Origin of the sequence: Leuconostoc falkenbergense (genome assembly GCF_045801155.1) — a bacterium.
GTDB lineage: Bacteria > Bacillota > Bacilli > Lactobacillales > Lactobacillaceae > Leuconostoc > Leuconostoc falkenbergense.
This window is the reverse complement of sequence record NZ_CP174386.1, coordinates 1,790,344-1,905,686: the sequence shown is the minus strand read 5'-3', so window position 1 is coordinate 1,905,686 and position 115,343 is coordinate 1,790,344. Positions and strand designations below refer to the sequence as shown.

The 115,343-nt window shown below is 39.5% G+C and carries 122 protein-coding genes, 2 tRNA genes, 2 other RNA genes, 1 pseudogene and 1 other annotated feature (2 of these 128 only partly in view); of the genes and pseudogenes, 105 read left to right on the top strand and 22 right to left on the bottom strand.

Features of this window, described 5'->3' with window-relative positions:
- The 30 genes from xylB to galE form a co-directional block, all read left to right on the top strand.
- A protein-coding gene (xylB, locus tag ACI3ES_RS09635; protein ID WP_142511313.1) for a xylulokinase crosses the window boundary here: on the top strand, nucleotides 1–1,374 show its 3' portion. The gene continues 138 nt to the left of window position 1, outside the view; the window shows 1,374 of its 1,512 coding nt (coding positions 139–1,512); the start codon falls outside the window, past its left edge; the stop codon is at nucleotides 1,372–1,374.
- Nucleotides 1,375–1,584: 210 nt separating this feature from the next.
- The gene (locus ACI3ES_RS09630) at nucleotides 1,585–2,100 is read left to right on the top strand and encodes a VanZ family protein (protein WP_242029740.1); all 516 of its coding nucleotides are present in this window, start codon (nucleotides 1,585–1,587) and stop codon (nucleotides 2,098–2,100) included.
- A complete protein-coding gene (locus ACI3ES_RS09625) occupies nucleotides 2,084–2,302 on the top strand; it encodes a DUF1146 domain-containing protein (RefSeq protein WP_407631983.1) in 219 nt (72 codons plus the stop codon). The genes ACI3ES_RS09630 and ACI3ES_RS09625 overlap by 17 nt, the downstream gene beginning before the upstream one ends.
- 108 nt (nucleotides 2,303–2,410) lie before the next feature.
- Complete coding sequence (locus tag ACI3ES_RS09620; RefSeq protein ID WP_010279731.1) at nucleotides 2,411–3,403, top strand: rod shape-determining protein; 993 nt, start codon at nucleotides 2,411–2,413, stop codon at nucleotides 3,401–3,403.
- Nucleotides 3,403–3,612: a DUF2969 family protein gene (locus ACI3ES_RS09615; RefSeq protein ID WP_080518970.1), complete on the top strand. Its 210-nt coding sequence runs from the start codon at nucleotides 3,403–3,405 to the stop codon at nucleotides 3,610–3,612. The genes ACI3ES_RS09620 and ACI3ES_RS09615 overlap by 1 nt, the downstream gene beginning before the upstream one ends.
- A 140-nt stretch (nucleotides 3,613–3,752) precedes the next feature.
- The gene (locus ACI3ES_RS09610) at nucleotides 3,753–4,967 is read left to right on the top strand and encodes an FtsW/RodA/SpoVE family cell cycle protein (RefSeq protein ID WP_114667223.1); all 1,215 of its coding nucleotides are present in this window, start codon (nucleotides 3,753–3,755) and stop codon (nucleotides 4,965–4,967) included.
- A complete protein-coding gene (locus ACI3ES_RS09605) occupies nucleotides 4,967–5,971 on the top strand; it encodes a DUF2785 domain-containing protein (RefSeq protein ID WP_114667224.1) in 1,005 nt (334 codons plus the stop codon). Before ACI3ES_RS09610 ends, ACI3ES_RS09605 begins: the two co-directional genes overlap by 1 nt.
- Before the next feature lie 80 nt (nucleotides 5,972–6,051).
- Nucleotides 6,052–7,185, top strand: a complete 1,134-nt coding sequence (locus tag ACI3ES_RS09600; protein WP_114667225.1) for a D-alanine--D-alanine ligase family protein — start codon at nucleotides 6,052–6,054, stop codon at nucleotides 7,183–7,185.
- Complete coding sequence (locus tag ACI3ES_RS09595) at nucleotides 7,185–8,051, top strand: helix-turn-helix transcriptional regulator (RefSeq protein WP_114667226.1); 867 nt, start codon at nucleotides 7,185–7,187, stop codon at nucleotides 8,049–8,051. Before ACI3ES_RS09600 ends, ACI3ES_RS09595 begins: the two co-directional genes overlap by 1 nt.
- 94 nt (nucleotides 8,052–8,145) lie before the next feature.
- Nucleotides 8,146–8,733 (top strand): TetR/AcrR family transcriptional regulator, encoded by a 588-nt coding sequence (locus ACI3ES_RS09590; protein ID WP_036066807.1) that lies wholly within the window; start codon nucleotides 8,146–8,148, stop codon nucleotides 8,731–8,733.
- A 37-nt stretch (nucleotides 8,734–8,770) separates the two neighbouring features.
- Nucleotides 8,771–8,920, top strand: coding sequence for a 50S ribosomal protein L33 (gene rpmG, locus ACI3ES_RS09585; RefSeq protein ID WP_010279708.1), 150 nt, complete (start codon nucleotides 8,771–8,773; stop codon nucleotides 8,918–8,920).
- A gap of 11 nt (nucleotides 8,921–8,931) precedes the next feature.
- Nucleotides 8,932–9,108, top strand: coding sequence for a preprotein translocase subunit SecE (secE, locus tag ACI3ES_RS09580; protein WP_004912775.1), 177 nt, complete (start codon nucleotides 8,932–8,934; stop codon nucleotides 9,106–9,108).
- A 74-nt stretch (nucleotides 9,109–9,182) separates the two neighbouring features.
- Nucleotides 9,183–9,761: a transcription termination/antitermination protein NusG gene (gene nusG, locus ACI3ES_RS09575; RefSeq protein WP_004912771.1), complete on the top strand. Its 579-nt coding sequence runs from the start codon at nucleotides 9,183–9,185 to the stop codon at nucleotides 9,759–9,761.
- Between the two features lie 111 nt (nucleotides 9,762–9,872).
- The gene (rplK, locus tag ACI3ES_RS09570; RefSeq protein ID WP_002815940.1) at nucleotides 9,873–10,337 is read left to right on the top strand and encodes a 50S ribosomal protein L11; all 465 of its coding nucleotides are present in this window, start codon (nucleotides 9,873–9,875) and stop codon (nucleotides 10,335–10,337) included.
- Nucleotides 10,337–11,029, top strand: a complete 693-nt coding sequence (rplA, locus tag ACI3ES_RS09565) for a 50S ribosomal protein L1 (RefSeq protein WP_004912765.1) — start codon at nucleotides 10,337–10,339, stop codon at nucleotides 11,027–11,029. Before rplK ends, rplA begins: the two co-directional genes overlap by 1 nt.
- Nucleotides 11,030–11,066: 37 nt before the next feature.
- Nucleotides 11,067–11,183 (top strand) — a sequence feature (ribosomal protein L10 leader region).
- Between the two features lie 27 nt (nucleotides 11,184–11,210).
- Nucleotides 11,211–11,774 carry a 50S ribosomal protein L10 gene (gene rplJ, locus ACI3ES_RS09560; RefSeq protein ID WP_114667227.1) on the top strand — a complete coding sequence of 188 codons (564 nt, stop codon included), beginning with the start codon at nucleotides 11,211–11,213 and terminating at the stop codon, nucleotides 11,772–11,774.
- A gap of 49 nt (nucleotides 11,775–11,823) precedes the next feature.
- Entirely contained in the window at nucleotides 11,824–12,189 is a 366-nt protein-coding gene (rplL, locus tag ACI3ES_RS09555; RefSeq protein ID WP_114667228.1) for a 50S ribosomal protein L7/L12, read from the top strand.
- An 81-nt stretch (nucleotides 12,190–12,270) separates the two neighbouring features.
- Nucleotides 12,271–12,903 carry a class I SAM-dependent methyltransferase gene (locus ACI3ES_RS09550; protein ID WP_114667229.1) on the top strand — a complete coding sequence of 211 codons (633 nt, stop codon included), beginning with the start codon at nucleotides 12,271–12,273 and terminating at the stop codon, nucleotides 12,901–12,903.
- Entirely contained in the window at nucleotides 12,881–13,372 is a 492-nt protein-coding gene (gene tadA, locus ACI3ES_RS09545) for a tRNA adenosine(34) deaminase TadA (RefSeq protein ID WP_114667230.1), read from the top strand. Before ACI3ES_RS09550 ends, tadA begins: the two co-directional genes overlap by 23 nt.
- A 114-nt stretch (nucleotides 13,373–13,486) precedes the next feature.
- Nucleotides 13,487–14,005 (top strand): HD domain-containing protein, encoded by a 519-nt coding sequence (locus ACI3ES_RS09540; RefSeq protein ID WP_004912752.1) that lies wholly within the window; start codon nucleotides 13,487–13,489, stop codon nucleotides 14,003–14,005.
- Nucleotides 14,006–14,026: 21 nt separating this feature from the next.
- Nucleotides 14,027–14,117: signal recognition particle sRNA small type (ffs, locus tag ACI3ES_RS09535), an RNA gene on the top strand.
- Between the two features lie 113 nt (nucleotides 14,118–14,230).
- Nucleotides 14,231–16,042 carry a DNA polymerase III subunit gamma/tau gene (gene dnaX / locus ACI3ES_RS09530; RefSeq protein ID WP_114667231.1) on the top strand — a complete coding sequence of 604 codons (1,812 nt, stop codon included), beginning with the start codon at nucleotides 14,231–14,233 and terminating at the stop codon, nucleotides 16,040–16,042.
- A 54-nt stretch (nucleotides 16,043–16,096) separates the two neighbouring features.
- On the top strand, nucleotides 16,097–16,702 hold the full coding sequence (recR, locus tag ACI3ES_RS09525; protein ID WP_114667232.1) for a recombination mediator RecR: 606 nt from the start codon (nucleotides 16,097–16,099) through the stop codon (nucleotides 16,700–16,702).
- Nucleotides 16,699–16,959 (top strand): YaaL family protein, encoded by a 261-nt coding sequence (locus tag ACI3ES_RS09520; RefSeq protein ID WP_004912743.1) that lies wholly within the window; start codon nucleotides 16,699–16,701, stop codon nucleotides 16,957–16,959. The genes recR and ACI3ES_RS09520 overlap by 4 nt, the downstream gene beginning before the upstream one ends.
- 38 nt (nucleotides 16,960–16,997) lie before the next feature.
- Entirely contained in the window at nucleotides 16,998–17,639 is a 642-nt protein-coding gene (tmk, locus tag ACI3ES_RS09515) for a dTMP kinase (RefSeq protein WP_114667233.1), read from the top strand.
- Nucleotides 17,636–17,965 (top strand): cyclic-di-AMP receptor, encoded by a 330-nt coding sequence (locus ACI3ES_RS09510; protein ID WP_004912736.1) that lies wholly within the window; start codon nucleotides 17,636–17,638, stop codon nucleotides 17,963–17,965. The genes tmk and ACI3ES_RS09510 overlap by 4 nt, the downstream gene beginning before the upstream one ends.
- Entirely contained in the window at nucleotides 17,965–18,867 is a 903-nt protein-coding gene (locus ACI3ES_RS09505) for a DNA polymerase III subunit delta (RefSeq protein ID WP_114667234.1), read from the top strand. The genes ACI3ES_RS09510 and ACI3ES_RS09505 overlap by 1 nt, the downstream gene beginning before the upstream one ends.
- A 1-nt stretch (nucleotide 18,868) precedes the next feature.
- Complete coding sequence (gene rsmI / locus ACI3ES_RS09500) at nucleotides 18,869–19,738, top strand: 16S rRNA (cytidine(1402)-2'-O)-methyltransferase (RefSeq protein WP_114667235.1); 870 nt, start codon at nucleotides 18,869–18,871, stop codon at nucleotides 19,736–19,738.
- Nucleotide 19,739: 1 nt separating this feature from the next.
- A complete protein-coding gene (locus ACI3ES_RS09495) occupies nucleotides 19,740–20,471 on the top strand; it encodes an acyl-[acyl-carrier-protein] thioesterase (protein WP_407631982.1) in 732 nt (243 codons plus the stop codon).
- Nucleotides 20,472–20,539: 68 nt separating this feature from the next.
- Entirely contained in the window at nucleotides 20,540–21,538 is a 999-nt protein-coding gene (gene galE / locus ACI3ES_RS09490; RefSeq protein ID WP_139967835.1) for a UDP-glucose 4-epimerase GalE, read from the top strand.
- 387 nt (nucleotides 21,539–21,925) lie between these two features.
- Here the strand turns inward: galE and ACI3ES_RS09485 are convergent, their stop codons facing one another.
- Nucleotides 21,926–22,792 carry an ROK family protein gene (locus ACI3ES_RS09485; RefSeq protein WP_188354215.1) on the bottom strand — a complete coding sequence of 289 codons (867 nt, stop codon included), beginning with the start codon at nucleotides 22,790–22,792 and terminating at the stop codon, nucleotides 21,926–21,928.
- A gap of 671 nt (nucleotides 22,793–23,463) precedes the next feature.
- Between ACI3ES_RS09485 and ACI3ES_RS09480 the strand changes: the two genes are divergently transcribed.
- From ACI3ES_RS09480 to ACI3ES_RS09450, 7 genes are all read left to right on the top strand, one after another.
- Nucleotides 23,464–23,607: a hypothetical protein gene (locus ACI3ES_RS09480; RefSeq protein WP_181809856.1), complete on the top strand. Its 144-nt coding sequence runs from the start codon at nucleotides 23,464–23,466 to the stop codon at nucleotides 23,605–23,607.
- Between the two features lie 154 nt (nucleotides 23,608–23,761).
- Nucleotides 23,762–23,834, top strand: a tRNA-Lys gene (locus ACI3ES_RS09475).
- Between the two features lie 255 nt (nucleotides 23,835–24,089).
- A complete protein-coding gene (locus tag ACI3ES_RS09470) occupies nucleotides 24,090–25,559 on the top strand; it encodes an MFS transporter (protein ID WP_114667331.1) in 1,470 nt (489 codons plus the stop codon).
- 165 nt (nucleotides 25,560–25,724) lie between these two features.
- Nucleotides 25,725–26,498, top strand: a complete 774-nt coding sequence (locus tag ACI3ES_RS09465; protein ID WP_181809857.1) for a D-alanyl-D-alanine carboxypeptidase family protein — start codon at nucleotides 25,725–25,727, stop codon at nucleotides 26,496–26,498.
- Nucleotides 26,499–26,611: 113 nt separating this feature from the next.
- Entirely contained in the window at nucleotides 26,612–27,256 is a 645-nt protein-coding gene (locus ACI3ES_RS09460; RefSeq protein ID WP_004913895.1) for a deoxynucleoside kinase, read from the top strand.
- A gap of 81 nt (nucleotides 27,257–27,337) precedes the next feature.
- The gene (gene proB / locus ACI3ES_RS09455; protein ID WP_114667332.1) at nucleotides 27,338–28,126 is read left to right on the top strand and encodes a glutamate 5-kinase; all 789 of its coding nucleotides are present in this window, start codon (nucleotides 27,338–27,340) and stop codon (nucleotides 28,124–28,126) included.
- Nucleotides 28,127–28,128: 2 nt separating this feature from the next.
- Nucleotides 28,129–29,370, top strand: a complete 1,242-nt coding sequence (locus ACI3ES_RS09450) for a glutamate-5-semialdehyde dehydrogenase (protein ID WP_114667333.1) — start codon at nucleotides 28,129–28,131, stop codon at nucleotides 29,368–29,370.
- A gap of 35 nt (nucleotides 29,371–29,405) precedes the next feature.
- Here ACI3ES_RS09450 and ACI3ES_RS09445 read toward each other — a convergent pair whose 3' ends face one another.
- Nucleotides 29,406–30,374 carry a nucleoside hydrolase gene (locus ACI3ES_RS09445; protein ID WP_114667334.1) on the bottom strand — a complete coding sequence of 323 codons (969 nt, stop codon included), beginning with the start codon at nucleotides 30,372–30,374 and terminating at the stop codon, nucleotides 29,406–29,408.
- 123 nt (nucleotides 30,375–30,497) lie between these two features.
- Here ACI3ES_RS09445 and ACI3ES_RS09440 point away from each other — a divergent pair, with 123 nt between their 5' ends.
- The gene (locus tag ACI3ES_RS09440; protein WP_114667335.1) at nucleotides 30,498–31,514 is read left to right on the top strand and encodes an NAD(P)/FAD-dependent oxidoreductase; all 1,017 of its coding nucleotides are present in this window, start codon (nucleotides 30,498–30,500) and stop codon (nucleotides 31,512–31,514) included.
- Nucleotides 31,515–31,553: 39 nt separating this feature from the next.
- On the opposite strand, the gene ACI3ES_RS09435 is transcribed toward ACI3ES_RS09440, so the two are convergent.
- The 6 genes from ACI3ES_RS09435 to ACI3ES_RS09410 all read right to left on the bottom strand — a co-directional run bounded on the left by ACI3ES_RS09435 (nucleotide 31,554) and on the right by ACI3ES_RS09410 (nucleotide 35,869).
- The gene (locus ACI3ES_RS09435; RefSeq protein ID WP_114667336.1) at nucleotides 31,554–31,808 is read right to left on the bottom strand and encodes a hypothetical protein; all 255 of its coding nucleotides are present in this window, start codon (nucleotides 31,806–31,808) and stop codon (nucleotides 31,554–31,556) included.
- 9 nt (nucleotides 31,809–31,817) lie between these two features.
- Nucleotides 31,818–32,690, bottom strand: coding sequence for a DNA/RNA non-specific endonuclease (locus ACI3ES_RS09430; RefSeq protein ID WP_114667337.1), 873 nt, complete (start codon nucleotides 32,688–32,690; stop codon nucleotides 31,818–31,820).
- A 71-nt stretch (nucleotides 32,691–32,761) separates the two neighbouring features.
- Complete coding sequence (locus ACI3ES_RS09425) at nucleotides 32,762–33,496, bottom strand: amino acid ABC transporter ATP-binding protein (RefSeq protein ID WP_114667338.1); 735 nt, start codon at nucleotides 33,494–33,496, stop codon at nucleotides 32,762–32,764.
- Entirely contained in the window at nucleotides 33,493–34,191 is a 699-nt protein-coding gene (locus ACI3ES_RS09420) for an amino acid ABC transporter permease (RefSeq protein WP_114667339.1), read from the bottom strand. Before ACI3ES_RS09420 ends, ACI3ES_RS09425 begins: the two co-directional genes overlap by 4 nt.
- A 26-nt stretch (nucleotides 34,192–34,217) precedes the next feature.
- A complete protein-coding gene (locus tag ACI3ES_RS09415) occupies nucleotides 34,218–35,006 on the bottom strand; it encodes a transporter substrate-binding domain-containing protein (RefSeq protein WP_142511326.1) in 789 nt (262 codons plus the stop codon).
- Nucleotides 35,007–35,215: 209 nt separating this feature from the next.
- Nucleotides 35,216–35,869, bottom strand: a complete 654-nt coding sequence (locus ACI3ES_RS09410) for an HD domain-containing protein (RefSeq protein ID WP_114667341.1) — start codon at nucleotides 35,867–35,869, stop codon at nucleotides 35,216–35,218.
- Nucleotides 35,870–36,069: 200 nt separating this feature from the next.
- Between ACI3ES_RS09410 and metG the strand changes: the two genes are divergently transcribed.
- Nucleotides 36,070–38,184 carry a methionine--tRNA ligase gene (metG, locus tag ACI3ES_RS09405; RefSeq protein ID WP_114667342.1) on the top strand — a complete coding sequence of 705 codons (2,115 nt, stop codon included), beginning with the start codon at nucleotides 36,070–36,072 and terminating at the stop codon, nucleotides 38,182–38,184.
- Nucleotides 38,185–38,213: 29 nt separating this feature from the next.
- Here the strand turns inward: metG and ACI3ES_RS09400 are convergent, their stop codons facing one another.
- On the bottom strand, nucleotides 38,214–38,714 hold the full coding sequence (locus tag ACI3ES_RS09400; protein ID WP_080518957.1) for an ECF transporter S component: 501 nt from the start codon (nucleotides 38,712–38,714) through the stop codon (nucleotides 38,214–38,216).
- Nucleotides 38,715–39,180: 466 nt separating this feature from the next.
- On the opposite strand from ACI3ES_RS09400, the gene gap reads away from it, so the two are divergent.
- The 17 genes from gap to ACI3ES_RS09315 all read left to right on the top strand — a co-directional run bounded on the left by gap (nucleotide 39,181) and on the right by ACI3ES_RS09315 (nucleotide 52,505).
- Nucleotides 39,181–40,200, top strand: coding sequence for a type I glyceraldehyde-3-phosphate dehydrogenase (gene gap / locus ACI3ES_RS09395; RefSeq protein WP_004913607.1), 1,020 nt, complete (start codon nucleotides 39,181–39,183; stop codon nucleotides 40,198–40,200).
- A gap of 216 nt (nucleotides 40,201–40,416) precedes the next feature.
- Nucleotides 40,417–41,226 carry a metallophosphoesterase gene (locus ACI3ES_RS09390; protein WP_114667343.1) on the top strand — a complete coding sequence of 270 codons (810 nt, stop codon included), beginning with the start codon at nucleotides 40,417–40,419 and terminating at the stop codon, nucleotides 41,224–41,226.
- A gap of 138 nt (nucleotides 41,227–41,364) precedes the next feature.
- A complete protein-coding gene (fabZ, locus tag ACI3ES_RS09385; protein WP_004913613.1) occupies nucleotides 41,365–41,811 on the top strand; it encodes a 3-hydroxyacyl-ACP dehydratase FabZ in 447 nt (148 codons plus the stop codon).
- Nucleotides 41,804–42,262 carry a MarR family winged helix-turn-helix transcriptional regulator gene (locus ACI3ES_RS09380; protein ID WP_371866744.1) on the top strand — a complete coding sequence of 153 codons (459 nt, stop codon included), beginning with the start codon at nucleotides 41,804–41,806 and terminating at the stop codon, nucleotides 42,260–42,262. Before fabZ (ACI3ES_RS09385) ends, ACI3ES_RS09380 begins: the two co-directional genes overlap by 8 nt.
- A gap of 7 nt (nucleotides 42,263–42,269) precedes the next feature.
- Nucleotides 42,270–43,241, top strand: coding sequence for a beta-ketoacyl-ACP synthase III (locus ACI3ES_RS09375; RefSeq protein ID WP_114667345.1), 972 nt, complete (start codon nucleotides 42,270–42,272; stop codon nucleotides 43,239–43,241).
- Nucleotides 43,242–43,313: 72 nt separating this feature from the next.
- Entirely contained in the window at nucleotides 43,314–43,553 is a 240-nt protein-coding gene (locus ACI3ES_RS09370; RefSeq protein ID WP_004913621.1) for an acyl carrier protein, read from the top strand.
- A 46-nt stretch (nucleotides 43,554–43,599) separates the two neighbouring features.
- On the top strand, nucleotides 43,600–44,565 hold the full coding sequence (locus ACI3ES_RS09365) for a nitronate monooxygenase (RefSeq protein WP_004913623.1): 966 nt from the start codon (nucleotides 43,600–43,602) through the stop codon (nucleotides 44,563–44,565).
- A gap of 57 nt (nucleotides 44,566–44,622) precedes the next feature.
- On the top strand, nucleotides 44,623–45,561 hold the full coding sequence (locus ACI3ES_RS09360; RefSeq protein WP_004913626.1) for an ACP S-malonyltransferase: 939 nt from the start codon (nucleotides 44,623–44,625) through the stop codon (nucleotides 45,559–45,561).
- Between the two features lies 1 nt (nucleotide 45,562).
- Nucleotides 45,563–46,294 (top strand): 3-oxoacyl-ACP reductase FabG, encoded by a 732-nt coding sequence (gene fabG, locus ACI3ES_RS09355; protein ID WP_114667346.1) that lies wholly within the window; start codon nucleotides 45,563–45,565, stop codon nucleotides 46,292–46,294.
- Nucleotides 46,295–46,363: 69 nt separating this feature from the next.
- Nucleotides 46,364–47,626, top strand: coding sequence for a beta-ketoacyl-ACP synthase II (gene fabF / locus ACI3ES_RS09350; RefSeq protein ID WP_036066926.1), 1,263 nt, complete (start codon nucleotides 46,364–46,366; stop codon nucleotides 47,624–47,626).
- Between the two features lie 2 nt (nucleotides 47,627–47,628).
- On the top strand, nucleotides 47,629–48,084 hold the full coding sequence (gene accB, locus ACI3ES_RS09345) for an acetyl-CoA carboxylase biotin carboxyl carrier protein (RefSeq protein WP_114667347.1): 456 nt from the start codon (nucleotides 47,629–47,631) through the stop codon (nucleotides 48,082–48,084).
- Between the two features lie 55 nt (nucleotides 48,085–48,139).
- The gene (gene fabZ, locus ACI3ES_RS09340; RefSeq protein WP_004913636.1) at nucleotides 48,140–48,571 is read left to right on the top strand and encodes a 3-hydroxyacyl-ACP dehydratase FabZ; all 432 of its coding nucleotides are present in this window, start codon (nucleotides 48,140–48,142) and stop codon (nucleotides 48,569–48,571) included.
- 1 nt (nucleotide 48,572) lies between these two features.
- Entirely contained in the window at nucleotides 48,573–49,949 is a 1,377-nt protein-coding gene (locus ACI3ES_RS09335) for an acetyl/propionyl/methylcrotonyl-CoA carboxylase subunit alpha (protein WP_114667348.1), read from the top strand.
- A gap of 53 nt (nucleotides 49,950–50,002) precedes the next feature.
- A complete protein-coding gene (gene accD / locus ACI3ES_RS09330; RefSeq protein WP_004913641.1) occupies nucleotides 50,003–50,842 on the top strand; it encodes an acetyl-CoA carboxylase, carboxyltransferase subunit beta in 840 nt (279 codons plus the stop codon).
- 1 nt (nucleotide 50,843) lies between these two features.
- Nucleotides 50,844–51,650: a carboxyltransferase subunit alpha gene (gene accA, locus ACI3ES_RS09325; protein WP_114667349.1), complete on the top strand. Its 807-nt coding sequence runs from the start codon at nucleotides 50,844–50,846 to the stop codon at nucleotides 51,648–51,650.
- A gap of 71 nt (nucleotides 51,651–51,721) precedes the next feature.
- Nucleotides 51,722–52,080, top strand: a transfer-messenger RNA (tmRNA) gene (gene ssrA, locus ACI3ES_RS09320).
- A gap of 179 nt (nucleotides 52,081–52,259) precedes the next feature.
- Entirely contained in the window at nucleotides 52,260–52,505 is a 246-nt protein-coding gene (locus ACI3ES_RS09315; RefSeq protein ID WP_181809858.1) for a hypothetical protein, read from the top strand.
- Between the two features lie 164 nt (nucleotides 52,506–52,669).
- Here the strand turns inward: ACI3ES_RS09315 and ACI3ES_RS09310 are convergent, their stop codons facing one another.
- The 6 genes from ACI3ES_RS09310 to ACI3ES_RS09285 all read right to left on the bottom strand — a co-directional run bounded on the left by ACI3ES_RS09310 (nucleotide 52,670) and on the right by ACI3ES_RS09285 (nucleotide 56,380).
- Nucleotides 52,670–53,209, bottom strand: coding sequence for a GNAT family N-acetyltransferase (locus ACI3ES_RS09310; protein WP_114667350.1), 540 nt, complete (start codon nucleotides 53,207–53,209; stop codon nucleotides 52,670–52,672).
- 90 nt (nucleotides 53,210–53,299) lie between these two features.
- Nucleotides 53,300–53,578: a hypothetical protein gene (locus ACI3ES_RS09305; RefSeq protein WP_114667351.1), complete on the bottom strand. Its 279-nt coding sequence runs from the start codon at nucleotides 53,576–53,578 to the stop codon at nucleotides 53,300–53,302.
- 46 nt (nucleotides 53,579–53,624) lie between these two features.
- Nucleotides 53,625–53,783: a hypothetical protein gene (locus ACI3ES_RS09300; protein ID WP_181809859.1), complete on the bottom strand. Its 159-nt coding sequence runs from the start codon at nucleotides 53,781–53,783 to the stop codon at nucleotides 53,625–53,627.
- 375 nt (nucleotides 53,784–54,158) lie between these two features.
- On the bottom strand, nucleotides 54,159–54,434 hold the full coding sequence (locus ACI3ES_RS09295; RefSeq protein ID WP_114667352.1) for a hypothetical protein: 276 nt from the start codon (nucleotides 54,432–54,434) through the stop codon (nucleotides 54,159–54,161).
- Nucleotides 54,435–54,579: 145 nt separating this feature from the next.
- Entirely contained in the window at nucleotides 54,580–55,089 is a 510-nt protein-coding gene (locus ACI3ES_RS09290) for a ClbS/DfsB family four-helix bundle protein (RefSeq protein ID WP_142511324.1), read from the bottom strand.
- 379 nt (nucleotides 55,090–55,468) lie between these two features.
- Nucleotides 55,469–56,380, bottom strand: coding sequence for an alpha/beta hydrolase (locus ACI3ES_RS09285; RefSeq protein ID WP_181809860.1), 912 nt, complete (start codon nucleotides 56,378–56,380; stop codon nucleotides 55,469–55,471).
- Between the two features lie 304 nt (nucleotides 56,381–56,684).
- On the opposite strand from ACI3ES_RS09285, the gene ACI3ES_RS09280 reads away from it, so the two are divergent.
- The 3 genes and pseudogenes from ACI3ES_RS09280 to ACI3ES_RS09270 all read left to right on the top strand — a co-directional run.
- Entirely contained in the window at nucleotides 56,685–56,855 is a 171-nt protein-coding gene (locus ACI3ES_RS09280) for a hypothetical protein (protein WP_181809861.1), read from the top strand.
- Nucleotides 56,856–56,943: 88 nt separating this feature from the next.
- A complete protein-coding gene (locus tag ACI3ES_RS09275) occupies nucleotides 56,944–57,189 on the top strand; it encodes a hypothetical protein (protein WP_242029675.1) in 246 nt (81 codons plus the stop codon).
- Nucleotides 57,141–57,428 (top strand): annotated as a pseudogene (locus ACI3ES_RS09270) (MepB family protein); the annotation flags it as partial. The gene ACI3ES_RS09275 and the pseudogene ACI3ES_RS09270, both read left to right, overlap by 49 nt.
- Before the next feature lie 84 nt (nucleotides 57,429–57,512).
- Here the strand turns inward: ACI3ES_RS09270 and ACI3ES_RS09265 are convergent.
- Together ACI3ES_RS09265 and ACI3ES_RS09260 are read right to left on the bottom strand one after the other, a co-directional pair.
- On the bottom strand, nucleotides 57,513–57,854 hold the full coding sequence (locus ACI3ES_RS09265) for a ribonuclease G (RefSeq protein WP_114667355.1): 342 nt from the start codon (nucleotides 57,852–57,854) through the stop codon (nucleotides 57,513–57,515).
- 100 nt (nucleotides 57,855–57,954) lie between these two features.
- Nucleotides 57,955–58,323 carry a nuclear transport factor 2 family protein gene (locus ACI3ES_RS09260; protein WP_242029673.1) on the bottom strand — a complete coding sequence of 123 codons (369 nt, stop codon included), beginning with the start codon at nucleotides 58,321–58,323 and terminating at the stop codon, nucleotides 57,955–57,957.
- A gap of 290 nt (nucleotides 58,324–58,613) precedes the next feature.
- Here ACI3ES_RS09260 and ACI3ES_RS09255 point away from each other — a divergent pair, with 290 nt between their 5' ends.
- The 3 genes from ACI3ES_RS09255 to ACI3ES_RS09245 all read left to right on the top strand — a co-directional run bounded on the left by ACI3ES_RS09255 (nucleotide 58,614) and on the right by ACI3ES_RS09245 (nucleotide 61,314).
- Nucleotides 58,614–59,795 (top strand): MFS transporter, encoded by a 1,182-nt coding sequence (locus ACI3ES_RS09255; protein WP_114667357.1) that lies wholly within the window; start codon nucleotides 58,614–58,616, stop codon nucleotides 59,793–59,795.
- Nucleotides 59,796–59,937: 142 nt separating this feature from the next.
- Nucleotides 59,938–60,906, top strand: a complete 969-nt coding sequence (locus ACI3ES_RS09250) for a cation:proton antiporter (RefSeq protein ID WP_114667358.1) — start codon at nucleotides 59,938–59,940, stop codon at nucleotides 60,904–60,906.
- A gap of 75 nt (nucleotides 60,907–60,981) precedes the next feature.
- Complete coding sequence (locus ACI3ES_RS09245; RefSeq protein WP_114667359.1) at nucleotides 60,982–61,314, top strand: DsrE family protein; 333 nt, start codon at nucleotides 60,982–60,984, stop codon at nucleotides 61,312–61,314.
- Nucleotides 61,315–61,366: 52 nt separating this feature from the next.
- On the opposite strand, the gene ACI3ES_RS09240 is transcribed toward ACI3ES_RS09245, so the two are convergent.
- Complete coding sequence (locus ACI3ES_RS09240; protein ID WP_114667360.1) at nucleotides 61,367–62,473, bottom strand: SLC13 family permease; 1,107 nt, start codon at nucleotides 62,471–62,473, stop codon at nucleotides 61,367–61,369.
- Nucleotides 62,474–62,496: 23 nt separating this feature from the next.
- Here ACI3ES_RS09240 and ACI3ES_RS09235 point away from each other — a divergent pair, with 23 nt between their 5' ends.
- Both ACI3ES_RS09235 and ACI3ES_RS09230 read left to right on the top strand, forming a co-directional pair.
- Nucleotides 62,497–62,655 (top strand): hypothetical protein, encoded by a 159-nt coding sequence (locus tag ACI3ES_RS09235; protein ID WP_185912935.1) that lies wholly within the window; start codon nucleotides 62,497–62,499, stop codon nucleotides 62,653–62,655.
- Between the two features lie 313 nt (nucleotides 62,656–62,968).
- Nucleotides 62,969–65,653: a valine--tRNA ligase gene (locus ACI3ES_RS09230; protein WP_114667361.1), complete on the top strand. Its 2,685-nt coding sequence runs from the start codon at nucleotides 62,969–62,971 to the stop codon at nucleotides 65,651–65,653.
- A 41-nt stretch (nucleotides 65,654–65,694) separates the two neighbouring features.
- Here ACI3ES_RS09230 and ACI3ES_RS09225 read toward each other — a convergent pair whose 3' ends face one another.
- Complete coding sequence (locus ACI3ES_RS09225; RefSeq protein ID WP_114667362.1) at nucleotides 65,695–66,834, bottom strand: YhgE/Pip domain-containing protein; 1,140 nt, start codon at nucleotides 66,832–66,834, stop codon at nucleotides 65,695–65,697.
- Nucleotides 66,835–66,966: 132 nt separating this feature from the next.
- On the opposite strand from ACI3ES_RS09225, the gene ACI3ES_RS09220 reads away from it, so the two are divergent.
- From ACI3ES_RS09220 to ACI3ES_RS09175, 10 genes are all read left to right on the top strand, one after another.
- Complete coding sequence (locus tag ACI3ES_RS09220; protein WP_004915647.1) at nucleotides 66,967–67,560, top strand: TetR/AcrR family transcriptional regulator; 594 nt, start codon at nucleotides 66,967–66,969, stop codon at nucleotides 67,558–67,560.
- 10 nt (nucleotides 67,561–67,570) lie between these two features.
- Nucleotides 67,571–68,233 carry a hypothetical protein gene (locus ACI3ES_RS09215; protein WP_114667363.1) on the top strand — a complete coding sequence of 221 codons (663 nt, stop codon included), beginning with the start codon at nucleotides 67,571–67,573 and terminating at the stop codon, nucleotides 68,231–68,233.
- A gap of 67 nt (nucleotides 68,234–68,300) precedes the next feature.
- The gene (locus ACI3ES_RS09210) at nucleotides 68,301–69,272 is read left to right on the top strand and encodes a beta-ketoacyl-ACP synthase III (protein WP_004915650.1); all 972 of its coding nucleotides are present in this window, start codon (nucleotides 68,301–68,303) and stop codon (nucleotides 69,270–69,272) included.
- A gap of 306 nt (nucleotides 69,273–69,578) precedes the next feature.
- Nucleotides 69,579–70,733 carry a CAP domain-containing protein gene (locus ACI3ES_RS09205; protein ID WP_114667364.1) on the top strand — a complete coding sequence of 385 codons (1,155 nt, stop codon included), beginning with the start codon at nucleotides 69,579–69,581 and terminating at the stop codon, nucleotides 70,731–70,733.
- Nucleotides 70,705–71,088: an NlpC/P60 family protein gene (locus ACI3ES_RS09200; RefSeq protein ID WP_114667365.1), complete on the top strand. Its 384-nt coding sequence runs from the start codon at nucleotides 70,705–70,707 to the stop codon at nucleotides 71,086–71,088. The genes ACI3ES_RS09205 and ACI3ES_RS09200 overlap by 29 nt, the downstream gene beginning before the upstream one ends.
- A gap of 203 nt (nucleotides 71,089–71,291) precedes the next feature.
- Nucleotides 71,292–72,161, top strand: coding sequence for a LysM peptidoglycan-binding domain-containing protein (locus ACI3ES_RS09195; RefSeq protein ID WP_114667366.1), 870 nt, complete (start codon nucleotides 71,292–71,294; stop codon nucleotides 72,159–72,161).
- Nucleotides 72,162–72,237: 76 nt separating this feature from the next.
- On the top strand, nucleotides 72,238–73,491 hold the full coding sequence (locus ACI3ES_RS09190; protein ID WP_114667367.1) for an aminoacyltransferase: 1,254 nt from the start codon (nucleotides 72,238–72,240) through the stop codon (nucleotides 73,489–73,491).
- Between the two features lie 81 nt (nucleotides 73,492–73,572).
- On the top strand, nucleotides 73,573–75,615 hold the full coding sequence (locus tag ACI3ES_RS09185; protein ID WP_114667368.1) for a penicillin-binding transpeptidase domain-containing protein: 2,043 nt from the start codon (nucleotides 73,573–73,575) through the stop codon (nucleotides 75,613–75,615).
- Between the two features lie 240 nt (nucleotides 75,616–75,855).
- The gene (locus tag ACI3ES_RS09180) at nucleotides 75,856–77,844 is read left to right on the top strand and encodes an ATP-binding cassette domain-containing protein (protein WP_407631981.1); all 1,989 of its coding nucleotides are present in this window, start codon (nucleotides 75,856–75,858) and stop codon (nucleotides 77,842–77,844) included.
- A 181-nt stretch (nucleotides 77,845–78,025) separates the two neighbouring features.
- Nucleotides 78,026–79,192, top strand: a complete 1,167-nt coding sequence (locus ACI3ES_RS09175; RefSeq protein ID WP_114667370.1) for an LCP family protein — start codon at nucleotides 78,026–78,028, stop codon at nucleotides 79,190–79,192.
- Nucleotides 79,193–79,250: 58 nt separating this feature from the next.
- Here ACI3ES_RS09175 and ACI3ES_RS09170 read toward each other — a convergent pair whose 3' ends face one another.
- Nucleotides 79,251–79,649 carry a YbaN family protein gene (locus tag ACI3ES_RS09170; protein WP_114667716.1) on the bottom strand — a complete coding sequence of 133 codons (399 nt, stop codon included), beginning with the start codon at nucleotides 79,647–79,649 and terminating at the stop codon, nucleotides 79,251–79,253.
- Nucleotides 79,650–79,799: 150 nt separating this feature from the next.
- Here ACI3ES_RS09170 and ACI3ES_RS09165 point away from each other — a divergent pair, with 150 nt between their 5' ends.
- The 10 genes from ACI3ES_RS09165 to ACI3ES_RS09120 all read left to right on the top strand — a co-directional run bounded on the left by ACI3ES_RS09165 (nucleotide 79,800) and on the right by ACI3ES_RS09120 (nucleotide 88,084).
- Nucleotides 79,800–80,723: an exopolyphosphatase gene (locus ACI3ES_RS09165; protein WP_114667715.1), complete on the top strand. Its 924-nt coding sequence runs from the start codon at nucleotides 79,800–79,802 to the stop codon at nucleotides 80,721–80,723.
- Nucleotides 80,716–81,921, top strand: coding sequence for a hydroxymethylglutaryl-CoA reductase, degradative (locus ACI3ES_RS09160; protein ID WP_114667714.1), 1,206 nt, complete (start codon nucleotides 80,716–80,718; stop codon nucleotides 81,919–81,921). Before ACI3ES_RS09165 ends, ACI3ES_RS09160 begins: the two co-directional genes overlap by 8 nt.
- Nucleotides 81,905–82,858, top strand: coding sequence for a nitrate ABC transporter ATPase (locus ACI3ES_RS09155; protein ID WP_317212253.1), 954 nt, complete (start codon nucleotides 81,905–81,907; stop codon nucleotides 82,856–82,858). The genes ACI3ES_RS09160 and ACI3ES_RS09155 overlap by 17 nt, the downstream gene beginning before the upstream one ends.
- 3 nt (nucleotides 82,859–82,861) lie before the next feature.
- Complete coding sequence (locus ACI3ES_RS09150) at nucleotides 82,862–83,563, top strand: NAD-dependent protein deacylase (RefSeq protein ID WP_114667712.1); 702 nt, start codon at nucleotides 82,862–82,864, stop codon at nucleotides 83,561–83,563.
- Nucleotides 83,564–83,644: 81 nt separating this feature from the next.
- On the top strand, nucleotides 83,645–84,565 hold the full coding sequence (locus ACI3ES_RS09145) for a cation diffusion facilitator family transporter (RefSeq protein ID WP_004915677.1): 921 nt from the start codon (nucleotides 83,645–83,647) through the stop codon (nucleotides 84,563–84,565).
- Between the two features lie 359 nt (nucleotides 84,566–84,924).
- Nucleotides 84,925–86,328, top strand: coding sequence for an Nramp family divalent metal transporter (locus tag ACI3ES_RS09140; protein WP_114667711.1), 1,404 nt, complete (start codon nucleotides 84,925–84,927; stop codon nucleotides 86,326–86,328).
- Between the two features lie 13 nt (nucleotides 86,329–86,341).
- Nucleotides 86,342–86,809 carry a universal stress protein gene (locus ACI3ES_RS09135; protein WP_114667710.1) on the top strand — a complete coding sequence of 156 codons (468 nt, stop codon included), beginning with the start codon at nucleotides 86,342–86,344 and terminating at the stop codon, nucleotides 86,807–86,809.
- Nucleotides 86,810–86,973: 164 nt separating this feature from the next.
- Nucleotides 86,974–87,585, top strand: coding sequence for a cadmium resistance transporter (locus ACI3ES_RS09130; protein ID WP_114667709.1), 612 nt, complete (start codon nucleotides 86,974–86,976; stop codon nucleotides 87,583–87,585).
- A gap of 7 nt (nucleotides 87,586–87,592) precedes the next feature.
- Nucleotides 87,593–87,937 (top strand): helix-turn-helix transcriptional regulator, encoded by a 345-nt coding sequence (locus ACI3ES_RS09125; protein WP_004915687.1) that lies wholly within the window; start codon nucleotides 87,593–87,595, stop codon nucleotides 87,935–87,937.
- Nucleotides 87,938–88,000: 63 nt separating this feature from the next.
- Nucleotides 88,001–88,084 (top strand) — tRNA-Leu (locus ACI3ES_RS09120).
- Nucleotides 88,085–88,269: 185 nt separating this feature from the next.
- Here ACI3ES_RS09120 and ACI3ES_RS09115 read toward each other — a convergent pair.
- Both ACI3ES_RS09115 and ACI3ES_RS09110 read right to left on the bottom strand, forming a co-directional pair.
- Nucleotides 88,270–91,392, bottom strand: a complete 3,123-nt coding sequence (locus tag ACI3ES_RS09115) for a BspA family leucine-rich repeat surface protein (RefSeq protein ID WP_407631980.1) — start codon at nucleotides 91,390–91,392, stop codon at nucleotides 88,270–88,272.
- A 157-nt stretch (nucleotides 91,393–91,549) separates the two neighbouring features.
- Entirely contained in the window at nucleotides 91,550–91,756 is a 207-nt protein-coding gene (locus ACI3ES_RS09110; protein WP_114667707.1) for a hypothetical protein, read from the bottom strand.
- 259 nt (nucleotides 91,757–92,015) lie between these two features.
- On the opposite strand from ACI3ES_RS09110, the gene ACI3ES_RS09105 reads away from it, so the two are divergent.
- The 21 genes from ACI3ES_RS09105 to ACI3ES_RS09005 all read left to right on the top strand — a co-directional run.
- Nucleotides 92,016–93,650, top strand: coding sequence for a peptide ABC transporter substrate-binding protein (locus tag ACI3ES_RS09105; protein WP_142511916.1), 1,635 nt, complete (start codon nucleotides 92,016–92,018; stop codon nucleotides 93,648–93,650).
- Nucleotides 93,651–93,677: 27 nt separating this feature from the next.
- Complete coding sequence (locus tag ACI3ES_RS09100; protein ID WP_407631979.1) at nucleotides 93,678–94,478, top strand: SDR family NAD(P)-dependent oxidoreductase; 801 nt, start codon at nucleotides 93,678–93,680, stop codon at nucleotides 94,476–94,478.
- 468 nt (nucleotides 94,479–94,946) lie between these two features.
- Nucleotides 94,947–95,891, top strand: coding sequence for a ribonucleoside hydrolase RihC (gene rihC / locus ACI3ES_RS09095; protein WP_114667724.1), 945 nt, complete (start codon nucleotides 94,947–94,949; stop codon nucleotides 95,889–95,891).
- 77 nt (nucleotides 95,892–95,968) lie between these two features.
- Nucleotides 95,969–96,688, top strand: a complete 720-nt coding sequence (rsmG, locus tag ACI3ES_RS09090; RefSeq protein ID WP_114667723.1) for a 16S rRNA (guanine(527)-N(7))-methyltransferase RsmG — start codon at nucleotides 95,969–95,971, stop codon at nucleotides 96,686–96,688.
- A gap of 22 nt (nucleotides 96,689–96,710) precedes the next feature.
- The gene (locus ACI3ES_RS09085; protein ID WP_114667722.1) at nucleotides 96,711–97,472 is read left to right on the top strand and encodes a ParA family protein; all 762 of its coding nucleotides are present in this window, start codon (nucleotides 96,711–96,713) and stop codon (nucleotides 97,470–97,472) included.
- Nucleotides 97,462–98,370 carry a ParB/RepB/Spo0J family partition protein gene (locus ACI3ES_RS09080; protein ID WP_004914254.1) on the top strand — a complete coding sequence of 303 codons (909 nt, stop codon included), beginning with the start codon at nucleotides 97,462–97,464 and terminating at the stop codon, nucleotides 98,368–98,370. The genes ACI3ES_RS09085 and ACI3ES_RS09080 overlap by 11 nt, the downstream gene beginning before the upstream one ends.
- Nucleotides 98,370–98,579: a DUF951 domain-containing protein gene (locus ACI3ES_RS09075; protein ID WP_004914252.1), complete on the top strand. Its 210-nt coding sequence runs from the start codon at nucleotides 98,370–98,372 to the stop codon at nucleotides 98,577–98,579. The genes ACI3ES_RS09080 and ACI3ES_RS09075 overlap by 1 nt, the downstream gene beginning before the upstream one ends.
- A 1-nt stretch (nucleotide 98,580) precedes the next feature.
- On the top strand, nucleotides 98,581–99,681 hold the full coding sequence (ychF, locus tag ACI3ES_RS09070) for a redox-regulated ATPase YchF (protein WP_036068422.1): 1,101 nt from the start codon (nucleotides 98,581–98,583) through the stop codon (nucleotides 99,679–99,681).
- Nucleotides 99,682–99,732: 51 nt separating this feature from the next.
- A complete protein-coding gene (locus ACI3ES_RS09065; RefSeq protein ID WP_114667721.1) occupies nucleotides 99,733–100,428 on the top strand; it encodes a DUF1129 domain-containing protein in 696 nt (231 codons plus the stop codon).
- Nucleotides 100,429–100,446: 18 nt separating this feature from the next.
- Nucleotides 100,447–101,139, top strand: a complete 693-nt coding sequence (locus ACI3ES_RS09060) for a response regulator transcription factor (protein WP_004914247.1) — start codon at nucleotides 100,447–100,449, stop codon at nucleotides 101,137–101,139.
- Nucleotides 101,136–102,248 (top strand): cell wall metabolism sensor histidine kinase WalK, encoded by a 1,113-nt coding sequence (locus ACI3ES_RS09055; RefSeq protein ID WP_114667720.1) that lies wholly within the window; start codon nucleotides 101,136–101,138, stop codon nucleotides 102,246–102,248. The genes ACI3ES_RS09060 and ACI3ES_RS09055 overlap by 4 nt, the downstream gene beginning before the upstream one ends.
- A complete protein-coding gene (locus ACI3ES_RS09050) occupies nucleotides 102,229–103,533 on the top strand; it encodes a D-alanyl-D-alanine carboxypeptidase family protein (protein WP_114667719.1) in 1,305 nt (434 codons plus the stop codon). The genes ACI3ES_RS09055 and ACI3ES_RS09050 overlap by 20 nt, the downstream gene beginning before the upstream one ends.
- Before the next feature lie 132 nt (nucleotides 103,534–103,665).
- The gene (locus tag ACI3ES_RS09045) at nucleotides 103,666–104,367 is read left to right on the top strand and encodes a glucosamine-6-phosphate deaminase (protein ID WP_114667718.1); all 702 of its coding nucleotides are present in this window, start codon (nucleotides 103,666–103,668) and stop codon (nucleotides 104,365–104,367) included.
- A 49-nt stretch (nucleotides 104,368–104,416) separates the two neighbouring features.
- Nucleotides 104,417–105,769, top strand: a complete 1,353-nt coding sequence (locus tag ACI3ES_RS09040) for a glucose-6-phosphate isomerase (protein ID WP_114667717.1) — start codon at nucleotides 104,417–104,419, stop codon at nucleotides 105,767–105,769.
- Between the two features lie 210 nt (nucleotides 105,770–105,979).
- The gene (locus tag ACI3ES_RS09035; RefSeq protein ID WP_407631978.1) at nucleotides 105,980–106,822 is read left to right on the top strand and encodes a KxYKxGKxW signal peptide domain-containing protein; all 843 of its coding nucleotides are present in this window, start codon (nucleotides 105,980–105,982) and stop codon (nucleotides 106,820–106,822) included.
- Nucleotides 106,800–107,951 carry a hypothetical protein gene (locus ACI3ES_RS09030; protein ID WP_407631977.1) on the top strand — a complete coding sequence of 384 codons (1,152 nt, stop codon included), beginning with the start codon at nucleotides 106,800–106,802 and terminating at the stop codon, nucleotides 107,949–107,951. The genes ACI3ES_RS09035 and ACI3ES_RS09030 overlap by 23 nt, the downstream gene beginning before the upstream one ends.
- Nucleotides 107,952–108,097: 146 nt before the next feature.
- Complete coding sequence (locus tag ACI3ES_RS09025) at nucleotides 108,098–110,692, top strand: LPXTG cell wall anchor domain-containing protein (RefSeq protein WP_407631976.1); 2,595 nt, start codon at nucleotides 108,098–108,100, stop codon at nucleotides 110,690–110,692.
- A 471-nt stretch (nucleotides 110,693–111,163) separates the two neighbouring features.
- Entirely contained in the window at nucleotides 111,164–112,516 is a 1,353-nt protein-coding gene (gene fucP / locus ACI3ES_RS09020; protein WP_114666945.1) for an L-fucose:H+ symporter permease, read from the top strand.
- Nucleotides 112,479–113,498 carry a DUF4432 family protein gene (locus ACI3ES_RS09015; RefSeq protein ID WP_114666944.1) on the top strand — a complete coding sequence of 340 codons (1,020 nt, stop codon included), beginning with the start codon at nucleotides 112,479–112,481 and terminating at the stop codon, nucleotides 113,496–113,498. Before fucP ends, ACI3ES_RS09015 begins: the two co-directional genes overlap by 38 nt.
- Nucleotide 113,499: 1 nt before the next feature.
- Nucleotides 113,500–114,426 carry a ribokinase gene (gene rbsK / locus ACI3ES_RS09010; protein ID WP_114666943.1) on the top strand — a complete coding sequence of 309 codons (927 nt, stop codon included), beginning with the start codon at nucleotides 113,500–113,502 and terminating at the stop codon, nucleotides 114,424–114,426.
- A protein-coding gene (locus tag ACI3ES_RS09005) for a phosphopentomutase (RefSeq protein WP_114666942.1) crosses the window boundary here: on the top strand, nucleotides 114,423–115,343 show its 5' portion. 270 nt of this gene lie beyond the right edge of the window; only the first 921 of its 1,191 coding nucleotides appear in the window; its start codon is at nucleotides 114,423–114,425; its stop codon lies beyond the right edge, outside the window. Before rbsK ends, ACI3ES_RS09005 begins: the two co-directional genes overlap by 4 nt.

Sequence of the window (115,343 nt, the reverse complement as noted above, 5' to 3'; positions counted from 1 at the left end):
AATCCGGAAGATTGGGTCAATGGCACAACAGTTGCCATTGTCAATTTGATTTTAAAAGATGGCATTAAGCCTTCTGAAATCGATGGTATTTCTTTTTCTGGACAAATGCACGGCTTGGTTTTGTTAGATGCCAATAATCAAGTGTTGCGTCCAGCAATTCTTTGGAATGATACGCGTACGACAGCACAAGTGGCTGAAATCAACGATACACTTGGTCAAGAATTTATTGATATTACGCGCAATCGTGCCTTAGAAGGGTTTACCTTGCCAAAAATCCTCTGGGTGAAAGAAAATGAACCGGAAATATTTAAGCAAGCCACAACTTTTGTTTTGCCTAAGGACTATGTGCGTTATCGCATGACTGGTAAACTTCAAATGGAGTACTCGGATGCTGCTGGTACAGTGGCTTTTGATGTTGCAAAAAAGACGTGGTCAAAAACAATTCAAGAAGTTTTTGAATTACCAGCTTCATTCTTCCCAGAAGTGATTGAATCGATTGGTTATGCGGGTAACATTACTGAATCATACGCAACTTTCTCCGGTCTAGATACACACACCAAAGTCTTTGGCGGCGCAGCTGATAACGCTGCTGGTGCTGTGGGTGCTGGTATTTTAGAGCCAAATATGGTGATGTCGTCAATTGGAACATCAGGTGTTGTGTTGAAGTATGAAGACAATGCGAATGTTGACTATAAGGGCGATTTGCACTTCTTTAATCATGCTATTCCAAATAAATTTTATTCCATGGGTGTTACTTTGGCGGCGGGTTATTCATTATCTTGGTTTAAAAATACGTTTGCAAGAGATGAAGATTTTAGTGATTTTGTGGCTTCTGCTGAACAATCAACTGTCGGCGCTAATGGTTTGATTTTCACACCATATCTTGTGGGCGAACGGACACCGCACCCTGATGGTGATGTTCGTGGCGCATTTTTAGGTGTTGATGGCACACATCAAAAATATGATTTTGTGCGTTCAGTTTTGGAAGGTATTATTTTCTCATTCCGGGATATTTTTGATATTTATGATCGCGAAGGCGCTGATTTTGATACGGTGGTCGCTATTGGTGGTGGCGCTAAATCACCATTGTGGTTGCAAATTCAAGCTGATATTTTCGGTAAAAAGGTTACAACATTGCGTAACGAGCAAGGACCTGGATTAGGTGCTGCAATGCTTGCAGCAACAGGTCTTGGTTGGTTTGACACAGTGCAAGACGCTGCTAAAAGCTTTATTTCATTTGGTGCTACTTATGAACCAATCGCAGACAATGTTGTGAAGTATCAAAAGGTACATGCCGCTTACAAAAAAGCTTACGCTGCTACGGCAGAGATTTCCCATGATTTGATGAATTATCGTCGTGAAAATGCTGAATAATAAATGAAAGAATCGTTGATGAAACGGTTCTTTTTATTTTGAAAATAAGGTTAAGTTGAACCACAACTGGTATAATATTAAGTTATGCACACTGTTTATTTAAACAATCAACAATACACAGCGCGAAACGTTAATGCAAGTCTTGTGGTAGCTTTTTTAAGTGCTATTTTACTCATACGTTTTCTCGTGAAATCCAAACTTGCAGGGACGTTGACTTGGCAAAATGTCTTGGGACGAGTGGTCTTGACGATTTACGCTGTGCTAGTTGCTTTCTTAACGTTGACTTTTTATCGTTGGCCCTCATTTGGCACATATATTGATGTCATTAAAGGATATGGGGGTCTGGGTCAATATGAGTTTTGGCGACTCTCGGTCTTTCACCCTGAAGGGGTGGCTTTTAGTTGGTATCAAATGTTAGCCAATATCTCATTATTTATACCATTGGGATTGTTGGCACCCTTAGTTTTACCTAAATGGCGTGGCTTTTTTAAAATTCTACCTAAAATTTTTCTGACGTCACTAATCATTGAAACTATTCAAGGTATCAGCACTTTTTTCTATCTTTCTAATCGGTTATTTGATGCGAATGATTTGGTAACAAATACTACTGGTGGGGTGATTGGTTATATTTTATATAAACTTGTTGTGAGATACATCAGAATTGAAAAACAGCGTTTTAGTCAAGGTAAACATTTTAAGGAGAAACAAGATGAGTCCGATTTTTGAGTTGGGTTTAACTTTAATCACCATATATTTCTTTTTCTGGGCAATTAGACCAATTAATTTTGCTAAATTCATGCCTTATACACCGGTTCAGGCAACTTTTTTGAAGGTCATGCTGGCAATTATTGGTGGCTATCTACTCTCAAGCTTCTTTATCTCAATCACACAATGGGTCTTACAAATTCCGGATGCAGTTCTGAAATGACCGATTAACGAGAGAATCCACCGCAAAAAAAGTGGTATTATGGTATAATTTACTGGATTATGTACGACGAAAAATACAGTACGAAAGCTAAAATCTTGGAGAAATAAAATGGCAAAAGATATCGGAATTGATTTAGGAACAGCCAATGTTCTGATTTACGTGGAAGGCAAAGGCATCGTCTTAAATGAACCTTCGGTTGTCGCAGTTGATGACAAAACTGATCGTGTATTGGCTGTCGGATCAGAGGCTTATCGCATGGTGGGTCGTACACCTGGTAATATTCGTGCGGTACGCCCTTTGAAAGATGGTGTGATTTCTGATTTTGACGTCACAGAAGCAATGCTGACTTACTTTGTTGACAAGCTAAATGTTAAAGGGTTCATGTCAAAACCAAACATTATGATTTGTGCGCCAACTAACATTACTGAAATTGAGCGCAAAGCCATCATTCAAGCTGCTGAAAAGGCTGGCGGGGCAAAAGTTTATTTGGAGTATGAACCAAAGGTAGCGGCTGTTGGTGCTGGACTAGATATTTTTAAACCTATTGGCTCAATGGTGATTGACATGGGTGGTGGAACATCTGATATTGCTGTACTGTCACTAGGTGATATTGTTGTTTCTGAGTCTATCCGAGTGGCTGGTGACAAGATGAACTTTGACATTGTCAATTTCTTGAAGCGTCGTCATAACTTGATTGTTGGTGAACGGACAGCCGAGACCATTAAAATCCAGATTGGATCTGCCTTACAAGTTGATGAGCCATTAACCATGGAAGTGCGTGGTCGTGATAACTTTGAAGGCATGCCTAAGACAATCACAATTAACTCAAACGAAGTTGAAGAATCACTGCATGATACGCTGCAACAAATTGTACGGGCAGCTCATTCTGTATTGGCTAAGTTACCACCAGAATTAGCAGCTGATATTATTGATCGGGGCATTATGTTGACTGGTGGTGGTGCTTTGTTGCATGGTATGGATCAACTGCTATCTGATGCACTTGAAGTACCAGTTGTTGTATCGGATTCACCACTTGACAACGTGGCCAAAGGTGCGGGTGCACTTCTTGAACACATGAAGGCAGGACATCGAGGTTTATAATGAGTAAAAAAAACCAAAGCTTTGGAGTCGATCTTGTTGAAACAGACGGCCGGACACAAGTATTAGTGGACAATAAAGAAATTGGATACATTGAGAAAACGACGCGGGGATTTGCTGGGTATTTCGGTAAACAAGCCGTGATTAATCAAGCCAAAGATGAAGATGAGGCTTTACAAGCGATTCTGGCAAGCTTTAATTTGTATCAATAAATAAAGCACGTCGTGATTTTTCGCGGCGTTTTTTGTACATAAATCGATGAAAATATTAATTGTGCAATAATTGTATAGTCCTTCTTACCATTAAGCAAAAATAATGTTAAACAAGAGGCGATTAGCATTTTGGAGATATCATGCAGCAAAGACGACAAATTTCAAAACGAACATCTGGATCAGAATTAGACTGGGGCATTATTTTAGCATTGCTATTATTTATGATAATTGGCTTGAGTGCCTTGTTTGAAGCAGCCACTCATATGCAAGGTGCAACAGCTGGAGTTGCACTACGTGCGGTAATCGTGCAGGGTGGGTTTTGGTTTATTGGTGTCTTGATTATTGTTTTTTTGCTACGATTTGATGAATCACAACTATGGCGCTTAGCGCCTATTGCCTATGGATTAGGTGTGTTCTTATTGGTGGCTGTCTTGATTTTTTATAATCGGTCGATGGCTCTTGCGACAGGAGCAAAGTCATGGTTTGTTTTTGGACCAATATCATTTCAACCTTCCGAAGTAGTCAAGCCAGCATTTATTTTGATGTTAGCACGAGTAGTTGCACAGCATAATCGTGATTATCCAACGCATGCGGTTCAGAGCGATTGGATTTTATTAGGGAAAATGGCGTTAGTGTTTTTGCCTCTAGCGGCTTTGATTGCCTTGCAAAATGATTTGGGAACATTGCTTGTTTTTATTGCAATATTTGGAGGCGTAACGTTAGTTTCTGGGGTGACATGGCGAATTTTGGCACCTGTTATCATTGCTGGCGTTGTTTTGGGAACTACTTTATTAACGCTGGTTATTTCAACGGCAGGACGAGCAATTTTGTCGGCTTTGGGGTTCCAGAGTTATCAATTTGCGCGTATTGATACGTGGTTGCATCCGGCTACCGATACCTCAGGTGATGGATACCAAACATATCAAAGTTTAAAAGCGATTGGGTCAGGACAATTAACAGGTAATGGTTGGGGCGCTTTAAAAGTTTATGTGCCTGTGCGAGAGTCTGATATGATTTTTTCAGTCATTGGTGAAAGCTTCGGTTTCATCGGTGGCGCGCTCTTGATTGCTTTGTATTTTGGACTTATTTACTTACTAGTTCGTGCTACTTTCCGTGCGCAAAGTGCTTTTTACGCCTACATAGCAACAGGTGTTGTGATGCTGGTATTATTCCACGTTTTTGAAAATATTGGTATGAGTATTGGCTTGTTGCCATTAACGGGTATTCCGTTGCCTTTCATTTCTCAAGGTGGATCATCACTAATCGGTAATTTAATTGGTGTTGGTCTGGTGCTTTCTATTAGTTATCAAAAGAAAAATACAACTTTTACTGAATCAACAGGGTTTTCAATCTAATGACAGAATTCGAAAAATTAAAACAAGAATTTGTGGCGTTGCGTCAAAAGGTACGTGATGGGAATGTCTTTCAGTCGTTAGGCAATTTGATGGCAGAAGCGTTGCGCGAAATGCCACCCAAACAGGCGACTGAAGTCATATTGCCAGTTGATGGTGAGTATGCCTTACAAAGAATACAAGAATATACACATCAACTTGATTTGATAGCTGAAGCAGACCCAGATACCCAGCATATTGATTTTCATATTACCGATACAGACTTACATGTCATTACTGCACAATTGGCTAATCCACTGCCTCAGTACAGGGACACAGGTGCTTTCTTCTTTTTAAGTGACATGGTGCAAAATGATTTACTGGCGCCAGAACAGCTTCGTTGGTTAGCTGAGTACTTATCATCGGACGAGCAATTATTTAGTCATATATTGGAGCCGCATAATGATGGCATTTATCGACGATCGTTTAGTGTCATGATTTTGTCACTGTTGCTATACGCAAATCGCGTAAAACAACCATTTTTGTCAGATGGACAATTAGACGATATGATTGATCAGATTGCCTTATACGCTGCTTTAGAACGTGATGGTCGTGGTTTCATTGGCCAAAATGGTTGGGCGCATGCCTTTACACACATTGGCAATGCTGCCGCTGAAATATTTTTGATGCCACAACTCATGCGAGCCGATAAATTATTTTTGATGAGTGCGATGTTGGCTGGCTTTAGGGAATTGTCGGACCCATTGACATTCGGTGAAACTGGCCGATTGGTAGAAGTATTGTCAAAACTGGCAAAGCAACATGCGCTTTATAGTGACTATATGTTATTAACACTTAAAAACTGGCGTAAAGATTTGGTGACTCAGACACCACCAAAAACACAGGCACGTTGGCAACAGTTTTACAATCGGTCACAGTTTTTTCACGAAATTATCATGCTTAGTCCAAGCGATGTGCCCAAAGCAATTACTGATTACGTTAACGAGACAAAAAATTACTTAAGTTAGTGATATTAACGGCTTTAAATATGTAAATGCTTGCATAATATTACTTATATTTGATATAATAAAAAAACGGGGATAGAAAAATGAATAAAAAACACGTAGCGCTTATTTTTGGTGGCAACTCATCAGAACACGATGTGTCGAAACGATCGGCTCAGAATTTTTATGATGCTATTACGGCCACAAATAAATATGACATCACGGTTTTCGCTATTGCACAAAACGGCTACTTTTTAGATCCAGCTAGTTCAGAACGTATTTTGGCGCTGGAAGATGAACAGCCAATTGTTGATGCGTTTATGGCAAAAATTGATGCAACTGACCCCTTGGCACGCATTTCTGCGCTACGTGCAGCTGGTGATTTTGATATCTTCTTCCCAGTCGTTCACGGTAATTTGGGTGAAGATGGGACTTTGCAAGGCCTTTTTCGAATGCTTAACAAGCCTTATGTTGGTGCACCATTACGTGGACATGCAGTAAGTTTTGATAAAGTATTGACGAAAGAGTTGCTAACAGTTAATGGCATTCGCAACACGAAATATATGGTAGTTGATCCAAAAACTGCACAAAATCTTTCATGGGAACAAGTGGTAGCTGAATTGGGAGATATTGTCTTCGTCAAGGCAGCTAATCAAGGTTCGTCTGTTGGTATTTCACGTGTCAAAAGTGCTGAAGAGTTGAAGACGGCATTGGCCGATTCATTCCAATACGATTATAAGGTGTTGATTGAACAGGCTGTTAAAGGACCAAGAGAGTTGGAAGTTGGTGTGATCGGAAACGATGATTTATTGGTGTCTGAGATTGGTGCACACACGGTTCCAGAACAAGGTGTTGGTGACGGCTGGTACGATTACAGCAATAAGTTTGTTGACAATTCTGCGGTTCAATTTGAAATCCCAGCTAAGTTACCTGACAGTGTGACACAAGAAGTAAAACAAATGGCTTTGGATGCGTTTAAGGTCTTAAATCTTCGCGGTGAAGCACGAATGGATTTCTTGTTGGATGAAAATGATGTGCCTTACTTAGGCGAACCAAACACGCTACCTGGTTTCACTAATATGTCTTTATTTAAGCGTTTATGGGACTATTCAGACATCAATAATGCAAAGTTAGCTGATATGTTAATTGAGTACGGTTTTGAAGAATTTGAGCGTAATGAATCACTAAGCTATTCATTCTTAGCGCTTGGTGAAGAAAAAATAGGGAAGTTTAATTAATGGCAAGAAACGGTAAAAACGAAAATTTTGACGGTAAAGCAATCCGCGCTGCTCGCAAAAAGATGCATTTATCACAAGTTGAGTTGGCTGAAGGTATTACCACTCAAGCAACAATTTCATTGGTCGAAAATCAAAATCGTGTACCTAATGCAGATGTGTTGTTGGCGATACTAGACCGCTTGAATTTGGATATGTCACAGTTCGTGTCTGGTGATTTTTTGACCAATAAGGCTAAGGAATTATTGAGCCAAGTTGTTTTAAACATGAACACAGATGCTTTGAATGAATTTAAGGATTTTGAAAAAGCATTGAGTCAGAATCCTCCTACGCTGCAAGCTTACTATATTCTAAAAGCTGCTGACGAATTTCATAATAAGCAAAATTATGCGCAAGTTATCTATAATACAGAGCGTGCAACCGATAAAAAAACACCGGTTTTAAGTAATTTCTTCTTATTTTACGCTTATCATCAAATGGGATCATCCTATTATTTACAAGGAGATATGGCAACAGCGCGTGAAAAGTTCGCCTTGGCTTACGAACAAGAACCTGATTTGTTGACTGCCACTGATTTGGAGTTTCATGGTGTTTTGCAAGGACGTAAATATTATGCCGAGTTCTTGGTAGCGGAAAAAGATTATGATGAAGCCGCAAGTATTTTGTCAGGTGCATTAGATGCTTTGCGTCAACGTGTGGATTTGTTCTGGGTACCTGAATTGAGTGAACAATTAGCAAACATCGAAGAAAAACGTGGTGATTCGGAAGCGGCTAAGCGTTATATGCACTATGCTCGTGTTGCTGCCTACCTATCAGGTCGTTCCAACACGGAAGCTCGTTTAGCTAAACTTGACACTGTGGTGTTTTAATCATTAATTAAAAACATTTCCACAATTTGGAAATGTTTTTTTGTCGGTTTCAGGTGTAAACTAGATTGAAGAATGAAAAGTGGGGGGTGACACAGTGGCAGAGTCTATACCAGCTAGTGAAAACCGGCGCCAACAAATTATCAATGCAGCGACAACTCTTTTTTTGGCCAAAGGTTATAACCAAACAACTACACGTGATATTGCAAAAGTCCTAAATATTAGTCAGCCTGCTCTTTATCACCATTTTGGCGATAAAGAAACGCTATTTGTTGAAGTAGTTAAAACGGTTGGTGATCAGGTCAATCATGATATGAAAAAAATCTTGGCAAAGACATATACAGAACCAATAGATCAACTAATTGATTTGACAGATGCTATTTTGACACGTCATCCGCGTGATGTTTTTACGCTAATCCATAGTAGTTTTACATCATTATCCGATAAACATCAACGCGTTTTGGGGATGATTTTTGGTCAAGACTATGTTGCACCAATCGCCCAATTTTTTGCGACAATTACTTTGCGTTCAAGTATTGACGCACGAACTGCAAGTTCTTTTTATATCACAAGTTTGGCCCCGCTTTTTGGCGACTTTCATACGCTGGGTGCGAAACAAACTAAACGTGAACGAATTGCGCAGCTGATGGACCTAATTTTGTATGGGGTAGCAAAAAATAATTAACAATGGTATGATACTAGGAGAATATGGAGGCTAACGCATGGCTAGTCAAAAAGTATCGTTGGCGTGTACTGTTTGTGGTTCACGCAATTACACGGTAACATTATCGAAAGATCGCACCGAGCGTCTTTCTGTCAATAAGTTTTGCCAACATTGTGGCAAACATACATTGCATCAACAAACAAAATAAGGAATTTCCTAATGATTAACTACTTTAAAAACGTTGCAGCAGAAATGAAAAAGGTCACTTGGCTTACAGGTGAGCAGACATCAAAAGAAACGGTTACTGTGATAACAGTATCAATTATTTTTGCACTTTTTCTAGGTGGCGTTGATTGGCTTTTACAACAAGGTTTCAATGTCTTACTAGCAAAGTGAGTTGTTTTTTGTTATAATTGCTTTAACAACAGGAGCTCTTTGGGGGTTCTTTTTATTTTGGAAAGAGGTAAAAAATGTCAGAAGATATCGAAAAATCATGGTTCGTTGTGCATACTTATTCTGGTTATGAGCACAAAGTCAAAGCAAACTTGGAATCACGTACACAAACAATGGGCATGTCACAACAAATTTTTCGTGTGTTAGTGCCAGAACAAGAAGTGACTACGATTCAAGATGGTGAAGCAAAGCAAACCGTTGAAAATGATTTTCCAGGATATGTCTTAGTCGAGATGGCAACACCGCAAGACGACAACATGACAGATGAAGCTTGGTATGTTGTGCGTAACACACCTGGCGTAACTGGTTTCTTGGGATCTCACGGTGCTGGTTCAAAGCCAAATTCACTTATGCCTGAAGAAGTTGACCTATTAATGAAACGAATGGGTATGGTTACGCGTGAAAAGGTTGATTTAGACGTTGCAGTTGGTCAAACTGTTAAAATTATCGCTGGACCATTTTCGGGAATGGAAGGTGTTGTCACTTCTGTCGATCAAGAAAAGCAAACATTGGAAGCCACAGTTGAAGTGTTTGGACGTGAAACACCAACTGAACTTGATTTTGCTGATGTTGATACAGTCTTGGATGAACGTTAAAATTGTCTTGCAAAACGTTTTGATATTTGGTAACATATATTAGTATGCCATCGGCATACGTGGGAGCAGCACTAAAGCTGTGTTTCACCACAACACGAGGAGGAAAATATCGTGGCTAAAAAAGTTGTAAACGTAGTTAAGCTACAAATTGCCGCCGCTAAAGCAACGCCGGCACCACCAGTTGGTCCTGCATTGGGACAAGCTGGTATTAACATTGCGCAATTCACTAAGGAATTTAACGCACGTACTGCAGATCAAGCTGGATCAATTATTCCAGTTGAGATTTCTGTTTTTGATGACCGTTCATTCGAATTTGTTACAAAGACACCACCTGCAGCTGATCAATTGCGTAAGATCGTTGGTAAGGGTTCAGGTGAACCTAACACCAAGAAAGCAGGAAACGTAACACTTGATCAAATTCGTGCCATTGCTGAAAACAAGATGGCTGATTTGAACGCCAACGACATCACAAACGCTATGCGTATGATCGAAGGTACAGCACGTTCAATGGGTGTTACTGTTGACGGTGTTGACTTGACTGTTGAAGGTACAGCAATCAAGGAGGACGCAGAATAATGGCTCAAAAGCATGGTAAAAATTATGTTGCAGCAGTAGCAAAGGTAGAAGCTGAAAAAGCTTATGCTTTGAACGATGCTGTTTCATTGGTAAAAGAAATTGATTTTGCTAAGTTCGACGCTTCTGTTGAAGTTGTTTTCAAGTTGAACGTTGACACACGTCAAGCAGACCAACAATTGCGTGGTGCTGTTGTGTTGCCAAACGGAACTGGTAAAGATAAGACAGTTGTTGTCTTTGCACAAGGTGACAAAGCTAAAGAAGCTGAAGCAGCAGGCGCTGACGTTGTTGGTGCTGCAGATTTGGTACAACGTATCCAAGGTGGCTGGTTAGACTTTGATGTTGCGATTGCAACACCAGATATGATGGCTCAAGTTGGTCGTGTTGGTCGTGCTTTGGGACCTAAGGGATTGATGCCAAACCCTAAAACTGGCACAGTTACAATGGACGTTACTAAGGCTGTTTCAGATGCCAAGGGTGGACAAGTAACATACCGTACAGATCGTGACGGAAACGTCGCAGTTCCAGTTGGTCGTGTATCATTTGATGCTGACAAATTGGCTGAGAACATTAAGTCAATCTCTCAAACAGTTTTGAAGGCTCGTCCTGCAGCTGTTAAGGGTACTTATGTACAACACGTTTCAATTTCGTCAACATTTGGTCCAGCTGTATCGTTGGATGTTAATTCATTGTAATTTGACAATATCAACTTCGTTTGGTAGAATTTATTAAGTAATTGAATCCATTTTGCCTAAGACTCAGGTGATGCTTGCATCTTAATAGCCTGCCGAGGAAGTTTAAAACCTTTTCCCGTGTGTCTTTGAGCGCACGGGATTTCTTTTGCAAAATAAATTTAAAGGAAGGAGAATCATAATCATGAGTGAAAAAGCTATTGCAGTTAAAGCACAAAAAGTTGAAGAAATTGCTGATCAATTTAAGGATGCCGCTTCAGCAGTTGTTGTTGATGCCCGTGGATTGACAGTTGCGCAATCTACAGACTTGCGTCACCAATTGCGTGAAGAAGGTGTTGTCCTTGAAGTAATCAAGAACAAGATCTTGACTCGTGCAGCTGAAAAAGCTGGTTACGCTGAATTGAACGACATTTTTGCCGGTCCTTCAGCTGTTGCCTTTTCTAACGATGATGCTGTTGCACCAGCACGTATCTTGAAGAAGTTTGCAGATGAAAACGAAGCATTGCAAATCAAGGGTGGTGTTGTTGATGGTAACATCGCTAGTCTTGATGACATTAACAAGTACGCTTCATTGCCTTCACGTGAAGGTTTGTTGGGTCAGTTGATGGCAGAATTCCAATTCTCAATTCGTTCATTCGCATATGCTGTTAAAGCTGTGTCTGACAAATTAGAAGAGGAAGGTGGTGCTACTGAAGCAACACCTGAAGAAGCACCAGCTGCCGAAGAAGCAGCAACGGATGCTGAGTAATTTAAAACAACCATTATAAAACAAATATAAATCTCGGAGGATTTTGATCATGGCTTTTGATAAAGACGCGATTATCGCATCATTGAAAGATGCAACGATCTTGGACTTGGCTGACTTGGTTTCAGCTATCGAAGAAGAATTTAACGTTTCAGCAGCAGCTCCAGTAGCCGCTGCTGGTGCAGGTGACGGTGCAGCTGCTGCAAAGTCAGACTTTGATGTTGAATTGACTTCAGCAGGTACTGCTAAGGTTAAGGTTATCAAGGCAGTTCGTGAAGCAACTGGTTTGGGCTTGAAAGAAGCTAAGGACTTAGTTGATAACGCACCTTCAATCGTTAAAGAAGGTTTGAACGAAGACGACGCCAACGCATTGAAGGCAGCCTTGGAAGAAACAGGCGCTTCAGTAACATTGAAGTAATCTTCTTCATCATATTAAAAGAAGTGCTTCGGTACTTCTTTTTTTGTACATATTGAAACGATTTTATGGAGGGAATGCAGGATGACAGATAAAGCATCAGGCGAACAGTATTTTACCGCTAATCCTAACGCGGATCATCACTTTCAACAATTTGATTTTGAGTTATTAGGACATCAATTACATTTTACAACCGATTCTGGTGTTTTTTCCAAATCTACTGTTGATTTTGGGACTCGTACAATGCTAGATGCATTGTCAAAGACGACTATCCCTACTGGGAAAATACTCGATTTAGGTACGGGATATGGACCGGTTGGCATTAGTATTGCCAAAGCTTACAATCGAAAAGTTGACATGGTTGATGTTAATGAACGCGCGCTGGCACTTGCAAAACAAAATGCGCAAAAAAATGGCGTTGAAAATTTAACCAAAATATTTCAATCTGATGTTTATCAGAATATCGATCAGCAATATGCTGCCATTTTAGTAAACCCACCGATTCGAGCAGGCAAGCAGGTAGTAACAGCAATGCTGCAAGAGGCAATTAAATATTTACAGCCGGGTGGCAAATTAATTGCTGTTTTACAAAAGAAACAAGGGGCACCGTCAGCGCAAAAAAATATGTTGCTGGCGTTTGGTAATGCGTCAGTCATTCATAAAAATAAGGGGTATTATATCTTGGAGAGCACTTATGGCGAAAGTTCCGACATTTAGTGAACAACAAATTGATTATTTCATGCAAGAAGCCTTGAATGAGGCAAAATTAGCAGGTAGTGAAGGTGAAGTGCCAATTGGTGCGGTAATTGTATTTGAAAATCAAATTATTGCTCGTGCACACAATCATCGTGAAAGAGATCAATTAGCCACTGCTCATGCGGAACTGATCGCTATTGAACGTGCTAACCAAGCTTTGAAATCATGGCGTCTTGAAGACACTGCATTATTTGTTACGCTAGAGCCCTGTATTATGTGTGCTGGTGCAATAATCAATGCACGTGTGCCAGCGGTTTATTATGGTGCGCAAGATGCAAAAGGTGGTGGAACGCAATCGCTTTATCAGCTTTTAGAGGATGAACGGCTTAATCATCGCGTTGCTGTCCAAGCTGGTGTTCGTGCTGAAGAATCAACCAAAATATTGCAACAGTTTTTTGCTGATATTCGTGCCAAAAGAAAGCAAAATTAGTCACTTGATTACAGTATCACAATCTTTTTGTAAATAATTTGCAAAGTTAAATGTCAGCATTTTTTTTGAAAATAGATTATAATTGTTTCTAGTAGATAATAAAGAGGTAAATGAATGCAAAACCCTAATGCATGGCGACATGATACAGCGTATTTAAAAATTGTTGATGATTTATTGGCACATGATGAAGTCCAAAAATTGGCACTCTACCCACAACATCACTTCTCAAATCGCTTACAACATTCAATTTCAGTATCATATCACTCATACTTAATCGCCAAAAAGATTGGTGCGGATGAAGTTGCTACTGCCAGAGCTGGTTTATTGCATGACATGTTTTATTATGATTGGCGTGTCACTAAATTTGCGGAAGGATCTCATGCCTATGTTCATCCTCGCATCGCCTTAAAAAATGCGCGTAAAATTACTACAATCAGTCCTAAAGAAGAAGATATTATTGTGAAGCACATGTTTGGCGCAACAATTGCACTGCCCAAATATCGTGAAAGTTGGATTGTCTCACTAGTGGACGACTTTGCGGCTGTTGATGAATACGCAATTCCCAAAGCATATCTGACCTATTTTAAGTGGCAGGAAAAAATTGCGCGTAAAATGGCAAGAGTGTTTGCGTAAAGTTCTTTTTTTAGATATAATAGATAGGCAGGCAAGCGTCGGCTCCCGAACCGGGTCAGGACAGGAATGTAGCAGCCCTAAGGTTGTTCGAGGTTGTGCTTGTGTACATATGATGGCGGCCGCGTAGCGGTCTTTTTTTGTAAATCTGAGTCTGTGATAATGATTGTCGTTGTGAAGCGATTAAATAACAGATGACTTTTGGCAGTTCATAATGGAGGTATTACCATGGCATATCAGGCACTATATCGTGTTTATCGACCACGTACATTTGACGATATGGTAGGCCAAGAAGTGATCACACAAACACTAAAAAATGCAATTGAAGCTCACCAAACGGGCCATGCTTATTTGTTTAGTGGCCCAAGAGGAACCGGCAAAACGTCAGCAGCCAAGATTTTTGCTCGTGAAGTGAATGGTATCTCACCAGATACTGACGAAACACAGATTCCGGATATCATTGAAATTGACGCTGCTTCTAATAATGGCGTCGATGAAATCCGTAATATCCGTGATAGCGCAAATTACGCGCCAATTGAAGCACAATACAAGATTTATATTATTGATGAGGTGCATATGTTGTCAACCGGTGCATTTAATGCGCTGCTAAAGACACTTGAAGAACCGCCCGCTAATGTTAAATTTATTCTTGCAACAACAGAGCCACAAAAAATTCCAGCTACGATTCTCTCAAGAACACAGCGTTTCGATTTCAAACGGATTGATGACGTCACAATCAAAACGCGTATGGCAGCGATACTTGACAAACAATCAGTAGCCTATGATCAAGATGCGTTACGTGTTATTGCAAATGCGGCCGAAGGTGGAATGCGTGATGCCTTGTCGATTTTGGATCAAGTGATTGCGTACGGTAGTGATAAAGTTACGATTGATGATGCTTTGCAAGTTACGGGGGCAACCACAACAGAAGCCTTACTAATGTTTTTTGGACAGGTTAGTGATGGCGATACCAGAAATGCATTGCAGACACTGCATACTATATTACTAGACGGCAAAGATGCACAGCGTTTTGTGGCTGATATGATAGGCCTTTTACGCGACGTGATGTTGGCACCAATTGCACCCAATTTGATTAAAACAACAGCTTCAGTTGAGGAACTAAACAAGTTAAATCAAAAAATAGGGCAAAAACGCATCCAAATTATGATGCTTGAACTTGATGAAACTCAAAAAGCGTTATTGCAGACCATGCAGAGTGATGTCTACCTCGAACTCTTAACCGTTAAACTTAGCTTAGCTGGTTCAGAAATACTGTCATCTTCTGACGTAAAACAATCACAGTCCCCAGTAACGCCTAAAAACTTATCGAAATCACAACCATCTGTTGCAACACCAATAGTCGATGATGATATTCAAGCGCCAACGGAGGCGCCTTTAATATCAAATACACCCACCACAAATAACAATACGCACAGTGCTATACAGCAACCGCAACAAACAGCGGTTCAACAACAAACTTCAGATGTCAATTCAGAACCAATTTCACAGGCGAAATCCGAGATCAACAAACTAAGTGCACGTACCGGACAGGAAGCAGTATTTGCCGTTTTGAGCGTAGCAAGACGTGAGACACTGACTAAAGCTACGCAACTTTGGCCAGAACTAAAGCAACAGTTTGATGTAGCCAAGCAGGCTTTTTTGACTATTGCGAAGCCAGTAGCGGCCAGTGACGAGGCAATTGTGTTAGCATTTGATTACCCTGCCTTACTTGCCGAAGCCTTGCAGGATTCTGAACTACAAGTCCAGCTAGTGCAACAATTATCTGAACATAACTTGCCCTTTTCTCTCGTGTTGATTTCTAAAGACGAGTGGAAAACTGATCGCGCTGCTTATGTGTCGCTTTTACGTACTGGTGAGAAAATTACCGTCAAATTAAATGATATACCAGTTGTAAAAGCTAACGTTGAAGCGGTAACTGTTGATCAAGATGATACAATAGCAGTCACAAATGATACACCAGAAATTGTGAAGCAAGCCCAATCATTGTTTGGTGAGGACATTGTGAACATTGTGGACTAATCTATTTAGGAAGGAATACGTTGAACGTTTCTGACGTTTAAACGTTATGAATATATGCAGTATCCAGAACCTATTGCAAAATTAATTGATAGTTACGCCAAATTACCTGGAGTAGGTGTTAAAACTGCGACACGATTGGCGTTTTACACCCTGGGTATGAGTGAGTCAGATGTAACTGATTTTTCTAAATCCTTACTTTCAGCTAAAAACGATCTCACTTTTTGTACGGTGTGTGGTAATATTACAGAAAAAGGCATTAACCCTTGTGTTATTTGTCGTGATGAATCGCGCGACCAATCAACCGTCTTTGTTGTTGAAAATTCTCGTGATGTGATGGCTATGGAAAATACCCGTGACTATCATGGCTTGTATCATGTGCTGAATGGTGTGATTTCGCCAAGTGCAGGTACTGGACCAGAAGATATTAATTTGCCAAGCTTAATTAGACGTTTATCTGAACATGAAGAAATAAAAGAAGTGATTGTCGGTACCAATGCAAACGCTGAAGGTGAGGCAACGGCTATGTATTTGGCTCGGTTATTAAAGCCAGCTGGGTTGACCGTAACGCGATTAGCACACGGCTTGGCAGTGGGTTCTGATATTGATTATGCAGATGAATTGACGCTAATAAAAGCAGTTCAAGGACGGACAAAACTATGATATTTGGTAAAAAGAAGCGACGTTTACGTGCTGAATATGATCAGGCACTGGTTTTTCAAATAGATAAGGCTAAAATTGATTGGGATACTGCTAAAAATTCTGAAGAAGCATTGTTGGATGGTCAGGTCAATTTTCGTTTGATTCAGGCGCAAACTGCTTTGGCACGTGCTAAGTTTAATTACTTGTATCGTGAGGCACGACGTCGTAAGACAGTCGGGCATATGCAGACGCATGTACTCAAATCTGATCGAATTTAAGAAATTAATCACTAAGATGTTATTACAAAGGAACGTCAATGTCAAAACCATTATTTATTTCATTTGAGGGCCCTGAGGGGGCTGGTAAGACCACGGTACTGAATATTCTAATTGCAGAATTGCAACCAAAATTAGGAAACAAGCTTGTCGCAACGCGTGAGCCCGGCGGCAATCCAATTTCGGAGGCCATTAGAGCAATTTTACAGCCAGAAGATGATAATGGCCTAGAGAAACGTACGGAAGCTTTGCTTTATGCTGCTGCACGTCGACAACACTTGGTCGAGATTATCCAACCGGCTTTGGCAGCTGGAAAAGTGGTAATTTCTGATCGCTATGTTGATAGTTCACTAGCTTATCAGGGTGGCGGGCGAGACTTAGGTGTTGAAAAAATTTGGCAGATTAATCAATTTGCGATTGATGGTTTGTTGCCTGATTTAACAATCTACTTAGACGTCCCTTCTGAATTAGGTTTGGCTCGTGTGACAGCTAACCGTAAAGGGAAAATTGATCGCTTAGATAAAGAAAGTCTAGCCTTTCACCAAAAGGTGCGCCAAACTTATTTAAAACTTCAAAGTGAATTTTCTGATAGAATTAAAATAGTCGATGCAACACAACCATTAGATAAAGTGGTGCACGATACACGTGAACTTATTAACAAAGTTCTGGAGGACAAATCATGAAACTTATAACAGCAATTGTACAAGATAAAGATACAACAAAATTGAGTAATGCTTTTGTTAAAGCTAATGTGCGAGCTACACGTCTGTCAACTTCTGGTGGCTTCCTGCGATCAGGTAACACAACATTTATGATTGCCATTGAGGCCGATCGGGTACAAGAGGTACTTGATATTATCAAAGATGTGTCACAAAAACGTAAGCAATTTATGGTGCCACCCATCAGCTTAGATGCTGGTGGAGACCACGTTGGCGCCTATCCAATTGAAGTTGAGGTTGGTGGCGCAACAGTGTTTACGCAAGAGATTGAATCCTTCTATCAGTTTTAATGTTGCCTGATTTTGCCACAACTGCACAGCAAACTTACCCAACACAAATGGCTCATTTTAATGAGTTACTGAAGAATGGACAATTAAGCCATTTGTATTTATTTGTTGGATCAAGCCAGTCGACGAGACTGGCCTTTTCGCGTTATTTGGCTTGGCAAGTGGTTGGTGCAACCGATCGTAATGCATTACGCATTAACGAAAATGAGCATCCAGATGTGCATTTGGTGGCGCCTAAAGAAGAAGGAGCTACTTTAAAAGTAGCACAAGTGCGCGATTTGACACCTGAATTCGTGACTACCACGTTGGAAAGCCCGAAAAAAGTGTTTATTTTAGATGCTGTGGAAACGATGACGGCTAGTGCAGCCAACTCGTTGCTAAAGTTTATTGAGGAGCCCGCTGGGCCACAGCTTATTTTACTGCTGACAAATAATTTACAAGATGTATTGCCAACAATTCAGTCTCGGGCCCAAATTGTTCATTTGAATCCTGAAATATCTTTAGTTGATGCAAACGACATCGATGATAATTGGCAGAAAAACACACAAATGTTGTTATTTAAGTGGTTTGAGTTGATGATGCAACGTAAAATTGAAGCTTTTGCGTATGTCCAAACCACGTTGATTAGTCAAATCACAACTGATTTACAACAAAAAATGTTTATGAAATGGCTGCGCCAATTGGCAAGGGATATGGTGATATATTGTGCCACTGCTGACGAGAACCTGATGTTTCCCAGTTTAATAGGTTTTTATAAAACACTGGCTAAGCATTATCATGTCAGACAGTTAGTGCACGCAGCAGAAGCTATATTTGCTGATGATAAGTTACGAAAAATTAATATATCCTTGCAAGCACGTCTTGAAAAAATGGCTTTAGAGGTTACGATTGCGTTGGGAGAATAGTATGCAACAACAAAAAAGTTTTGGGTCACAAGTTTATGGCACACTTTATCTCGTGCCAACGCCAATTGGCAATTTGGGTGATATTTCGGTGCGAGCACTGGATACGTTGCGGGATGTTGATTTGATTGCGGCCGAAGATACACGACATACACAGCAGTTGTTGAACCATTTTGGTATTGAAACACCGCAGACCAGTTTTCATGAACATAATTGGCAAGCTAAAATTCCTAACTTAATTGCTGATTTGCAAAACGGTACTAATGTAGCGCAGGTTAGCGATGCTGGTATGCCATCAATTTCAGATCCTGGTAAGGAATTAGTGGCTGCCGCTGTCGCATCATCGATTCCAGTCGTGCCAATTCCGGGTGCCACTGCTGGGGTAACTGCTTTAATTGCCAGTGGTCTAGTACCACAACCTTTTTATTTTTACGGTTTTTTGAAACGTAAAAACAGTGAACAATTAGCTGAATTACAGCAGTTATCCACAATGAAAGATACGATCATTTTTTATGAAGCCCCCCATCGTTTAAAGCAAACGCTTGTCAATATTCAAAAAATAATGGGATCAGATCGAAAATTGGTTTTAGCGCGTGAATTAACAAAGCGTTATGAAGAATTTTTGCGCGGAACAGCGTCTGAATTAGTGACATGGGCACAAGAAAATGATATTCGTGGTGAATTTGTTGTCATGATAGATGGGTTTCATGGGCCGATTGTTGCCGAAACAACAGAAATCACATTATCAGTCAAAGAAGCTGTGGACGTACTGATTACAAAAGGACTTCGACCAAATGCAGCCATTAAGCAAATTGCTAAAGAGCGCGAACTTGATCGTCAAGCCGTTTATGCAGATTATCACGGGATAAATTAAAATGAAAAAATATGAAATAGAACGTCGTGTTGAATATTATGAGGCAGATACGACACAAAAGTTGTCATTACCAATGATTTTGAATTTAGCGGTTTTGGCATCTAAAAATCAAAGTGACGAACTTGGGGTTGGTCAAGATTATCATTTGGCAATGGGACTAGGTTGGGTCATTTTGCAGTATGAAGTTGCGATTAAAAGGCGACCTAAGGTGGGTGAATTAATGCGTATTCAAACCTACGCCGCTGAATACAATCCATTTTTTGTACGACGACCTTTTGTGTTTTTTGATGAATCAGGTGACGAAATTATTAAGGTGTCATCCATTTGGACGATGTTGGATATTAAAAATCGTCGTATGGCACGTTTGCCACAAGAAATTGTTGATAAATACGACGCACAACGCGTTAAACAAGTTCCTCGTATTCCCAATCCAATTAAAATAACGGATGATGATACCATCATTGAGAATGATTATCATGTGCGTTATTTGGATATTGATGCTAACCAACATGTTAATAATTCAAAGTATTTTGAGTGGATGCAGGATGTTTTGTCACCAGAATATTTGATGACGCATGAAGTGACACATATTAACTTGAAATTTGAAAATGAAATTCGTTTAGGATATACAATTTTATCGCAAGTTGTTTTGGGTGATGGTGAAACTCGTCACCGTATTATGATGGGAGATACGGTCAGTGCCGAAGCAGAATTTAAATGGCGTGAGTTGTAGTATAATTTAAGATAGGATACTCAAGAAAGGGGATGTATCCACCACATGAGGTGGATACGTTTATAATTATGGCAGTATTAGTACTTGGTGGTGCAGGATATATTGGCTCACACATGGTGAAACGGTTGGTTGAAGCAGGACGCGACGTGGTGGTTGTGGACGCCTTGTTCACTGGACACCGCGCAGCAGTTAATCCGGCAGCGACATTTTATCAAGTGGACATTCGTGATAAGGCAGCTTTGTCGGCAGTGTTTGATAAAGAAAATATTGAACAAGTGGTTCATTTTGCAGCCTTCTCAATCGTGCCAGAGTCAGTGGCAAACCCGCTGAAATATTTTGACAACAATACTAGTGGCATGATTACGTTACTAGAAGTGATGAAAGCACATGACGTCAAGCAAATCGTCTTTTCATCAACCGCCGCAACTTATGGTAATCCGGTTCATATTCCGATTAAGGAAACTGATCCGCAAAATCCGATTAACCCTTATGGTGAATCAAAGTTGATGATGGAAAAAATCATGAACTGGTCCGATCAAGCTGACGGGGTTAAATGGGTCGCGTTGCGCTATTTCAATGTGGCTGGTGCAGCAGAAGATGGCACGATTGGCGAAGACCACAATCCAGAAACACACTTGGTACCAATCATTTTGCAAGCTGGTTTGGGACAACGTGATTATATTGAAATGTTTGGTGATGACTATAATACACCAGACGGCTTTAATGTACGGGATTATGTGCATGTCTTAGACTTGGCAGACGCGCATATTTTGGCATTACAGTATTTAGCTGATGGGCATGAGTCAAATCAGTTTAACTTGGGGTCAGCAACTGGATTTTCAGTGAAAGAGATGGTTGAGGCGGCACGGGAAGCAACAGGGGTTGATATTCCGGCTAAGATTGGGCCACGTCGAGCGGGTGATCCTGATATTTTGATTGCGAATTCAGATAAGGCACGAGAGGTGCTTGGCTGGGCACCCAAGTACGATAATGTGCAAGACATCATCAAGACAGCTTGGCAGTGGCATCAGAGTCATCCTAAGGGTTATGATGATCATCAAGACTAAAAAAAAAACGATTTCTAAATCAGAAATCGTTTTTTTTGATGACATAAATAATCATAAAAACACGAAACCCGATGAACTAACGCGTTCATCGGGAAATATTTTTGAGAGAATATTTGAGAGAGAAGAGAATATATTCGGGAGAGAATATGAATTATTTAGAGTCGCGGGGAGAACGCGACTTTGGCTCCTTTTTGCCATGGGTTTCGTGCTTCTGATGTGATGGTCATCAGTTATACCGCTTATGAGACAAGTCCTCCGAAGGTCTAATTTTTATTCAATGTCTACTTTGAGTCAACTTAGCGGGTTGTTTGAGATAACTTGCTTTGTTGATGTTTATAATATAACGATTGAAAATTAAAACGAGATAAACCGGAGATAAACTGAAGATTAAATTAGGGTCTTGGCAAGATAGAAGCAACCAAGAATCCCTGCATTGTCACCATTGGCAACAGGCACAATATAATCATCCAAATCCGGAACGGCTAGATAATCACTCATCAACTTTGCAAATTGCTCGCGAATCAATGGAAATAGGATTTCACGATGTGGCACACCACCACCAAACACAATCTTTTCTGGACGCAAAATCATTGTATAATCCAAAGCTGCTTGTGCCAAATAAAAGGCTTCAATTTCCCAAGCTAAATGATCGTCTGGTAGTTCCTTAGCACTCATTTGCCAGCGTTCTTCAATTGCTGGACCAGCGGCTAAGCCTTCCAAACAATTATCGCCGTGGAATGGGCAATGACCAGCGTAAGTGTCTTTAGGATGCTTCTGCAAGAAAATGTGTCCTGCTTCAGGATGTCCATAGCCGCTGACAAAACGACCACCGGAAACAATTCCTGCGCCAACGCCTGTACCAACTGTTAAATAAACCATGTTTTGCACATCTTTAGCAGCACCAGTTTCAAATTCTGCCCAACCTGCACCGTTGACATCTGTTGTCCAATAATAAGGAATATCACGCCAAGCCTTCATAGCACCTAAAAAGTCATATCCTGACCAGCAACGCTTTGGCGTGTCCAATACGTGCCCGTATGTTTTTGACCCCTCGACAATATCAATTGGACCAAATGCTGCGATGCCAATAGCATCAATATTTTCAAATTGGTCAAAAAAAGCAATGACTTGTTTTAGTGTTTGTTCGCCATCAAGTGTTGGAAATGATGTCCGCTCTACAATGTTGTAGTCGTGATCCGCTACCGCCACAACAAATTTTGTACCACCGGCTTCAATTGCGCCTAATAATCCCATGAGTTACTCCTTTTTTTGCGATTTTATCGCGTTAATGATAAACGTTAATCAGTTGTTTACAAATATATTGTAACCGTTTACAGGATGTTTGGCAATAACTAAAGCAACGTTTTTTAAAACAAAGGTAATATGCAGTTTATAATCAAACCTCTGAGCCAAGACCCTAATTTAATCTTCAGTTTATCTCCGGTTTATCTCGTTTTAATTTTCAATCGTTATATTATAAACATCAACAAAGCAAGTTATCTCAAACAACCCGCTAAGTTGACTCAAAGTAGACATTGAATAAAAATTAGACCTTCGGAGGACTTGTCTCATAAGCGGTATAACTGATGACCATCACATCAGAAGCACGAAACCCATGGCAAAAAGGAGCCAAAGTCGCGTTCTCCCCGCGACTCTAAATAATTCATATTCTCTCCCGAATATATTCTCTTCTCTCTCAAATATTCTCTCAAAAATATTTCCCGATGAACGCGTTAGTTCATCGGGTTTCGTGTTTTTATAGACTATAAATTGGTCCTGCTCATCGCTTTTAGAAAAAACAAAGTCATAAATGTGAAAAAGTTTCGATTTTTTTCGATTTTTTTAGAATAAATCAGATGCTGGTTTGTGTTGGTAACTAAAATGGATTATGATTCACTTCAAATGATGAAAGGACACAAATGACGATGACGTATCATATTGATTTGACAATTATTATCTGGCTATTTGTTGCTTATAAGTTTTATAAACTGTTGCTAAGAGCTGTGACTACTTTTGAAAGAAAAGTTAATCACGATAGTTCGTTAGACAAAAATGAATCTGATAATTAAGAGGGCAGTTCGCTTTTTGGTTTAAGGATGTATGCTTAGGCTGACTTTAGGGTCAGTCTTTTTGATTCTAATTGATGAATAATAGGTTAATTGATATGTTGCCTATTGATCAAATTTGTGGTATTATATTTTGTGTTGTAAAAACAGGTGATATGGTCAGCTAGCTCAGTTGGTAGAGCAACGGACTCTTAATCCGTGGGTCCAGGGTTCGAGCCCCTGGCTGACCATTCTGGAAAACCACTCAGAGAATATCTGGGTGGTTTTTTGTTGCATTGATTGATATTTTGGTAGCAGATAGTTTGTGAAATGTCTTGATATTTCTGCCTTTATTTGTCACAAATAAGCAGGCGCATATTTTGTTTATATAAGTTGGTTGCACAAACAAACTAACCATGTTATGATATTTGAGTAAAGTTGTGATAACGTTTTCACTAAAAAATACGTTTATTCACAATTAAAAATATTATCTGGGAGATATGGTTATGGATGCAAATCTTGAAAAAAGAGATGAATTTGCCAAACTAACAACTTGGGATCGTGTGAGTTATGGTTTCGGTGATTTTGCTCAAAACTTGGTGTTTGGAACAGTTGGTGGCTTTTTGCTATTTTACTTAACAAACATTAACGGCATATCAGCCGGTGTTGGTGCAACGATATTTTTAGTTGTTCGTTGGATTAATGTTGTTTGGGATCCGTGGGTTGGAACTGTTGTTGATAAAGCTAAAATTACAAAGAATGGTAAATATCGGCCATTTCTTTTGAATTTTGGTATTCCACTAGTTATTTTAGCGGCGCTGTTGTTTTTACCTGTTGCAAAAGTGCTAGGATCTGGTTCTGCCGCAACTGTTGCTTATGCAACTGTTTCATATATGGCAACAGCGTTGGTGTACTCATTTGTTAATATCCCTTATGGTTCATTAAATGCATCATTAACTCGCGATGAAATGGAAGTGTCGAAGTTAACTTCAGTTCGTATGATGCTGGCTAATGTGGGTAACTTACTGGTTTATACACTATTTCCTTTGTTTGTTCAATTAGCTTCACCTAATGCAAAAATGACAGATACTGGTCTGTTCGGTTTAAAGTTGAAACTAGGAAATTATGCTGCTCCTTCAGCAGCTGGCGCATGGTTTAAAGTTTACGGTATATATATGGTTATTGGGGCCGTTGCCCTGTTTATCGCTTATCGTAACACCAAAGAACGCGTTCTAGCCTCAGAAGAATCAACGGATCAGGTTAAGTATTCTGATTTGTTTGCTGAATTAAAGCGTAATGCAGCTTTGCGTAACCTTGGTATTTTCTTCTTAGTTGGCTTCACCTTGATGTTCTTTGGAAATACAGTTTGGCCATACTTTATGCAATATAACTTTGGTGTTGAGGGCGGTAAGTCAGCTTTGATGGCATCAATCGGGTTAATTGGTTCAATCCCAGGTATTTTCTTGGTAGTACTTTGGCCAAAATTGCGTGCAACGCTTGGTAAAAAAGGATTTTTCTTTACATTCTTAGCCATCTTTATAGTTGGTCAGTTACTACTGTTTGCTTGGTCTAAGAATCCTTCTTCAGACTGGTTGGGATTCACTGGTCGTTTCCTACAACAGTGGGGCCTAACATCTGCAACTGGTTTCATGTGGGCTTTGGTTCCTGAAGTTGTCTCAAATGGTGAGTATATCTCAGGTAAGCGTGTTGCTGGTATTATCAATGCTATCATGGGACTATTCTTCAAAATTGGTTTGGCACTTGGTGGTATTATTCCTGGATACCTTTTGCAGATTATGCACTTTAAGTCTGGTGCTTTGACACAAACTGCCAGTGCACAATTTGGTATTGCATTGTCAATGATTTGGTTACCAATTGTGATGGCAGTTATTGCCATGCTTGTCATCAGTCGTTATCCATTGTCGGATGAATATGTTGACAAGATGAACCAAGAATTGAAAGAAAAAAATAGTTAATTAACTAAAACAACATTAACAGGCACTGCTCATAGATTTGCTAAATGGTAAATTTATAACCTTTGACTGGAAGTGTTGTTTTTTATTGCAATCTTATAAGTACTGCGGGATACTAAAGATAGTTTTGTTAATAGCAGTTATTAAAATATATTGGGGTAAAAAGTAGTGAAAAAAACTATCGGGCATGTCAAAATGCCATATATATTTGTTATTTTAATTTTAGTTGTTATTTTTGGGGTTCTAACGGTACGACATTTTGATAAGCAGGAGGAATCAGCGTCGCCAGATGTTAAAAAGTCGACATCAACAGCTAAGTCAAAAAATACTTTTCCAAAGGGTGTCAAATCAACTGATTGGGACTTAGTCTTGGTCAATAAAAAACATCCTTTATCGGCAGAATTAAATTTTAATAAAGTCACGGTTGATGACAAGCAAATTGATGCTAGAATTGAACAACCTTTAGCTAATTTCCGTCAAGCTGCTCAAAAAGCAGGATATGTCACAACTTTAGTTTCAGGATATCGTTCCATTGCCTACCAAAAACAAATTTTTGATAATTCAGTTGCACAATATGAAGCCAATGGTTTGAGTGCAACTGAAGCCAAAAATAAGACGGCACTTGTCATCCAAACGCCGGGTGCTTCAGAACATCACACAGGGTTAGCTGTCGATTTGGCGGGGGATGATGCATTAGCGGCCTATCCTGCGCTGCAAGCCGAAATGGATCAGTACGCCTCTCAGAAATGGTTGATACAACATGCACCAGATTACGGATTTGTATTACGTTTCCTAAGTGATGCTAAGTCAATTCAACAGACAGGTATTGATTATGAATCATGGCATTTTAGATACGTTGGCGTGGCAAACGCAAAATATATGACCCAGCATCATTTAACCTTAGAGGCGTATGTTGTTGCTTTAAAAAAGGCCAATCGTTGATGTCAAAACCAATTGATTTCGTCTGCAAGTAAGTGACAATTTTGCTATACTTAATAAGTAAATATTTTTAGCAGGTTTGTTAAATACTCACATTAACTTAAAGGAGAACTGGCATGATTGTATTATCAGGCACCATTGGCGCCGGCAAAACAAGTTTAACAAAGATGTTGGCCCAGCATTTGGACTCAGAGGCGTTTTATGAAAGCGTGGACGATAATCCAATTTTGCCTTTATTCTATGAAGATCCCAAAAAGTATGGCTTTTTGCTGCAAATTTATTTTCTGAATAAGCGTTTGGCGCAAATTAAAAAAGCACAAGTTGTCACAAAAAATATCCTTGATCGTTCAATTTTTGAAGATGCTTTGTTGTTCCAATTAACTGCTGATTTAGATCGTGCCACACAGACGGAAGTCGACATTTATAAATCTTTGGTTGATAATATGATGGCTGAAATTCCTGGGGGTGCTTCAAAAGATCCTGACCTATTGATTCACGTTCGTGTTAGTTTTGATACAATGTTGGCACGCATCAAAAAGCGTGGACGTTCTTATGAACAAATTGATGAAAATCCAAGCTTGTATGAATATTATCAAGAACTGAATAGTCGTTATGATGATTGGTTTGAAAACTATGACCGATCACCCAAGATTCAAATTGATGGCGATCGTTTTGATTTTGTTGAAAATCCAAAAGCACGAGCAGAAGTATTTGATATGATTGATGCTAAATTATCTGAGACAGGTGTGCTATCATTTTAAAAGTATTAGCGACTATATATGGCTCCTAACTGATGAGTTGGGAGCTTTCTGTTATAATAAAACAAAATGGGAAATAATGACATGGAAAACTGGCATAGAATTGTTGTTAAAGTGGGAACAAGCACCATTGTTGATAGTGATGGTCAAATTAAATATTCAGTTATCAATCGTTTGGCGCAAACACTCACAAGTTTACAGAAAAGTGGGCACGAAGTGGTATTAGTTACTTCGGGCGCGATTGGTGTGGCGATGCAACAAATGAACCGACAATCACGGCCTAAAGAAATACCACAACAACAAGCATTGGCAGCTATTGGTCAAACATATTTAATGTCACTTTACAACCAAAGCTTTGCGTTTTATCAACAAATGATAGGACAAGTACTACTGACGTATGATGTTTTTGATAATAAAGTAATGCTTGAAAATGCTATCAACGCTGTTGAAGCATTGTTAGCAGAACATGTTATTCCAATTATTAACGAAAATGATGTGATTGCAGTAGATGAATTGGATCATCAACATTCGTTTGGTGATAATGATCGGTTGGCAGCAATTGTAACACATGAATTGCAAGCCGATGGTCTAATCATTTTAAGTGACGTTGACGCGCTGTATACTGCCAATCCAACAATTGATACCAATGCTACACCTATTCGTCGTGTCACGGCAGTTACCGATGAGATTCGGATGAGTGCCACTGGTTCTGTTTCTGGTCTCGGGACAGGTGGTATGAGTACCAAATTATTGGCAGCCGAACTTGTGATGGCACATCGTGGCAAAATGGTGCTAATTAACGGTGCCAATCCAGCTTTAATTTTAGATGTTATAAAAGGTGAAGCCGTGGGCACTTTGTTTCAAGGAGAATAAAGATGGAAACAATACAAAATATTGGTAAAAGAGCAAAAGCAGCAACGTTGGATGCTGCACAATTGTCTCTTGAGACACGCAATCAAATTCTGAAAATGATGGCAGCTGCCATTACGGAAAAGTCAGATGTCATTATTGCGGCTAATCGGCAAGATTTAGCATTAGCAACAAATCTGGCTGCACCAATGGTAAAACGACTAACGCTTGATGAGGCGACAATTCAAAGCATTGCTGACTCTCTTTTGGCAGTCGCACAATTACCTGATCCGTTAGCAGGTCCGTATGAAACGTGGGAAAATCACGTCAAATTAAAAATTGTAAAAAAGATAGTACCTTTGGGTGTTGTGGCAATGGTTTATGAAGCACGGCCAAATGTCACTGTTGACGCAGCTGCGCTCACACTGAAATCTGGTAATGCTGTTATTTTACGAGGTGGGAAAGAAGCAATTGCCTCAAATACAGCACTTGCAGCTATTTTACGCGATGTTTTGGAACAACGTCATCTTAATCCGGATATGATTCAACTGATTACTGACACGTCACATGACTCGGTCAATCAGTTACTTCATATGAGAGAATATGTGGACGTCTTGATTCCACGAGGATCGGGTCATTTCATTGATTTTGTTGTGGCTAATGCCACGGTTCCTGTAATTGAAACCGGTGCTGGTAATACACATATTTTTGTAGACGCTAGTGCTGATCAAGATGAAGCCATTAATATTATTCATAACGCTAAAACGCAGAAGCCAGCGGTCTGCAATGCTGCCGAGAAGTTGTTAATTCATGCTGATATAGCGGATGAATTTTTGCCAAAGATTACTGGTCGATTAAGAGCTGCGCATGTTGAATTACGAGGTGATGAAGCATCTCGAGCGATTGAAAGTGATTTGACACCAGCTAGTGAGCTTGATTGGGACACGGAATATAATGACTTAATTATGGGCGTTCGTATTGTTTCTGGAATTGATGAGGCAATTGAGTGGGTGAATCGGCACACAACGCACCATTCTGAAACCATTATTAGTGAAGATGCTGAAAACGTTGCCAAATTTATGAATGACGTTGATGCTGCAGTCGTTTATCGAAATGCCTCAAGTCGCTTTACAGACGGATTTGAATTCGGGTTCGGTGCAGAAATTGGCATTTCAACTCAAAAACTTCATGCACGTGGGCCAATGGGTCTGAAGGCTTTGACAACAATCAAATATGAAGTGTTTGGCGATGGTCAAATTCGTGACTAAATAAAGAGACATGTCATTAAGACATGTCTCTTTATTTAGTCTTTAGTTGTATTTAAAACACTTAACATAAGATTTTGGAAATCATTTACAAAACGTTGTGTGTCAACGAGTACAGCGGCTTTAGTAGTTGTTGGCTCCAACAATCTACTTTTATCTCCGATAGTGCGACCGTAATCGCCACTTTCTTTATCATAAGTGACACGCATAGCTAATGAAATTGTGGTGACATAGCTTGGGTCAATACCAACAGCTACTGCTAGCGGATCATGGAGAGCAGCGCCTTTTTTGTCGATATTCAATTTATCATAGGCGTCAATATAAAAATCCATTAAATCAGCATATTTTTCACCTGCGGTTGTTCCTAGTAAGCGCCATGCAGCAGTTTCCTTTTTTGTTAATAGCGTTCGTAGGGTAACATCAAGACCAACCATCGTTAAATTGTCCTGATGGGTGAAAGCAAAGTCGGCAGCCTCGGGATCTTGATGGATGTTAGCTTCAGTGAATGGGGTGACATTGCCTGGAACTGTTAAGGCACCGCCCATCAATGTCGTATTACCAATTAAGTGCGCAACGTCGGGATCTTTTTTAATTGCAGCCGTCAAGTTAGTTAGAGGACCGGTAGGAATGAAAATTAACTCATCTTGATATCGGTGTGCAGCTTCGATTAAGAAATCTACCCCAGATTGTGTGGAAACTTTTTGAGGTGATGTTGCCAACAAAACATCACCAACGCCGTTTTTGCCATGAATAGCTTGTGAAATTGGCATAACGTCAAAATGGTCAGTGGTGCTAGAATGACTTTCACCAATGAAAACAGGAACATTGTCTGCACCGAGTAGATGGAGTAAATTCAAAGAATTTTGGGCGGCCGTTGTGACCAGAGTGTTACCATAACTTGAAATAATACCAATGAGATCAACATTTGGGTCTGCGACAGCATAAGCCAACGCAAGTGAGTCATCAATACCTGTGTCAAGATCAAGAATCATTTTTTTAAGGGCCATGAATTTTTCTCCAATTTTTAAAGATATGTTTATTATAACGGACAACAACAATTTTAGGGATAAATTCGCCAAATGTAGGTATAATATTCTTGTAAAGGGTAAACAAAAATTGGAGATTTATGAATGACAGAAACAGACATATATGATATTGCCATAATAGGTGGTGGGCCGGTTGGCATGTTTGCGGGATTTTATGCTGGGCTACGAAATACAAAAACAATTCTGATTGAAAGTCTAGCCACTTTGGGTGGGCAGGTAACAGCACTTTATCCTGAAAAAAATATTCTAGATGTTGCTGGTTTTCCTAGTATCAAAGGTTCAGACTTAATCGCATCGTTACAAGCACAACTTGATATGTTTCCTATTACAATCAAAACGAATACGACTGTGGTTAATGTTGCGAAACAAGACGAGTTATTCACAATTGCTACACATGATGGCACGACGCTGTTCGCCAAAACAATTATCGTTACCACAGGTAAAGGTGCATTTGAACCACGTAAAATGCAGGTAGATGGTGTAGATGAGTTAGTTGGACAAGGTGTTCACTATTTTGTTAAAAACAAACACGATTTTGACAATCATGACGTTGCCATTGCCGGTGGCGGGGATTCAGCAGTTGATATGGCAACAATGCTTAATCAATTAACTGCATCGACTGCTTTGATTCATCGACGGGATCAATTTAGAGCGATGGAACAAAGTGTTAAAGCGTTGGAAGCGTCAACAGTGAAACGTGAAACACCGAAAAAAGTGACAAAAGTTGAAAAATTATCTTCTGGCAAGTTAAAACTTACTTTGGCAAATGTTAAAGATGACTTGTTGCATAGTGATTTATTAGTGGATGACCTAATTATCAACTATGGTTTCATTTCAGCTAATAAAACGGTGCAATCTTGGGATATTAAGCCGGAACTTGATGGTCAAGTATTTCATGTTAATCAAGAATTGGCTACTAGTGTTCCTGGTGTATTTGCAATTGGGGATGCCAGCCATTATGTTGGGAAAGCGGACTTGATAGCAATTGGATTTGGTGAAGCACCCAATGCTATTAATGCTGCTATTCGGGTATTTGACCCAGAACGCGGTGGGCCAGGCCATTCTAGTGCCATGGTTGTCCGCGATGGTAAAGTGATATAAAAAAATGTTAACCTCTAATCCTGAGGTTAACATTTTTTGTTATAAGTCATGTTTGTGCGCGTTGCCACGGGCAAAATGACGATTATTAGCATGTGTCTCGCGTTTTTTCTGCGTTCGAATTTGTTTTTCTAGCTCAGCAATTACTAAGGTGACATTCTTCAAATTGTTTCTTAGTGAGCGTTGTGATGAAGCATCATGGTTTGACTGTTCTAAGTCATTTTGCAATTGTTTAACTTGGTTCTGTGCGGTTGAGAGTTTTTGTTGTAATGCTTTGATATCATATAATTGAAACATAGGTGTGCCTTACTTTGCCGATTCTAATATTGTTACTTTACCAGTGGCATAATCAATTTTAACGCCGGGTTGTACATTAAAAATCCAATAATTGAGATTAAGGCTTTTACCATCGTCGCTAATTGATTTTGCCATATAATGAACACCACGTGGAATGCGTTCGTTGCCAACATATAAAGGTGTGACTTGTCCACGTACAGTGAGCTTAGGATTTTGTTCAATTGCATCACGAATGTCATCTTCGGCAACTAATTGTCCCGGATAGGCATTTTCTACGCGTGTACCTGTTGTCATATTCTCTGTGACCATTGTCGCCATACCGAAAAATTGATACCCAACGATGTGCGATTTGTTCCACAAAGGTTGCTTGCTATTACCAAGTTTAACATTGGGATTATTATGATAGCCTCCAACCCATTTTGTGCCGTCAAATCGATCACCAATAAACCAACCTGATGGACGAACGTCGTATGGCATGCGACTTGGCCTTTTGGTGACTTTAGATATGGCACTTTGACTAGCTACAAAATTGGCCTGTTGTGAGCGACCAAGACTATCTAGTGGCGACAAACTCAAGCCGTCAATTGGTCGTAATTTTGAGGCGTGACTGGGGAAAGTGTCCGCCATTTCAGTTTCACTAAATGTCGCTTTATTATTGTTAACGTGAACAATGTCGCCGTCTAAAGTGCCATCCCATTTAAGATTTAAAAGTGCTTGGTCATTTGGCGCATTAACGGTTGTACGTGATGTTTTCTCAGTTGGCGTGTGTGATTGCTGTTGGTTTTGCCAAAGATAAAATCCAGCAACGAGTACAATGATTAACAGCGACAAAATTTTATTTTGAGGTTGTCTTTTACGAGTATAAGTACGTTTTCTAGCCATGATATTCTCTCTTTCAACTCATATATCATAACATGTTGTGGATTAATACGAAATGCAATGATCTCTTTGTATTAAAAACTCATCGCATTTAAGAATTGTTGAATTCTGGTATCTGTGGCACTAAAAAATCCCTCAGCACTACCATCATAACCAATTTGCCCATTTTCAATGAAAATAATATGATCGGCTACTTGACGCGCAAAACCTAAGTTATGAGTCACGACAATCATAGAGGTCCGTTGTGCAGCTAACTCTTTTAGGACATGTAGTACTTGTGCTTCTAATTCTGGATCTAGCGCACTAGTTGGCTCATCGAGCAATAAGTATTCTGGTTGCATGGCTAATGCCCGCATAATGGCAACACGTTGTTGCTGACCTCCGGAAAGTTCTGAAGGGTATCGTGCAGCGAGTTCTGTCATACCAAATCGTTCCAGCAATGCTTCTGCTTTTTTTGTAGCAACAGCGACAGATTCTTTTTTGACTTGGACTGGACCCTCTATGATATTTTTTAAGACCGTCAAGTGTGCAAACAAAGCTTTTTCTTGAAAAACCATGCCAAATGTTTGTCGTACATTGAAAATTTCTTTTTTGGCAATAGGTGCTTCAAAATTGATGGTTAAATCATTCAAAGCTAGTGTGCCACTTGTTGGTCTTTCAAGCAAATTTAGAGTACGCAACAGTGTTGATTTACCAGAACCGGAGGGGCCCAGAATAACCGTTGTTTCATGTGCATTGAAAGTTGCTGAAACATCATCTAATGCACGCTTTTCTGGATATTGTTTAATAATGTGTTTGACTTCAATCATATTGTAAACCTCGAGGTATAACGTTCAAGATAGTGTTGTCCCACAGTTAAGATAGTGGTTAATAACGCATAGACCATTGCCACTAACACATACATGGATAAAATTTTGTAGTTTTCGGCGGCGATTTGCTGACTGAGATAAAACATTTCGACAATGGTAATGACACTAGCGAGTGAAGTATCTTTCAACAAGCTAATTAGTGAGTTACTTAGGGGAGGAATTGAAATGCGCGCGGCCTGCGGTAAAACGACTCGCCAATAAACTTGACGATTGGTCATGCCAAGTGACTCGGCTGCTTCTTTTTGTACTTTAGGCACTGATAAAATGGCTGCACGGACACTTTCTGACGCATAGGCGCCAGTATTTAGTGAAAAAACAGTGATTGCAGAGACCCACGCGTTAGCAAAAAAGTTGATGTGTGCATTAGGTAATCCGTAGAACACAATAAACAATTGCACAATCATGGGTGTTGAGCGAAACAGCCAAACATAAAAGGCTGCCAAAGTCTTTAACACGCTCATGATTAGTTTTGCGACTGTTTCAGAGGGCAGCTTTGCAATACGAATTAAAGCTGTTAAAATCGCAAAGATTAATCCTAAAATGAACGAAATCGCCGTCAAAGGAAGTGTGTAGGTTATCGCTGCCATTAATAAACTCGGTAAATATTGTATGGCAAGTTGAATAAATTGTGTCATAAAATCCTCCTAGACGATGTAACGAATCACTTTACAGTTAAATCCGTATTGAAATATTTGATTGATAATGACTTTAACGTACCATCAGCGCGTAGATCAGCCAATGCTTGATTAATTTTTCCTTGTAAGGTTTTGTTATTCTTATTGATGAGTGCTCCGGCGGGAGCAGCAGGACTTTCTTTGCTTAAATCAATGGCAGCTGTTTTAGCTGACGGATTTGCTTTTTTCCATACTTGGTAAGCACCCATATCATTTAAAGTGCCATCAGCGCGACCAGTAGTAACCATATTCATAGCCTCTGTTATACCGGGAACGGCTACTATTTCTGCGCCAGATTTCTTTGCAAGTGCTCCAAAATTAGAAGTTGTGGATTGCGCCATTTTTTTGCCTTTGATATCAGCTAATGTTCTTAAGTCTGTGGCAGTTGATGGTTTAATTAAAACGGTTTTAGCATAAATGTATGGTGAACTAAAACGATAGTTTTTTTGACGTTCTGGTGTGATTCCAACATTGTTAAAAACGACATCATATCGTTTTGCACCGAGGCCAGCAATTAAGGAGTCCCATTTTGTTTGAACATATTTAGGCTTTAAGCCTAATTTTTTGGCTATTTTGGTCGATAACTCAACTTCAAATCCAGTTAATTTGCCGTTTTGACGGTATGAAAAAGGTGCATAAGTGCCTTCCAAACCGATGGTTAATGTGCCAGATGTTAATGTTTCTGATTTTTGAGATGTATGTCGGGTTGCAATACTGAATACGGCTACGATGACAATGATTAGTGCAATTGCTGTGACAATGATTTTTTTCTTCATGATTTTCTCCATAGAAAAAGGCGCTTATCAAATGAAGTTGATAAGCGCCTGTTGCGTTAGTAAGTGATAGTTTGATGTGGATGAAAATACGTCAAAATACCGGTGCTAACAAGCGCCGGTGGACACAATTTTTAGTTGTAATCATCATTTTTAACATTATTTCTCCAAATTCAATATAAGCTTAACATGTCAGTAATTATTCTGCAAGTTTATTTTTCAAGAGACCATTCAGCTTTAAATTCGCTCAAAAAGTCTAGCATGAATTGTTGTCTTGGTATTGCAATGGCACGAGCTGTGTCAGTATTTAGCTTGTCTTTAATGAGCAACAATTTTTCATAAAAGTGATTAATTGTGGTACTGTCATTGCTGCGATAGGTCGTTTTGTCTTTTGCGATTCTGGGTGGAATACTTGGATCATATAAGACACGATTTTTAACAGCACCGTATGTGATTGCTCGTACAACAGCGATAGCACCAATTGCGTCAAGACGGTCTGCATCCTGAACAATTTGACCATTGAGCGTTAAATGAGTTGCATTTCCTAACGAATGTGACCAAGACATATTATCAATAATATCCGTAATAGCTTCGATTTTTTCAGGATCAACGCCAATTGACAATAAAAAGGAAATCATAGCATTTTTAGCAGCAATCACGTCTGCTTCGCTGTCATATAATTTATCGTCATACACATCATGGAGTAAAACGGCTGCATGAACGATAAAGGCATCAGCATCAGGCTCATTAGCCAGAATCTTATCTGCCAGCGCCAACACACGCATAATGTGGTCAGTCCCGTGTCCGGTGTTGTCCTTTGTTAGGACAGTTGTCATGTATTTGGTAATTAATTCAAGTTGTGACATTAAGTTATCTCCTAATCAATTACAGTTTACCGGTTTTGTTTTTAAAATGAAAGTGTCCTTGCTTCGATAAAAAAATGAAATTTCCTATGAAAAATACCTAATTTTGGTTATAATAATCTTATATACTAAGCCTCATATGGCAAAAAACGTACCCATTTCATGAATGAGTTAGGTTACGTTAAAGAAAGAGGAAGACTCATATGTCAGAACCAAACAATGTTTTATTTAACACTGCCAATCACACAGATTCAGCTGTCATTTACGACAAATTTTCAAAGGCAGAGCAACAATTTTCTGTGAAGAAAGACAAAACTTTCTACATCACGACACCTATCTATTATCCATCAGGTAAGTTGCAACTTGGCAATACTTATACGACAGTATTGGCTGATGCTGCAGCGCGATATCACCGCCTTTTGGGTGACGATGTGTACTTTTTAACAGGTACTGATGAACATGGTTTGAAAATCCAACAAAAAGCAAAAGCTGCTGGCACGTCAGAAATTGCCTATCTTGATGGCATGGCTAAGCAAATCAAAGGCTTGTGGCAGTTAATGGATATTTCCTACGATGACTTTATTCGGACGACAGAAGATCGCCATGAACAAGCAGTTGAAAAGATTTTTACGCAATTACTTGAAAATGGTGATATTTATAAGGGTGAATATGAGGGTTGGTATTCTGTTTCAGATGAAGAATATTTCACCGAATCACAACTTGCTGAAGTCTATCACGACGAGCAGGGTAAAGTAATTGGTGGTAAGGCACCATCAGGACATGAAGTTGAACTCGTCAAAGAAGAAGCTTACTTTTTCAAAATGAGTCAATATGCAGACTGGTTGTTAGATTACTACAAAACGCACCCTAATTTTATTCAACCTGAAGCGCGAATGAATGAAATGATTAATAATTTTATTGCGCCCGGACTAGAAGATCTAGCGGTCACGCGGACATCATTTGACTGGGGCGTGCCTGTCCCAGGGGATGAAAAGCATGTGATTTATGTATGGATTGATGCTTTAGCAAATTATATTACTGCGCTTGGCTATGATTCAGATGACACAGCTTTGTTTGATAAATTCTGGCCAGCCAATGTGCAATTAGTTGGTAAAGAAATTGTCCGCTTCCACACGATTTACTGGCCAATTATGCTGCACGCACTTGGATTAGAATTGCCCAAAACGGTTATTGGTCATGGCTGGTTAGTCATGAAAGACGGTAAAATGTCGAAGTCAAAGGGTAACGTTATTTACCCAGAGGTGTTGGAACAACGCTATGGTTTGGACGCAGTTCGTTACTACTTATTGCGTGCCATGCCATTTGGAAATGATGGCGTGTTTACCCCTGAAGACTTTGTCGCCCGTGTGAACTATGATTTGGCAAACGATTTAGGAAACTTACTTAACCGAACTGTTGCCATGATTAATAAATATGAAGGTGGTGTGATACCTGAACTTCATACTGGTAAAACCGCATTTGACGAAGATCTGGTTCGCACTATTGAGGACGCGATTGTTAGCTACAACAAAAACTTCCGTGAACTTCGTACAGCAGACGCACTTGAAAGTGTTTGGACAATTATTCGTCGAGCTAATAAATATATTGACGAGACACAACCTTGGGTTTTGGCTAAAGATGACAATGCTAAGCCGATTTTATCAAGCGTTATGGCACATCTTGCCGGTGCATTACGTGTCGTTGCCGTACTGTTGCAACCGGTTTTGACACAAGCCCCCCGCAAAATATTTGAACAATTGGGCTTGGCGTATGCTGAAAAAGGTGTCGCAATTGGTGGCTTGACATTCGGAAAATTACCAACTGGTGGCCACGTTGTTGCCAAAGGTGAACCAATATTCCCACGTCAAAATGTTGATGAAGAAGTGGCATTTATTTCTGGTTTAGTTTCCAAGGACACTAAAGGAAAAGGTCGTGCTGTAAAAGAAGCAGCTATTGCTGCCGCTAATAAAGACACGACACCAGAAAAAGAATTAATCACATATGATGATTTTGCTAAAGTAGAAATTTTGGCAGCTAAAATCACTGCAGGAGAAATTGTTGCTAAGTCTGAAAAATTGTTGAAATTCACACTTGATGATGGTTCTGGTAAGCCACGACAAATTTTGTCTGGTATTCGTAAGTGGTATGCTGATCCCGCTGTTTTGGTTGGCAAAACTGTTGCAATCGTTGCCAACATGAAGCCAAGGAAAATGGCTGGTGAATTATCTGAGGGCATGATTTTGTCAGCAGAAAAAAATGACATTGTTACCGTTACAATTTTGCCTGATTCAATTGAACCAGGATCTGGTATTGAATAAAAAACACGACTCATATTGAGTCGTGTTTTTTATACTTTTAAATCAATTTGTGGCATGCGTTTGAAAACTGGAATTAAGATTAATGCAACAATTAATCCCATAACTGCCTGCGCAATATTACCAACAATCGAAGCAAGCCCAGCAGGCCAGTTGTACAAAATTGCGCCTGCAAAAACGTAGCCAATAACCATGACAAGACTACCAATTAGTAGAGCAATTGCCTGTGGGAAAATTGATTTGCGATAGCCAATATAGCCAACCAAAAATCCTTCGGCACCATGAATGACTAATGAAAAAATCATCCACTGTGGATAGCCAGCAAGTAAATCAAGTAGTAAGCCACTCATACCGCCAACAATCAATCCGCTTCGAGCACCACCAAGAAGCGCGGCGATGAAAATACCGGCTTCCACAAGATTGACAAAGCCGTTGGTAGCTGGGACGGGAATTTTTATTACATAAGATAGTGCAATGTTAAAAGCGATAATTACCGCCAATATGGCGATATGTTGCGATTTGGAGTTGTGCATATTGTAGTCCTTTGATTGCTTATTTGATCAACGTTTGCAATGTTTTTGATGATATATAATGTATCACTATCACCTTTGAAAAAGCTCATGAGATGGCGGTATGCAAAAATGAAAACGTTTATCATATTCTATCAGTTATTTGTACATAGTGCAATTCGGTTTAGCTTACAAAACGTCATAAGTTTTAATGCTGTTGTTAAAAAATTAGAATAATATGTGCCGTGAAATCAGTATTGTCGTAGTCTGTAATATTCATTGTAATGACTTTATTGTTCTGCCAAAAAAGTATTCTGTGAATGAGAAAAATCTCAGTGTCATTTTTTATATGTGATAATAGTTAAAAAGGGTTGTTTTTTGTTGTTAATCAAGTTCTTTTTTATACGGTCTCGCATTCGCTCATTGTTGAACTTTGTGCTATAATATTGGTGTTGACATAAGTCAAAAATTTTTGGAGGATCTAAAACACATGACTGTTAAGATTGGTATTAACGGATTTGGACGTATTGGCCGCTTGGCTTTCCGTCGCATCCTTGAGTTGTCAGACAAAGCATCAGATATCGAAGTTGTTGCTATCAACGATTTGACAAGTCCTGATATGTTGGCATACTTGTTGAAGTATGACTCAATTCACGGTACTTTGCATGCTGATGTTTCATCTGATGAAAGTGGTATTATCGTTAATGGTAAGCACTATGCTGTTTACTCAGAACGTAACGCTGCTGACTTGAAGTGGGTTGCTAATGATGGTGTTGATTACGTATTGGAAGCTACTGGTTTCTATACTTCAGCTGAAAAGTCACAAGCTCACTTGGATGCAGGTGCTAAGAAGGTATTGGTTTCAGCTCCGGCTGGCGCAGTTCCAACAGTTGTCTACGGTGTTAACCAAGACATCTTGACAGCAGATGACAAGATTGTTTCTGCTGGTTCATGCACAACGCAATCATTGGCTCCAATCGCTAACGTATTGGAAAAGGAATTTGGTGTTAAGACTGGTTTGATGTTGACAGTTCACGCTTACACAGCTTCACAAAGCTTGCAAGATGGACCAAAGTCAGCTAAGTTTGAAAAGCGTCAAGCTAACCGTGATGCCGCTTCAAACTCATTGCCACATTCATCTGGTGCCGCAAAGGCTATCGGTTTGGTTGTACCTTCATTGGATGGTAAGTTGACTGGTTCAGCTATCCGTGTTCCTGTTCCTGATGGTTCAATTACTGAATTGACTGCAGTCTTGAAGAAGGACGTTACAGTTGAAGAAGTTAATGCAGCTATGAAGAAGTACGAATCTGATTCATTTGGTTACAATGGTGACGGATTGGTATCTACTGATATCATCAACGATACACATGGTACTGTCTTCGATCCAACACAAACTGAAGTTGTTGCTGGTGAAGGACAACAATTGGTTAAAGTTGCTGCATGGTATGACAACGAATACGGTTTCACATCAAACATGATCCGTACATTGTTACACTTCGCAACATTGTAAAATTAAAGGCATCACATACCTTAGGGTAAGATGTCATTATGGGAAAACCGCATTAGCGGTTTTTTTGTTGCAATTAATCGCAAAGTGCGGTTTTTAATATACTAATGTTGCAAAAAGTAATAAAAATCAAACAAATCTTAAACAAATGTTGCGATAACAGCATATTCGTCTTAAATGTGATATACTTTACTCAAATATCGAACAGGAGTTCTATTTGTGAAAGTTGCATTTTCTTCAGATAATCACTTTGATTTAAATCACATTGATGTTAAACGCGCAATGCATGCTCAAGCGCTTTATTTGTTAAATCAAAATGTTCAATTATATGTTATTGCTGGTGATTCATTTAATGATTTTGCAGAAACGTTATCTTTTGCACAAGAAATGCAGACGCTGGTGCAAGACAAAATGGCGATCCGATTTATTGCTGGTAACCATGATATGGGCAAAAATGCTAGTTATGACGAGTTAGAAAGTGACATTGATCCACTATATTTCCATAATAAATACATCGACTTAACTGATGACGTAAGATTAATCGGTAATAATGGTTGGTACGATTATAGTTTTGTCGGTCAGGACTATACACAAGCACAAATTGAACAATTTAAAAAAGCTTTCTGGTTTGATCGTCGAATTGATCAGCCAATGAGTGATAAAGAACGCTTTGATATTAACCTGAAACAGATTAACGAGCAACTGTTAGCCGCTGGCAATCGTCAAACCGTTTTAGTGAGCCACTTTGTGCCAAGAGACGACTATATCAAACGTTTTCCGAATGGAAATGCAAGGTTAGATATGGCCAATGCTTTTTTGGGTAGTAATCGACTGGGACAAGCGTTAGATCAATCCTATACAATCGCCACGGTTACTGGCCATTTACATTTACATCCTGCGCCACTGAAAGTAGGTAATAATATTTATTATAATGCTGCTGTCGGTTATAATACTGCTCGGGTTCAGGAATGGCGGAGTGACGATTTTATGACGGAATGGCAGAATCGACTAATTGTTTTAACTTTTTAAACACCCGCGTGTCGGGTGTTTTTTATTACCAACAAAATTTTTGAGTCACAAAATTAGTTTGACAATCGAAATACTCTGTGATAACATTTGACTATCATATATTTTGATTATCGAAGTATTTCTTAGAGAGGAACCATTATGGCAGTTCTTACAACGACTGAAATTATGAATTTGATCCCGAATCGTTATCCTATTTTATATATGGATTACGTTGAGGAGATGGTACCGGATGAATCAATTGTGGCAGTCAAAAATGTCACGATTAACGAGCAGTTTTTCCAAGGACATTTTCCGGGAAATCCCGTGATGCCTGGTGTTTTAATCATTGAATCACTAGCGCAAGCAGCATCAATTTTGATTTTATCCTCACCACAATTCAAGGGCAAGACAGCCTATATGACAGGTATTGATAACGCTAAGTTTAAGAAAATGGTTAAACCTGGCGACGTCTTGAAATTGCATGTCACATTTGGTAAGTTACGCGCAAACATGGGAAGCGTATTGGTCGAGGCCAAAGTTGATGGTAAAACTGCGACATCAGCAGAGTTGATGTTTGTGGTGGCACCAGATGAAAAAAATGACTGAAGCAATTACAACTGATTTTGAAAAAATAAATAGTGACCTTGTTGATGTTTTTAACAATGTAATGTGGATTGAAGAAGCTTCCTTGAAACGTAGTTATTTTTCAGATATTACCTTGAAAGATATGCACACCATTGATGCTATCTCAATGTATGATGAAAAAAGCGCTTCGCAAGTGGCTCGAATGATTCATCTCACACCGAGTGCGATGACCACAGCCATTGATAAATTAGTACAAAAAGGTTATGTTGAGCGCCGCCGTTCACGAACTGATCGGCGTGTTGTTAAACTTGGTTTAACGCATAAAGGACGAGTGGTTTACCGTGCACATCAAGGCTTCCACCGTGATATGGCTCATAATTTTATGGCGGGTATGACAACAGAAGAAGCTTCTGCTGTACAGCGCGCCATTCATAATTTAAAAAGTTATTTGATGGCAATATTGAGTAAGTGAGGGCAACATGGAACAAATTAAAATGGTTGCAGTTGCGAGCCATTCACCCGAAAATGTGGTGTCAAATGATGAATTAAGCAAGTTGATGGATACTAATGATGAGTGGATTTATACGCGCACTGGTATTCATCAGCGACACGTTGTTACAACCGAAAATACGAGTGATTTGGCAACTAGTGTTGCTAAGAAACTGTTAGAAAAAACAGGCATTGCACCAGAAACGCTTGATTTTATTATTGTCAGCACTATGTCGCCTGATAGTTTGTCACCTAGTACGGCAGCAATTGTTCAATCAAATATCGGTGCAAATAACGCATTCGCATTTGATTTAAGTGCAGCTTGCTCGGGATTTGTTTATGGTATGAGCGTTGCTTCTAGTTTGTTAATGACACGCTATCGCCGTGGCTTAGTCATTGGCGCTGAAGTCCTTTCGAAGCTAGTTGACTGGCATGATCGAACCACAGCTGTCTTGTTTGGTGACGGCGCAGCTGGCGTTATCGTTGAACGCACACAGGAAAATGTTGGCTTGTTAGCTGAAGAACTTAGAACTTTTGGTGAAAAAGGTGATAATCTAGTTGCCGGTAAATTTGCAAATGATAATCCATTTTCAAAAGAAATTAGTGCACTCGATCCGTATTTTCATCAGAATGGCCGTGAAGTGTATAATTTTGCGACCCGAGAGGTGCCCGAGGCACTGCAAGCAGCTTTAGAACAGGCTAAAATATCGCCAGACGATGTTGACTATTATTTACTACATCAGGCCAATTCTCGTATTGTAGCTTCAATTGCTAAACGATTCAAACAACCGATGTCAAAGTTTCCAATTAATATGGCAATTAATGGCAATACGAGTGCAGCAAGCATTGGTATTTTACTAAATGATTTAGTTGAGTCAGGTCAAGTACATGCTGGACAGACCATAGCATTAGCTGGATTTGGTGGTGGTCTTACCGTTGGCGCACAAGTTTGGCAATTATAATCAATTCGGTGTAGTCGGCTGCACCGCAAAAATCTAACGACTATACACACATTTTACAGGAGAATAATTAACATGACAGACGCAGAAATTTTTGACAAGACAAAAGAAATTTTGGTTGACCAATTTGATTTGGAAGATGATGAAGTATCATTAACAACTGACTTAACAAATGATATTGATGCTGATTCATTAGATTTGTTTGAAGTTTTGAACCGTGTTGAAGATGACTTTGATATCAAACTTGCCGTGGCAGAAGACATCAAGACAGTTCAAGACTTGGTTGACAAGATCAAGGAACAGTTGGCTGCCTAATTGATGCGGGAAACCGCGTACATACTATAAGTTTAAGGATGAGAGCATGACAGTAAAAATAACAAACCCAATCTTTGAAAAATTAGGCATGAAATACCCTATTGTCGAAGGGGGAATGACGTGGGCCGGAACAGGTGTTTTAGCAGCAGCAGTTTCAGAAGCCGGTGGTCTTGGTATTATTGGTACTGGCTATTGGCATGGAGAAGATGTACGCCGCGAAATTAAGCGTGCAAAAGCGTTAACTGACAAGCCATTTGGTGTCAATGTGATGCTACTGAGCCGCCATATCCGTGAAGTTTTTGATGTTATTATAGAAGAAAAAGTTGCAGTGGTTGCCACTGGCGCTGGGGATCCATCACCTTTTTTGGATGAGTTACATGCAGCAGGAATTATTGTTATGCCAGTTGTACCATCAGTTTCTTTGGCTAAAATGATGGAAAAAAAGGGTGTTGATGCCGTAGTTGCTGAAGGTATGGAATCAGGTGGACATATTGGTATGTTAACCACAATGGCTTTGGTACCTCAAGTTGTTGATGCGGTTGATATTCCAGTGATTGCAGCTGGTGGCATTGGTGATGGTCGCGGTGTGGCTGCTGCATTTATGTTGGGAGCTGCCGGCGCCCAAATGGGAACTCGCTTTTTAACAGCAGCTGAGTCAGAAGTCCATCCTAATTTTAAAGCTAAGATTCTAAAAGCTAAAGATATTGATACAATCGTAACAGGTAATTTACTTGGCAATCGTGCGCGTGTTTTGAAAAACAAAATGGCGAAATCGTTTGTTAAAAACGAGGTGAATGAACTTCAAAAAGAAAAGCCAGATGCCGAAGCAATTGAAAAGTTGGAATCTGGTACGTTGAAGCGTGCTGTACAAGAAGGCGATAAAGACGGTGGTGCTTTCATGGCCGGTCAAATTTCTGGTTTAATTCATGATGAAAAGCCAGTGGCTGAAATTCTAGAAGATATTTGGGCACAAGCAACCGACTTAATGGGTGTTGAGAATACAACAAAATAGGACGATAACCCAATTTGATTGGGTTGTTTCTTATAAATATGGTATATGGGGTTTAACATGAAAATTGGTTTATTATTCAGTGGTCAAGGTGCCCAACAAGTGGGTATGGGTTCTGATTTGTATGAAGCTTTGCCGGTATATCGTGAGACAATCGATCAAGCCAGTGAAATATTGGGGTATGATTTAGCAACAGTTGTTCAAGACGAAGCAAAAATATTCCAAACACAGTATGCGCAACCAGCTATATTGGCAATGAGTGTGGCCATAGTTAAGGCATTAGGTGAGCGATTACCACAACCCGTAGCTAGCTTAGGATTGAGCTTGGGTGAGTATTCAGCACTGACTGTGGCAGGTGCATTTAGCTTTGCACAATCTGTTGCCATTATCAAAGATCGTGGTGCTTATATGCAAGCTGTTGGCGACAAAAATCCTGGTAAAATGGTTGCAGTTATGGGAGATGATCAGCAATTAGTTGTTGATGTATTGACGGCAATGCAATCAGATGGCAAACGTGTTTATCCAGCTAACTTTAATACATTCTCTCAATTAGTAATCGGTGGTATTGCCAATGATGTTGATGAAGCGGTTGTTAAACTGACGGATGCGGGAATTAAGCGAACCGTTGAACTACCTGTAACAGGCGCCTTTCACACACCACTTTTGAAGGATGCCGCGGCACAGTTGGCAACGCGATTAGCAGATGAAACGTTCAATTCGTTGCAGTATCCGGTTTATTCTAATACAACAGCTAAACCATTTGAAGTTAATCAGTTACATGAAACTTTGACAAAACAGATCACATCACCTACCTACTTTGCTCAAGATATTGAGCAAATGGTAGCTGATGGTGTCGATACATTTATCGAGATTGGTCCTTCAGAAACATTGGTTAAATTTGCCAAAAAAATCGCACCTAAAACGATCAAACGTTATGCGATTACAGATTTGACAAGTTTTAACGAGGTCAATGAATTATTGATGAAAGCAGAGGTGTAACATGCCAGATTTTACAGGAAAAACAGTATTGATTACGGGATCTTCACGTGGAATTGGTCTAGCCATTGCTAAAGCTTTTGATGCTGCAGGCGCGAATTTAATTTTACATGCACGTTCAGAAATTAAAGCAGAAACATTGGCAGAATTTCAACATGATGTTCGAGTTTTACAATTTGATATTGCCGATGCAGCAGCGGCTGAAGCAAGCTTAAAAGCCCTTTATAAACAGGAAAATTTTCAAGGAATTGATGTTCTAGTCAACAATGCTGGTATTACGAAAGATCAGTTGGCGATGGGCCTAACACCTGAAGATTTTGCACAAGTTGTGAACGTTAATCTTAATGGTACCTTTAATGTCACGCAACCAGTATTTAAAAAGATGATTCGCCAGAAACATGGTGTGATTATCAATTTGAGTTCAGTGGTTGGCTTAATGGGTAACATGGGGCAAACTAATTATGCAGCCTCAAAAGCTGGTATTATTGGTTTGACAAAATCTTTGGCTAAAGAAGGTGCAAGACGCCATATTCGCGTTAATGCCATTGCACCTGGTATGATTGTGTCGGATATGACGGCTGCCTTGCCTGAGGCTACACAAGCTGAAATTCTTAAAAACATTCCCTTGGCACGTTTTGGACAAGTTGACGAAATCGCACAAACGGCATTGTTTTTAGCCGAAAACGACTATATCACTGGACAAACTATTACAGTTGATGGCGGTTTATACATATAAACTGCATTATCGTAAAATAAAGAAAGGAAAGGCGTGTACGGTGAGTTGACCGTGAGCGCTCAAAATATTATGACACGAGTAGTAGTGACAGGACTTGGCGCAGTAACGCCATTAGGTAACGATACACAATCTTTTTTGGATGGTATCTTCAATGAAAAAATTGGTATTAAGCCAATCACAAAATTTGATGCTTCAGAAACTGGCATCACCGTAGCAGGACAGGTTGATGGTTTTGATCCAGCATTACGTGTTGGTAAGCGAGATGCTCGTAAGATGGACCTATTTGCGCAGTATGCCATTGATGCTGCTGATCAGGCTTTGGAAAACGCTGGTTTGAAAGCTGATGCCGATGCTGATGTACCAACTACCGTTGCAGATCCAACACGTTTTGGTGTGATTTTGGGGAATGGTATTGGTGGTTTGACAACGATTCAAGAGCAAGTTATCAAAATGCATGATAAAGGGCCGCAACGTGTCAGTCCATTATTTGTGCCAGAATCAATTCCCAACATGGTTTCTGGAAATGTATCACTACGTTTTGGTGCTAAGGGTATTAACTCAACAATTGTGACCGCTTGTGCTTCCGCAACTAATGCAATTGGTGAAGCCTTCTGGCGTATTCAATCAGGTAAAGCTGATGTAATGTTGACTGGTGGTTCTGAAGCAACTGTTAACGAAATTGGTATTGCCGGTTTCGCAGCTTTGACAGCTTTGTCAAAAGAAGAAGATCCGACGCAAGCTTCTAAACCTTTTGATAAGAACCGTCATGGCTTCGTTCTAGGTGAAGGTTCTGGTATTTTGGTAATTGAAAGCTTAGAGCATGCACAAGCACGTGGGGCTCATATTTTGGCTGAGCTGGTTGGTTATGGCGCCTCTTCTGACGCTTACCACATGACGTCTCCTTCGCCTGATGGTGAAGGTGCTGCACGAGCAATGCGTGATGCATTGAATGATGCTAATTTAGATGCTAATCAAATTTCCTACATCAATGCGCATGGTACGGCTACGGGCGCCAATGATTCTGGTGAAGCGCATGCGATTGCAACAGTATTTGGTGAAAATACGGTGCCTGTATCATCAACTAAGGGGATGACCGGTCATTTGTTAGGTGCTGCTGGTGCAATTGAAGCATTGATTTCTGTCGGTGCCTTAACACGTGGTGAATTACCTGTTAACGTTGGTGTTGATGAACAAGATGATGACACAAAAGTGGTTAATTTAGTTGATGATGATACAAAGCATCAAGCACCTGAATATGTACTGAGCGCTAACTATGGTTTTGGCGGACACAATGCTGTCATTGTCTTTAAAAAATGGCACGAAGAGGCTTAAAAATGAGTTTAGATATTGAAGAAATCCGACAACTAATTGCTGATTTAGAAAACAGTTCATTACGTGAATTTGAAGTGACTGATGGCGATTTTAATTTGCATTTGTCAAAAAATGAAGCTGCATCAATCATCAATCCAGTTGCAGCAACACAAAGCACACCTCAAGCACCAGCAGCTCCTGTTGATGCGCCACATGCATTGGCACAGCCGGAAACAGCAGGTGTTGAAATTGTTGCGCCAATGGTTGGTACGGTTTATTTGCAGCCTAAGCCAGAAGCACCAATGTTTAAACAAGTTGGTGACAAGGTCACGGTTGGTGAAACAGTAGCTGTTATCGAAGCAATGAAACTGATGACAGAAATTCATAGTGAAGTTTCAGGAACAATTAGCGAAATTCTGGTAGAAAATGAAGAAGTGGTTGATTACAATAAGCCACTTTATGTTGTAAAGCCAGACTAAGCGGCTTTGAATAAATTACCAATGTTTTTGACCATTAAACGATAAGGAGCCAGTCATGACAGTTCTAAATACACAACAAATTCAAGAAATTTTACCCCATCGTTATCCAATGTTAATGTTGGATACAGTTGAGGAATTAGTCCCTGGTGAAAAAGCAGTGGCTATTAAAAATATTAGTGTGAATGAAGAAATTTTTCAAGGACATTTTCCCGGTAACCCAACATTTCCCGGCGCATTGACGGTTGAAGCATTGGCACAAACTGGTGCAGTTGCACTATTATCAATGCCTGAATTTAAGGGAAAAACAGCCTATTTTGGTGGAATTAAAAAGGCTCGTTACCGTCAAATGGTGCGTCCTGGGGACCAATTACGTTTAGAGGTAACACTTGATCGCTTGCGTGGCCCAATTGGTACAGGCAAGGGTATTGCTTGGATTGGGGACAAAAAAGCGACTACTGCTGAGCTAACATTTATTATTGGAGAGTAACATGTTTAAAAAAGTGCTTGTTGCTAATCGTGGTGAAATTGCGGTTCGCATTATTCGAACGCTAAAAGAAATGGGCATTGCTTCAGTTGCTATTTACTCAACAGCCGATAAAGACAGTTTACATGTACAAATCGCTGACGAAGCGATTGCTGTTGGGGGACCCAAGCCTAAGGATTCGTACTTAAATATGAAAAATATTTTAAGTGCTGCCTTGCTGTCGGGAGCCGAGGCAATTCATCCGGGCTATGGTTTTTTAGCTGAAAATACATTGTTTGCTGAAATGGTTGGCGAAGTTGGTATTAAATGGATTGGTCCTAGGCCAGAAACAATTGAGTTAATGGGTAATAAAGCCAACGCACGTGAAGAAATGCGACGTGCTGGCGTACCAGTGATTCCTGGTTCAGAGGGATTTATCCGTGATTTTCATGAAGCGAAAACAGTTGCTGATAAAATTGGTTATCCTTTGTTGCTGAAAGCTGCTGCTGGTGGTGGCGGTAAAGGCATGCGTTTTGTTTATGGTGAAGATGAGTTATCAGATAAATTTGATGATGCTCAGAACGAAGCACGTGCTTCGTTTGGCGATGATCACATGTATATTGAAAAAGTTATGTCACGTGTCCGCCACATTGAAATGCAGGTGTTCCGTGATGAGAATGGTCATGTTGTTTATTTGCCAGAACGAAATTGTTCATTACAACGAAATAATCAAAAAGTGATTGAAGAATCACCAGCTACTGGTGTAACGCCTGACATGCGCGCCCATCTTGGCGAAATTGTTACTAAAGCCGCAAAGGCTTTGGCGTATGAAAATACTGGCACCATTGAATTTTTGCAAGATCGTGATGGTCATTTCTATTTTATGGAAATGAATACACGTATTCAAGTCGAGCATCCGGTGTCTGAGATGGTCACTGGATTAGATTTAATTAAGTTACAAATTCAAGTTGCGGCAGGTTTAGACTTGCCGGTCGTTCAAGATGACGTCAGCGTTAAAGGCCACTCTATTGAAGTACGTTTGACGGCTGAGCAGCCAGAAAAACACTTTGCACCTAGTGCTGGAACTATTGATTTTGTCTTTTTGCCAACTGGTGGACCGGGTGTTCGTATTGATTCAGCCTTATTTAATGGCGATAAAATTCAACCATTTTACGATTCGATGATTGGTAAATTAATTGTTAAAGCTGATGATCGTCCAACAGCCATGAAGAAAATTCAACGCGTAGTTGATGAAACTGTTGTTCGTGGTGTAGCTACTAGCCGTAATTTTCAAAAAGCTTTGTTAGCTGATCCACAGGTTCAACGTGGCGAATTTGACACACGTTATTTGGAAAGTGAATTTCTACCAAGATGGACGCAAACATTGCCAGATAATCAATAAAATGACTACCGTATGCGTCTAACGTGTGCGGTATTGTTATAATGGAGAGAAAAATGGATTTATATGAAAATAAAAGTTCGAAGGAAAAAATCAAACGTGATGCGTCTGTGAATGATCGTATTCCAGATGGCCTTTTCCTTGCTTGCCCTTATTGCGGTGCTCAGATGTATAATAAACAGCTTGGAGAATTTCGAGTATGTGCTAATTGTGGCTATGGCTTTCGTTTGCAAGCGCGCGAACGTGTCAGTTTGTTAACTGATAGTTTTGAAGAAATGGACGCCGATATTCAAATGACTAATCCAGAATTTCCGGGTTACGCCGAGAAGTTAGCACGAGCACAATCACAAACAGAGCTAGGTGAATCTGTCCTGACGGGTCTGGCAACAATTGAAAAACAAAAAGTAGCATTAGGTGTCATGGATTCATATTTCATGATGGGTTCGCTGGGTTCAATGACTGGTGAAAAGATTACGCGTCTCTTTGAATATGCAACATCTCATCGTTTGCCAGTCGTACTATTCACGGCTTCAGGTGGGGCGAGAATGCAAGAGGGAATTCAATCGTTGATGCAGATGGCTAAGGTATCTGCTGCTGTTGCGCAACACCAAGAGGCTGGTTTATTATATCTTGTTGTTTTGACAGATCCAACAACGGGTGGCGTGACAGCTAGTTTTGCCATGCAAGGTGATATTACTTTAGCTGAGCCCCATGCATTGGTAGGTTTTGCTGGGGCCCGCGTGATTGAATCTACAATTCATGAAAAATTACCTAAAGATTTCCAGCGTGTTGAAACATTATTAGAAAATGGTTTTGTGGATCAAATTGTGCCACGTGAGTCCTTGGCACCAATGATTGCTAAAATTGTTAAGTTGCATACAAGTCTAGAGGAATAATATGTCAGCAGATATTTTGAATAGTTTGAAAATTTTCAAGCGTGAATTGACGCCAGCTCAAGTCGTAAAAAAATCTCGAGAAGATCGTTTCATGGCGCGTGAAATTATTGATGGTATATTCACTGATTTTGTCGAATTGCATGGTGATCGATTGAGCGGGGATGATATGTCAGTTATTGGGGGGATTGCGGCTTTAAACGGTCAGCCAGTGACGATTATTGTCATTGACAAGGGAACTGATATTCATGATAAGTTGAGTAAACGCAACGGTTCTCCAGAACCTTGGGGCTATCGTAAGGCGCAACGTTTAATGCAGCAAGCGCAACGGTTCCATCGACCAATTATCACATTTATTAATACACCGGGTGCTTTTCCAGGTAAAGAGGCTGAGGCACAGGGACAAGGGGAAGCGATTGCCAAGTCTATACTTGAATCAATGAAGCTGACGGTACCAATGATAGCCATTGTTTATGGTGAAGGTGGTTCGGGAGGTGCACTGGCGCTTGCCACTGCTAACCAAGTTTGGATGTTTCAGAATGCTACGTATTCTATTTTGTCGCCAGAAGGATTTGCATCAATTCTTTGGAAAGATAGCAAACGTAGTGATGAAGCTGCCGCCGTTATGGGGCTAACCGCAAAAGATTTGTTTGAAAAAGACATTATTGAATATATTGTGCCGGAATCACACAATCATCCCCGTGTCTTTAATTTAATCAGAAAAAGACTGGATGATGAAATTAAAGCGCTGAACCAGTTAACGCCAAGTGAACTGGTCAATCAGCGACGTGCGCGTTTTAGAGCTTTTTAAGCATGATTGACATTTAACCTGTGTTACAATTAATATGATGACAGTTTATAATAAATTGTTTATTATGTTTTGGGTCTGTTTTTTGGAATTCGACAGGCTGTTTAGAGCATTGGCTGCGTTTCGCCGTCCGGGCGTTAAACGGGCAGACATTTTAACTGCAAAAAACGAAAACTCTTACGCAATCGCTGCTTAAAAACCAGCAATACGTAGCTTAATCTTGGTTTCTGACGTCTGAGGTTAGGCCATAAAAGGTCAGATCGCATTGTTGTTTACATCTGGAAGGGCAATGTTAAATTTATCAGATTAGTTAATTTGATTAGCCGTGTGTTATGGCGTACAAGTTAATGAAATTCAAATGATAACACTATAAGCGTAGGCGCCAGTGTATCGGACGGTTTGGACAGGGGTTCGACTCCCCTCAGATCCACTAGTGTATGTCATGGTGTTGCATAGGGTTTCAAAACCTTGATGTAACGCCTTTTCTTTTGAAAAACTGATGGCAGTGTCTATAAAATTACCAAAAATCAATAAGTTGATAGGCGTTTGTATGTTCTCTGTCAAAGGACGAATTAATAATTGATATTATTGAGTGATTTAGAGGAGAGAAGGATGATGTGGCGGATGGTTTATTGGGTTGTTATTGTTTTAATTGTGCTTGTTGGCTGTTATTTGGTGTACAGAAGCTACAAGTATAGTGAAATTGAGCTGGTTTGGTGGGATTATTTGTTATATATATCTGTATTTGTATCATGGATTATGGTCGGAAGAATAACGGATACTACAGGTTTTGTTTCTCTGGGCACCACTTTGGTAGTACTATGCTTAATGTTAATGACACAAAAGAAAAACCAATAAAAAAGTCAAGTGCTAAACTCGTGGAGTGCTTGACTTTTTTGGTAAGAAAAAAATATTTTATATTTTCTAATGATTTGTCACATTTTTTGAGTATTTGCTGTTAGTGTGATTGATTATTGTTACTATCAACGTGGGTGATGCATTTTTTTCTGTTGTGAGCGTGATTAACGTTGCGTTGCAAACCAGTCATCTTGAAAAATAGCATAGTAATCAATGTCAACCCATTTGCCATCATAAAAAATTTCATCTTTTGCGGTGCCTTCCTTGACAAAACCGACCTTTGTGTAGGCTTTTACGGCACCAGTATTGAATGGATAGACGGATAACTTGATTTTATGCATATTAAGGTTATTAAAACCATAATCAAGAATCAGTTTCATTGCTTCTGTACCATAACCTTTAGAACGATCTTCAGCTTTAGGAAAACCAATCCCCAATTCGCAGGAGTGATTACGAACGCTAATGTCGGTTAACGTCACATAACCAATCAAACTATCATCATTTGTTTTTCTGATTGTGAACGACACATTTTCAGAACTGTCAGTGTTTTCTAAAAATATTTTTTCCCGGTCATTGGCAGTGTAGGGATGAATCATATCACTAGTTAATGTTGACAGAAAGTTTTCATCCCATTGCCAGTTTGCTAAGTTTTCACCATCTGTTTCATGATAATGTGATAGTTTTACATTTTTTCCGATAAACATGTTTTAATTCTCCTATTTTGAATAAAAATTAACATCTATAAAAAGTATTTTTGCACTTGCCTATGATTGCCTTTGTGTCGGACAATGACGTTATAGATTTTCTGACTCTCGTATGAGTGTTAATATTTCTTTGTTTGCTTCATGCTCAAACAAAAATTCGGCACATTTTATAGCGCCATTGTTAGTTTCTGATAACCCTAAATCATATGTGAACATAGAAGCGTTCATCAGCATAGCAAGGCGCCAAGCCTCATCATTGTATTTGATAACATTAATTTCAATGACGGTAGCAAAATTCGATTCGCTAAATGTCATGTGACTTAACATCAAACCAGCGTTTTTAACAGTTCTTTTCAATTCTGTTTTCATTTAATATCCCCATATATCGTTATGTACGCACTCTGTGAGTGCTTTTTTACTTGTATAGTATTAGAGCAGAGTAGCAAAAAAAGGAATCAGTATACTGGACTTCAATAATTTCGTGACCGTCTGTTTCCAATTCAGCTAAAGTACCGTTTAATCTTTCAACGAAACTTTTAGCAGTCCAAAAACCAGTTATAATTTGTGTTTTCATATTTCATCCCCAATAATGCTTTTAACGTGGTTCTGCACGTAAGTTTTATGATCGCTTTTACAAAATAATAAATTGTCTTATAAGCAAAATAGTTACCCAATTTTTCTATATCTGTTAGTAAACCAGCCGACTAAGCTAACAATGGTTACAACTAATGAAGTTGCTAAACAAGATACGTAGTATGTTTTGTTTATACCATGGAATCCAAATTTAATCCCAAAAACGTAGTCAGGATGAAGAAATAAGAAGTATCCAGATATAATTACTAAAATAATTGTTAATATGGACCAAAATGTGTTTGCTTTCATGATGAAAATGCTCCTAATTGAATCTGTGCTATTTATAACTCCATGAGTGCTTTTTTATACTAGTTAATTAGTCCTCTAACTCAATATCAGGACGGCGTTGAACAATAATCTTTTTATCTAGGGTAATTGATACACCTTGTTCAAAGTAACCACTAGCTTTTACCGTGGCTTCGTTTTCGCTAACTTTTAACACTATAAATGGTCCACCACTAAAATCATTAGAACTATCCCCAATGATGATATTGCCCTGTTCATTATCGGTAACGATTGTGTTTTCAGGTGTAATTAGTTGCCAACCATAAGCTACTGTTTGTGTATTAGTTTCTTGACTATCTTTTGACATTGTTTATTTTCCTAACTGTTTTATTGAATGCTTTTAACGTGGTTCTGCACGTATTATTTGCTGTTAAGTACCGAACTAATTACCTATTGAAATAATGAGTCATTTTTTTTGTTTCATATCACTGAGGAAAGTTGTATCTAATTCATCAGAGAGCACTCTTTTTCCATTTGCGAATTTTGGTTCTAAATGTTTTAAACGGTGCGACAGAATTGATATGAACCCATTTCCATACTGGCCATTGTGCGTTTGTCGTTGCCCACTGACGTTTATTCGGTTCAAATAAGACATCTTCTGGGAGTGATTCAACTAAGTGGCAGAGTTCTGCCACACTTGAGTTTAATAATTCAATTAATTCTGGTAGAGAGTAATGATTGTAAGTTTCATAAAAAGAGGTATATAATCCGCCCAGATTGTTCCATTTGTAACCTTTTGCTGGTACATCAACTTTTTTACCTGCTTTTTCATCTTGTTCCCAACTTAATAACGAAGTAATCCAGCCAAGTTGATATGAAAGATTTTCAGATGGAGTACGATCGACTTCTTCAATGCTTTTATCTTTCAAATCATTTGGTATGTTACTGAATTCATTGATGTATTTTTTATAGTTAGTCTTAATAGCCATAATTAATTCATCTTTACTAGCATATGATTGCATTTTAAAACGCTCCTATGTTTTTATTTTTCGGGGCAATAGTTTATTGTGTTGGTTAGTAGTTATAGTCATTAATGTTAATATAATCTAAGGCGTAAACCTAATATTAGAATGAGCAATTATTTTTTAATTTTGTCCTGTGGCTCATCTTTTTCAAACTCTGCCACGGTTTTTCCGCTAGCAAAGGCACCAAATATTGATTGAATTAAATCGACGATTACTGTCAGCATAGTTTGATAACCTCGTTATTTTCTTTATTTTAAAACGATTAACAACGCAACGAAAGAGCCTGATTCCTAAGTATTAAAAATTAAACGCTTAGCACGTGGTTTTGCTTTTAACGAAAAGGCTGAAATCAAAGTTACCCACAGACAAATACTGATCAATGCGTGATTAAGTGCTTGACGATACTCAGTGCCTTTTCTGCTTCTGGGACAGGAAAAGTAACAAATACGTGATTCATTTTTGGAAAAATATAGAAATTGACGTTATCATTATCGCGACGTGATAATTTTTTCACATCAGCGTAGAGAATGTCATGCGTACCGGAAAAAATATCAACCGGTGGGAATTTGCTGAAATCAGCGTTGATTGGGCTAACAAGAGGTGCGTCAGTCTTAAAGCTGCCACTATATATTTCCCCTTGATAAGCTAGTGCTTCTATATTTAGTAGTGGATCTGTGTGCTGAATCGACTTCATATCAGGGTTTGAGTTGCTGATATCTAGCCAAGGAGAAAATAAAATAACACGATGGGGTTGCGCTATTGTTTCATGTTCTAATAATTCTAATAGTGACAAGCAAAGACCACCACCGGCAGAATCGCCCATCAAAGTGAGCGCGGATGACATAATATGGTATTTGTTAATCGTTTTTTTGTAGTTATCTAAGATATACGGCAACACATCGTCAGCAGTGTAGCGTGGCGATTTGGGATAAACTGGTATGATGACTCTTGCTTGATTCGCATCAGCCAATTTTTGTAGCATTTTGAAGTGTAAATTAGAAGGTTGCCACCAGTAGGCACCACCATGAAGGTAATATATCGTTTTAGAAATTTTTTTATTTTGTGGCTGTATTTCAAAAGTTGTTTCATCTATTTGCGCAACTTTGTGAATGTTAAATTTTTTTTGCGCTGCTTTGGGTAGTTTATAAGGTGTTTCACTATCAATCAGTGCTTTTTCAAAATTCTGCTCTTTTCTTTCGTCTTTGACTAAGGGGATGGGACGAATTATTTTTTCCAATAGCGTGGCGCGCCAACTTCTTTTATTATTAAGAGATACGATAGAAATCATAATGTGTGTCCTTCTCCTTAAAATGGTTTGTTCTTGATAATACTGTTTTTGCGTTTCGTGTTCATGATTTATTGATTTAATAATATCAGACATGCAAATACAATAAAAGGTATTATGAGATATTCATTGGGGGAAAGTCATTATAGGTTAATTAAACAAATTTCTGTCATCGGATTTCGTGTGACTAATTGACAGGGTAGGTTTATTTTTTTCGTAAATACCTATTGATCATGATTTCTTTGATTAGCGACCATTAATCATGTATCATCACAATAAGAATAGTTTTTGAACAGAGGGGCCAATCATGACACTAAAAACAGCAGAATATGTGATGAATATTAGTTTACTGAGTAGTATGCTATTGTCTTGGATTATAAATGCTTTATGGTTCAACGTTTTAGCGAGCATTGTTATCGCTGCATCATTATTGAATTATTTTATTATTTATAAAAGACAATCAAGTGGTGATGAATAACGAATTAGGAGAGATTTATGAAAGTACATGTAACGCAAAGGAAAATCAATTTATCAGTAGTTAATGCATAACGGGAGGAGAATGTATTATGAAGTCTCTTAAAATAATAAATCGCGTCGAAACGAATGTTTTAGGCATGTCTGTATCAGGTGTAACACTGGAAGTGCAAAATAGTGAGTACGAAGGGATGACACTACAACTTGGTGACCATTTTGTTCGTACTCGGCTTGCAAAAAAACTCCTACTAAGCAAGGTTACTTTGTTGTATGTTGGGAAAAAAATTGTCAAAATAAAAATCAACCGTTTACGGTCGAAAATAGTCCAGAGCGATTGATTGTCAATATTACAGATGGTGAGAAAAGCGGTCAGTTTGTGTTTCCCAAAAGTATATTAGTTAGAAAAAGTATTTTAAGCCATGATGATGTCGTTGGTAAAATGGCTTTTAGAGTTTACCCTATTTGGGAATCTAACTTAAATCAAACTGCTAAAAAGACACAGGATTGGCAAATGCCGTACTTTATCGATTGCAGCCAATCAGTGTTAGATAAAAATAAGATTGCAAAGCTTTTCTAAGTCCGGTCAGATGATATTGCCGTATGTTGAAAGGGGTGTTATTTGTCTTGTTAAGTATGTACGCACTCAACGAGTGCATGATTTTCAGTAATTATTGCTATTTACTACCGAAGAAATAATAGCTGCGAAGAACATAAAGTACAATACCATGATTGCGATGGCAATGATAAATTGAACGATTCCAGCACGGTTCCAAGTTGCCTGTACAGCTTTGAATGTCTCGACATCCTTATAATCGCCTTTTTGCCATGCCCATTCATTGCCTTTAAAACCGCAGACAAAAATCCACACAAAGTTGAAAACTGGAATCAGGCAGAGGAGTGGTAAGTATGTTTTATTACCAATACCCCAAAAAATGTTGTACATAAAGGCGCCCCAATTCCAACCTTTAACTTCTGCTGGTACATTGATACCATTTTCATCCATAATTTCTCTCCCGAATGCTTTTAACGTGGTTCATTGCACGTAATTTTTGGCATAATTAATAATCGACATTGAGTGCTGGTTATTTTTTTAATATGTTGGCTTAATTTTTTTGATATGGTCGATAGATATTGTGTTTTGCTGCGTATTCATCAATGGCAATGATTTTATGATTATCAAATTGAATTTTTGATACGCCATCAAAGCAGTAGGTCTGGGTTTCTCGAGCTTTGAAAAACCACTCGACGAAAAATGTTTGGGTGTCTATTTGCTGAATGTTTTTTATTTGCCACATTAAAACAGTTTGTTTTTGTAATGATGCTGTGATCCATGCTTTTAATTCAATCATGCCAATATACATAGCACCAGTGCATTCGTGATAAGTGATGTTACTCGAAAAAATGCGTTGTAGTTGTGTAAAATCGCGTTTAACCCACATCTCAAAATATTCGACAATTATTTTTTCTGTCACAATAAATCCTTTCAAAAACAAATATTTTAGTTGTTTTACCGCCAACTTATTTAATCTGATATCTTCATAATATCATACCAAACGTAATGATTATTTAAAAATTAGTAAAGTGGTCACAGCTATGACAAACAATATGAAATAATGAGAGATAAGATGATTGGTAAAGCAACAATGAGCCAATCGTACTTAAATTAAACGATAATCACAGAGTATTTCGCAAAAATCGGCGTCTAAGCCGTTTTTTATTGGCATTTTTTATCATTTATCGTTGTCAAAAATAGGAGGGTGACATGAAAAAAATTGGATTAATTTGGCTGGCAGCAGGTGCTTTTTTGAGTAGTGTCGGTATGAGCTTTATTTGGCCATTAACCAGTGTGTATTTGCATAACGATTTGGGAATATCATTAACAATGATTGGGATTGTTTTATTTTTCAATTCATTGGCCAGTGTGATTGGGAGTTATGTTGGTGGTGCATTGTTTGACCGTTTTAATCCGGCGCGACTGATACGTTATGGTATTCTTGGCGCGCTTTTGAGCTTTATTTTGCTAGTTTTTTTTCATGGGTGGCCAGCCTTTGGTATTTTATTATTTTTGAACGGGTTAAGTGCTGGCTGGAATTCGACACTGGTTTATGCAATGGGAACTAATGTTGATAGCAAAGATAGTCGGCGTGTCTTTACAATACTTTATTTTGTTCAGAACATGGGTGTTGTGATAGGGACATCTTTGGTTGGTTTTGTTTATGATGCTGGCATAACTTATCTATTTATGATTGCTATTTTCCTCTATTTGATATTTTTATTGATTGCTTGGACAAAATATTCTTCGTCTGGTGCAAACGCTACGAAACCATTAAATTCTGACGAAAAAAATAAAGGCAAAGCTGTCGTGCCAAAGCCAAATTTGATTGTTTTATTTACGCTTTTTATTTCACTGATGATCATCTGGACAATGTATCAGCAATGGGATTCTAATCTTTCAGTATACATGACAGATTTAGGCATTCCGCTTAGTCGATATTCGTTATTGTGGACACTAAATGCTTTCTTGATTATGGTCATGCAGCTGATTATTATTTGGTTGTCACGCTACTACGAAAACTATATTGTACAAATTATATTTGGGTTGATTTTTGTGACAATATCATTTGTGACGCTTGTTTTTGCCCATGATTACGGTTATTTTGTTGTCGCAATGATTTTGTTAACTATCGGTGAAGCAACTGCTATTCCAACGATTCCGGCTTTAGTTAATAACTTGGCACCATTAGGCACTAAAGGCCTTTATCAAGGGTTAGTTAACTCATGGTCGTCGGCGGGTCGTGCAATTGGGCCATTAATTGGCGGTATTATTATAGAAAAGCAATCATATACTTTCCTATTTGAGATAGCGACTTTGGCTTTAGCCATTGTTGTTATCTTAGTGGTGATATCATGGCTACTAAACAGGAAAAAGATCACAATGTATTAGCCAAGGTTTGGTTGCTAAATATGGATTGACCGTGTTATGATGGAGAAAATAAATCGCAATCGGTTGGGTGAAAACTTCAAGATTGGTTAGTCGGGGAACTAACCATTTTTGAAGTTTTTTTGATTGCAAAAAGGAGAAACACGTGTCATTTTTATTGATTATCGTACTGATTATTATTACTATTTTATTAGGAAAATTAGTTGTTAAATTAGGATTTTCGGAAGTTGTTGGTCAGCTATTAGCTGGTGTTATTTTGGGAACCAGTGTGTTAAATTGGGTGCAGTCAACGGCACTCATTCACCTCTTGGCAGAAATAGGTATTGCAATGCTAATGTTTCATTCTGGCTTATCATCAGATTTGAAAGTCATGAAGCAACATATTAAAGCATCCTCTGCTATTGCCGTATTTGGTGTTGTGGTACCTGTGCTAGTGATGCCGCTGGCATTTATTTTGTTAGGGTATGATTTACGAGTGGCTTTGTTTGCTGGTGTTGTTTTTGCAGCAACATCAATTTCAATCACATTAGCTGTTTTGGCTGAACAAAGAAAATTAGCCACGTCCCTAGGCGCTATTATTTTGTCAGCAGCGATTCTTGATGATGTGATTGCTTTAATTGCCATGACAGTATTCTCTGTTGTCTTGGGTGGTCAACTGGGATTGGGCGGCTTGGTGCCACTAGTGGCTTTTACCGTGGGGATACTCATTAAAAAATATACCCTAGCTGACTATTTGGGAAAAGGCACTGCAATGGCAGGAAAATGGTTTTTCTATCCTATTTTCTTCGGCTCGATTGGCCTTACGCTAACTTTGCCCAGCACATCTGACAAGATTGTAGCGATAATTATTTTTAGCATTTTATCTATTTTGACCAAATTGATTGGCTCTTTTTTGGGTGCAAAACTATCAGGGTTATCGTCTTCTGTGGCCACTGCCATTGGTGCAGGAATGGTATCACGAGGAGAAATGGCACTAGTCATTATACAGATTGGCATTAGCTCTGGTATTGTCAGTCAAAATCTCTCAAGTGAAATGATTGTGACAGTGATGATTACGACAATTGTGGCGCCTCTCATCATGAAACCATTGTTTAAAAATATTAAGGAACTATAAGACCATCGCGCTGGTGTTTAATTGTTGTACTATAATAAGGACATATTTAAACATATATGAGCGAGGTGAAATACAATGAATGTTATTGTACATATTGATGAATCAGAAAAGTGGCAAACTGTCCTTTCAAATTTGAAACATTTAGTTGAATGGTACGAAGATAATGAAATTGTGGGTACGATCGAACTTTTGGTCAATGGTGGTGCAGTTGAACAAGCTGTTAAGCAATCTGACTTGCAGTTGAACACTTTGATTAGTTCTTCTGTTGTTATTTCGGTATGCAAAAATTCACTTGATCAAAGGCATATTTCATCTACCGAATTACAAGATAATATCGTGATTGTTCCTTCAGGCGTTGTGGAATTGGCAATCAAGCAAAATGAAGGCTACGGCTACATTAAGCCATAATGACAGAGCTTTGTGTTGGCTTCTGAATAATCGAAGCGCTGTTTTTCACCGCCTAAACTGATAACAAAATAAAGCCCACAATTATGAAAAACAATAGCAAACCAATGTTTAAAAGCGAGAAAGTTTTGAAGAAACCAAACGTACTGTGATGATGTGACAAAGCAGCATATTGGCGCAGAGCTAGAAGGTTAGCCAGTGAGGCAATGAGCGTACCTAATCCACCGACAGTGACACCTAAATATAGGCCATAACTATGTTGGGTGAATTTTGAGATTAGAATAGCAGCGGGCACATTACTGATGAATTGGCTAGTTATCATACCGGAGAAAAACGTTTCTAAGCTTGATGTGGTATGTTGATACAACAAAGTCTGCACGTATTTGATACGACTGATTGCGCCGACAATAATGAAAAAATTTACAAAAGTTAAAATAATCCCGTAATCAGCATGTTTGAAAACTGACTTTTGCAAAAAAACCGCCGCCACAACACTAACGATTAGTGCCATATAAACAGGTATGACTGACAAAATCCCTAAAAGAACGATTAACGTGGCGCCTAACAATAGCCAAGTTTTATGTTGGTTAATTTCAATTGATGGTAAAGTGACATCATCAATGGGTTGATTTTTGATGACTAATAAAACAACAAACATGGATAATAACGCCACCAAACCAAAAGGTAACGACATCATCATAAATTGACCAATTCCGAGATGGTAATGAGACACCAAATAAATGTTTTGTGGGTTCCCAAAAGGTGTTAAAGCGCTGCCAAGATTAGCATAAATGGTTAATAAACTGATTGTTAATATTTTTGGTACATTAATTTTTTGAGTAATATTAAAAACAATTGGCACAAGGGTCAAAATCGCAACGTCGTTTGTAAAAAACATCGAGCCGAAAAAAGAGCAAAGTAAAAGCACTAAAATGACAGAGCGGATCGTGCTACATTTTGCAATAATGTAATTTGCGACGAATTTGAGTATATTGAGCGCTTGATAAATTGTAATAAGTAGGATTAATGCTGCTAGTGACGTAATGGTATTAGTATCAATGTCTGATAGTTTGACAACACCAAACGTCATTGAGAAGATTGCAAGGATTAAGGTGATTAAAAATGTTTTATCAGTAATAATTCTTTTTAAAATGGCAGGCATCAAATTGACTTCCTTTGAAGTTGATGGATAATATTACAATTAGTATAGCATTTCGGGTGACTATTAAGGATTGTAGTACAGATAAATATGGATTTTTTGCTAAAGTATTAGCTATCAAATTGGCGATTACTGCTGCTAATAATGCTATCGTCATTTTTTCGGGTCAACAATCTCAAAAATAATTTGCATTAGGCTTACTAAATGTGACTTGACGATAGCATTATTTTAAGGTAATATTAAAATTATCTTAGAGGAATAAGCAAGCGCGTGTTTAGAGAGTTGATGTTTGGTGTAAATCAACCACGTTAATGCCCAAGGTTGCTAAGGATTAACTCATCACATTAAAATAAATTAAGTGGTCGTTTCGTAACGACAATTTAGGTGGTACCACGCGTCAGCGTCCTATATTAGGATGTTGGCGTTTTTTTTGTGGTAACGCTTTAAAATGAGTTGACAAAGTAGCTAATTTACTGAATATACAAAGGAGAAATAACAATGCGCGATATTGATATGTCAACAAAATATAATCCCACTGCTGTTGAAGCAGGTCGGTACGATAACTGGCAAAGCAAAAAGCTTTTTGCACCAGAATCGAATCAAGAAATTCAGGGGAATGAACCAGAACCTTATTCAATTGTCATTCCACCACCCAATGTCACAGGTAAGTTGCATTTAGGACATGCTTGGGATACGACGCTGCAAGATATGATTATTCGTCAAAAGCGCATGCAAGGATTTGACACTTTGTGGTTGCCCGGTATGGATCACGCAGGCATTGCAACGCAAGCCAAGGTTGAGCAACGGTTGCGCGGTGAAGGTATTTCTCGTTATGATTTGGGTCGTGAGAAGTTCGTGGCACAAGTTTGGGATTGGAAAAATGAATACGCCACCACTATCAAACAACAATGGGGTAAAATGGGACTTTCATTGGACTTTGATCGTGAACGTTTCACATTAGATGAAGGTTTGAACAAAGCAGTTAACAAAGTCTTTATCGATTTGTACAATAAGGGATTGATTTATCGTGGTGAATACATTATTAACTGGGATCCACAAGCGCGTACTGCGTTGTCTGATATTGAAGTAATTTATCAAGACGATGAGGGTGCTTTCTACCATGTTAAGTATCCATTCACCGATGGTACGACTTTTAATGGTAAGAATTACATTGAAATTGCAACGACTCGTCCAGAAACAATGTTTGGTGATGTTGCTGTGGCCGTACATCCGAGTGATGAACGTTACAAAGATTTAATTGGAAAAACAGTCATGGTACCACTCGTTGGTCGTGAAATTCCAATTATCGCTGATGAATATGTTGAAAAAGATTTCGGGACTGGTATGGTAAAAATCACACCAGCTCATGATCCTAATGACTTCCAAGTCGGCAATCGCCATGATTTGGAACGCATTAACACAATGACTGAAGATGGTCATTTGAATGAGCATGCTGGCAAATATAACGGCATGGAACGATTTGAAGCGCGCAAAGCAATCGTGGCAGACCTTGAAGCGGGTGATTACATGCTCAAAGTTGACCCAATTGTTCACTCAGTTGGTCATTCAGAACGGACCGGTGTACCAGTAGAGTCGCGTTTGTCTACGCAATGGTTTGTCAAAATGGCACCATTGGCAAAGCAGATTCTAGACATGCAGCAAAATGAAGACGAGAAAGTTGAATTTGTGCCAGCACGTTTTGAAGACACATTCACGCATTGGATGGAAAATATTCGTGATTGGGTTATTTCACGTCAATTGTGGTGGGGACACCAAATTCCTGCGTGGTATAAGAACAAAGGCACGGATGACGAAGAAATTTATGTTGGGACAGAAGCGCCTGAAGGGGATGGTTGGGAACGTGATCCTGATGTGCTTGATACTTGGTTCTCAAGTGCACTTTGGCCATTTTCAACAATGGGTTGGCCGGAAAAAATGGATGGCGATTTTGCCCGCTATTATCCAACCAATACATTAGTAACTGGTTATGATATTATCTTCTTCTGGGTTGCACGAATGATGTTCCAAGGCAAGGAATTTACTGGTCAGCGACCATTTAAAAATGTCTTAATTCACGGTCTTATTCGTGATGGTGAAGGTCGCAAAATGTCAAAGTCATTGGGCAATGGTGTTGACCCAATGGACGTTATTGAAAAGTACGGTGCTGACGCATTGCGTTGGTTCTTAGCAACAGGTTCAACTCCGGGACAAGATGTGCGTTTCACATACGATAAGATGGATGCAGCTTGGAACTTTATCAATAAGATTTGGAATGCTTCACGATACGTTATCATGAATCTGGCAGAAGATACGCCATCACAATTGCCTGATTTGGATAAATTAACACTAGCCGATCAATGGATTTTGGCACGCTTGAACACAACAGTTGCTGATGTGACACGTAATTTTGATAAATTTGAATTTGGCGAAGCTGGTCGTTCATTATATAATTTCATTTGGAATGATTTTGCCGACTGGTACATCGAAATGACCAAAGAAACATTGAACGGTGATGGTGACAAAGCACCTGTTCAACAAACATTAGCTTATGTTTTGGATCAGACGTTGCGTTTGTTGCAGCCAATTATGCCATTCGTAACAGAAGCGATTTGGCAAGAAATGCCAGATCAGGCGGGAAAGAATGCTGATTTTGCTATCACGCGATATCCTGTTGTACATGACGAATTGACTAACGACGCAGCAGAAACAGCGTTTAAGTCGTTGCAAGATTTGATTGTTGCGGTGCGTAATATTCGTTCAGAAGCCAACGCACCAATGTCAACAGCAATCGACTTGTTGATTAAGACAAACGATGACAATTTGATTCGTATATTTAATGATAATGCGGATTATATTAACCGTTTCGCACATCCCAAGTCATTGACGATTGACGCTGATGTACAAGCACCAGATTTGGCAATGTCACAAGTGATTACTGGTGCAGAAATATATGTGCCACTTGCTGAATTGATTGATATTGATGATGAAATCGCACGTCTTGAAGGAGAAACTAAGAAATTCTCTGGTGAGGTGAAACGTGCTCAAGGCAAACTATCTAACGAAAAATTCGTTAATGCTGCCCCAGAAGCAGTCGTTGCTGCTGAAAGAGAAAAATTGGCTGATTGGCAAGCTAAGCTTGCCGCCACACAAGAACGTTTGACGTCTTTGCGCTCAGCGAAATAATAAACAAAATCCATGATTATACGAGATAATCATGGATTTTTTTATTTTGCGATGATATTTCGAGTCTGCGATAAGAACACTTTAGCAATTAATAAGAACATACCAATCACCATCACCCATAACAAATTAAATGTAGGTGTGTGCCAAATACCATCATGATAGTAAATAATGCCGCGCATACCATCAATTAAGAATCGCATTGGCAGCCAAGGATAAATGCTGTTGCGGTAAAAGTGAGATAGCATTTCTGGGGCTAATTGTAGAATTGGTAGCGCAAAGAACATCAATAAAACGAAAAGTGGTAAACCAATAAAGCCCGTCCAACTCAATATTCCTAGAATTATCATGATGAATGAAAATTCAGCAATCGTCGCAAACAGCGTAATGGTCCAAAAATTTTGGAAGTGATAGTCGAGTAGCCATGTTGTATACAACGGCGTCATAACACCAATAAAAATCGCTAAACTAGCAGCAGTAATGAGTTGCATGGTAGCAAGACGGTATTTATTTTGACCACGAAGTTGACCATCTTTAGCAGCGTAGAAAAGCATTAGGCTGATAATAACACTGCTGAGCCAAAGGGGCTGAAAATAAATCGCTGTTGCATTAACTTTATTTTCAGTTGGATGAACAATTTGGTTAGTGACGTTTAGTGGTTGGACAATTGTTTTGGCAATTACAATCGGAATTGGTTGTTGGTGCAAGGCAAACTGTGTGATGATGTCTTTTGAAATCGTGCCACTGATAGTTGTTGTCATGTGACTGAACAAGTTGGTAACCGCAGTACCAACAGTTGGGTTTTTGGCTTGATTGATGACTGTTGTGACACTTGGCTTGGTGGGCTTTGATGTTGCTAGTGTCGCCATATTTTCTCCAAAATGACGTTTAATAATGATAGCGCCGTAGAATTTTTGTTTGGACATATCTTGTTTGAGTGCAGCGGTTGACTTGACGGTTGTCCATTTAAGAGTCGTGGGATTTTTATCACCAACACTAGTCACGTTTTTGAGTTGATCAACTATTTTTTCGCTGATGGGATTAGTTGGATCTTCATTAACAATGGCTAGTGGTAAATTTTTGACCGTTGTATGGACTGTTGGTATTTGTGACAAAACCATGATGAACGATAAAGCGATGCCACCAATAGCAGCTAATAGCCAGAATTTATACTTTTTAAACATGTAAAACCTCCTAAAATTGAACGTTGTGTTCTTTTTTGATATACTTAGCGTAATCTTGAATTAGGTGTTTATCAATCGTCAAAAATAGGCAATATGTCGCAAATGCAACATAACATGAGAAAGTGTTTTAAAATGGCTTATCAACATAAAACGACACAAACCAAAAAAATGCTATTAAATAGTTTGCTTGATTTAATGGTCAATAAAGAACTAGAAGATATTACAGTTCGTGATATTACTGAATATGCGGGTGTTAATCGTGGCACTTTTTACCGTCATTTCAAAGATAAAATGGATTTAGTTGAACAAAAAGAACGACAAATTTTTCAAGATTTGCAACAGGTAGAACTAGACATAAAAGTCTTTGATGATACAGCTAATATCGTGATATCTTCGGAAAATGTCTGTAAATTAACGACTTATTTATATACACAACGACGTTTTTTGGCAAACTTATTGGGATCAAATGGTGATATGACATTTGAACACCAATTATTGACGTGGCTATATAGCACCATTATTGACAATTTGGCCAGTGCTGGACTTGATGTGACACAAAAACATTTGAAAATTGTGGTCCATTATCAAGTGTCAGCTATGCTTGGCGTGATACGCTATTGGTTCATCGAAGATCAAGGGGCGACGTCACCTGAAACAATTGCCCAAATTATTTACAAGCTAAATCATGACGGGGTTTGGCGAAACTTTGAAAATCGTCCATTATGAGGTGGTATATATGGTTACAAAATTATATAGAGTCAACGCTTACCATCCAGATAATTGGTTAATTAATGATGTTGAGAACATTAATGTGGACAATATTAATGTTGTTAAATCACTAGCAAAAGAAAATTCTAAAGGCTTGATCGCCCGTGTCTTTGATGACACCAGTTATCAAAAATTTGTACGTGCTGGCTTCAAGCTAGTACGTACAACCTATTTTGCGCAACTTTTTAGTGAAGACCAATGTACGGTTTCTGATGTTTTTAATGTTGCACAGCTGGATGATAATCAACAACAACAATTGTTGCAAAAGCTTAAACAATACTATGAAAACGTCCATCAAATCAATCCCGCTTCTCCCAACATTAATTATCGACGTTGGACATTTGATGATTCAAGTTTTGATGAACAACACAGTATTGTTCGTGTTGATAATCATCACATAACTGCAGCCATTTTGGTTTTTGAAGATGGACAGAATTATGAAATGGGGTGGACATTTGGTGACAATAATAAAATATTGCTTGCTTTGTGGCAGAGTTTTCAGTCCATTTTTCCGGAAAAAAGTCTGATTTCCGGTGAATTTGATGACACTGATCGACAAGCTATGGCTGTATATCAGGAATTTGATTGGCACGAGACCATGCCATGTCAACTAACGATGCTCTGGCATTAAAACGAACAATTTGCGTAATTCTCAAAATCCGCTACAATAATATGAGATGAATTGAAGGTGAAAAGACATGTCTGGAAGTAAAATACTCGCCAGTGCACATTATGTGCCGAGTGACATTGTGACAAATGATGATTTAGCCAAAATCATGGATACCAATGATGAGTGGATTCAAGCACACACTGGTATTAAAACACGTCACATGTCATTGCAAGGTGAAAATACAAGTGATTTAGCTACTCAAGCTGCACGGCTGGCTCTAGCGCAAACTAACTTAACAGTCGAAGATATTGACCTGATTATTGTGACAACGTTCACGCCCGATGGGTTGGCACCATCAACTGCGGCCTTAGTACAACGCAATTTGAAAGCAACCAATGCATGGGCTTATGATATTTCAACAGCTTGTTCTGGATTCGTTTTTGGTGTGAGCACGGCTGATAAATTTTTGCGTTCAGGCGTCTACAAAAATGCCTTAGTTATTTCTGCTGAAGTCAACTCAAAGATGATGGATTTCAAGGATCGGACGAGTACAGTATTTTTTGGTGATGGTGCTGGGGCAGTTGTGATGACTGCGACCCAAGGAAATGGCGTCTTATCAAAGGAAGAAATGCACACTATTGGTAATGAAAATGTTGTACATTCCGGTAGAATAGCACCACTGACCTCACTTTCTGTGGAAAACTATCCAAAAACGGATGCTTTTGCACAAGAAGGCCGTGAAGTATTTAATGAAGTGACAACGCTAATTCCGCAACATATTAAAGATTTTCTAGGTGATAAACAACTACTGCCTAAAGATATCGACTATTACATTCCACATCAAGCTAATCTACGCCTAATTGAATACATTGCAGAAGCTTTGAATGAACCAATGGCTAAATTTTCAACCAACGTCATCCGGAATGGTAACACCTCTTCAGCTGGGATTGCCATTGGATTTGATGAATTAAATCAAACAGTTGATTTAACTGGCAAACGTGTGTTGTTAACAGGTTTCGGTGCAGGATTTACGTATGGTAGTTTATTGCTCGAATTCTAAAGAAAATATTAAGAATTTTAAGAAGTTTAAATTTCAAAAAAGACGATTTAAATCATTACAAAAATGATTTAGTCGTCTTTTTTGACAATATTTGCTGAGAAATTAAAAAAATAATCTCTTGAAAACCTTATAACAGCAACGTTCTTCGTGCTGTGTAACGATACTGTAACATTGTTATCTGATTGAGAAAACGATACAATGTTTGCGTTACACCCAGTGGGTATACTGGATATTGTTCTTAAGAATTACTTAATAACACATCAAAAACTTAATGTTTGAATTGAATCTATCCAGGAGTTAATACATATGAGCAATAATATCAAGAAGACTTTGTTAGCAACAGCTGCTGGTGCAGCTGCTGTTGTCGGTGGTCATGCGGCCGCGTCTGCTAACACAGTTGAAGTCAAAGCCGGTGACACATTGTCAGCAATTGCAGCTGCAAATAATACAACAGTTGCTGAATTAGCTAAGAATAATAACATTGACAATCAAAACCTCATTTTAACAGGGGCTTCACTGGAAGTTAGTGCATCAACGCAATCAGTATCTGGTTTGTCTTCTGATGGTGCTTCATATACTGTGCAAAGTGGTGACACACTATCAAAAATCGCCGAAAAGACAGGCGTGAGTGTTTCAACTTTGACATCATTAAATGGTGTTTCAAACCAAAACTTGATCTTAACTGGTCAAGAGTTGTCTCTAAAGACAGCAACATCTGCTGCCTCATCTGCAGCAACAGTTGCAACTGTTGCTGCTTCAGAAGCGACATCAACTGCTTCTGAAGCAGCAGTTGATACAAGCAATTTGAAGTATATTGCCGCTGCTGATACTAACAACGATGGTTTCATGAGTTTGAGTGAATATAATACTTATGTTGCTAATGGTGGCTCAACCACTTCATCTGCAGCTACGACAACAACGTCAGCTGCAACAAGTTCATCTGCATCTTCAGAAGCAATCACTTATATTGCCGCTGCTGATACTAATAAAGATGGCTACATGACGATGGCTGAATACAATGCGTACAAAGCTAACGGTGGTTCAACTACAACAACAGCAACTACTACACAAACAACAACTGCGCAAACTACTCAGACAAGTACGTCAACATCTACAAGCACAGGATCATCAACAACTGCTGATGCAACGATTAACGCATGGAACGCTATGCGTGCGAAGATGGGCTTGAACCCAATTCGTATTTCATCTTCATTGACAGCCCAAGCACAAAGTCGTGCACAAGCAATTGGAACGTCATCAAACTGGTTTGGTACACATGTTTCTTCAGGTACGCCTGAAGTCGTTGCTAATGGTTTTGGTGCAGGTGCTTCAGTTATTAACGCTTGGTACTATGAAACAGGTATGGTTAATGGTGGTCATACAGCTTTCATTATTAATCCTAATTTCACTGAAGCTGGTGTTGGGTATTATAATGGATGGATTGTTATCAACGCACATTAATATGCAAAACAATTATTTACAACTTGCCTTAAATAAAGTTGGCCAAACATATAACGACCGCGATAGCGGTCGTTTTGTTTCACAACAACTTATTCATGCTAAGATGCCAGTCAATGATGGCACTCGCTGGTCTGCAGAACCTGAAAAGCTCATTGAACAAATGGATCATTTGTTAGGGGTATTACAAGCAACACCCGGTGACATTCTTTTCTGGGGGACTCAAACCAAGCCTTATGAAGTAGGCATATACGTTGGCGGCAGTCACTTTATTGCAGTACATCGACAAACAAATCAAGTTCGAATCCAGACACTATCTAAGAATTGGTATCCAAGCATTGCTGGTTCGGTTATTTGACACAAAAAAGAAACTGTTTTGACATATAAATGAAATTAAAACATTCGTTTTGAAACAAATGTGATTAAACAGAATTATTGACAACAAAGTGAAAAATATCCCCAATATCCACGACATAGCCATTTGATACACTAATACTTGTCGAGAAGACCAAACAAATAACAAATACTAATTATGAAAATCTCTTTCAGGAGTTCAAGAATATGAAAAAATCTACTATTACAAAGTCAGTTGTTGCAGCCGCTGGTGCGTTTGCTGTTGCAGGTGCTGCACAAGTTTCTGCTAACACAATCACTGTTAAAGCTGGTGACACACTTAATAAAATTGCTGCAGCTAATGGCACAACAGTTGCTGCCTTGGCAAGTGCCAACAACATTTCAAATGTTAACTTGATCTTTGTAGGTCAAACATTGCAAACTAGTGGCTCATCAGCCTCAACATCAACAACGACATCATCAAGTACAACAACATCTTCAACATCAACAACTAGTGGTACATACACAGTTAAGTCTGGTGATACTTTGAACTCTATTGCTGCAGCTAATGGTACATCGGTTGCTACATTGGCTTCTGCTAATGGTATTTCAAATGTTAACTTGATTTATGTTGGTCAAACATTGAAGTTGTCAACAACATCTTCTTCAACTAGTACATCAACGTCATCAACGACTAACCAATCTTCATCAAATAGTGCTTCTACTACAAACACTAGTTCAAATACAACAAGCAACACATCAGTACCTACAACTTCTGATGCAACGATCAATGCATGGAATGCTAAGCGTGCCTTGCTTGGCTTGAAGCCTGTTCGTATATCAGCTGCTTTGACAGCACAAGCTAACGCACGTGCAAAGGCAATTGCTACTTCTTCAAACTGGTTCGGTACTCACGAATCTTCAAACACACCTGAAGTTGTTGCAAATGGTTTTGCCGCTGGCGCAACAGTTATTAATGCTTGGTACTACGAAACAGGTATGGTTAATGGTGGTCATACTGAATTTATTGTCAACTCTAACTTCACTGAAGCAGGTGTTGGTTACTATAACGGTTGGATTGTTATTGACGCGCATTAATGAATGTTTAAAAGTGGATAGTCATTATCCACTTTTTTTGTGTTCTCATGTATAGTAGAAGGCAGAGGTTAAAATAATGTCATATCAATTTACAGAATTATCTGAATCAGACTACGCAAATTTTGAAAAACAAAGTGAAGCGGGATCGTTTTTGCAATCTATCGAGCAAGCACATCTTTTGAAAAAAAGAGGCTATACAATATGGTTACTGGGCGTTAAAGAAAACGAAAAAGTTGTTGCAGCTGCACTAGTGATGCGTGAAACTGTCAAACTGGGTTATATTTTTTCCATAGATCGTGGCCCGTTATTAGATTTTGAAAACCAAAGTTTATTTCATTTCTTTATGGCTGAATTTGCTAAGTTTTCACGACAAAATGGTGGACTTTATGTTGAAGTTCGTCCTAATGTAACATTGAAACTAACAGATGACCACGGTAATCTACTTGGTGAAGAAAACAATAGTTTCATTTCGGAAATGACAAGTTTGGGCTTCACACATGTACCCTTTGTTGATGGATTTACAACTGCTGGTTCACCTGAATGGGAATATTTAAAAGATATTTCCGAATTAACTGATGTAAAAAGTGTACGTGCTTCCTTCACAAAAAATGCACAGTATTATCTGAAAAAAAATGCGCAATTTGGTATTAAAATACGTCAATTATCACGTGACGATTTACCTGATTTTAAAGAATTAACACAAAAAACGGCTGATAGATTACATTATAAAGATAAAAATTTGAATTTTTACCAAACAGTGTATGATGAGTATCAAGATGATGCGACCTTCTTATTTGCTGAGTTAAATTTTGACGACTATATCAGTGAAGAAACGCAAAAAATTGCTGAATTAGATCAAAAATTAGCAAAAATTAATCAAAAAATAGAAAAATATCCGAATAATGACAAATTTAAGCGTCAATATGCTGAATTTGATGACCAAAAGCAACAACATATTAAGCGGATTGATAAAGCAACAAACCAAAAGAAAACGGCTGGTAAAAATGTTGTCGTCGTAGCTGGTGCTTTGTTCATTGAACAGCCTCAAGAAATGAACTATCTTTATTCAGGTACCTATGAGGAATACATGGATTATTATGGACCTTATCAAATACAAGACCTTATGATTAATCGGGCGGTTGAACATGGGATTAAGCGTTATAATTTCTATGGGATTGCTGGTAAATTTGATGGTACTGATGGTGTATTAGGATTCAAAACAGCATTTAATGGCTATGCACGCCAATTGGTTGGTAACTTTACCATGCCCGTTAATCCCATCAAGTATAAAATCTATCGTTTATTGAAGACTTTGATTGGGCGCGGTTAATTAGCTCAGGATATTTTAGCGAGTGAATGTGTAAATGTGGTAAGCTAGATAGAGTAATTATTCAAACTTGGCGGTAAAAACATGAAACGCAACCCATATTTAGAGGATCGTGATAATAAAAATAACGCGCGGGCTAATTTGCCAACACGACTAAATATATTGTTAGGTATTTCTTTATTACTCATGATTGCACTCACTGTGCAATTGGCCTTTTTAACAATCCAACAGGGGTCTGACTATAAAGCAGAAGTTAATCGAAGCGATGAAACGGTTGAGAAAGGTAACGTACCGCGTGGTCTTTTTTATGATTCAACTGGTCGTGTCATTGCAGGAAATAAGGCACAAACGGCTATTACCTTCACTCGTGGCACTAATATCAGTTCTGCAACCATGCGCGAAACGGCTGAAAAATTAGGTAAATACCTGACTGTTGATACGTCTCGTTTAAGTGATCGGTCAAAGGCCGACTTTTATTTAGCAGATGCCAAACAGGCAGCAGCTGTCCAAAAAAAGATTAACAAAGCTAAGAAAAAGGGTGAAACATATACAGGGACACAGTTAACGGATTTGTCTGTTAATTATGTTGAGAAAAATCATCTGATTGATTCTGTTAATGAAAATGATGCGATGATTTTTCAGCGCATGAGTGGCGCCTATGCATTATCAACTACCTTTATTAAGGAAGATGATGTGTCTGAAACAGAGTTAGCTGAAATTGGTGAACGACTTAGCCAATTCCCCGGTATTAAAATTGGGACGAGTTGGGCCCGCCAATATCCCCAAGGGGATGACTTTAAGGCGTTGATTGGTAACGTCACTAATGAGTCAACTGGTTTGCCTGATGACCGACTGCACACATTATTAGCTCAGGGTTATTCTCAAAATGAGCCAGTCGGTAATTCTAGTCTTGAAATGAAATATGAATCAATGCTGAAGGGCTCAGCGTCACAAACAGTTGTAACAACGGGGACAGATGGCACAGTAAAATCATCAAGCATCAAATATGATGGTCAGGCTGGTGATAGTTTGAAGCTGACAATTAATGCAGAGTTCCAAAAGGCCGTTCAAAAAATTCTTGAGGACAATTTGCCCGGTGGTGATGTGCAGGGTGCTTATGCAACTGTTATGAATCCATACACTGGTGGTATATATGCTATGGCTGGTGTCGATCAAGATTATGAGACTAAGAAGAAAACAGCTGACCCAAATGGTAACATTAACCATGCAATTGTCATGGGATCAGTTGTGAAGCCAGCGGTCTTGACAACAGCGTTCCAACGTGGTGTCCTATCAACGTCAAATACCACGATGTATGATCAAGCTATCAAAATTCAAGGTACACCAACAATTACGTCCTATTGGAACAAGGCTGGAACACCAATAGCTGTTGATGCACAAACAGCCTTGGAACGTTCATCTAACACATACTTCGTCCAATTGGGTATGAAAATTGGTGGGCAAACATACAGTTCTGGTTCACCTCTAGCCCTTAATTCGGATGCGTTCCAGACGTTACGAAATGGGTTAGCACAGTACGGACTAGGCATTAAAACAGGTATTGATATTAGTGGCGAAACAGCGGGTTATAGAGGGCCCACAACAGGTGAGAATGTAGGTAAGTATTTATATGAATCGTTTGGACAATACGATTCTTATACAACAATGCAATTGGCTCGCTATGTTTCGACAATTGCGAATGGCGGTTACCTCATACAGCCACATTTGGTCGACTCTGTTTTGCAAAGCATTCCAAATAGTACCAAAATGAAGACAGTTTGGAAAGCCTCTCCTAATATACAAGGACAAGTTCAGTTAAGTTCTGCTGAGTGGCAAGTAATTCATGAAGGTATGAATCGCGTTGCTAATGGTTCGGACACCTATAACACTGGTGGCACGCAGCTTCATAAATTGACACCGCATGTTTATGCGAAAACTGGTACAGCTGAAACGACAACGAATGGGAACCAAACCTTTACTGAGTCGATTGTTGCTTATGTACCAGGGCAACCTGTTGCAATGGCGATGGCTATTCCCGGTATGAATAATTATTTGGATGGTACTAATGGTAAAATTGCGGCAGCAATTATCAATGCTTACTGGAAGTATGTTCAAAATAAACCTTAAAACAGCGAAAGCTGTTTTTTTGTATCAGCACATCTCAAATCAATATTTTAAGAAGTGGACAATAATATAGGCTTCAGCAGTAAACTTACTATTTATTATGGCATGCAGAATGAGTGAATATTGATGAATAGAGACGGGATTTGTTTACTAGTATGTGGACTACTGTGTAACAAAGAATAATTTACATCATGGAATGCTTATGATAAACTAAACACACATTATAGAAAAGAGAAATCAGGCATGGCATTTTTAAAACTAACTGATATCCACAAATCTTATTTTCTCGGAAAAGATGAATTTCCTGTTTTAAAAGGCATTGATTTGTCATTTGAAAAAGGTGAATTTGTCTCAATTTTAGGAGAATCCGGTGGTGGAAAATCAACCTTAATTAACATCATTGGTGGCTTAGACCGAAATTTCGAAGGAACGGTTGAAGTTAACGGTGAGAAGTTAGACCACAAACAAGAAAAGAAACTTGATGTTTACCGTCGCCAAACAATTGGTTATATTTTTCAAAGCTTCAATTTGATTAACTATCAAACTAATTTGGAAAACGTTGAAACATCATTAAATATGACAACTTTGTCGGCTTCGCAACGTAAGCAACGTGCTACGGAATTGCTAAAAAAAGTTGGCTTGGCAGAGCATATTCATAAATATCCTTCTCAACTTTCAGGTGGACAAAAGCAACGTGTTGCAATTGCTCGCGCGTTGGCTGCTGATCCTGACGTGATGATTGCTGATGAACCAACTGGTGCGTTGGATTCTGTGAATACAAAAGAAGTATTGGAATTACTTGAACAAATTGCGCAAGAAGGCAAATTAGTCATTGTTGTCACACATTCTCAAGCAGTTGCAGATTACGGCACACGTATTTTACACATGGCTGATGGTAAAATAGATGAAGAAAAGAATCTTAAGCCACGTTTTGAAACACCTGCTACAACTGATCGTCTTACCTCTAAACCATTGTCTCAAGGCTCTGTTTGGGACATGGCATTTGATCATTTGAAATTCAAAAAGCTACAAAACTTCTTGATTATTTTAGGATCAGCAATTGGTGTTTTTTCAGTTATTCTGTTCTTGGGATTAGGAAATGGTATTAAGGGTTATATTAATGATCAAGTGAACTCATTAGCTAACCCTAATTACCCAACTGTCTTAAAAAATACGACGGACAGTAAGGATGCTACTGCCACTGAACGTGCGCAAGCAACAACTCAAGCTGCAGCAACAGACTACAACTCTACCACCATCTCAGATAAACTTATTAAGAAAATCAATCAGGTGAAACATGTTGATAAAGTTTATAAGGGTTATCATTTTAATGGTGCTGTCTTCAAGTATGGTAACGTACAATCACAGGCAGGCACGCAAATTCAGACATGGACGCCAATCTATGCAGATAAGGTCATTAAAGCTGGTCGTAAGCCAAAGGCAAGTAATGAAATTGTGATCGACAAGGCTTTTGCTAAGAAAGCTAATACTAATTGGAAGTCATTGCTCAATAAAAATATCACATACACATATGTTGCTTATAACGCCCAAAACCAACCAGTACCAGTGACATCAACGATGAAAATTGTTGGTATTACTGATGGTGGTCAAAGTGGTACAATCTTTGCTGCAACAACAGCCGGTGTCAAAAAGGATTTAACAAAGGCCAATGCTGTGACAACTGCCAACTTCTTGACACTTTCCATCAAAGATACACGAGAAATTCAATCAACTGTTGATGCAGTCAATAATTTGAAAGAAAATGGTAAACAGGCTGTGGCTGCTATTTCAGTCGGATCTGTATTGAAGACAATTAACACGATTACTAGCTTGGCGTCATACGTATTAGCTGCGATTGCTGGTATCTCACTGTTTGTCTCAGCAATTATGATTATCGTGACAACGTACATGTCTGTTTCAGAACGTACAAAAGAAATTGGTGTATTACGTGCCTTGGGTGCACGTTCAAAAGATATTCGTGGACTATTTACGAATGAAGCACTATTGATGGGTATTATCTCAGCAATATTTGGTATTGCGGTGGCCTACTTAGCCCAGTTTGCAATGAACGCTGCGCTTTATGGTTTGATCAAGTTCAATATTGTGCAGGTTTCTGTTGGTAATGTCATCTTCGCAGTGGTTATCTCACTCATTATTGCCTTGATTGCTAGTTTTGTGCCATCGCGCAAGGCTGCCAAGTTGAATACAATTGATGCTTTAGCTGCTGATTAATTCACTTTTAGGACAATAACATCACATAACGAATTAGCTAGTGAATGATTGATTCACTAGCTTTTTTTGATGCGATCAATACTATAAATCTTCAACATATTTTAAGACAATCGGCAAATCAAAACGATGATGTGCAAATAATGGTATAATGAATTTTTAGAACGCATTAGGGGTACAAGTTATGGAAAACAATATGAGTCGTGCGGCACGCCGACAATCAGCACCATTACCAAATGGACAGCCACCACGACCACCACGGCCACGAAAGCGTCGTAAAAAATGGCGATGGATTGTTGCAATATTACTATTGTTGGCAATTGTTGGTGGTGTCATGATGTCAATGGTTTTGAGCAATGTGAAAACATCTGTTGACAAAATGTACCGTAGTGCAAAAGTTACAAAAGCACGTGACGTCCAACAAGTTTTGAAAAAAGGGGAACCATTTTCAATTTTAGTTTTAGGAACAGATACGGGTGCATTGGATCGTGATCGTACAGGTTTGACCGATTCAATGATGCTTATCACAGTTAATCCAAAAACTAAAACAACCACGATGATGTCCATTCCACGAGATATTATGGTAGCAATTGTAGGTCACGAGAATACTTTTCCACAAAAGCTAAATGCGGCATTTCCAATTGGCGGTGTGAGTTCAACCATACTGACGTTACAAAATTATTTGAATGTACCGATTGATTTTTATGCTTTAGTTAATATGGGTGGTTTGGAGAAGTTGATTAATCAGGTTGGTGGTGTTGAAGTAGAGTCACCTTTGACATTCACTTATCAACCAGACAACGACAAACCAGACGTGTATAAGTTCTATAAGGGCAAAGAAAAGTTTGAATATGCGTCTGATGGGAAGAACTTTAAAACTTACACAACAATGAATGGCTATGCAGCCTTGTCATTTTCTCGGATGCGCTATGATGATCCACAAGGGGATTATGGTCGTCAATTGCGCCAACGACTAGTCTTAAAGGCGTTACTTAAGAAATCAGCCAGTGCAAAAACATTGCTCAACGCTAAATTTATGAGTTCTATCTCTAAAAATGTTCAGACGGATATGAAGTTTAATAATCTTACCACGGTAGCACTAAAATATATGTCTGCTACTAAAAAACAAACGTCAGAACATATACAAGGTGTTGGTGATATGTATAATGGTGTCAGTTATCAAATGGTCACTGAAACAGAAAAGCAACGTGTTACAACCCTTTTGCGCAAGTCATTAGATTTGAAAGCTAAAAATACGGGAACCCAGTTTGGTGGATCTGTGCCAGCTATGTATTCCTATATTGCCGAGTATAACTTGAACATGATTAATGAAACGCTTGATCCACAGTAAATAAAGTTAAAAGGTAGCAACAGTAATTACTGTTGCTACCTTTTTTCGTCATTGCACGTTATTTGTTGTTGTTTTTCATAAATGGAATGCCATCACGCCAAAGATAGCCACGATAATAGCTTTCCATAGAAACGATTTGGGTTAACGAAGTGAGTGGTAAGACGATTTTTAGCCACACTAAATCAGTTTTGAAAAATGGAATTGCCATCATGCCAGCCGTCACTAAATAGATGATGATACGAGCTTTTAATGGTAGCTGTCGTTCAAAAACGCCCTGATGAACGTATTGTTTGTAATATTTATTATTTTGTAGCCACGTGTCGAGTCGTTTGGAAGATTTAGACCATAAAATAGCAGTCAGAACGTAAAATCCGGCCGTTGGGATACCCGGAATCCAAATCGCAACTGTACCGATTGCAAAACTCAACGCGCCTAGCGCAATCAAAAGTATTTTCATAATAACCAGTTTAACATGGACTAACCAATTAATAAATAATCGTGATTTTATTAATATATTATTACTATTTTAAGAAGTTATCCTTGTTATCGGTTGCTATGATGAGATGTGTTACAATTAAATTATTAAAATCAAAATTAGGATAACACTATGAGCTATTTAGCAATCGTTGACCTAGGCAGCAACTCTGCTCGAATGGTGGTCGAAGAATTACATAAAGATGGCACTTATACCGAGATTGTTCGGGAAAAGCAGGACACTCGCATTGCGCAAAATATGGGTGCGGAGCTGATTTTGCAAGAAGAACCAATGGCAAGAACCATTGGTGCATTGCGCTATTTTCAGACGCGCTATGCGAGGTTTGAACCTGAAGTACGTGCTATCACAACGGCTGCTGTGAGAACAGCCCAAAATCAATCAGAGTTTTTGAAACGTGTGAAAGCAGCCACTGGCATCACATTTCAAGTCCTAACAGGCGATCAAGAAGCTTATTACGACTATTTAGGTGTTCAAGCAACGCTAAAAGTTGATGCGGGGGTAATTTTAGACACCGGTGGTGCATCAGTTGAACTCATTGCTATTAACCACGCAAAAAATATGGCTGCGGTCAGTTTGCCATTTGGTGCGGTGAATTTATCCGAGCAATTCATGTTAGCCAATGATGTGATTCAGAGCAACATTGAGGTGGCTAGTGAGTATATTGTGCAATCTTATCAAAATTTATCTTGGTTATCTTCACAAAAAGGACAGCCTGTTATTTTGTTGGGTGGCGCTAATCGTTCATTAGCACGCATGGCACGCACACGTTCTGGTGAAGCAGAAATTAATCAAATTCACGGTTATGAGATGTCCTACGAATTGGTGATGTCTATCTTTGATGAAATTCGTTATATGACACGAGCAGACCGCGAACAAGTGGCTGGCCTTGAAACAACACGCGCCGACATCATTATTAGCGGGCTTTTACCACTCGTTAATCTGATGCGTTTGATTGAAGCACCCAAAGTAATTTTCTCAGAAAGTGGGGTTCGCGAAGGCTTAATCGCGGAAACTTTATCACAAAGACATGACTAAGAAGTTTTATGAATTAACACCTGACGAACGGTTGGCGTTGTTAGTGATTGATGATGATATCCGTACCGCTTTGTCAGAACAACAAAGTACGGTGAATGCACAACTAGTTGAAAACTATATTAGTGATTTTCGAGTGCCAATGGGTGTTGTACGTGATTTACTAATTAATCAACAGCATTATCAAGTGCCAATGGCAACCGAAGAACCCAGCGTGATTGCTGCTGCAAATAATGGTGCAAAAATGTTGTCTGCTGGCATTGATGTTCAGATTGGTCGTACAGCGATGATCGGTCAAATGATGTTTGTGACTGAAAAATCTTTAGCTGATTTTGTACAAGCCCATCGTTTAGAAATATTCGATATTGCGCGACAAGCACGACCATCAATCTATCAACGTGGTGGTGGTCTTTTAGACGTCGTTGTGCGTCAGGTATCTGAAAATGAAACAAGCGTTGATTTTATTATTGATACAAGAGACGCTATGGGCGCCAACATTGTCGATACTATTTTGGAGGCTGAGTTACCACTTTTTGAATCGTTTAATCCACTGGGGGTTATTTTATCTAACTATGCGACACAGCAGTTAGTGACAGCCACGGCTGACATTGCATTTGAACGGGTGGGGGGCGAACACGTAGCACGTCAAATTGTTGCGCTCAATCATTTTGCGCAAAGTGATCCTTATCGCGCGACAACAGAAAATAAGGGGCTTTTTAATGGTGTCAGTGCAGTGGTTTTGGCGACTGGCAATGATTGGCGTGCCGTTGAAGCGAGTGGACATGCTTATGCCAGCCGTAACGGACAATATCAGGCACTGACAACTTGGTCCATCAAAGATAACCAATTGCACGGCGAACTGACTATGCCAATTAGCGTGGGAACAGTTGGCGGTGCGATTTCTGTACTGCCAGCTGCTCAAAACGCCTTAGCTATACTGGGACAGGTCAATGCAGATGAGCTACGTATGGTCATTGTCTCAGTTGGTTTAGCACAAAATTTAGCGGCCCTCAAGGCAATTGTTAGCGGTGGCATTCAGCAAGGACATATGCGTATGCAATACCGTGCATTAGCCATGCAAGTCGGTGCTGAAGTTTCAGAAGTTAAACGCTTGGTGCCAAGATTGATGGCTGAAAAGCATGTTGATACTGAGTTAGCAACTAAAATATTAATGGAGATAAGAAATGAATCCAAAAGTTAAATCTTTACTAGATGCTGTCAATCAGCTTTATCCCGGCACAGTTATGAGCCGAGTGGGCACTGAGAACACTGGCACTTTGCACATTGACCGTGTTAATCAAGAAGTTTTGGGGCAACGTTTATTGATTGAAGTTGCAGAAGAAACTGAGAGTGATTTTTTATTAGCTAACGAGTTATTGAAGATGTTATTAACCTTTAATGGGATAACACCGCAAGTATTTTTTGCATTAACATTTAATGATGACAAATTAGATGAGCAATTAATTCAAATTGCAACGCGTATGCATCGCGTAGTTGTCCACGCGATTACTTACCGAGAATTAGCAACAAAGCAAATGTTAACACAGCAAACAGCTGATGCTTATTTGGCAGGTGTTCAATCTGAATTAACACCAGAGAATGGTGATCTGGATGATGAGAGTTTATGGCGTTTGCTTATGGTATTAGATGCCTTGGTATTTGCCGATAATTTAGTTGAGGCCAGTGATTTTACAGCTGTTCTAGAAAATAACTATCCGCTAGCTTATACGGCGGCTCAGACACTTGCTGAACCCATTTTAAGGGCAGATTTGAAGCAATCACGCCAAATTCGACACCAAATGGTAACACTATTTGTCGGTCTTGACGATGTGTTAAAAAAGTGGGGAAAGCCTACTGTAAATGCCAAAGAGTACGTCACTTTAACAAGTGTTTTGTCTCAACGCCAACTGGCACTACCAGTCAATCAAGTGTTTACCATTTTCCATTCAGAAATGACAGATTTTCAGACCAAAAAGACAGCTTATGTCGGTCTAAATAAGGGGGATGAGCAAAATAGTTTTGTCATCACACCACCCGAAAACGAAGCAGATCGACCAGCTTTTTTCAAAGCACTATATGCTATGAAAGTCTCAGAATTGTTTAAAAAATTGGCATTACCTTACATTGAAAGAGTTTAAATTATGTTAGTCACACCAGAAATTCAAAAACGCTTTGACGACGCTAATCATATCGTGTTTATGACAGGAGCGGGCGTGTCGACCATCTCGGGCATTCCTGATTACCGTTCTAAAGGTGGAATATATGATGGTGTTGCCTTACGACCAGAGTACTTGTTGAGTGCCACGGCTTTTCAAAATGAACCGGAAAAACAATATCAATTTATGATTGATAATATGTATTTTCCTGAAGCTAAACCGAATGTTATTCATGACAAAATGGCTGCTTTGACACAAGCTAACCGAGCTAAAATTATCACGCAAAATGTTGATGACTTACATGTTAAAGCAGGCTCGAAGCCAGAAAATTTGATTCGTTTTCATGGTTCTCTCTATGATATTTATGCACCACATGACGGCAAAAAAGCCGATTATCATGACTATTTGCAGAGCATGAGAAGAGCGGATGGCGCCATTTTACGACCAAGAATTACTTTTTATGAGGAAATGCCTTTTGAGGTGGAACGTTCAGCACTTTGGGTCCGGGAAGCTGATTTGATTGTGATTGTGGGGACGAGTTTTCAGGTTTACCCATTTGCTGGATTGCTGCAATATGCTAATCCACAAGCGACAGTGATGTCGGTTAATTTAGAATATATTGCCACACCATATCACATTGATCAAATTGTGGGTGACGCGGGTGACTTTTTCGCGTCATTATCTTAATCTGTTAGCAAACTTGAAATATATGAACAATTATTCATATTAAGTGGTAGAATAAGAGTAGCATATTTCAAGGGAGACGAGATGATACACACAAATCAAACTTTAAAAATGAAACAAAGGCCTTATGTTATTGGCATTACACTGAACATTGTGTTTGTTTTGGCAGAATTAGTTTTTGCAAAAATTGCTCATTCAACTGCGCTATTTGCTGATGCTTTTCACAATTTGAGTGACGTGTTAGCACTCATAATTGCTTGGTTAGCGGTGGTTGTTTTTGGTTTGAAAGCCACTAAACAGCATACTTATGGTTGGCATAATATGTCAATATTAGCTAGCATTTTTAACTCTTTACTCTTAATATTTGCCGTGGTAACTATCTTCTATGAGGGCATTAGAGATTTAATTACTGCTAATGTTAGTCATGCGAGTGGTGCCACAATTATGATTGTGGCAGCTGTTGGTATTGTGATTAATTTTTCAACTGCGTTCTTGTTTAGGGTTTCCGGTGTACCTGATGAGCACGGACATCAGTCACATGACCTCAATGAAAAAACGGCGTACGTTCACTTATTAGCTGATGCAGGTGTGTCTTTGGGCGTTGTTGTGGCTGGCTTGCTCATTCAATGGACAGGTTTGGTTGCAATTGATGCGATTGTTTCGATGATTATTGGCGTAGTGATTGCGGTGACTTCTTGGCCAATGGTCAAATCAACGTTTAACTTGGCTCTAAATGGCGTGCCAGATGGCATTGATGAGGTAGCTGTTGCGGAATATATTGCTAACCATAGCGGTGTGGCGCAGTTTCACGATTTGCATATATGGCCATTATCAACCACAGAAACTGCGTTAACAGTGCATCTTTCCTTGAACAGCACTAGTACAGGTGATGCACAGATGATTTTGGAAGACATTACCAGCGCTCTTCGAACAACCTTCCATATTAGTCATGTCACCATTCAAATTGAAACATCTAGCTTTGACCAAACGTGCAATCAAATTTAAAATTGTAATGTTACGCAAATGTAATAATCTAATGAAAGGGTTTTCAAAAGTTGATTTAGAGACAATTTTCTTTCATTTTAATCACCAAAAAGGCGAATTTTTAAAATGCGCTTTTTTTTGTTGTTGACGTTTTTCGAATAGCGTGTAATATGTAATATGTACTGGAGCGACAATAGTCGAGTTAGGTAATTTTCATAAGCTTTCAACTATGGTGTTGAATGAAATCCTTTATGAAATTTATTTAGCACTTGTTGTATCTGTTTGGCACGCAGTAAGTTTGCCGACAAGTGAATATTCACGATATGTCAAGTCGAAATTCGTTTATTTTGTTCTGAGGAGAAATCTAAAGGAGAGATAGAATGCAAGATTCTACAAGCGTTAACCCAAAGCATCATCTAGTTCAAAATGCTGATGACACTTTGAGTTTGAGTGATGTTAACAGCTCGATTGAAGCACCGAAAGATGGTTCATTCTGGCGAAAATTATTAGCCTTTTCAGGTCCTGGTGCTCTTGTTGCCGTTGGTTATATGGATCCTGGTAACTGGGTAACCTCTGTTGGTGGTGGTGCGCAGTATCGCTATGTTTTGTTATCAGTCGTATTGATTTCATCATTGATTGCTATGATGTTACAATATATGGCTGGTAAGTTGGGTATTGTCAAACAAGAAGATTTGGCACAAGCGACGCGTGATCGCACTAACAAACCAGGTGGTATTGCACTTTGGATTATGACAGAGTTAGCATTGATGGCCACAGATATCGCTGAAGTTATTGGTGGCGCGATTGCCTTACACTTGTTGTTTGGCTGGTCAATGATTGCCTCTGTTCTGACAACAGCATTTGATGTTGTGTTGCTGCTGTTGCTAATGAAGTTTGGTTTCCGAAAGATTGAAGCGATTGTTATGACACTTATCATCACAATCTTGGTTATCTTTGCTTACCTCGTTGTGTTATCAAAGCCTGAATTGACAGCTTTGTTTGGTGGTTATTTGCCACAATTACAAGATTTAAGTAGTGCTTCACCTATTGGTGGTGGTGACTCTAAGTTGACACTGACTTTGGGTATCATTGGTGCTACGGTTATGCCCCACAACCTTTATTTGCACTCATCAATTTCACAAACACGTAAGGTTGATCGTAACGACAAATCTGCAATTAAAGAAGCTGTTCGCTTCATGACATGGGATTCAAATATCCAATTGTCTTTGGCTTTTGTTATCAATTCATTGCTTTTAATCTTAGGAGCGGCTTTGTTCTTTGGTCACGCTGATAAAGTGGGTACTTTTGGTTCAATGTATAACGCCTTGGGTGATAAGACGATTGCGGGAGCGGTTGCCTCACCTATCTTATCAACATTGTTTGCGGTAGCACTGCTGGCATCAGGTCAAAATTCAACCATTACTGGAACATTGACTGGTGAAATTATTATGGAAGGCTTCCTGCACATGCGTATTCCAATGTGGTTACGTCGTGTTGTAACACGTGGATTAGCGCTTATTCCAGTTGTTGCCTTTACATTAATTTATGGTGGTGCCGAAGACAAACTGGATCAATTGCTAGTTTATTCACAGGTCTTCTTGTCAATTGCTTTGCCATTTGCTATGGCACCATTGATTTTATTCACGTCATCGAAGAAGATTATGGGTAAAGAATTTGCTAACCCAATGTGGATGACAGTTTTGGGATGGATTACATTCGCTGTCTTAACAGTTTTGAATATTCAATTGGTTGTTCAAATTATTGGTCAACTATTTGGTGCCTAAGAGGAGAGATAACATGAGTGAATTAAACTTAAACATCGAACCAATGCAATTTAAGAACATCTTAGTGGGTGTTGACGAATCACAGCAAGGCTATTTTGCTTTGGCTAATGCGATTCATCAGGCCAGTGAAGATGGGGCGAAGTTGACAATCGCCACAGTTTTGGAAATGGGTGATTTGTCAACAATCGACGCGTTACATCTTGATTTTATTAAAGAAAAACGAGCCGAGTTTGAAGCTAATTTGGAAAAATATCGTGCCTATGCTGTCTCAAAAGGGGCAACTAATGTTGAAACGATTTTTGCTGATGGTGCTAAGGCAGGCGAAGTGCTTGTACAAGACATCGCACCACGCGTTGGCGCTGATTTGATTATTGTTGGTGCACATTCACGTGAAGGTTTCTGGGGATCACTTGGTTCACAAGCTGCCTACATTGCACGTCATGCCAAGATTTCATCAATGGTTGCGCGTCACGATAGTTAATGACATAACTGCTAATTGATTCAAGCCGTTATTTTGGATAGTATACACTGTTCACAAAAATAATGGTTAATATCATGAGGCAGTTATTTTTTTACGCTATACATGAAAATAAATTCATGTTATACTTTACATGAATAGAAATTCATATAAAGGAAATTGAGCCTATGTTACAAACATTAATGACGGCAGCACTATCATATATTGGTACGACCACTGATTATTTCGTTATTCTGTTATTTATTTTTGGACAATATCGTCAATCAGCACAAGTACGATCAGTCGTTTTCGGCGCTTACCTTGGTAATGCGATGTTAGTGATGATTTCGGTATTCATTGCTTTGGGACTCAAACAAGTGCCTGAAGAATGGCTATTAGGCTTGTTGGGTATTTTACCAATTATTATTGGTATCAAAAATTATTATTCAGACTCGGATGAAGTAGCTGAAGTTGCGGATAATTTACGTCAATCCGGTAAAAAACAACTAATTCTCAAAATGGTAGGAATTACAATCGCAACCTGTGGTGCTGATAACATTGCGCTGTATGTGCCATATTTTACAACGATTAATTTAACCTTGTTACCATTAATTTTTGCAATTTTTATTGTGATTTTATCGTTGGCTTTATTGCTTGCTTATAAAGTGACACAAATGCCAATTGTCTATCAATTGTTGGAACGTTTTGGTGATAGAGTACAGCTAATTATCTATGTTGCGCTTGGTATTTATGTTATGTTCACAGCTGGTACATTACAACATTTATTTACCCTGTTATAATAAGGTTATGAAAAAAGATGTCATTATTGAACTTGAAACAATTTTTAAATTATTGGGTAATCGCCAGCGATTAACGATTTTAGAGCTTTTGCGTGAACGCGCTTATAGCGTCTCAGAAATCATTGCAATCTTGGATATGGAACAATCAGCTGTTTCTCATCAGTTGAAACTCTTGCGTGAAGCACAATTAGTGCAAACCCAACGTCAAGGGCGTGAAATTCTATATTGCTTGAGCGATTCTCACGTTTTGACGCTTTTAGACAACGCCCTGAATCACGTTTCGCACGTTCTTAAACAAGAAACGCACGAAGAATTTTTGGCTGAAGAAAGAGAAAAAAATAAAAAGGGTTGACAGGATAGTGATATCTTGGTATTCTAGTGTAGTTGTTTGAAATCAGACAACCACATAGCGTATGCCGCTGTGGCGGAATTGGCAGACGCGCTGGACTCAAAATCCAGTGGTGGCAACACCGTGTGGGTTCGACTCCCACCGGCGGCATAATTAAGATAATAATGAGTGGAATTAAGCGAAACGCTTGGTCTCACTCATTTTTTATTGGCTACACCAGCAATGCTTGCTGAATTTAAAAACATTTTGTTAGTCTGCTTATCAGCTTTACAAGTTCCTAAAATTAAAATCTAACAAAAAAGATATCGAATCAATTTCGATATCTTTTTGTTAGATTATGGCGTCTCACTCAACGTCCATGTCAATTCTGATTCTAGTTGTTTGCCAAGCAATGCTGTATCAAGTACAGCACTTGGGTTCAACCAAATGCTGAAGTTTTTGGTATCATCATGATTAAAAGCAATACTCTTGGTCTCAGTCGCTGATGTGCCCGACCAGAAACTGCTAGCTCCCGTGGATAAATCATTAGCGCCATATTTTATCTTCAAGTTTGACTTAGCAATCGTAGCTGATTCACCATCAGTTGTCCAGTCACTCGTTTGTGCCACGGTAACATTATACGTTGTACTGTTATCTAAATCTTCTAAGGCCACTGAACCAGTTGCCATGTTGGTTGCCAGCGGACTATTGCCATTAAAGAAGTCACTGGCTGCTAACGTGCCAAAGGTAAGTGATGAAATCGTATTGATAACAGGTGTTGGAGCCAGTGCTTTGTTTGCCCAGACATAAGTTACTGGTTCTGTTCGATCAGCGTACATTTCTGTCGTTGTGACCATTGCACCCTTAGGATTCAATGCTGTTCCTGTGCCAACAATCTGCCAACTGGCAGCAGTTGTCTTGTAACTTGTACCCGGAATCGTTGTCCCAATGGCAGGCGCTGCTTGAAATTCAGGATTACTAGAAAAAATAATATCTTCTCCTAGGGTGATTTTCCAGAGATTGGTAGTTTTGTAGAACATACTGGAGACAGAAGAACCAGAACTATTCCATCCTGATAAGTTCAATATTCTCAGGCTAGATTCACGAAACATGCCATTAAAGTCTGTCACTTTAGTGACATCCCAGCCACTCAAATCTAGACTAGTTAACCCAGTTTTGTAAAACATATAGAGCATATTAGTAACATTGGTCGTCTTAAAATTAGTTAGGTTTAAATTAGTTAAGGCACCGGTGGAACTAAACATATAGCGCATGGTAACATCGGTCGCAGTCCGGCTAACGCCCCAACCCGTTAGATTTAAGGTGGTTAAGCTTGTGGTATTAGAGAACATACCAGAGAAGGACGTGACTTGTGTAACATCCCAGCTACTCAAATCAAGGCTAGTTAACCCAGCTTCTTGAAACATACCGCTCATATCAATGACATTAGTTGTTTTAAAGTTTGTCAAATTTAAATTGGTTAAAGCAGAGGTTCTATTAAACATATAGCCCATGTCAACATTGGTCGCAGTCCGGCCAACGCCCCAACTCGATAGATTTAAGGTGGTTAAGCTTGTGGCAATACGAAACATGCCATCAAAGTCTGTCACTTTAGTGACATCCCAGCCACTCAAATCTAGGCTAGTTAAAGCTGTAGAACGAAACATATTGTTCATATCAATGACATTAGTTGTTTTAAAGTTTGTCAAATTTAAATTGGTTAAAGCAGAGGTAATACCAAACATATAGCCCATGTCAACATTGGTCGCAGTCCGGCCAACGCCCCAACTCGATAGATTTAAGGTGGTTAAGCTTGTGGCAATACGAAACATGCCATCAAAGTCTGTCACTTTAGTGACATCCCAGCCACTCAAATCTAGGCTAGTTAAAGCTGTAGAACGAAACATATTGTTCATATCAATGACATTAGTTGTTTTAAAGTTTGTCAAATTTAAATTGGTTAAAGCAGAGGTAATACCAAACATATAGCCCATGTCAACATTGGTCGCAGTCCGGCCAACGCCCCAACTCGATAGATTTAAGGTGGTTAAGCTTGTGGTACTATAAAACATATAATAAAAGGATGTGACCTGTGTAACATCCCAACTACTCAAATCAAGGCTATTTAACCCAGTTCTGTAAAACATATAGCTCATATCAATGACGTTAGTTGTTTTAAAATCAGTCAGGCTTAAATTAGTTAAGGCACTGGCGTCCTGAAACATACGGCCCATGTTAACATTGGTCGCAGTCCGTCCAACGCCCCAACTCGATAGATTTAAGGTGGTTAAGCTTGTGGTACTATAAAACATATAATAGAAATTCGTGACCTGTGTAACATCCCAGCTACTCAAATCTAAGCTAGTTAAAGCAGTTTTTTGAAACATATAGCTCATATCAATGACGTTAGTTGTTTCAAAGTTTGTCAAATTTAAATTGGTTAAAGCACTGGTACTGGTACTACCAAACATATACATCATGTTAACACCAGTCGCTGTCCGTCCAACACCCCAACTTGATAGATTTAAGGTGGTTAACTTTGTCGCATTGGAAAACATACTATGGAAACCCCAGACCTTTGTGACATCCCAGCTACTCAAATCTAGACTAGTTAAGCCAGTGTTATTAAACATAGAGGTCATACTGATGACATTAGTTGTTTTAAAATTGGTCAAGTTTAAATTAGTCAAGGCACTGGTGTCCCGAAACATAGATCCCATCCTAACATCGGTCACAATCCGCCCAACACCCCAATCCGATAGATTTAAGGTGGTTAAGCTTGTGGCACCATAAAACATATACTCGAAGGACGTGACCCGTGTAACATTCCAGCTACTCAAATCCAGTGTTGACAAAGAACTCGTCCCATCAAACCACATTGACATACTAGTCGCGTATCTAGTACTAAAATTATTTAAACTAGTGAATCCGCTTAACTGGGTTAAATTAGCAAACAAATAATCGACCGCTGTTGGTGCGTCAACAGCACCGTTAAATCGGATTGTCTTGACGTTGGCCGGTGTCACACCCGCATTAGTTAAATTATTGTCAATGCGTTCTGCTAGCTGGCCCGTCCCAAAAGACAACAAGCCAGTAGTAGAATCAAACGTCCAAGTACTTGTCCCGTTGGTATTAGTGGTGATGGCTCTTGGTGCTTTAGCTTGTACAACTGATTTTTGATTACCTTGTTCCTCTGGTTCTGGCAGATTACTATCTTCAATCGGTGGCTCGACTTCCTCATGCTCATCTGCTTCTGTCTCTGATGATGGTTCCTCAGCAGAATCATCACCAACATTAGCATCCACCCGTTGAATCAATTCCTGCAAATCAGAACGCCCCTCATTAGGTAACTGCATTGTCGTTGTTGGTTGGTTATTATCTTTTTCTGAGAGTTGAGAGGCTGTCACAGCTTGCAGAGGTCCTGATAAAGTCATTAATAAGGTGATGATGGTGATATATAGTGATTTTCTAACACGCATATTTCCACTCCATAGTAGTCTAGACCCTCATTCTACTAGGGGGGGTGGAAGATAAGACGACTTTTAAGTGAATAAATTGTGAATTTTAGCGTCGAAATATGACTGAAATAAGTACGCGAATTAAAAAAAGACGAACACCGTCCGCCTTTTTTATCAATTATGCCCAACCATTTTTTTGAAAATCAGACAAAATACGTGCTTGTTCTTTAATACGATTGTCACGTGGTAGTGTACGTGCATGTGATGAATCACGCCATAAATGGTGGACACGATCTGATACATTGACCAATTGCGTATCGCCAGTCGCAATAATATACGCATTTTTTTTCCAATCTGTTTCCAAAATATATTCTATACCAATCATAATTTTTCCTCGTTAAAATAGCTTTATATATTGCTTTAATTATCTTATTAGCACCTAGTATAAGGCAATATTTTCATTCTGTCTATGATATTACTATTAATATATATAATATTCCTGAAAATAGGTACATATTTTTCATCATTGTTTATCTGTTAGACCAACTATGAAAAAAAGTACCAAATTATGGCATTTTCCCAGCCGATTAGCTTTCAATGTGGTAAAATGAGTAAATACGGAAGAAAATAGTGAGGATATTTTAATGAAAACATGGCAAAAACTAACAATTGGTGGTGTGGTTGTTGTGGCTGTGGTCGGTGGCACTCGTGCAGCTGGCTTATGGGGTGGTTCCAACAGTAGCAGTGATAAAACGCTACACTTTTCGTTGCCGACGCCTTTGAATGGGTTGGATTCAGCAACGATTACTGATGAATACTCAATGGACGTCGTTGGTAATGCTGGAGAAGGCTTACTTCGAGCTGATAAGAATGGCAAGCCACAACTGGCGCTTGCCAAATCAATCAAGTCATCAACTGATGGCAAAACATGGACAATTACTTTGCGTAATGGGCTCAAGTGGTCTGATGGCAGTAAGTTAACGGCCAAAGATGTTGTCTACGCTTGGCAGCGTGCTAACGACCAGAAGACTGCTTCAGAGTATGCCTATTTGTATAGTGGTATCAAGAACGCAGACGCCATTCAAGCTGGTAAGGCCGACAAAAAGACGCTAGGTACCACAGCCAGCGGCAATACGTTGACAGTGTCATTGGAAAAGCCGATGCCACAATTTAAGAGTTTGTTGACGTTCCCAACTTTCTTCCCACAAAAGCAAAGCTTTGTTGAAAAATATGGCAAAAAGTATGGGACAACTGCTAGCAAGACGCTTTATAACGGGCCTTACGTATTTAAGGGTTGGAACGGAACAAACAATAAGTTTAAGTTAGTCAAGAATAAGTATTACTGGGACGCAAAAGCGGTTAAGACACCGGAGATTGATTTGCAGGTCATTCAGAAACCAGAAGTAGCTGTGCAAATGTATAAGACGGGTAAGCTGGACTCTGCGTTGGTTAACACGCCACAATTATCAGAAGCGAATAAGAATAACAAAGGATATCGCATCACGCCACAAGCAACAACGGTATTTTTGGCTTATAACCAGTCCGGAAATGTCAAGGCGTTGAATAATACGAAGATTCGGCAAGCACTGAATTTGGTGACGAACCGTTCAGAGCTGAATTCACAAGTATTGTCAGGTACGTCAACGCCAGCCACGTCATTTACACCTAAAGGATTGAGCTCGGTAAATGGAACTGATTTTGCGACTTATGCAAAGCAAGACTATAAGTATAATAAAGCAAAAGCTCAGAAGCTTTTCCAAGAAGGCCTGAAGGAATTAGGCGAGCAGTCAATTACATTAGAAATTGAAGCTGATACAGATCGTGTTGCCAACGCGAAAGATGTTGTCAACTATTTGCAAGGTCAATGGAGTAAGAATTTGCCCGGCTTAAAAGTGACTGAGAAGTTCGTGCCATTCAAGCAACGTTTGCAAGATGGATCGAATGCTAATTTCCAAATTATGCTGACGCAGTGGGGTGCTGATTATGCCGAGCCAACGACATTCTTAGATTTGGCCTCGACAGGCAATGCTAATAATTACAGCCACAATTCAAACGCTGATTACGATGCATTATGGAACAAAGCAAAGGGTGTCGATGCCACAAATGATACTAAACGTGCAGCTGACGAAAAGGGATTGGAAAAGATTATCAATCAACAAGCCATTTTGAATCCGCTGTATTACCAAGCACAACCAGAACTAGTTAATCCTGATGTTACAGGATTCTATCACCATGCAGTTGGTGTTCCACTGGACTTTAAACTTGCAGCACGCAAGTGATAGTTGGGATGGAAGGGAGTGATGAGATTGCGTTTTGAAAATAAAGTAATATTAATTACAGGGACAAATAACCCCAAAGGTATCGGGGCGGCCATCGCTAGAAAATTTGCTAACGCCAACGCAAAACTTGTATTCGTTTATAAACGCTTAGACTATTCTTGGGACGAAGCAAAGGCTAATGAGCCAGGATATGATTTATATTTTAAAAGCCTTGCGAGTGATGGTGGCGAAGTCAAAGATGAGTTAGAGGGAGCTGGTGCTAAAATATTAACAATAGAAGCTGATATCACTGAAAAAGATGCACCAGCAAAAATATTTAAGCAAGCTGTCAAAAAATTTGGTCATGTAGATTTCCTAATCAATAACGCAGCCGAGTTTAGCGAACATGATTCTCTTGATAAAATTACTCCTGAAGCAATTGATTTGATTTTTGATGTAAATACCAAAGCGACATTGTTGATGTCACAACTTTACCTTCAAAATTTTCAAGGACAAAGTGGGAGAATTATCAATTTTTCAACAGATTCTGCGCAAAATATGGCAGGTCAAATTGCTTATGGTGCAAGTAAAGCTGCTAACGAGTCAGTAACTAGGTCGCTTGCAGTGGAACTGGGTTCAAAAGGTATAACTGTTAACTGTATTGCGCCAGGACCAACGCAAACAGGATGGATCAACAAAGATTTAGAAACAATTGTTTTACCAGATATTCCGACAGGTAGGTTGGTTCAACCAGAAGATATTGCTGACGCGGTTGCGTTTTTATGTAGTGACGAAGCAAACCAAATTACGGGGCAGATCATTAAGGTTAGTGGGGGACATAACATTTAATAGTTTACTAACAAACAATTACTTATCAAAGAGATAGATGCTTGTTTCATACCAAAAATGAGGTAACATAAATTATTTAACTCAAGCACAACCAGAACTAGTTAATCCTGATGTTACAGGATTCTATCACCATGCAGTTGGTGTTCCACTGGACTTTAAACTTGCAGCACGCAAGTGATTATTCGTGAAAGCATGCCATTTGGTGTGCTTTTTTATTTGGTGAATGTCATGTAAAAGGCAATAAAAAAACCACGAAGCAGAATCTAAATCAAACTTGCTTCGTGGTTGCTGCAATCGAATCGACCGCTTTTCCTATTAAGCGGCCAAAACGATTGAGCGTTTTCCATTAGAATTACTCAAAAGTTATGACCCCCTTTCCTAGATTAAGACCATAATAAAACGGACTTTCAAAAATGTCAAGTTGAAAGCTTTGGTATAATAATAACAATAATAACTAAAGGGGAAAATATGACAATTCCAATTATTTTTGATACTGATCCGGGTATTGATGATGCTGCGGCACTCAGTATATTACTGACAAATTCTGCTTTTGATGTGCGATTGGTGACGACGGTTGCGGGGAACGTTTCCGTCGATAAAACAACGCTGAATGCTTTGAAGTTAACACATTATTTTAATCGGCAAGATGTTAAAGTAGCTCGTGGCGCAGAAAAACCATTGGTCAAGCCATTTAAGGATGCTGCGGCAATTCATGGTGAAAGCGGCATGCCGGGCTATGATTTTGGCACACTATCCACTCAAACAATTGCCGACGAAGCAGTTGTGGCCATGCATCAGACCATACAGGCATCACATGAACCGATTACGTTGGTTGCAGTTGGGGCATTTACCAATATCGCGATGTTGATACAGCGATTCCCAGACGATTTGCAGAAAATTGAACGATTAGTCATTATGGGTGGCAGTTTGTCCGGCGGTAATTTGACATCAGTTGCTGAATTTAATGTTTTTACCGATCCGGATGCCGCCAAAATTGTGTTTGAAAGTGGCTTGTCTATTACGATGTTAGGTCTTGATGTAACAGAAAAGGCAGTTTTGACAACTGATTCTTTAGCAACATTAGCACAGATCAATGAAACGGGACGAATGCTGTCAGCGTTATTTGACCACTACGCTGATCACACAGGTACTGGCAAGCCAATGCATGACGTTAACACACTATATTACTTATTACACCCTGAAAAATACCAAATGAGGGATATTTGGATTGACGTGGTGACAAGCGGACCGGCAATTGGTGCAACAGTTGGGGACATTTTGCAAAGTACCCACGACACGACGAATGCACATGTGGCCCTTGATATTGACGGACCAGCGTTTAATGCTTGGTTTTTGTTGAAGGTTGCACAAATTGATGACGCAAATATCAACGCGGGAAAACTTGAAAAATAGCCCATTTTTAGGTATTCTAGTAGTAGTTGAAAATGGCGCTTTTTGTGTGCTGAACTAATTAAAATTGGAGAACACAATTGACAAACGAAGACTTCATGAATGCACTCAAACAAGCCGGCATGACATTAACTGATGCGCAATTAGCGCAATTTGAACAATATTATGAATTATTAGTGACAACTAATGCCAGTGTTAATCTGACGGCAATCACTGAAAAATCAGAGGTCTATCTTAAACATTTTTATGATTCACTGACAGTCGCATTTTATGAAAAAAGCTTGCAAGATGGTGAGCATAGTTTAATTGATATTGGTACTGGCGCCGGTTTCCCAGCGATACCACTAAAAATTGCCTTTCCAAATCTTAAAATCACCTTGGTGGACGCTTTGCAAAAGCGGGTTAAGTTTTTACAAACCGTTGTCGACGAGCTCAAGTTGAGCGACGTGACTATTGTTCATGGGCGTGCCGAAGATATCGGACAAAATCCAACGTTCAGGGAGCAATTTGACTATGCAACAGCGCGTGCTGTTGCACGGACAAGCGTATTGGCCGAGTATACGTTGCCATTTGTCAACATTGGTGGTGAATTTCTAGTCATGAAAGGTGCAGCAGCACAACAAGAGTTGGCTGATGGGCAAAAGGCGCTGCAAACGCTAGGCGGTAAATTACGTGATGAATACGCGTTTGAATTGCCTAATGGTGATTCACGATTTATACAAATTGTTGATAAAGTGACGAAAACACCCAAGAAGTACCCTCGTCAAGCGGGTATACCAAGTAAAAAACCAATTGCTTAAACTAAAATAGGAGGCGCCTAAAATGGCACAAATAATTGCATTAGCCAATCAAAAAGGTGGTGTCGGTAAGACCACCACAAGTATCAATTTAGGCGCGGCATTAGCACAGGCTGGGCAGCGCGTTTTATTGGTTGATATTGATGCCCAAGGTAATGCGACTAGTGGCTCTGGTGTTGATAAATCTGCTTTAACTGTTGATAGTTATGACGTTATCGTTGAGCAAACTCCATTGCATGATGTTATTGTGCCAACGGACAATTATGATTTGGTGCCTGCCACCATTCAATTATCAGGCGCCGAAATTGAATTATCCAATCAAGAAAAACGTGAATACCGATTGAAAAAAGCACTTGAAAAAGTGCGTGATGATTATGACTTTATTTTGATTGATAATCCACCAGCTTTGGGATTGTTAACTGTCAATGCATTTACGGCAGCAGATGCTATTCTTATTCCTGTACAAACTGAATTTTATGCGTTAGAAGGTTTAGGTCAATTGTTGAATACAATTGAGCTGGTTCGTCAGCAATTTAATCCAGAGTTAGATGTTGCCGGAATTTTGTTGACAATGTATGACGGACGCACGAATTTGGCTAAGCAGGTTGCGCAAGAAGTGCGTAATTACTTTGATGACAAAGTCTATGAGACAATCATCCCAAGAACAGTTCGTTTGAGCGAGGCGCCATCTTATGGACAAGCAATCATTGATTTTGATCCAAGAAGTGTTGGTGCTCAAGTGTACAATGATCTGGCACAGGAGGTCTTGAAGCAATATGGCAAATAAAAAAGGTGGCCTTGGAAAGGGCATGAGTTCGCTATTTGGCGCCAATAATGTGTCAAAATCAGCAGTTGAACATACAAAATCTGCAACAAAAGAGCCGACTGCAACCGAGAATGTTGTGCAGCTTAACTTGAGTGCTATAAAGCCTAATCCATTTCAACCACGCCGTCACTTTGACGAGACGAAGTTACAGGAATTGGCAACATCCGTTCAAGATAGCGGTGTTTTAACACCGATTATCGTTCGTGAAGATGGTAAAAGCTACCAAATTATTGCTGGTGAACGACGTGTACGTGCTTCACGATTAGCAAAATTAACTACAATACCAGCTATTGTGCGTCAGGTTGATGATGACACGATGGCAGCCGTGGCACTAATTGAAAACTTGCAGCGTGATGATTTGAATGTCATTGAAGAAGCGCAAGCTTTCGATGCCTTAATGACAAGACTGTCACTTAGCCAAGCTCAATTGGCTGAAAAAGTTGGTAAAGATAGAGCAACTGTGGCAAATGCATTGCGACTGTTGAAGTTACCAGAAAATGTCCAAACATTGTTACAAGATGGTGATTTATCAATGGGACAGGCAAGAGCTTTATTAGGTTTAAAGAAAAAATCACAAATTGACAAGGTTGTTGCCACAATTATGGCGCGTGGTTTAAATGTTCGTCAAGTCGAAGCATTAGTTAAACAAATCAATGAATCTGGTGACGAGCCTGCTGCCTCTGAAAAGCCACAAATTTCACCTTTCATTGCGGCAGTTGCAACACAGCTGGAAGAAAAATTTGGCACAAAAGTTAAGGTCAATACAGCCACCAAGGGAAATGGCAAAATTGAAATTAACTATGTTTCAAATGATGATTTAAGTCGTATTTTAGCATTATTAAATATTGAGGTAGATTGATGGCAACACCATTAACATACAATTTACATGACATTGTTGAAATGAAAAAGCCACATGCTTGTGGTGCCAATGCTTGGGAAATTACGCGTGTTGGCGCAGACATCAAATTATCTTGTACAAAATGTGGACGTGGAATTATGATGACGCGTTTTGATTTTAACAAACGATTGAAAAAAATACTTGAAGAAGCAAGTCAGAAAGAAGATTAACATGGCACTTACTGCTGGAATCGTCGGCCTTCCAAACGTCGGCAAATCAACATTATTTAACGCAATTACGAAAGCTGGTGCAGAAATGGCCAACTATCCTTTTGCGACGATTGAGCCCAACGTTGGTATGGTAGAAGTACCAGATGAGCGTTTGGCACGTATTCAAGCCATTGAACCTGCCGATAAAGTCATCCCAACAACTTTTGAATTCACGGATATTGCTGGTATTGTTAAAGGCGCCTCACAAGGTGAGGGATTAGGGAATAAATTCCTAGAAAACATTCGTCAAGTGAATGCCATTGTCCACGTTGTCCGCGCTTTTGATGGTGATGAAATTATTCATGTTAATGGTGTTGTTAATCCGTTGGATGACATTGAAACAATCAACACTGAGCTGATTTTGGCTGATCTTGAAACGGTTGATAAGCGTTATGCCAAAGTAGCGCGTGCCGCTAAGGGTAGCGACAAGGCTGCTAAAGCTGAGTTTGCAGTGCTTGAAAAATTAAAGCCAGCGTTAGAAGCTGGTCAATCCGCTCGAACTGTTGCGTTTAGTGATGATGAACAAAAAATCGTCAAAGGCTTGTTCTTATTAACTACCAAACCCGTTTTGTATGTCGCCAACTTGGCTGAAGATGATATGGCTGATCCTGAATCTTCAAAGTACTTTAATGAAATCAAAACGTTTGCTAATAGCGAAGGTGCTGATGTCATTGGTTTGTCAGCAAGTGCAGAAGAAGAAATTGCCGAATTACCAGATGATGAACGTGCCGAGTTTTTGGAGATGGCTGGGGTTGATGAGCCCGGATTGAATAAATTGATTCGAGCAGCCTACCATCTGCTTGACTTGAGAACATTCTTCACAGCTGGTGGCAAAGAAACACGCGCTTGGACTTTTAGAGCAGGTGCCAAAGCGCCACAAGCCGCTGGTGTCATTCATTCTGATTTTGAACGTGGTTTTATTCGCGCTGAAACGATTAGTTTTGACGACTTAGATGCTTTAGGCTCAGTTAAAGCAGTGAAGGAAGCTGGAAAATTGCGCTCGGAAGGTAAAGAATATGTCGTACAAGACGGCGATATTATCGAGTTCAGATTTAACGTTTAATCAATATAAAGGTGCACTCGCACCGTACATAACCTAGGGAGGCAACAACGCATGTCAGAAAATCGTGAATTAACGAAAAAAAATCAGGATTTTATGTTCCAATTCAAAAAACTATTGGCTCAAAATACAAAATTAGATGGTGAAAAAATAGACTCAATTGCATCAGAGGTAGAAGCTAAACTTTTGGCAACACAAGGCCAAGGACAAACAGCGACGCAATTGTTTGGTACACCAACACAAGCTGTTCAACAGTATCTTGACCCTAAAAAGACAGCCAAAAAGCTTTTTGACTTCAAATTTAGTACTTTAGCAATTGATACGTCATTAGCCATATTTATGTTATTTGCTTTAGTCTTTGGCTTGACTTTGTTTTTCTCAAAAAACAATCGTAATCAAGGCGCAGGGATTATTTCTCTGTTGCTGATTGCCGGACTGGGTGGGTCAATTTATACAGCAGTGGTTTTGAAGTTGACACCTAATCCAAAAGCACCTGAACAAACTAATTCTCGTAGTCGTCGCTGGGGCTACCTCATTGCTGCGATGGTAGCTTGGATTTTGGGATTCGTCGTTTTGGGTATGTTGCCAGCTGTTATTAACCCAACATTGCCTGCGATTGTCTATATTATCTTGGCAGCCGTGGCTTATCTTGCTTTCCGTTGGAACCGCCAACGTGCTGGCTTAAAGGGTGGTTTCTTCGCCATAAGTCAATTATCACAACAAGCGCGCCTAGAAGCTGCGCAAAAGTAATTGAAAGGAAATTGAACCATGAAAATTCTAGTAGTTGATGATGATCTTGAAATTGCAGAGCTGTTAGAAATTTATTTAAAAAATGAAGGCTATGATCCAATTATGGCCAGCGATGGTAAAGAGGCAATGTCAAAGCTGAATACAAACCCAGACATTGCATTGATGATTTTAGATGTCATGATGCCAAATATGAATGGTCTAGAAGTTGTCAAAGCAGTACGAAAAGATAGTCGTATTCCGATTTTGATGCTGTCAGCTAAGTCAGGCGATATGGACAAAATTCAGGGCTTGATCACAGGCGCTGACGATTATGTTACCAAACCATTCAATCCGCTGGAAGTAATGGCGCGCGTTAGGTCACTCTTGCGTCGTGCTGAAAATGCCGTACAAGATCAAACACCCGACGTATTAGACATTGGATCACTTGTTATCAATAAAGACAGCCATGAAGTCAAAACATCAGATGGTGATTTGGTCAATTTGACAGCATTGGAATTTGGTATTTTGTACTTGCTAGCTTCTCATCCTAATCGTGTTTTCTCGGCTGATGATATTTTTGAGCGTGTTTGGCAACAAGAATCGGTTGTGTCTGCAAAAACAGTTATGGTGCACGTTTCTCATTTGCGTGACAAAATTGAAGAAGCAACTAATGGTGACCAAGTCATCCAAACAGTTTGGGGTGTTGGCTATAAAATTGAAGTGAACCAATGAAAAAAATAGCGATATTTTTTAAGCATAATCGCACAAAAAATTATTATATCATCGTTACGCTACTGTTGCTTTGCCTATATAGTTGGACAACTATGACAGGTTTTGATGTTTTAGCACAGCGAGTTAATAGATTTTCCAGTAATACTTGGCAGATACTGGAATTTTTTGTATTTGTACTAGGCAATTTTGCGATTATTATCGTTCAATATGTTAAATGGCGACGAGATGAGAGTTTGTTGCGATTAATTAGGGAATTACGACAAATATCTGCAGATAATGCGGATATGACTATTGATTGGCATGCTACTTATGCGCCTAAAACACAAGCGTTGATTGATGTTTCTAACACGATTGCGACTAACACGCGACGTATTCGAGAAGAAGAACGTGCTAGTGAACGTTCTAAAGATGAAATGATTACCAATATTTCACATGATTTGCGTACGCCATTAACAGCGATTATTGGTTACCTAGGATTGGTAGAAATGGGTGAAAATCTTAGCGACGATAACCGCAAAAAGTATATTCATACGGCTTATGATAAATCCAATCAAATGAAAGTGTTGGTTGAGGATCTATTTGAATTTTCAAAGACACAGGCTCAGGACGCGTCTTTGAATCTGACATCATTAAGTTTAAGTGATTTGTTTGGTCAATTATTAGCGAGCTACGAACTTGAGGCACAGGAAAAAAATATTAAGTTGACGCAATTAACCAATCCAGAGATGATTGTGATTGAAGCTGATTCTGATAAGTTAGCGCGGGTGTTGATGAATCTGATTACGAATGCTTTTAAGTATGGTGATGGGGCCACTTTTATTAAGTTAACCGCTCAAGTACGAGATGAAAATGTTGAGATTCGTGTGATTAACGATGGCGCTAAAATTCCGGGGGATGCGCTAGACGATATTTTTGATCGTTTTTATCGTGTAGAAAGTTCTCGTAATAGTAAAACAGGGGGAACGGGGCTTGGCCTCGCAATTGTTAAAGGTATTGTGACACAACATCACGGTGTTGTGTCTGCCGAATCGGATGATGATTTAACAACTTTTGTCATCAGTCTCCCACTCAAACAAAAGGGAGTGAGTTATGAAAAGATACAAAACTAAGTTAATAGTCGCGGGCGTGATTGTCCTAATAATTGGTTTGATTATTGGACTATCGACAAATAAAAAAGATGTTTCAAAGCCAACTAATGTCAAGCACGTGACTGATAAACCAATCAATTTGAGTGTTGATGCCACTTCAGCGGTTGTGATTGACGCAAAAACTGGACAAATACTTGGTGTCAAAAATGCTGATAAGCAGGTGCCAATTGCTTCACAAACTAAAATGCTGACTGCTTATGGTGTGCTACAAGGCATTAAGTCCGGTAAAATTAAATGGACAACCAAAGTGCCCATTACCAGTAAATCAGATTTATCTGATCAGGACAGCCATCTTTTTTCCCATATTGCCGTGAAAGCTGGTGACAAATTATCTGTCAAAGAATTATATGACGTTATGTTTGCTAATTCTGCTAATGATGCCGCATTTGCACTAGGTGAATTTATGACACCTAAAGGCAAAACAACTCAGCAAGCATTGCAAATGTGGGCAAAATCATTACATTTGACCGGCTCACAGTGGTATAATTCTGCGGGACAAGTCAATGGGGATGCCTTTGAAAATCAAATTAAGAGTGCTTCAACGACAGCTGCCAACCACGCGACTGCAAAACAATTAGCGATGATTGCTAAAGCTGATTTAGAGTTGGATCCCACTCTAAGAAAATTGTCTGAAAAAATGACTATTTCATATCATTTAACTGCCTCTTATGTGGTGACAGACAAAACTGATTACTGGCAGCTAATGACACAAACAATGCCAAAGCTGTCTAATCCAAACAAACTGGTGATTGAAGGGCTAAAAACCGGATCAACACCTGAATCTGGCGCAGCATTCACAGGCATTATCAAAGACCAAAATGGACATGAATTTATTACCGTTGTCAATGGTGCCGGTGATTATATGGATGAAAAGACACGCTTTCAGGCCACGTTGGATGTAGTCAATGAAGTGTTAGCCAAAAAGCAAGGGCATACATTCACAAGTAATCAAACAATACAAAAGCTAAATTTTCAAGCATTAAAGAAGACTGAAGTTCCGGTCAAATTGGCGGAAACTAAAACTTTTTGGACAAACAAAAAGACACAACTTAAATTATCGAATTTGAGTGTTGACACTAAGCTTGCCAAACTAAATAAAAATCAAAAGATTGGGCATATTAGCCCAGCTTTAAACGCACAATATTTGTCTTATACTTCAAAAACAGACAAACAATTAACTGTAAAGTCTGGTGTTAAAGGCACGCAAGCTAACTGGTTTGTGAGGCTTTGGCGGAATCTGTTTTAATATACAATCGATCGAAAGATCGATTTTTTTGTGAACTGCTCAAACCATAACCTTGTTATTCCATTAAAATAATGCTATTATATTGGTATAGACCAAAGCGGTATAGACCAATTAAAGAATGGAGATCACATCATGAATATTATCAAAGTAAAAAACGCTGACGAAGGGGCTCAAAAGGCATTTGAAATTTATCAGAATGTGATTAAAAGTGGCGCAAAAGTGTTAGGCTTGGCAACAGGTTCTTCACCAATTGCGTTGTACGATCGTTTATCAGCAAGTGATTTGGACTTTTCAAATATGACATCAGTCAACTTGGATGAATATTTGGGACTAGACGGTGATAATGATCAAAGTTATCGTTATTTTATGAATCAACATCTCTTTAATCAAAAGCCTTTCAAGCATTCTTACGTTCCAGATGGTAAAAGTGATGACCACGAAGCTGCCGCCAAAGCGTATGATCAAATTATTGCGGAAAATCCAATTGACCTACAATTATTAGGCATTGGTCGTAATGGGCATATTGGTTTCAATGAGCCAGGGACATCATTTGACTCAACCACGCATATTGTTGATTTAACGCAATCTACAATTGATGCAAATGCACGCTTTTTTGAAAAAGAATCTGACGTGCCAACGCAGGCTATTTCCATGGGTATTGCGTCAGTCATGTCAGCTAAACAGATTCTCTTGGTAGCCTATGGTGACACCAAAGCCGATGCGATTGCAGCAACAGTAAATGGACCAGTATCTGAAACCGTGCCAGCTTCTGTTCTACAAAATCACGAAAATGTTACAATCATTGTTGATGAAGCAGCTGCGTCAAAGTTGTGATAAAATAATAGTGAAAACGATTTCATAATATTAATAATAGGAGCGAATAATGGCACACATTACATTTGACACAAAGAACATTGAGAATTTTGTCGCACCACATGAATTGGATGAGATGCAACCGTTAATTACGATGGCTGACCAACAATTGCGCAATCGTACGGGCGCTGGTGCGGAATATTCTGATTGGTTGACTCTACCTACTGATTACGACAAGGACGAATTTGCACGTATTCAAAAGGCGGCCAAACAAATTCAATCTGATTCAAAAATTTTGGTTGTCATTGGCATTGGTGGTTCATATTTGGGCGCAAAAATGGCAGTTGATTTCTTGAATCCAATGTTTAATAATGAATTGGCGGATGATCAACGTCAAGGTGTTAAAATTTATTTCGCAGGAAACTCAACTTCTGCAGCTTACTTGAATGATTTGGTTCGTGTCATTGGTGATCAAGACTTTTCTGTCAACGTTATCTCAAAGTCTGGAACAACAACAGAACCATCAATTGCTTTCCGCGTATTTAAGCAATTGCTTGAGAAAAAGTACGGTTCTGATGCTGCTAAGAAGCGCATTTACGCAACAACAGATGCTAATCGTGGTGCTCTGCATGATGAAGCTGCGGCTTCAGGTTATGAAACATTCACAATTCCTGACGGTGTTGGTGGTCGTTTCTCTGTTTTGACAGCCGTTGGTTTGTTGCCAATTGCTGCTTCAGGTGCTGATATCCAAAAATTGATGGATGGCGCTCGTGATGCGCAAAACGAATATACTGATTCTGATTTGAAAAAGAATGAGGCATATAAGTATGCTGCCGTTCGTCGTATTTTGTATGATAAGGGTTATACAACAGAATTGTTGATTAACTGGGAACCTTCAATGCAATATTTGTCAGAGTGGTGGAAGCAATTGATGGGTGAGTCTGAAGGTAAAAACCAAAAGGGTATCTACCCATCTTCAGCTAACTTCTCAACTGATTTGCACTCACTTGGACAATATATTCAAGAAGGACGACGTGACTTGTTTGAGACCGTGGTTAAGTTAGATAATCCTGTATCTAATTTGGACCTACCACATGAAGAAGGCAACAATGATGGTTTGCAATATTTGGAAGGTATCACGATTGATGAAGTGAACACAAAGGCTTCTCAAGGTGTTACTTTGGCTCACGTTGACGGTGGTGTACCTAATTTGGCTGTCCACTTGCCAGCACAAGACGCTTACTCATTGGGTTACATGATTTACTTCTTTGAAATGGCTGTTGGTGCTTCTGGTTACACATTTGGCATTAACCCATTTAATCAACCTGGTGTCGAAGCTTATAAGACAGCAATGTTTGCGCTATTGGGCAAGCCTGGCTATGAAGAAGCCACAAAAGCATTCCGTGCGCGCTTAGATAAATAAAGTTGTGTTGATTTAATATTTTAGAAAGACCAAAACAATGTGTTAATTGTTTTGGTCTTTTTTTGTTCAAATTTATTAAATTTTGTTCAAATGTGCTTATATGTGTTATTAAAACGATAAATATGAACAAATATTGACTTTTTTGTGAATAAATGATATTATTACACTGGTTACAATTTGTAAGTTGAGTTAAAAATGGGGAATAAAAATATGAGTAAGCAAGAGCATAATTTTACAGCAACGCCAACCGTTAAATTTAAGATGTATAAGGCAAAAAAGCAATGGGTAATGGCCGCGTTGGCCTTTATGACTGGTGCTGCAATTATGGTTGATCACGCCACAGTTAGCGCAGATACAACAGATGAACAGTCTGTTACGCAAGTTACAGACAATGCTCAGCAATCAGATATTTCGGACACAAACACTAATTCTGTTGCTAGTCATGTGAATGTTTTAACAAGTGAAAGCGCAAATGCTGCTGACACATCTGTATCAACTAATGTTCAGACTGATTCAGATAATAGTTTGGTTGACAATAGTCAGAACCAGACTGCACAAAATACTCAGCAAAGTACTAATACTGTCAGCAATCAAGACAACTCGTCAACAGTCAGCACGTCTACAACAAGTGAGCCAACAAATGTTGATTCGCTTGACGATAACAATTTGAAGTCACAATACAGTGATGACATGAAAGCATCAAATTTAGACTATGTTAATGATGTTGTATCATCAGAGACTACGGTAAATGACTTGAGTGAGGTTCCTGATGGAAATCAGTCAACGACGCGTGTGTACTATACAGAGACGCAGAAACTTAACCCACCAAAGGGATATATTAGTGGCACATTACCAGGATCTGCTGGTAGTATGAAGGCACATGTCGAGTTTGATCCACAGGTTGACAACATCACAATGACTGCCTTGACTGATAATGGCTACTTAAATATTGAAGATTCAGATGGGGAATGGGTACATTTAGACCCAGCTACTTTTAAAGTTCAGGTACCGACTGGAACTTTGAAGGTAAATGTACAAAAAAATGACGGCTGATGATATACAGAAATTAATTACTGAATTAGCCAATAACACAAAAATTAGCTATCAAGGTACAATGTATGATGCTGAAGTAAATGCCGATAGTAATGGTCATCGCTTTATGCTATTTAAAGATAGCAATCACAATGTTTTGAAAATATCCGCATTAACGGGCACTAATGTTCCAAGTGAAAAAAATGAAATAACAGTTGCTGTTGATATCGCCGATTCTTTACAGGTTGGTCAGCAACTAAATATGGATACAATGTTTGCGCTTGGTACTAACTTGTATGGCAATCAGGTTTCATATACGACTACTTACACCTATAAGACTGTTACCAGTGAACAAATCGTTACTGGAAATATTGTGCCAAAGGATCCAGCAGGTAATCCAGTAGGACCAGAGACACCATACGGCCCAGTAGCACCAGGGACAACAATTGACACACCGTATGGCCCAGTTGAAGTACCAGCAAATGGTGGCGATATTACAGTTACAGTAGCCACGGGCACGCCAGGGATTGCGGTTTATGAAAAAGTAGCCGTAGATGTCCCGGAACACATTGAATTACCATCAGAAAACGAACCAGGAATTGCAGTCTATGAAAAGGTAGCTGTCGATGTCCCAGAACACATTGAATTGCCATCAGAAAACGAACCAGGAATTGCGGTCTATGAAAAAGCAGCTGTCGACGTCCCAGAACACGTTGAATTACCAGCAGAAAACGAACCAGGGCTTGCAGTGTATGAAAAGGTAGCCGTGGATGTACCAGAAGCACACGGTTCGGCTGTAGATGTGCCAGAATACGTAGTAGTTGGAAACATTGTGCCAAAAGATCCAGCAGGCAATCCAGTAGGACCAGAGACACCATATGGACCCGTTAAGCCGGGCACAACAATTGACACACCGTATGGCCCAATTGAAGTACCAACTAATGGTGGCGATATCACAGTTACAGTAGCCACGGGCACACCAGGGATTGCGGTTTATGAAAAAGTAGCCGTAGACGTCCCAGAACACGTTGAATTACCATCAGAAAACGAACCAGGGACGCGGTCTATGAAAAGACAGCCGTCGACGTCCCAGAACACGTTGAACTGCCAGCAGAATCCGAACCAGGGATTGCAGTTTATGAAAAGGTAGCTGTCGACGTCCCAGAACACGTTGAACTGCCAGCAGAATCCGAACCAGGGATTGCGGTCTATGAAAAAGCAGCTGTAGATGTCCCGGAACATGTTGAGCTGCCATCAGAGACTGAACCAGGGATTGCGGTCTATGAAAAGGTAGCCGTGGATGTACCAGAAGCACACGGTTCGGCTGTAGATGTGCCAGAATACGTAGTAGCTGGCAACATTGTGCCCAAAGATCCAGCAGGAAATCCAGTAGGACCAGAGATACCATACGGACCGGTTAAGCCAGGCACAACAATTGACACACCATACGGCTCAGTAATTGTCCCAGAGACAGGTGGCGATGTGGTTGTGACAATCAAGACAGCCGTCGATGTCCCAGAACACATTGAATTGCCATCAGAGACTGAACCAGGAATTGCAGTTTATGAAAAGGTAGCCGTCGATGTCCCAGAACACGTTGAATTGCCATCAGAGACTGAACCAGGAATTGCAGTTTATGAAAAGGTAGCCGTGGACGTCCCAGAACACATTGAATTGCCATCAGAGACTGAACCAGGAATTGCAGTTTATGAAAAGGTAGCCGTGGACGTCCCAGAACACATTGAATTGCCATCAGAGACTGAACCAGGAATTGCAGTCTATGAAAAGGTAGCCGTGGACGTCCCAGAACATGTTGCATTACCAGCAGAAAACGAACCAGGGCTTGTGGTCTACGAAAAAGTAGCTGTCGATGTACCAGAAGCACAAGGTTCAGCCGTGGACGTCCCAGAATATGTAGTAGCTGGCAATATCGTACCTCAAGATGAGCATGGTAACCCAGTAGGACCAGAAATTCCATATGGCCCAGTTAAGCCAGGGACAACGGTTGACACACCGTATGGCCCAGTTGAAGTACCAACTAATGGTGGTGATGTTGTGATTCAAATCAAGACACCAGCAGTCGATGCCCCCGAAGCACAAGGTTCAGCCGTTGACGTGCCAGAGTATGTAGTAGCTGGCAACATTGTGCCCAAAGATCCAGCAGGAAACCCAGTAGGACCAGAGATACCATACGGACCAGTAGCTCCTAAGACACCAATTGACACACAATATGGTCCAGTGGTTGTCCCGGAGACAGGTGGCGATGTGGTAGTAACAATCAAGACAGCCGTCGATGTCCCAGAACATGTGGAATTGCCAGCAGAAAACGAACCAGGGCTTGCGGTTTATGAAAAGGTAGCAGTGGACATACCGGAACATGTTGCATTACCATCAGAGACTGAACCGGGTATTGCAGTCTATGAAAAGGTAGCTGTAGACGTCCCAGAACACGTTGAATTGCCAGCAGAAAACGAACCAGGGCTTGCGGTTTATGAAAAGGTAGCAGTGGACATACCGGAACATGTTGCATTGCCAGCAGAAACTGAACCAGGAATTGCGGTCTATGAAAAGATAGCCGTAGACGTCCCAGAACACATTGAATTACCATCAGAAAACGAACCAGGGATCGCGGTCTATGAAAAGACAGCCGTAGACGTCCCAGAACACGTTGAACTGCCATCAGAAAACGAACCAGGGATTGCAGTCTATGAAAAGGTAGCTGTCGACGTCCCAGAACACGTTGAACTGCCAGCAGAATCCGAACCAGGAGTTGCAGTCTATGAAAAAGTAGCCGTGGACATACCGGAACATGTTGCATTACCATCAGAAAACGAACCAGGAATTGCAGTCTATGAAAAGGTAGCTGTCGATGTTCCAGAAGCACAAGGTTCAGCCGTAGATATGCCAGAATACGTAGTAGCTGGCAACATTGTGCCAAAAGATCCAGCAGGAAATCCAGTAGGACCAGAGATGCCATACGGACCAGTTAAGCCAGGGACAACAATTGACACACCATACGGCCCAGTAATTGTCCCAGAGACAGGTGGCGATGTGGTTGTGACAATCAAGACAGCCGTCGATGTCCCAGAACACATTGAATTGCCATCAGAGACTGAACCAGGAATTGCAGTTTATGAAAAGGTAGCCGTCGATGTTCCAGAACATGTTGCATTGCCAGCAGAAAATGAACCAGGGATTGCGGTCTACGAAAAGACAGCCGTGGACGTGCCAGAGTATGTAGTGGCAGGAAATATCGTACCTCAAGATGAGAATGGTAACTCTGTCGGGCCCAAAATTCCATATGGTCCACTTGAACCCAATTCTGGAATTGTGACGCCACATGGTATCGAGACGCCAGGCATTATCATTAACACACCGTATGGCCCAGTTGAAGTACCAGCAAATGGTGGGGATATTGTCGTTACGGTCGCTTCAGAAGTACCAGGGATTGCGGTCTATGAAAAGACAGCCGTAGACGTGCCAGAGTATGTAGTAGCTGGCAACATTGTGCCAGAAGATGAAAATGGTAATCCTGTTGGTCCAGAAATACCATACGGTCCAGTAGCACCGGGTACTACAATTGATACACCCTATGGTCCGGTCATTGTACCAGACGCAGGTGGTGATGTTGCCATTGTCGTAAAAGTTGAGGAAAAGAAAAAATCCCCAATCGACGACATAAAAGAGAACAAAGATAATGATGTTATGCTACCTGTTGCTAATCCTAGTAATGATGGTCAGCAAATCAATAGTGATCATAGTGAAAGCACAGACAAGCAATTACCAAAAACGAGTGCATCACAAAATAACGGCCATGTTGTAATAAGTGGCTTGATTTTGACAAGTTTGCTAGGCTTGTTAACACTCTTGAAAAGAAAAAATAACAACTAATCCAATAAATGAGTTGAAAAGACAGATTTAGTTTATGATGAACTAAATCTGTCTTTTTTAAAATCTATAATTTGCTGAAAAACGAACGTTTAAAAATATAAGTTGAAAATTGTTCAAAAATAAAGAAGAATTTTTCTATGATAATGTGAATTAATGTACAAAGCCGTCTTAATAGAGATGTGTCTTTTTTTAATGTCAATATTTGGGTGTGCCGATCGTTTATTAACAAGATAATATAATGATACTGAAAGGGTTAATAAGTTAGATATCATCGTTATTATTCCCGTAAATATGAGGAAATGAACAATAGCATGTCAACACTTTGTGAAAAAAATATGCTATCACGACCGGCTCGTCGGGAACATCAGTGCGATTAATTACGAACAAATGTTTGTGAAGACGATTATTGTCATTGTACGCTCTCAAAAGGTCAACTATGCTATGTAAATAGTGACATTGGAGGAGAAAATAATGACAATATTTAAAACAAAAGCAGTTGTTCAGGCAGATGGCTACCTGAATAAAACACCACCTTTTCAGTTTATTTTACTATCACTCATGTTTCCATTGTGGGGTGCTGCAGCTAGTTTGAACGATATTTTAATTACGCAATTTAAAGCAGTGTTTACGCTGTCAAATGTTGCCAGCGCATTTGTACAAAGTGCATTTTACTTGGGCTATTTTGTACTGGCTATTCCAGCCAGCCGCGTGATTCAAAGAACGAGTTATAAAATTTCAATTTTAATTGGGCTCGGGCTGTATATGGTCGGGTCGCTATTGTTCTTTCCAGCCAGTCAAATGGGCACGTATAGCGTATTTTTAATTGCAATATTTGTTTTGGCAACAGGGTTGAGTTTTTTGGAAACTAGCGCCAATACCTATTCTAGTTTGTTAGGTCCTAAGCAACACGCCACTCTGAGACTCAATATTTCGCAAACATTTTATCCTGTGGGATCGATTTTAGGCATTATATTGGGAAAATATCTTATCTTTGGCGATGGAAAAAGTTTGGCGCAACAGATGGCAGGAATGAACGCCAACGAGAAACTCTCATTTGGGCATAAAGCTTTGGCGCATACATTATTGCCTTATCAATGCTTGCTTGTGGTGTTAGGTGCTGCTTTTATCATCTTGGTTTTGACACAATACCCAAAGAAAAGGCAGCAATCACTAACTGTTGGACAACCAAATGCAAAGCTTCTGGACACACTCAAGTATTTATGGCAAAACAAGCCTTTTAAACAAGGCATTTTGGTTGAATTTTTCTATGTTGGTATGCAAACAGCGGTTTGGAGCTTTACAATTCGACTTGCTTTGACGTTGAATAGCCATTTTAATGAACGATATGCTAGTAATTTTATGATTTATGCCTATGTTGCTTTCTTTGTTGGTAAATTTATTGCCAACTTGTTAATACCAAAATTTGGTGCTGGTCATGTTCTACTGTCGTATGGTGTGATGGGTATTGTGGCGTTACTCTACGTCACATTGGTACATGATGTTTCAGCATTATATGCTTTAGTGCTGGTGAGTGGTTTGTTTGGACCGGGTTGGGCAACTATTTATTCGGAAACGATTAAGACGGTTCAGGTGCCAGCTCATCGTGAGACAGCTGGTGCTATTTTGGTTATGAGTATTGTTGGTGGCGCGATTTTGCCACTGATACAAGGTGCTGTCGCTGATATGACGGATATGTCTACTAGTTTCAGCATTGATTTAATCGCTTTTGCCGTTGTCGCTTGGTTTGCCAAGACAATGGTACAGCAAGAAAGAGAGGCGCAACAGAATGACACAAAGAATCAATTTGCCGGAGAAATTATTTGACCAAGAACCTTATAACATTTATCAAGATGAGCATTTTACGGTGACGACCATGCAATATGATACAGGCGTTGCCGGCTTGAAAATTAGTAATAATCGTGGCTACATTGTGATACTACCTTTTCAAGGTTTCATGATTTGGGATGCCGTTTTTGATCAATTGTCTCTGAAAATGACATCAGCGTTTGATAAACCATACTCAGGAACGCAGGTGACCGATACGTATGGCATGTTTCAATTTACATCTGGTGTTTTAGCTAGTGGTACGCCTAGTGAGACAGATACTCACTCATTGCATGGCGAATATCCTATGACCAAACTTGATCATATTTATTTAGAAATTGACCAAGATAATATCATAATTGGCGGCGAGTATGAGTATGTAAAAGGATTTGGATATCATTATCGAACCCATAATACTGTTATCATGCACGCAGGGTCAGCATTGATAGATATTGGGTTAGAAGTGACTAATCTCAGCAACTATCAAACAATGCCTTTGCAATATTTGAATCATCTTAATTATTGCTATGTGGATGGCGCAACGATGACCGCTAACATACCAGAGAATACTCTGAAATTAAGACAATCAATCCCGTCCCACGTCAAACCGACGGCCAGCTGGCGGACATTTAATCAAGCGTTACAAGCAAGTGGTGAAGTCATTGAGGTGCTAGATAATGGTAGTCGTTTTGACCCGGAAATTGTATACATGTCAACAGATTTGCGTCCGTTAGTTGACCGAGCTGTTTTTAAAATGTCACTACCAAATGGACCGACATTTGTTACGTCATTTAACACAAAAGAATTACCGTTTGTTACGAGGTGGTTGTTAAATAATCCTGATCAACAAGTAGCGGCATTTGCCATTCCGGGTACTAGTCACCCTGATGGGTATAACGCTGCTAGTCAAGCAGGTACTTTGATTCATCTTGCGGCTGGTGAAACACAGTCATTTACGGTTACGACTGGAATTGGAGAATAATATGGTAAAAGATATTGATGTATTAGTCATTGGGTCAAATGTAATGGATTTAATCAGCTATGTTGAGCGTTTACCGCATAAAGGCGAGACAGTTGAAGCACCAAGCTTTGAGATGGGATTTGGCGGTAAAGGTGCCAACCAAGCAGTAGCAGCCAGTCGATTGGGCGCTCGGGTTGCAATGCTAACGTGTGTTGGCAATGATGGCTTTGGCGTAAAAACACGTGCCAATTTTGTGGCCAATCATATTGACATCAGTGGTGTATTAACAGGACATCAGAGTAACGGCGTGGCACCAATTTTTGTCGAAAGTAACGGTGACAACCGTATCTTGATTGTGCAGGGTGCAAACACTGAACTCACACCAGAAGTATTGTTGGATAAAATTGACTTGATAAAACAAGCAAAGGTTATTGTGCTGCAACAAGAGGTACCCATGCCAACTAATATTAAGGCCATTCATTTGGCCAAAAAATATAATATTCCAATTATTTATAACCCTGCACCGGCGCACAAATTACCGTTAGACGTTTTGCAAATGGTTGATTATCTGATTCCTAATGAATCTGAGCTTGCTGCTATTACCAATATGCCAGTGTCGACAGTTCAGGAAAACAAATCTGCGGCGCGACGTTTGTTGTCATTTGGCGTGGCAAATGTCATTGTGACAATGGGCGAACGTGGTGCGCTTTGGATGACGGCAGGCCAGAAAGAAACACTAGTTGATGGTCAAGATGTTAATGCCATTGATACCACCGGTGCAGGTGATGCGTTTGTCGGTGCGTTTGCACATTATTTTGCTCAAGGTGAGTCACTTGATGCAGCAATTGCTCAAGCTAATGCCTATGCTGGGCTGTCTGTCATGGCGCGTGGTACGCAAAAATCTTATCCCAATATATGCAGTCACGTGACAAAGGAGGTTCACGCATGAAGCCTTTTAAACGGATTATGGTCATTGTTTTGGATTCGGTGGGTGCTGGCGCGGCACCTGATGCAGCTAACTTCAATGATGTTGGCGCTGACACGATCGGGCATGTTGCGCAAGTGTATCATGGTCGGTTGCATTTGCCACATTTACAAGCAATGGGACTAGCTAATTTACACAAAGGCGGTCTGCAAGGTGTTGCTGTTGAGAGTCGGCCAATTGGTGATTTTGGTACTATGCAAGAAATATCAGCAGGCAAAGATAGTATGGATGGTCATTGGGAAATGATGGGCCTACCCGTTAAACAACCCTTAGCGACATTTCCAAATGGCTTTCCAGATGAGCTGGTAAGCAAAATTTCTGAATTTGCAAATCGGAAAATTTTGTTGAATCAACCCTATTCGGGGACAGAAGCGCTAAAGGACTATGGCGAAGAACAGATGGTAACTGGCGGACTGATTGTTTACACATCTGGAGATTCGGTGTTACAAATTGCAGCGCATGAAAACGTTGTGCCAGTAACTGAACTATATCGAATTTGTGAGTATGCACGTACATTAGTTAATCAGCCACCCTATCAAATGGGACGCGTAATCGCTAGACCGTTCGTGGGTCATGATGCGAGTGATTTTAAACGTACGGCCAATCGGCGTGATTTTTCTCTGAAGCCCACTGGCAATACCGTATTGACAAGGTTACAAAAAATGAGTGTACCAGTGATTGGCATTGGTAAAGTTCAGGATATTTTTTCCGGTGAGGGAATTGATACGGCTTATCATAATGACAGCAATGATAATGGCATGGTCCACTTGCTGCATGTGATGGAGACTACACCAAATGGCTTTGTGTTTACTAATTTAGTCGATTTTGATGCTATGTATGGTCATCGCAGGGATCCAATTGGTTTCGGACGTGCTTTAATG

Coding starts and splice junctions, on each gene's coding strand:
- ACI3ES_RS09185 (WP_114667368.1), top strand. CDS start 73,573: ATGAAACGCAACCCATATTTAGAGGATCGTGATAATAAAAATAACGCG.
- fucP (WP_114666945.1), top strand. CDS start 111,164: ATGACAATATTTAAAACAAAAGCAGTTGTTCAGGCAGATGGCTACCTG.
- ACI3ES_RS09105 (WP_142511916.1), top strand. CDS start 92,016: ATGAAAACATGGCAAAAACTAACAATTGGTGGTGTGGTTGTTGTGGCT.
- ACI3ES_RS09505 (WP_114667234.1), top strand. CDS start 17,965: ATGTTGCCTGATTTTGCCACAACTGCACAGCAAACTTACCCAACACAA.
- tadA (WP_114667230.1), top strand. CDS start 12,881: ATGGCGAAAGTTCCGACATTTAGTGAACAACAAATTGATTATTTCATG.
- ACI3ES_RS09335 (WP_114667348.1), top strand. CDS start 48,573: ATGTTTAAAAAAGTGCTTGTTGCTAATCGTGGTGAAATTGCGGTTCGC.
- ACI3ES_RS09290 (WP_142511324.1), bottom strand. CDS start 55,089: ATGCAATCATATGCTAGTAAAGATGAATTAATTATGGCTATTAAGACT.
- ACI3ES_RS09200 (WP_114667365.1), top strand. CDS start 70,705: ATGGATGGATTGTTATCAACGCACATTAATATGCAAAACAATTATTTA.
- ACI3ES_RS09175 (WP_114667370.1), top strand. CDS start 78,026: ATGGAAAACAATATGAGTCGTGCGGCACGCCGACAATCAGCACCATTA.
- ACI3ES_RS09110 (WP_114667707.1), bottom strand. CDS start 91,756: ATGATTGGTATAGAATATATTTTGGAAACAGATTGGAAAAAAAATGCG.
- accA (WP_114667349.1), top strand. CDS start 50,844: ATGTCAGCAGATATTTTGAATAGTTTGAAAATTTTCAAGCGTGAATTG.
- accB (WP_114667347.1), top strand. CDS start 47,629: ATGAGTTTAGATATTGAAGAAATCCGACAACTAATTGCTGATTTAGAA.
- ACI3ES_RS09470 (WP_114667331.1), top strand. CDS start 24,090: ATGGATGCAAATCTTGAAAAAAGAGATGAATTTGCCAAACTAACAACT.
- dnaX (WP_114667231.1), top strand. CDS start 14,231: ATGGCATATCAGGCACTATATCGTGTTTATCGACCACGTACATTTGAC.
- ACI3ES_RS09275 (WP_242029675.1), top strand. CDS start 56,944: ATGAAGTCTCTTAAAATAATAAATCGCGTCGAAACGAATGTTTTAGGC.
- galE (WP_139967835.1), top strand. CDS start 20,540: ATGGCAGTATTAGTACTTGGTGGTGCAGGATATATTGGCTCACACATG.
- ACI3ES_RS09440 (WP_114667335.1), top strand. CDS start 30,498: ATGACAGAAACAGACATATATGATATTGCCATAATAGGTGGTGGGCCG.
- ACI3ES_RS09240 (WP_114667360.1), bottom strand. CDS start 62,473: ATGCCTGCCATTTTAAAAAGAATTATTACTGATAAAACATTTTTAATC.
- rplA (WP_004912765.1), top strand. CDS start 10,337: ATGGCTCAAAAGCATGGTAAAAATTATGTTGCAGCAGTAGCAAAGGTA.
- ACI3ES_RS09310 (WP_114667350.1), bottom strand. CDS start 53,209: ATGTTTATCGGAAAAAATGTAAAACTATCACATTATCATGAAACAGAT.
- ACI3ES_RS09460 (WP_004913895.1), top strand. CDS start 26,612: ATGATTGTATTATCAGGCACCATTGGCGCCGGCAAAACAAGTTTAACA.
- ACI3ES_RS09065 (WP_114667721.1), top strand. CDS start 99,733: ATGTCAGAAAATCGTGAATTAACGAAAAAAAATCAGGATTTTATGTTC.
- gap (WP_004913607.1), top strand. CDS start 39,181: ATGACTGTTAAGATTGGTATTAACGGATTTGGACGTATTGGCCGCTTG.
- ACI3ES_RS09220 (WP_004915647.1), top strand. CDS start 66,967: ATGGCTTATCAACATAAAACGACACAAACCAAAAAAATGCTATTAAAT.
- ACI3ES_RS09510 (WP_004912736.1), top strand. CDS start 17,636: ATGAAACTTATAACAGCAATTGTACAAGATAAAGATACAACAAAATTG.
- ACI3ES_RS09495 (WP_407631982.1), top strand. CDS start 19,740: ATGAAAAAATATGAAATAGAACGTCGTGTTGAATATTATGAGGCAGAT.
- ACI3ES_RS09410 (WP_114667341.1), bottom strand. CDS start 35,869: ATGTCACAACTTGAATTAATTACCAAATACATGACAACTGTCCTAACA.
- ACI3ES_RS09360 (WP_004913626.1), top strand. CDS start 44,623: ATGAAAATTGGTTTATTATTCAGTGGTCAAGGTGCCCAACAAGTGGGT.
- ACI3ES_RS09075 (WP_004914252.1), top strand. CDS start 98,370: ATGGCAACACCATTAACATACAATTTACATGACATTGTTGAAATGAAA.
- proB (WP_114667332.1), top strand. CDS start 27,338: ATGGAAAACTGGCATAGAATTGTTGTTAAAGTGGGAACAAGCACCATT.
- tmk (WP_114667233.1), top strand. CDS start 16,998: ATGTCAAAACCATTATTTATTTCATTTGAGGGCCCTGAGGGGGCTGGT.
- ACI3ES_RS09035 (WP_407631978.1), top strand. CDS start 105,980: ATGAGTAAGCAAGAGCATAATTTTACAGCAACGCCAACCGTTAAATTT.
- ACI3ES_RS09190 (WP_114667367.1), top strand. CDS start 72,238: ATGTCATATCAATTTACAGAATTATCTGAATCAGACTACGCAAATTTT.
- ACI3ES_RS09295 (WP_114667352.1), bottom strand. CDS start 54,434: ATGTCAAAAGATAGTCAAGAAACTAATACACAAACAGTAGCTTATGGT.
- ACI3ES_RS09050 (WP_114667719.1), top strand. CDS start 102,229: ATGAAAAGATACAAAACTAAGTTAATAGTCGCGGGCGTGATTGTCCTA.
- ACI3ES_RS09450 (WP_114667333.1), top strand. CDS start 28,129: ATGGAAACAATACAAAATATTGGTAAAAGAGCAAAAGCAGCAACGTTG.
- ACI3ES_RS09370 (WP_004913621.1), top strand. CDS start 43,314: ATGACAGACGCAGAAATTTTTGACAAGACAAAAGAAATTTTGGTTGAC.
- ACI3ES_RS09430 (WP_114667337.1), bottom strand. CDS start 32,690: ATGGCTAGAAAACGTACTTATACTCGTAAAAGACAACCTCAAAATAAA.
- ACI3ES_RS09600 (WP_114667225.1), top strand. CDS start 6,052: ATGAATAAAAAACACGTAGCGCTTATTTTTGGTGGCAACTCATCAGAA.
- ACI3ES_RS09115 (WP_407631980.1), bottom strand. CDS start 91,392: ATGCGTGTTAGAAAATCACTATATATCACCATCATCACCTTATTAATG.
- ACI3ES_RS09615 (WP_080518970.1), top strand. CDS start 3,403: ATGAGTAAAAAAAACCAAAGCTTTGGAGTCGATCTTGTTGAAACAGAC.
- ACI3ES_RS09375 (WP_114667345.1), top strand. CDS start 42,270: ATGGAACAAATTAAAATGGTTGCAGTTGCGAGCCATTCACCCGAAAAT.
- ACI3ES_RS09060 (WP_004914247.1), top strand. CDS start 100,447: ATGAAAATTCTAGTAGTTGATGATGATCTTGAAATTGCAGAGCTGTTA.
- nusG (WP_004912771.1), top strand. CDS start 9,183: ATGTCAGAAGATATCGAAAAATCATGGTTCGTTGTGCATACTTATTCT.
- ACI3ES_RS09140 (WP_114667711.1), top strand. CDS start 84,925: ATGCAAGATTCTACAAGCGTTAACCCAAAGCATCATCTAGTTCAAAAT.
- ACI3ES_RS09425 (WP_114667338.1), bottom strand. CDS start 33,496: ATGATTGAAGTCAAACACATTATTAAACAATATCCAGAAAAGCGTGCA.
- ACI3ES_RS09205 (WP_114667364.1), top strand. CDS start 69,579: ATGAGCAATAATATCAAGAAGACTTTGTTAGCAACAGCTGCTGGTGCA.
- ACI3ES_RS09280 (WP_181809861.1), top strand. CDS start 56,685: ATGACACTAAAAACAGCAGAATATGTGATGAATATTAGTTTACTGAGT.
- ACI3ES_RS09415 (WP_142511326.1), bottom strand. CDS start 35,006: ATGAAGAAAAAAATCATTGTCACAGCAATTGCACTAATCATTGTCATC.
- ACI3ES_RS09230 (WP_114667361.1), top strand. CDS start 62,969: ATGCGCGATATTGATATGTCAACAAAATATAATCCCACTGCTGTTGAA.
- ACI3ES_RS09265 (WP_114667355.1), bottom strand. CDS start 57,854: ATGGATGAAAATGGTATCAATGTACCAGCAGAAGTTAAAGGTTGGAAT.
- ACI3ES_RS09170 (WP_114667716.1), bottom strand. CDS start 79,649: ATGAAAATACTTTTGATTGCGCTAGGCGCGTTGAGTTTTGCAATCGGT.
- ACI3ES_RS09215 (WP_114667363.1), top strand. CDS start 67,571: ATGGTTACAAAATTATATAGAGTCAACGCTTACCATCCAGATAATTGG.
- ACI3ES_RS09045 (WP_114667718.1), top strand. CDS start 103,666: ATGAATATTATCAAAGTAAAAAACGCTGACGAAGGGGCTCAAAAGGCA.
- ACI3ES_RS09305 (WP_114667351.1), bottom strand. CDS start 53,578: ATGAAAACAGAATTGAAAAGAACTGTTAAAAACGCTGGTTTGATGTTA.
- metG (WP_114667342.1), top strand. CDS start 36,070: ATGTCAGAACCAAACAATGTTTTATTTAACACTGCCAATCACACAGAT.
- ACI3ES_RS09085 (WP_114667722.1), top strand. CDS start 96,711: ATGGCACAAATAATTGCATTAGCCAATCAAAAAGGTGGTGTCGGTAAG.
- ACI3ES_RS09380 (WP_371866744.1), top strand. CDS start 41,804: ATGACTGAAGCAATTACAACTGATTTTGAAAAAATAAATAGTGACCTT.
- ACI3ES_RS09365 (WP_004913623.1), top strand. CDS start 43,600: ATGACAGTAAAAATAACAAACCCAATCTTTGAAAAATTAGGCATGAAA.
- ACI3ES_RS09040 (WP_114667717.1), top strand. CDS start 104,417: ATGGCACACATTACATTTGACACAAAGAACATTGAGAATTTTGTCGCA.
- rihC (WP_114667724.1), top strand. CDS start 94,947: ATGACAATTCCAATTATTTTTGATACTGATCCGGGTATTGATGATGCT.
- ACI3ES_RS09620 (WP_010279731.1), top strand. CDS start 2,411: ATGGCAAAAGATATCGGAATTGATTTAGGAACAGCCAATGTTCTGATT.
- ACI3ES_RS09520 (WP_004912743.1), top strand. CDS start 16,699: ATGATATTTGGTAAAAAGAAGCGACGTTTACGTGCTGAATATGATCAG.
- ACI3ES_RS09055 (WP_114667720.1), top strand. CDS start 101,136: ATGAAAAAAATAGCGATATTTTTTAAGCATAATCGCACAAAAAATTAT.
- rsmI (WP_114667235.1), top strand. CDS start 18,869: ATGCAACAACAAAAAAGTTTTGGGTCACAAGTTTATGGCACACTTTAT.
- ACI3ES_RS09165 (WP_114667715.1), top strand. CDS start 79,800: ATGAGCTATTTAGCAATCGTTGACCTAGGCAGCAACTCTGCTCGAATG.
- secE (WP_004912775.1), top strand. CDS start 8,932: ATGATTAACTACTTTAAAAACGTTGCAGCAGAAATGAAAAAGGTCACT.
- recR (WP_114667232.1), top strand. CDS start 16,097: ATGCAGTATCCAGAACCTATTGCAAAATTAATTGATAGTTACGCCAAA.
- ACI3ES_RS09550 (WP_114667229.1), top strand. CDS start 12,271: ATGACAGATAAAGCATCAGGCGAACAGTATTTTACCGCTAATCCTAAC.
- ACI3ES_RS09255 (WP_114667357.1), top strand. CDS start 58,614: ATGAAAAAAATTGGATTAATTTGGCTGGCAGCAGGTGCTTTTTTGAGT.
- ACI3ES_RS09315 (WP_181809858.1), top strand. CDS start 52,260: ATGATGTGGCGGATGGTTTATTGGGTTGTTATTGTTTTAATTGTGCTT.
- ACI3ES_RS09130 (WP_114667709.1), top strand. CDS start 86,974: ATGTTACAAACATTAATGACGGCAGCACTATCATATATTGGTACGACC.
- ACI3ES_RS09435 (WP_114667336.1), bottom strand. CDS start 31,808: ATGTTTCAATTATATGATATCAAAGCATTACAACAAAAACTCTCAACC.
- ACI3ES_RS09145 (WP_004915677.1), top strand. CDS start 83,645: ATGATACACACAAATCAAACTTTAAAAATGAAACAAAGGCCTTATGTT.
- ACI3ES_RS09540 (WP_004912752.1), top strand. CDS start 13,487: ATGCAAAACCCTAATGCATGGCGACATGATACAGCGTATTTAAAAATT.
- ACI3ES_RS09150 (WP_114667712.1), top strand. CDS start 82,862: ATGTTAGTCACACCAGAAATTCAAAAACGCTTTGACGACGCTAATCAT.
- ACI3ES_RS09235 (WP_185912935.1), top strand. CDS start 62,497: ATGGATAATATTACAATTAGTATAGCATTTCGGGTGACTATTAAGGAT.
- fabG (WP_114667346.1), top strand. CDS start 45,563: ATGCCAGATTTTACAGGAAAAACAGTATTGATTACGGGATCTTCACGT.
- ACI3ES_RS09445 (WP_114667334.1), bottom strand. CDS start 30,374: ATGGCCCTTAAAAAAATGATTCTTGATCTTGACACAGGTATTGATGAC.
- ychF (WP_036068422.1), top strand. CDS start 98,581: ATGGCACTTACTGCTGGAATCGTCGGCCTTCCAAACGTCGGCAAATCA.
- ACI3ES_RS09285 (WP_181809860.1), bottom strand. CDS start 56,380: ATGATTTCTATCGTATCTCTTAATAATAAAAGAAGTTGGCGCGCCACG.
- ACI3ES_RS09420 (WP_114667339.1), bottom strand. CDS start 34,191: ATGACACAATTTATTCAACTTGCCATACAATATTTACCGAGTTTATTA.
- ACI3ES_RS09015 (WP_114666944.1), top strand. CDS start 112,479: ATGACACAAAGAATCAATTTGCCGGAGAAATTATTTGACCAAGAACCT.
- ACI3ES_RS09595 (WP_114667226.1), top strand. CDS start 7,185: ATGGCAAGAAACGGTAAAAACGAAAATTTTGACGGTAAAGCAATCCGC.
- ACI3ES_RS09485 (WP_188354215.1), bottom strand. CDS start 22,792: ATGGGATTATTAGGCGCAATTGAAGCCGGTGGTACAAAATTTGTTGTG.
- fabZ (WP_004913636.1), top strand. CDS start 48,140: ATGACAGTTCTAAATACACAACAAATTCAAGAAATTTTACCCCATCGT.
- ACI3ES_RS09195 (WP_114667366.1), top strand. CDS start 71,292: ATGAAAAAATCTACTATTACAAAGTCAGTTGTTGCAGCCGCTGGTGCG.
- ACI3ES_RS09625 (WP_407631983.1), top strand. CDS start 2,084: ATGAGTCCGATTTTTGAGTTGGGTTTAACTTTAATCACCATATATTTC.
- ACI3ES_RS09160 (WP_114667714.1), top strand. CDS start 80,716: ATGACTAAGAAGTTTTATGAATTAACACCTGACGAACGGTTGGCGTTG.
- ACI3ES_RS09245 (WP_114667359.1), top strand. CDS start 60,982: ATGAATGTTATTGTACATATTGATGAATCAGAAAAGTGGCAAACTGTC.
- ACI3ES_RS09605 (WP_114667224.1), top strand. CDS start 4,967: ATGACAGAATTCGAAAAATTAAAACAAGAATTTGTGGCGTTGCGTCAA.
- rpmG (WP_010279708.1), top strand. CDS start 8,771: ATGGCTAGTCAAAAAGTATCGTTGGCGTGTACTGTTTGTGGTTCACGC.
- ACI3ES_RS09180 (WP_407631981.1), top strand. CDS start 75,856: ATGGCATTTTTAAAACTAACTGATATCCACAAATCTTATTTTCTCGGA.
- ACI3ES_RS09225 (WP_114667362.1), bottom strand. CDS start 66,834: ATGTTTAAAAAGTATAAATTCTGGCTATTAGCTGCTATTGGTGGCATC.
- rbsK (WP_114666943.1), top strand. CDS start 113,500: ATGGTAAAAGATATTGATGTATTAGTCATTGGGTCAAATGTAATGGAT.
- ACI3ES_RS09155 (WP_317212253.1), top strand. CDS start 81,905: ATGAATCCAAAAGTTAAATCTTTACTAGATGCTGTCAATCAGCTTTAT.
- rplL (WP_114667228.1), top strand. CDS start 11,824: ATGGCTTTTGATAAAGACGCGATTATCGCATCATTGAAAGATGCAACG.
- accD (WP_004913641.1), top strand. CDS start 50,003: ATGGATTTATATGAAAATAAAAGTTCGAAGGAAAAAATCAAACGTGAT.
- fabF (WP_036066926.1), top strand. CDS start 46,364: ATGACACGAGTAGTAGTGACAGGACTTGGCGCAGTAACGCCATTAGGT.
- rplJ (WP_114667227.1), top strand. CDS start 11,211: ATGAGTGAAAAAGCTATTGCAGTTAAAGCACAAAAAGTTGAAGAAATT.
- ACI3ES_RS09080 (WP_004914254.1), top strand. CDS start 97,462: ATGGCAAATAAAAAAGGTGGCCTTGGAAAGGGCATGAGTTCGCTATTT.
- ACI3ES_RS09135 (WP_114667710.1), top strand. CDS start 86,342: ATGAGTGAATTAAACTTAAACATCGAACCAATGCAATTTAAGAACATC.
- ACI3ES_RS09210 (WP_004915650.1), top strand. CDS start 68,301: ATGTCTGGAAGTAAAATACTCGCCAGTGCACATTATGTGCCGAGTGAC.
- ACI3ES_RS09610 (WP_114667223.1), top strand. CDS start 3,753: ATGCAGCAAAGACGACAAATTTCAAAACGAACATCTGGATCAGAATTA.
- ACI3ES_RS09300 (WP_181809859.1), bottom strand. CDS start 53,783: ATGAAAACACAAATTATAACTGGTTTTTGGACTGCTAAAAGTTTCGTT.
- ACI3ES_RS09030 (WP_407631977.1), top strand. CDS start 106,800: ATGTACAAAAAAATGACGGCTGATGATATACAGAAATTAATTACTGAA.
- fabZ (WP_004913613.1), top strand. CDS start 41,365: ATGGCAGTTCTTACAACGACTGAAATTATGAATTTGATCCCGAATCGT.
- ACI3ES_RS09480 (WP_181809856.1), top strand. CDS start 23,464: ATGACGTATCATATTGATTTGACAATTATTATCTGGCTATTTGTTGCT.
- ACI3ES_RS09125 (WP_004915687.1), top strand. CDS start 87,593: ATGAAAAAAGATGTCATTATTGAACTTGAAACAATTTTTAAATTATTG.
- ACI3ES_RS09400 (WP_080518957.1), bottom strand. CDS start 38,714: ATGCACAACTCCAAATCGCAACATATCGCCATATTGGCGGTAATTATC.